This is a genomic window from Tsuneonella litorea (assembly GCF_025154015.1).
GTDB lineage: Bacteria > Pseudomonadota > Alphaproteobacteria > Sphingomonadales > Sphingomonadaceae > Tsuneonella > Tsuneonella litorea.
Window position 1 is genome coordinate 55,700 of sequence record NZ_JAOAMV010000002.1, and the last position, 111,789, is coordinate 167,488.

The following is a 111,789-nucleotide window of genomic DNA, read 5'->3' on the forward strand; positions in this document are numbered from 1 at the left end:
ACACGAGACGGTCCCGTCCGGGCTGGCGCTCGGCTCTCGGCAACGCTAGGGCCGCGCCCGATGGATGAACGCCGTCCCCTGCCCTGGCTCGGCCTCGCGCTGGCGGTAATCGGCGCTGGCGGGATGTTGGTTCTCGGGGAGCAACCGCTCGTCGCGCTGGCGGTGCTGGTGCTGTGGGGCTGTTCGCTGTGGCTGGCGATCGCCGAACCGCCGCCGATCGCGCCCCAGAAGTCCAACGGCGCGTTCAGCCGGGACACCATGGGCGAACTGATCGAGCACTCGGGGACTCCCCTGATGCTGGTCGAGAAGGGGCGGGTCGCGATCGCCAACCAGGCGGCGCGCGAAGTCCTGGGGGCGCACATCGTCGGGCAGGACGTCCGCGTGGCGTTGCGCCACCCAGAGGCGATCGCGCTGGCCGATCGCGCGCGTGCGGGCACGGCGCTGGTCAAGGGCCTCGCCCGGCGGCACGACATCTGGCGGATCAGCCTCCAGCCGCTCGACGAGGGCGTCGCGGTGATCGAGATGATCAACCGCACCGCCGAGGCCGACATCAGTCGCTCGCACACCGACTTCGTTGCCAACGCGAGCCACGAATTGCGCACGCCACTGGCGTCCATCATCGGATATGCCGAGACCCTTGCAGAGGAGAGCGGTGACGGCGACCCGGCGATGCGCGAAAAGTTCCTCGGCACGATCCTGCGCGAATCACGGCGACTGAAGGGGCTGGTCGACGATCTCATGTCGCTTTCGCGGATCGAGGCGGAAAAGCACGAGCAGCCGTCCGATCTCATCGACCTCAAGCCGCTCGTCGAAAGCTCGGCGCGCGATGCCGCAGGCGCTGAAAGGGTTCAGCGAATCGCATTCGACCTCGCGGCGGACCTCTGCGTACGGGGGGATCAGCAGCAACTCGAGCAGCTCGTCCGCAACCTCGTCGACAATGCGCTGAAGTACGGAGCTGCCGAGGCGCCGGTCACCGTTTCGCTGGACGCGGCGCAAGGGGGGCAGGCGCGCATCGCCGTGACCGACCGCGGCGAAGGCATCGCGCCCGAACACCTGCCGCACCTGACACGGCGCTTCTACCGCACCGATCCGGGGCGCAGCCGCGCATCGGGGGGAACCGGGCTGGGTCTTGCCATCGTCAAGCATATCGTCGAACGGCATCGTGGCCGGCTCGACATCGACAGCGAGGTCGGTAAAGGGACCAGCGTCGTGGTGCGTATTCCGTTGAGCACGAAGGCCGCGCAGGACTTGTCATGAACCTGTCATGCAAACTACGCATCGGCCCTGCACGCTGACCGTCAACCTGCGGAACACCTCCTTTCTCCCATGTCGCTTTCGCTCCTTCTTCTCCTCGCAATAGGCCTCGCACTGGCTGGCTGGCTGGCCGGCCGTGCGCGCGCGTGGGGTTTCCGCGCGGCCGCGGGTGGTACCAGGCTCGCAGCATTGCCCAGCTATCACGGGTGGTACGTCGCCCTGTGGATCGCGATCCCGCTCCTTGCGTTCATAGCGCTCTGGACCACGCTGGCACCTGACCTCGTACAGCAGTCAGTCCTCTCCGATCCGGCGGCCAGCGGCCTGCCCGCCTTCGATTTCCAGCGTAACGCGATCCTCGCGCAGGCCCGCGCAGTGGCGACCGGGGCTGCGGCGACGACCACCCATCCCGACGCCGCGGCCCTGGTCGAACCCTATCGCGCCGCGATTGCCCGTTACCGGCTCATCGGAATCCTTGCGACCCTCGGCATCGCCGTGGCGGCGGGTGCATTCGCCTTCCTGCGCCTTCGGCCGCAGTTCACCGCGCGCACGCGGGTCGAACGCACCGTGCTTGCGGTCCTGTTGCTCGCCTCGCTTGTCGCGGTCCTCACTACCCTCGGCATCCTCGTCAGCCTGATCTTCGAGACTATCCGGTTCTTCGGGATGATCTCGCCGATCGATTTCCTTTTCGGCACGATGTGGTCGCCCGACCCGATGGTTTCGGCGCAGTCGGCCGATGCCACCCGCTACGGCGCGATACCGCTGTTCTGGGGCACGATCTTCATCGGCGCGATCATCGCGATGATCGTCGCGATCCCGCTCGGGCTGATGAGCGCCATCTACCTTACCCAGTATGCGAAGCCGTCGTATCGCAAGTGGCTCAAGCCCGCGCTCGAGATCCTCGCCGGCGTGCCGACCGTGGTTTACGGCTACTTCGCCGCGCTGACCGTCGCGCCGGCGATCCGCGACGCTGCGCAGGCCGTGGGGATCGCCGGGGCGAGTTCGGAAAGCGCGCTCGCCGCCGGGCTCGTCATGGGCGTGATGATCATCCCCTTCGTCTCGTCGATGGCCGACGACAGCATCGCCGCGGTGCCGCAGGCGATGCGCGACGGCAGCCTGGCGATGGGGGCGACCAAGTCCGAAACGATCCGCCGCGTCCTCATTCCCGCCGCCCTGCCAGGGATCGTCGCCGGAATCATGCTCGCCGTCAGCCGCGCGATCGGGGAAACCATGATCGTCGTCATGGCCGCCTCCACTGCGGCGAACCTCAGCGCGAACCCGCTCGAGGCAATGACGACGGTGACGGTCCAGATCGTCGCCATGCTGACCGGTGAAGGCAGTTTCGACCATCCGGCGACCCTCAGCGCGTTCGCGCTCGGCTTCGTCCTCTTCCTCGTTACGCTGGCGCTGAACTTTATCGCGCTGCGCGTCGTCAAGCGATTCCGAGAAGCGTATGAGTGAGCAGCCCGAAACGCCCTTTCGGGCCCCAACCCGGACGCCTGCGTTCGAGGCGCGCTTGCGCAAGCGCTATGCATCCGAACGCCGGTTCAAGGCCCTGGGTCTTGCCGCGATCCTCGTCTCGGTCGCCGTGCTGCTGTTCCTGCTGACGACGATGCTGATCAACGGGCTTGGCGGGTTCCAGCGCGCCGAGGTCCAGGTGCCGGTCGATTTCACGCAGGCCGGCCTTTCGCTCGACCCCTCGCTTTCCGATCCGATCGAGATCCAGCAGAGCCTGCAGGGGCAGGGACTGCCGCAGGTGATCGAGTTCTTCGCGGCTAGGACCCTGGGCGAAGATGGCGCGCGCGAGGTTTCCCCGGACGCCTGGCGCGAAGTTGCCGCCGCCATCGCGGAAGATCCCGCGATGCTGCGCCGGTCCGAGACGCTGTCGCTGCCCGCCAGCTCGGACCTCGCGGCGGGACTCGCCGGTGAAGGCGGGCCCGATGCCCGGGCGCTCGCCGCGCGGCTCGCCCGCGAAGGCAAGCTCGATACCGCGCTCGATCTCGGCTTCCTTGCCCGGTCCGACGCCACCGATCCGCAGGCCGTCGGCATCTGGGGCGCACTGAAGGGATCGATGCTGACGATGTTCGTCACGCTCGTCCTCGCATTCCCGATCGGTGTGCTGGCAGCGCTGTACCTCGAGGAATACGCGCCCAAGAACCGCTGGACCGACCTTATCGAGGTGTCGATCAACAACCTCGCCGCGGTCCCCTCGATCATCTTCGGCCTTCTGGGGCTGGCGGTATTCCTTTGGATCTTTCCCAACATGCGGTCGGCGCCGCTGATCGGCGGCATGACGCTGGCGCTGATGACGATGCCGGTGATCGTCATCGCGGGCCGCAACGCGATCAAGGCGGTGCCCCCGTCGATTCGCGACGGCGCGCTGGCGATCGGCGCTTCGCCGGTGCAGGTCGTCTTTCACCACGTCCTGCCGCTGGCCCTTCCCGGCATCCTGACCGGCACGATCATCGGCATGGCCCGCGCGCTGGGCGAAACGGCGCCGCTGCTGATGATCGGGATGCGCGCGTTCGTCGCGACGCCGCCGTCGGGCTTCACCTCGCCAGCGACGGTGCTGCCGGTGCAAATCTTCCTGTGGTCGGACGAGATCGACCGCGGGTTCGTGGAGCGCACCAGCGCGGCGATTATCGTGCTATTGCTGTTCCTGCTCGTGATGAACGGGCTTGCCATCTACCTGCGCAACAAGTTCGAGAAGACCTGGTGACATTCGTCCATCCCAACCTGGAAGAAACCGACGCCAAGATGCGCGCGCGCGACGTATCTGTGTATTACGGCGCGAAGAAAGCGATCGACGAGGTTTCGATCGACATCCCGTCGAAATACGTCACCGCGTTCATCGGCCCTTCGGGCTGCGGCAAGTCGACGTTCCTGCGCGCGCTCAACCGCATGAACGACACGATCCCGTCGGCGCGCGTCGAAGGTTGCATCGAGCTCGACGGGGAAGACATCTACAAGTCGGGCATGGACGTCGTGCAACTGCGCGCACGCGTCGGCATGGTTTTCCAGAAGCCGAACCCGTTCCCCAAGTCGATCTACGAAAACATCGCCTACGGCCCGCGCATCCACGGGCTGGCCGAAGGCAAGGCCGAGCTTGACGGGATCGTCGAACGCTCGCTGAAGCGCGCCGGCCTGTGGAACGAGGTCAAGGATCGCCTCAGCGACAGCGGCACGGCGCTTTCGGGCGGCCAGCAGCAACGGCTGTGCATCGCGCGCGCCGTCGCGGTCGATCCCGAGGTGATCCTCATGGACGAGCCGTGCTCGGCCCTCGACCCGATCGCGACCGCCAAGATCGAGGAACTGATCGACGAGCTGCGCGGCAACTACGCGATCGTGATCGTCACCCACTCGATGCAACAGGCCGCGCGGGTCAGCCAGCGCACGGCGTTCTTTCACCTTGGCAACATGGTGGAGTATGGTCGCACGTCCGACATCTTCACCAATCCGCTCGAAGAGCGGACCAAGGACTACATCACGGGCCGCTACGGCTAGGACACGGAACAGCATGGAACATACGGTCAAGGCCTTCGACGAGGACATCACCAAGCTGCGCGGCCTCATCGCGCAGATGGGCGGCATGGCCGAAGTCGCGGTGCAGAACGCGATGGACGCGCTGGTCAAGGGCGACGACGCGCTCGCGGAAAAGATCATCGCCGATGACAAGAAGCTCGACGCGCTCGAGAGCGAGGTCGACAAGCTGGCGGTGCGCATCATCGCCCTGCGCGCACCGATGGCGGACGACCTGCGCGAAGTCATCGCCGCCCTGAAGATCGCCGGCGTGGTCGAACGGATCGGCGACTATTCCAAGGCGATCGCCAAGGCCGGGCGCCAGATCGAGGACCGCAAGAAGTTCGGCCCCCTCACGCTCGTGCCCGCAATGGGCGAGATCGCCGCCGAGATGGTTCACGATGCGATGACCGCCTATGCCGCGCGCGACGCGGTGCTGGCGCGCGAGGTGATCGTTACCGACGAGAAAGTCGACAACTTCTACGAATCGATCTTCCGCAACCTCGTCAGCCACATGGTCGAGAACCCTTCGACGATCAGCTCGGCAGCACAGATGCTGTTCGTCGCGCGGAATCTCGAACGGATCGGCGATCACGCGACCAACGTCGCCGAGATGGTTCATTTCGCCGCCACCGGGGCCTACCCGGTCGACGCCGACTTCTGATGCGGTCCGGGCGGGCGGCGCGAGCGACGCCTGCGCGTCGTGAAGCTGTAACAATCGGGGTGTTGAAAGGCGGTCGATGACTGCCGCCAAGCTCCTGCTGGTCGAGGACGACCCGGCGCTCGCCGAACTGCTCGAATACAGGTTTGCGAACGAGGGCTACTCGGTTCGCGTCACGGCCGATGGCGACGAGGCCCTGCTGCTGGCCGCCGAGGACGCGCCCGACCTGATCATCCTCGACTGGATGATCGAAGGCACCAGCGGGATCGAGGTGTGTCGGCGCCTGCGTCGCACCAAGGGGACGGCGCACGTCCCGATCATCATGCTGACCGCGCGCGAGGGCGAGGACGACAAGATACGCGGGCTCGAGACCGGCGCCGACGATTACCTGACCAAGCCGTTTTCTCCGCGCGAACTGCTCGCCCGCGTTGCTGCCGTGCTGCGCCGGATACGCCCCGCTCTGGCTGGCGAGAGTCTTGTGGTCGGCGACCTTTCGCTCGATCCGGTCGCCCACCGCGTGACGCGCCGCGGGCAGCCGCTGCACCTGGGGCCCACAGAGTACCGCCTGCTCAAGTTCCTGATGGAAAGCCCGGGGCGCGTTTTCAGCCGCAGCCAGCTGCTCGACGGCGTCTGGGGCACCGAAAGCGAAATCGAACTGCGCACGGTCGATGTCCATATCCGCCGCCTGCGCCAGGCGATCGCGATCGAGGGCGCAAAGGACCCGGTGCGCACCGTGCGTTCGGCGGGATATTCGCTGGAGGGGTAGTGCGCGGTTTGCGCGCACAGGCCCTCAACGGCACACGCCGCTCCATCCGCGTGTTTGCTGGTCAAGGTGCAGGTGGTCGCGGTGGGCGGCGTTGTAGTCGGGGCTGAGGACGGTGCCGAACGCCTGGCACGCTCCGGTGCGGACGCGGTGCAGGAACCGCGCCTCCGGCCCGCTCTCCGACCAGTCCTCCAGCACCGAAATCCGTCGTCCGTCCGCGAGCACGAAGGCGGTAACGTCGATCGCGTTGCCAGTGGCGTGTTCGCTCCACCGCCCGCTTGCGCGGCCATAGAGGCGGCGGCAGCTGTAGGCGCCCAGGTGCTCGATCCGGGCGAGCGGAGAGCCGAGCGTTTCCCGCGCCGCCGGGCGGACGACGGTGTCGATCCAGCGAACGAGCCCGGCGGCGACAGCGCAGGTTGCCGGGGGCGTCCGCGGGTTGAGCGGCAAACCAGACAGCGCGACCCGGTCTGGCCTTCTGCAGGCTCCCTCGCCCGTCGGCGGCAGCACGGTGTGGGCGACACCGGTCCGTTCGAGAATCGCGCGGCATCGCGCTCCGTCCTCTCGCAAACCGGCCAGCTTGTGACGCGTGGCCCATCCATCGGGATCGGAGAGGGTCAGCGGCGCCCAGGGGTTTGCCTCGGGATGGGTGTCAAGCCAGCCCTTCCCCGCCAGTACCAGCGACGCGAGGACGAGGGCGGCGAACGCGATGCGGTCGAACCGCGACGGGCGCCAGCGGCGAGCGATTCCGAGGAGCTTGCGCGGCGTCATCGCACGGCGATGTCGATCAGCAGTCCTGCCGCGATTACGACCAGGGTTGCCCCTACCGCGATATCGGCCCTGCGCCGCACCTCGGGCCGTGCGAGCGACGCGGCAACGCGGCGTCCCGCGCCGATGTAAAGTGCTCCCACGGCCAGATCGAATACCATCGCGACGATCGCGAGCACGACGATCTGCGGCACGACCGCGGCGCGTTGATCGATGAACGGCGGAAGCATCGCGACCATGTAGACGAGCGACTTGGGATTGCCGATGGCCACCGCGATCCCGTCGGTCAGCGAGCGCCGGCCCGTTCCCGGCCGTGCCGCCGTGCCCGTCGCCGGTCCCTCGCCCGCATGAACGATCCCCCGGATGCCGAGCCATCCGAGGTAGGCCGCCCCGCCGATGGCCAGGCCGAGGAATACCCGCGGCCATGCAGCGGCCAGGGTGCCCAGTCCGAGCGCGGCGAGCAGCCACCAGGCGAGGTATCCGATCTGCATTCCCAGCAGCGCCGCCAGGCCGCTGCGCCAACCGCCGACGATCGTGCGCGCCATCACGAACAGCATCGAGACGCCAGGCACGATGCTCGTGACGGTGGTCATCAGCGCGAAGGCGGCAAGGCGTTCGGGATCGATCACCGCGCGCCCGTTAGTCCCGCGCGGGCGATTCGTCGATCTAGCGGCGCGCGGTCAGCGGCGCGGGTTCCTGCCAACCCCTTGCGCGGCGCCAGGTGAAGGCAAGCGGAACCACGCAATCCTCGCCCGCGATCGTCACGGCGACCGGGCCGCCCGCACGGTTGTAGCGGAACGGGATATAGTAATCCTGCCAGCGCCCGCGGCTGTCGATCCGCACGGTTCGTTCGAGGGGTCGCATGTCGCCATTGGTGATGGTCAGCAAGGCCCGCTCGTCGGGGGCAAAACCACTGGCCGAGATTACGTAGAACTTTCCGTTCGTGCCGACTTCGCCGGTGCACTCTTGGCCCTCGAACCGGTCGACCCGCTCCCATCCCCGGCTGAGCACAATGGGGTCGTAGGCCGCGGCGGCGGTTCCCGCGACGAGGGCGGTCAGGGCGATGGCCGAAAGGGTGCGCACGGCGCTTGTCTAGGCTCTTGCGCGGCATCTCGCACGCGCGGGTTTCGCGGCGGCCCGGATCGGGACAGCGGGGATCAGTGAAAGTCGCGGCTCGGCGGCAGCGGCATGAGCCTGGGGATGATGCGCGCGTCGCGCGGGTGGCCTTGGAAGCCGCACTCCCGGTTGCCTGGGGGCGGCGGTTCCCACGGCTCGACCGGCGGCTTTTCGCAGGGATCGTCCTTGCCTGAGCGCAGGTCGCCACGCGGGTTGAGCTTGCTTGGCAGCGGGTTGTTGCAGTGGTCGGCGCGGGCGATGGGCGTCTTGATCAGGTCGTCGCTCAGGCGGTGGAGTTCGTGCGTCGCGTCGGTCATGTGGTGGGCGATCACGTGGATCACCTCGTCGTCGTACTCGACCCGGCCGCGCACTTCCATCAGCCGCGATCCCATCACCACCTTGCGCTGCTTTTCCTTGAGGTCGGGCCAGACGACGAGGTTGATGACGCCCGTCTCGTCCTCGAGCGTGATGAAGCACACCCCCTTCGCGCTGCCCGGCCGCTGGCGGATGAGCACCACGCCCGCGACCTGCACCATCGAGCGGAACTTGCGCGCGCGCAGGTCGCAGGCGCGCACGAAGCCGCGCTCGGCAAGGCTCGCGCGCAGGAACGCCATCGGGTGCGCCTTCAGGCTCAGGCGGGTGGTCTGGTAGTCGGCCACGACCTCTTCGCTGAGCGGCATTTCTGGCAATGCGACGGGCCGGGCTTCCGCGCCTTCGTCGCGCGCCTCGGCGAAGGCGAACAGCGGCAGGTCCGGTCCTCCCACGAGGCTGCGGGCATCCCACAGCGCCTGCCGCCGGGGCAAGCGGATAGACTGGAAAGCGTCGGCGCTGGCGAGCCGCTCGATATGCGCGGGGCTCACGCCGGCACGGTCCCGCAGCGCCGCGACGTCATCGAACGGCCCGCGCTCGGCGCGCTCGGCGATGAGGCGCGCGGCGACGTGTTCGGGCAGCCCGTCGATCTGCCGCAGGCCAAGGCGCAGCGCGACATGGCGGTCAAGGCGTCCCCGGTCCGCTTCGGCGCCGCGGCGCCCCGCCCTCACCGCGCCAATGGCTTCGAGCGTGCAATTCCATTCCGACGCGTTGACGTCGGCGGGGAGCACCGTGACGCCATGTTCGACCGCGTCGCGCACGATCTGCGCCGGGGCGTAGAAGCCCATCGGCTGCGAGTTGAGCAGCGCGCAGCCGAACGCGGCGGGGAAATGGCACTTGAGCCAGCTCGATACGTAGACGAGGTGCGCAAAGCTCGCCGCGTGGCTCTCGGGAAAGCCGTATTCGCCGAAGCCGCGGATCTGGTTGAAACACCGCTGGGCGAACTCGCGGTCGTAGCCGCGCGCGACCATGCGCTCGACCATCATGTCCTGCAATTCATCGACCATGCCCCTGCTGCGGAAGGTCGCCATCGCCTTCCTCAACCGGTTCGCCTCGGCGCTCGAGAACTTCGCCGCGTCGAGCGCGATCTTCATCGCCTGCTCCTGGAAGATCGGAACGCCGAGCGTACGTTCGAGGATGCTCGACAGCTCGTCGGGCGGGCCGTGCTCGGGCGCGGGCGCGGGGATCACCACCTGCTCCGCACCGCGGCGGCGCTTGAGGTAGGGATGCACCATGTCGCCCTGGATCGGACCGGGGCGCACGATCGCGACCTGGATCACGAGGTCGTAGAACTCGCGCGGGCGCAGGCGCGGCAGCATGTTCATCTGCGCGCGGCTTTCCACCTGGAACACGCCGAGCGAGTCCCCCTTGCGCAGCATCGCGTAGGTTTCAGGATCCTCACGCGGGACGGTCGCCAGCGTGAGGGTGCGATCGTGCGTCTTTTCAATGAGATCGAGGCATTTCCTGATGCAGGTCAGCATCCCCAGCGCGAGCACGTCGACCTTGAGGATGCCGAGCGCCTCGATGTCGTCCTTGTCCCACTCAATGAAGCTGCGATCGGGCATCGCGCCGTTGCCGATGGGTACGGTTTCGGTCAGCGGCCCGTCAGTGAGGATGAATCCCCCGACGTGCTGAGACAGATGGCGTGGCATACCAATCATTTGCTCGGTCAGCTTGAGGACGCGCCTGAGGTGGGGATCGCTTATGTCTAGCCCGGTTTCGGCGACGTGGGCCTCGCCGATCTCCTTGCCCCATCCGCCCCACACGGTGCGGGCGAGCGCGCTGGTCACGTCTTCGCTGAGGCCCATGGCCTTGCCCACCTCGCGGATCGCCATGCGCGGGCGGTAGTGGATCACCGTGGCGCAGAGCCCCGCGCGGTGCCGCCCGTACCGGCGATAGATGTGCTGGATCACCTCCTCGCGCCGCTCGTGCTCGAAGTCGACGTCGATATCAGGCGGTTCCTTGCGCTCTTCGGAGATGAAGCGGTCGAACAGGAGCGCGTGCCTGGCCGGATCGACGCTGGTGATGCCGAGGCAATAGCAGACTGCCGAGTTGGCCGCCGAACCCCGTCCCTGGCACAGGATCGGCGGATCGATCCCGCGCGCATAATCGACGATGTCCTTGATGGTGAGGAAATAGCGCGCGAGGTCGAGCTTGCCGATCAGCGCCAGCTCGCGTTCGAGCGTATTGCCAACCGATTCCGGTAACCCGTTGGGATAGCGCCATTTCGCCCCTTTCCACGTCTCCCTTTCAAGGAAGGCCTGCGGCGTCATGCCGTCGGGATAGATCTCCTGCGGATACTCGTACTGCAGTTCGTCGAGGCTGAAGGTGCAGGCGTCGGCCACCTCCCGCGCCGCCGCGATGGCGTGGGGCCAGCGGGCGAACAGCGCGGCCATCTCCGCAGGCCCCTTGAGATGCCGCTCGGCGTTGCCGAACAGCAGGTGGCCGGCCTGGTCCACGGTGGTCTTGTGCCGGATCGCCACCATCACGTCCTGCAATGGGCGCCGCTCGGGCGCGTGGTAGTGCACGTCGTTGGTGGCGAGCAGCGCAAGACCGTTCTCGCGGGCGAGCGCATCGAGCCGGTCGATCCGCGCGATGTCGTCGCCGGCATGAAGATAGCTCGCGGCCAGGTGACGCATGGTCGGAAGACCGGCCGCCATGTGACTGATGAGCTGGAAGAATTGCCCGCTGACCGCATCCTGCACCTGCCCGCCGCCGAGCGATACGACATTGCTCGCCCAGGCGGGCACGGTGAACGCGGCCTCCAGATCGTCCGGCGGCAGCAGGACCAGCTGCACCCCCTCGGCGTGCGCGGCGAGCATCGCGAGATCGATGTCGCACGCGCCCTTGGCCTGCCACTCTCCCTCGAGGTTGCGCATCCTCCCTGCGCTGATCAGCCTGCACAGCCGCCCATAGGCGGGACGGTCGGTGGGATAGGCGAGGAAGGCCAGTCCCTCGACCGTCTCGATCCGGCAGCCGATCACGGGGCGCATCTTCAGCGTCCGGGCCTCGGTATGCACGCGCACCACGCCGGCCATCGAGTTGGCATCGGCAATCCCGATCGCGTCGTAGCCGAGCGCGCGCGCGGTAAGCACCAGATCGACCGCGTCCGACGCGCCGCGCAGGAAGCTGAAGTTGGAAACGAGCCCCAGTTCCACGAACGGGGCGCGCGGCGGGGTGGCTACGGACGCGGGGTCGTCGAGCTCGATCCGCCGGCGCGGGATGAGGAGGTCGTTCTCGGGCACGTCATCCCGCCAGTTCCGCGAGCCGCTTCTTCACCGCGGCAAGGTCCGCGTTGAACAGGCGTGACTGTTCCTCCCGCGCCGCGCCGTCGAGGCGGAGGAGGTAGCTGGGATGCGCGGTGACCCACAGTTCGCTGCCGTCCTCGAGCGGGATCGGCGCCCCGCGCGCCTTCGAGATGCTCACCGTTCTGCCGAGCATCCCCCGCGCGGCGCTGGCACCCAGGGCGAGCACGAGTTTCGGCTGCACGATCGCGCGCTCGCTCTCGACCCACCAGCGGCAGGTGTCGATCTCCTTCGCGGTCGGCGACTGGTGCAGCCGCCGCTTGCCCCTCGGCACGAACTTGAAGTGCTTGACCGCGTTGGTGACGTAGACCGCGCGCCGGTCGATCCCCGCGTTCTCGAGATGCCGGTCGAGCAGCTGTCCCGCGGGGCCGACGAATGGGCGTCCGGCCAGGTCTTCCTGGTCGCCCGGCTGTTCGCCGACGATCATCAGCGCTGCATCCTGCGGCCCCTCGCCCATCACCGCGTGGTTGTCGAGGCTGCCGATCGGGCACTTGCGGCAGGCGTGGATCGCCTTGTCGATTGCTTCGAGCGTATCGGGCTTCTCGTCGAATTCGAGGGTGCCCGCGGCGACCATCTGCGACTCCCGCGATTGCGCCCCGGCGACCAGCTCGGGGATGAGCGCCGCCTCGGGCATGTTCTTCCAGTACTTGCGGGGCATCTCCTTGAGCATGGCCCCGATCTTCAAACGCGCCGGGTTGAAGATCGACGCGTAGTACTTGCGCCAGAGATCCTCGGTTGGATCGCCCGAGGGCGCATCCGAGCGCCGGGCGGGCGGGCCTTCCTCGAGCACCGCGCCGTCCCAGTGCAGCGAGCCCTGCGGTGTCAGGATAGACCACTTCATGTTGGCGAACCGGCGGACGAAGAACCCGGCGTTGGCGCGCAGGATGTGATGCTCGGGCTCGAACCAAGCCACATAGTGTTCGCCGACCTCTTCATCGCCGTCTTCGACGAGCCGGAAGCGGACGAAGGCGCGCATCTTGTGGATGTCGCGCCGCACCGTCCGGGCCAGTTCATCGAGCCGGCGCACGTCGGGATCGGCACCGTCCTCGAGCAGGCGCGGGTTGGCCTGCAGGCGCCAGAGCAGGCGATAGAGCAGCGCGAACCGTTCGGGATCGGAATGGCAGATCGCGCTCCTGGCAAGCTGCACGAACGCCTTGCTCGCGCGCACCGGCGGGGCATCGGCGGGCGGCACGGGCAGGCCACGGTCGCCGTGGCTGAACAGGTTGCCCGAACCGCCCGGCTCGACCCACGCGACCCGGTCGGGCGGCACGTCGCACTGGACAAGGCCGCGCGCGCGCTCGCGCCAGAAGTCGAAGTCGTCCGCCTCGGGCACGGCGACGACGTAGTAGGTCCCGAACTTGACGTGCTGGAGGGCTGTCATGCCGCGAACAATTCGAGCTGCTCCTGCTTCGGCGCGAGCAGCGCGCGCAGGTCCGCGCGGTCGGTCAGGAGCACCGGGCGCCAGTCGGCGGTGACGATGAACGGGCGCACCTTGGCGATCGACACGGTGAGCTTGGCAACGTCGTCGAGGCGCATTGTCCGGTGCCGCCGGCTCGCGAGGATCCGGTTCACCGCCCTGACCCCCAGCCCCGGCACCCGCAGCAATTCGTCGCGCCCCGCCCGGTTGACGTCGACCGGAAACCGTTCGCGAAACTTCAGCGCCCAGGCCAGCTTGGGGTCGATGTCGAGCGGCAGGTTGCCGTCGGCCTCGGTCGCCTGCATGACTTCCTGCGGTTGGTAGCCGTAGAACCGCATCAGCCAGTCGGACTGGTAGAGCCGATGCTCGCGGATCAGCGGCGGGCGCTTCAGCGGCAGCACCGCGCTCGCATCGGGGATCGGGGAAAACGCGCTGTAATAGACCCGGCGCAGGCGAAAGCTGTCGTAGAGCCGGCTCGCCTTGCCGACTATGTCCGCATCGCTCGCGGCGTCCGCCCCCACGATCATCTGCGTGGACTGGCCCGCCGGGGCGAAACGCGGGGCGTGCTTGAACCGGCGCTTGTTGTCCTTCGCCTCGACGATGTCACTTTTCAGCTTGCCCATCGCGCCCTCGATCTGGCGCGCATTCTTGTCGGGCGCGAGGCGGGTGAGCCCGGCGTCGGTCGGCAATTCGACGTTGATCGACACGCGGTCGGCGTAGAGCCCGGCCTGGTGGACCAGTTCGGGATCGGCCTCGGGGATGGTCTTGAGGTGGATGTAACCGCGGAAATCATGCTCTTCGCGCAAACTCCGCGCGACCTCGACCAGCTGCTCCATCGTGTGGTTCGAGCTCTTGATGATGCCCGACGAGAGGAACAGCCCCTCGATGTAGTTGCGGCGGTAGAAACTGAGCGTGAGATCGACCACCTCCTGCGGGGTGAACCGCGCGCGGCGCACGTTCGAGCTCTTGCGGTTGACGCAGTAGTGGCAGTCGAACACGCAGTGATTGGTCAGCAGGATCTTGAGCAGCGAAATGCAGCGGCCATCGGGCGCGTAGGCGTGGCAGATGCCCAACCCCTCGGTCGAGCCGATGCCCTTCCCGCCGGTCGAATGGCGTTTGGCGGTACCCGACGACGCGCATGAGGCATCGTACTTCGCCGCGTCGGCGAGGATGGCGAGCTTTTCGATCGTGGTTTGCGCACCCATTTGTTCTGTATATGTTCTCATGCCGGATTCGCCAATAGACGATTGTTGGTTTCGGACATGGCGAACGCACCGTTCACCATTTCCCGACAGCCGATATTCAGCGTTCGGACCAAAGATGGGGGCGATGGAGCCGCAGCGCAGCCACGAGCCCGAAACCGTCGTCGACCGCCGCGCGTGCCGGCGTGTGCAGGCCACCTGCCCAGCGATCCTGCAGACCATGACCACGCTCACCAACGGCACCCTGGGCGACATATCGGAGACGGGCGCGCGGTTCGAAGCGGTCGATCCGCCCGGTGCAGGGGCGACGGCGCTGCTGCGCTGGGGCAGCCACGAGGCGGTCTGCACGATCGTCTGGTCGGAAGAGGATTCCTGCGGCGTCGTGTTCAAGCAGGCGCTGCCGGCCGAAGTCGTCGCCGAGACAGCCGCGCTCACATGCGTGCGCGAGATCCCGATCGCCAGCGTGGGCAACATCACGCAAGGGCGTCGGCGGTCCTCGACGTTCCTGAAGGTGGCGCCGGTCGAGCAGCCGGTGCCGCCGGCTGCCCCTTCCCCGGATCCGCCGCCGGTGGCAGGATCGACATCATCGCTCGGGGAAGTCCTCGCCCGGTTCCGCCGCACGCGTACGTGGGAGCGTTAGCGGGACAGTCCGTCACGCGCACAGGCCCTGCAGGAACCAGTCGGGCATCCCGCCCCGCCCGTCGCCGATCAGGCCGAGGCGGTAGATCCAGTAACGGCGGCCCGCGTGGTCCTCGATCCGGTAATAGTCGCGCAAGCGCGCCGATCCCTTCTCGCGCCACCACTCGGGCGCAATGCGTTCCGGCCCCTCGACCCGGACCACCTCGTGCACCTCTCCCCGCCAGCGGAACCGCTGCGGATAGCCGTCGGGCGTGGCGTAGAGCACCGCGATCTTCTCCGCCCGGTCGAGCAGCTTCAGGGGGCGTGCGTGGAACGCGAGCTCGCCCTGACTGGCCGGTTCCGGCTCGAGCGGGGGTTGCCAGCGTTGCGCGCGTTCGGGAATGTGGCTGGCGTGGAGCACCGGGCGCTGCACAGCGTGCGGGCCGAGCCGCACGGTCAGCCGGTCGATGCAGGCGGCCAGCGAGGTGCCGTGTTCCTCTGCCGCCGCCTCGATATCGGCCTGCGCGAGCGCGAGCGGTTCGGTCCAGCTCGCGCGCAGGCGCACGGTCTCGATCCCGAAGCCCGCGTCGACCTCGTCCAGCCGGGCGGAAAACAGCCGGACGATATGCGCCGCCTCGCGCGTGGCGGCGGCCATCTCGAGCCGGCGCACGACGACCTCGCCGTCGACCCGCCACAGGCCGAGTTCGAGTCGGCGCGCGCCCAGTCCCCTGCCTTCCAGTTCGCGGGCCATGTCGGCGGCGAGGTCGGCGACCACTTGGTCGAGCAGGTCCCGGTGACGGATCGGCTCCATCAGCCGGCGCTGCACCAGCGGCGCCTGCTGCGGAACGACCGGCAGCAATGGTTCGGGCACCTTGCCCAGCAGCTGGTCGAGCCGCACGAGCGGGTTCGCGCCAGGCGACTTGCGGTTGCGGAACCGGCGGTGGAGCGCATCACGCCCCTGCACCTCGCCGAACCGGCCGGTGAGGTCCCCGATCCGCTTCAGCCCCAGGCGCCGCAGCACCGCGAGGACGTCGGCATCGAGGCGCAGCGCGGCGACGGGAAGGTCACAGAGCGCCGCGGCGATGTCGCCGCCCGGCGGAAGGATCGCTGTGCCGGCTCCGTAATGCGACAAGGCCCAGGCAGCCCCCGCGGTCGGCGCGATCGCCATCCTTGCAGCCAGCCCGCGCGCCGCGAACTTCGCTTCCGCATCGGCGACCAGTCGCATCTCGCCCCCGAACAGGTGCGCGACGGCGGTAACGTCGACGAGCAGCCCGTCGGGCGCGTCCATCGCGGTCCACGGCCCCCAGCGCAGGGCCCAGAGGGCGAGTTTTTCGAGGAAGTCGTGGTCGCCTGCCGGATCGCTCTGGGCCACCGCGATCTGCGGACACAGCGCGCGCGCATCGGCCAGCATCATGCCGCTGCGCGCGCCCCCCGCGAGGCCGGCGGCATTGGCGGCGTCGATCCGCGGGCCGTGCGCGGTCTCGGTGATCAGGACTGTCGGTTGGGCATCGGCGCCCTCCCCCGGCGCCAGGCCCCTACCAAGCCGCCAGCGATCGATCGCCAGACGCGAAAGCCAGACCGAGAGGATACGGCGCGGCCGCGTCCCGCTGGTCGGCATCGCCGTCGGCGCGACGCTCGGCGACGAGTGCGTGCTCGTCATCGCGCAGGGTCCATGTGCCGGGAGGATGGGTTCGCGCGCGGAACAGCTCGGCGCGCCAGGAGGGGGCGCCGGGCGCATCACGGTTCCAGCGCGGGCGCGGCGAGGCGGCAGCGGTCACGTTCCACCGCAGCCGCGCCGAGGAGAGGTCGCGCGCGGCATCGAGCCGGACGAGCCAGAGCGGCACGCCATGCTTTTCAGCGGTCAGGGTCAACCGGCGCGAAGCGGTGAAGTCGAGCGCGCGCGGATTGCCCGCGATCTCTCCCACCACCGCCGCCACTTCGCGGCAGCGCAGCCCCTCCTCGAGCGCGAATAGCGCGTCCTGGGGGCTTTGGCAGGCGACATGGACCAAGCGTTCGCGGAACGCGGGCGGCAGGCCCGGGCGATAGGGCCGCCCGCCCCTGCGGAGCGCCTCGCGGTCCTGCACCCACAGCAGGACGCGGCGATCCTGCGCCTCTGCCGCAGCGCCGCGATGCGCAGCCCGCAAGGCATCGGCGGCAAGGGCCAGCGCGGCGGCCGCCCCGCCCGCCTCGCGCGAGCACGCGAACACTTCGCTGTGGTGCGCTCCTGCCAGCCCCGGTCGCCAGCGCGGGGCGTGGGGTGACAAGCGGGCGAGCCCGGAGGCCGGCAGGAGCGCGTTCGGTGAGGTCATGGCAGGAAAACGACTCATTCGTTCCCTTTATGTTCCTATCTGCACCGATTCGCAACGGCGGAACAAACCCCTCCCCCGCTCCGTTCGACCCGCGAAGGAGATCATCATGAAATACGAGAACGGCAACGCAGACGACCTCAAGGAACAGTTCTGGAAGGCTCTCGCGCATTCCCCCTTCGTGTTCGTCTCGCTGCAATCGAGCGCCAACGACGCGGTGCCGATGACCGCGCAGCTCGACAAGGACGCGAACAGCGCAATCTGGTTCTTCACCTCGCGCGACAACCACCTGGCGCAGATGGGCCCTGCCACCTGCACGTTCGCCGGCAAGGATCACGAGATGTTCGCCCGCTTCGAAGGAGTCCTCGTCGAGGAGAAGAGCCGCGACCGGCTCGACAAGCAGTGGTCGAACTTCGTCGAGGCCTGGTTCCCCGGCGGCAAGGACGACCCCAACCTGCTGATGCTGAGGATGGACCTCGGCGAAGCGGAAATCTGGAACGGTGACCAGAGTCTGCTGACCACCGCCAAGATGGCTCTTGGCATGGACGTGCGCGGCGACATGGCGGGCAAGCACGCCGAAGCGGCGCTGTAATCGCTTCGACCGAACGAGAAAGGGCCGCTTCCTCGCGGGAGCGGCCCTTTCCAATGGCGGTTGCCGATCAGGCCTTGGGCACGTCGATCGGGATCATGTCCTCGTCGCCTTCGATGTCGTCGACCACCTCGACGATGCCGCGACCCAGGTGGCTCTTGCTCCGGCTGTAGGCGAAATAGATCACGATGCCGAGCACGCCCCAACCGGGCAGGAATAGCATCGCATCGATCGGCAGGTTGAGGAACAGGAACACGCATCCCGCAATCGTCAGTGGCGCGATCAGCCACGCCGCCGGCACGCGGAATGCCCGCTGGCGCTGCGGGTCGCGGCGACGCAGCACGAGCAATGCCACCGCCACCATCATGAACGCGTAGAGCGTGCCGGCGTTCGAGATGTCGGCAAGCTTTCCGACCGGGAAGAACGCGGCGCCGATGGCCACGACCCCGCCCGTCATCATCGTAACGACGTGCGGGGTCCTGAACTTCGGGTGCACGCGGCTCAGCCCCTCGGGCAGAAGCCCGTCACGCGCCATGACGAAGAAGATGCGCGTCTGTCCGAAGATCAGAACGAGAATGACCGACGGCAGGGCAAGGAACGCCGCGATGCCGAGCATGTTGCCCACGCCCGACCAGCCGATCTGGCGCAGCACGTGCGCGAGCGCCTCGTTCGAGCAGACCAGCGGCAGCTGGTCGGCGGCATAGGTCGCGCACTGCCGCGCCAGCTCTTCCGAACCGGCGGGGAACGGCACACCGTTGGGGCCCATGATCGGCTGGCCGCCGATGGTGCCCACCGCACCCGCTGCGACGAGGATGTAGAACACGGTGCAGAACAGCAGCGACCCGACGAGGCCGATCGGCACGTTCCGCTGCGGATTCTTGGTTTCTTCGGCCGCGGTCGAGACCGCGTCGAAACCCACGTAGGCGAAGAAGATCGTGGCCGCGGCGCCTACCGCGCCGACCCCGGTGCCCCAGCCGCCGAAGATGCCGGCGGGCAGGAACGGGTTGAACCGGTCGGCATCGAATTCGGGACTGGAGAAAGTCAGCGCGATGAACGCGGTCAGCGCGGTGACCTTGATCAGCACGAGTACGGCATTGAACTTCGCGCTCTCGCTCGTCCCGATGACCAGCAGGCCGGTGACGAGCAGTGCGATCACCAGCGCCGGCAGGTTGATCAGGCCGCCCGGCGCGCCGCCAAGGGCCAGCGGCCCGGCCGCCAGCCACGGTGGCAGTTGCACGCCCAGCAACTCGTTGAGGAACGTGCCCGAGAAATATCCCGACCAGCCGACCGACACCGCGGCGGCCGCGATCGCGTATTCCATGATCAGCGCCCAGCCCACGGTCCAGGCCAGGAATTCGCCCATCGTGGCGTAACTGTAGGTGTAGGCTGACCCTGCAACAGGGATCATCGAGGCGATCTCGGCATAGCAGAGCGCCGCGATGATGCAGACGAAGCCGGCGATCGCGAAGGCGAGCATGAGCCCCGGCCCGGCCTTCTGCGCACCGGCGGCGGTCAGCACGAAAATGCCCGTGCCGATCACGCAGCCGATGCCGAACAGCATGAGCTGGAACCAGCCGAGCGTGCGCTTGAGTGATTTCTTTTCCGCTGTCGCCAGGATGGCGTCGAGCGGCTTGACGCGGTCGAGTAGCATGGACCCGTAATCCCTCTTGTCAGGCGGCCGTGGCGGCCCGCCTCCCTCATGGCGCGCGAAGCTAGCGCCCCGCTCCCTCAAGGCAAGCCCAATGTCCGGGCTTTCCCCGCATCGGTGGCGCCGCTAGGACCGTCCGCGATGTCCACCACCTTCCAGCTCGACACCGCGACCAGCCGCGCGCACCCCACCCCGCAGCCCATGCGTCGGCTGACCGTGCCCGCCATCAAGGGCAGGAAGGCCGACGGCGTGACCGCCGAACCGCTGGTCATGCTGACCGCCTACACCGCGCGGCAGGCGCAGCTGCTCGACCAGCACTCCGACATTCTCCTCGTCGGCGATTCGCTCGGGCAGGTGATCTACGGGCTGCCGTCGACGCTGCAGGTGACGCTCGACATGATGATCGCGCACGGCGCGGCGGTCGTGCGGGGAAGCTATCACAGCCTCGTGATCGTCGACATGCCGTTCGGCGCCTACGAGGCGAGCCCGCAAAAGGCCTTCGAGAGTGCCAGCCGGATCATGGCCGAAACCGGCTGCGCCGCGGTCAAGCTGGAAGGTGGCGCGGCGATGGCCGAGACGATCGCATTCCTTTCGGCACGCGGCATTCCGGTCATGGCCCACGTCGGCCTGACCCCGCAGGCGGTCAACGCGCTGGGCGGCTACGGCGCGCGGGGTCGCAGCGAGGAGGAACACGCGAAGATCATGTCGGACGGAAAGGCCGTCCAGGACGCGGGCGCGTTCGCCGTCGTCGCCGAGGGCGTCGTCGAGCCGATCGCGATCGAGCTGACGAAGGCGCTCGATATTCCTGTCATCGGCATCGGTGCGAGCGCCGAGTGCGACGGGCAGGTGCTGGTGACCGAAGACATGCTGGGAATGTTCGAACGCGTGCCGCGGTTCGTGAAACGCTACGAGGACATGGCGAGCGTGATTTCCAAGGCGGCCGAAACCTATGCCGCCGAAGTCCGGGCGCGGTCGTTCCCGACCGCCGACCAGACCTACCAGCCCAAGACATAACCCCAGGGCCTTCTGCGATGGACACGCTCAAGCGTTACTACGGCTTATCGCTCGTCTTCACCCTCGTCTGCCTCGGGCTCGGCGCGTGGTACGGCATATCGAGCACGGGCAGCATGACCGGCACGGCCGAGATGCTCTGGATCATCTTCGTGCTGTCGATCCTGGAGATCTCGCTCAGCTTCGACAACGCGGTGGTCAACGCCTCGGTGCTGAAGGACATGGACCGCGTCTGGCAAAAGCGGTTCCTGACGTGGGGCATCGCCTTTGCCGTGTTCGGGATGCGCGTAGTGTTTCCTCTCGCGATCGTCGCGATTGCCGCGGGGATCGGGCCGGTCGACACCGTGCAACTGTCGCTCGGGAACCCGGACGAATACGAGCGGCTCGTCTCGAGCGCGCACGTCGGCATCGCGGGCTTCGGCGGCGCGTTCCTGGCGATGGTCGGCCTCAAGTTCTTTTTCGACGGCGAGAAGGACGTGCACTGGATGGGCGTGGTCGAGCGGTTCCTCGGCCGTTTCGGGGCTCTGCCCGCCGCCGAGATCGGCCTCCTCCTGCTGGCGATCTGGGGCGTTTCGCTGCTGCTGCCGGACGAGGAGGCGCTGACTTTCGTCGTTGCCGGCATCCTCGGCATCGTAACCTTCATCGCGGTCGAAGGAGTGTCGACGATACTCGAGCTGCACGAGGAAAAGCAGCGAATCGCCGGCTCGGTCGTTCGCAGCGGGCTGGGCGGATTTCTCTACCTCAACGTCCTCGACGCGAGCTTCAGCTTCGACGGCGTGATCGGCGCATTCGCGTTGTCGAACAACATGATCGTGATCGCGCTTGGCCTCTCCATCGGGGCCATGTTCGTCCGCTCGATGACCATTCACCTGGTCGAGAAAGGCACGCTGGCGCAATACCGATACCTCGAGCATGGCGCGTTCTGGGCGATCATCGCGCTCGGCGCGATCATGCTGCTTTCGGCGAAGTGGCACATTCCCGAAACCGCCACCGGACTGATTGGGGCCGTCCTTATCGGGCTGTCGCTATGGTGGTCGGTCCGCTTCAACCGGCGCAATCCGGGGCACGGCCCGGACGCGCCGCGAGGCGATTAGCGATCGGGGCGCTCACCACCAGCTGGAGCAGGTGGTAGGCGAGCAACGGCAGCAGCACCATTCCGGCGACCTGCGGCGGGAACAGCACGGCGGCAAGCGGCGCGCCCATCGCCACGCTCTTGTGCGCACCCGCGAACAGGAACGCGACCCGCTCGGGACGGCCGAGCCCGATCGCGCCGCCGAGGCCCCACGATCCCGCGAACGCGAAGACCAGCATCGCGCTGACCGCACCAAGCAACAGCGCCCATTCCCCAACACCCACCCGGGTCCACAAGCCCTGCTCGACCGCTCCCGAGAACGCGACGTAGACGGCAATCGCGATCGACAGCCGGTCCATCCACGTTACCAGCCCGCGGTGACCGTCCACCCACGACCTGAGGCGGCCCTGCAAGACCTGGCCGATCGCGAACGGCAGGATCAGGATCCCGAACACCTTGCCGAGGCCGGCAAGGCCCAGTTCCACCGCCCCGCCGCCGCCGAGCGCAGCAAACAGCGGCGCGCACGCGAAAACGCCGACGATGTTGGTCAGTGCCGCCGCGACCACCGAACGGGACACGTTGCCGCCGGCGAGCGAGGAATATGCCGTGGCCGACTGAACCGTGGACGGAAGCACGCCGAGGTAGAGAAACCCGAGCGCGACCAGCGGCGGAAGAGCGCCGGAAAGCGCCACCGCGAGTCCCTTGCCGAAGAGCGCCATCGCGCCGAAGCACCACAGGGCAACCGGCAGCAGGAACCGCGAATGCCCCAGCCCTTCCATCACTTCGTGGCGCGGCAGCCGCAGGCCATTGAGCAGGAAGAGCACGAAGATCGCCGCGTTGGACACCCATTGCGCCATCAGCCGCGCCTCGCCGGTTGCCGGAAGAACGCTCGCAAGCAGGATCGCCAGCAGCAGCAGGCGCACCATGAGGTCGATCTTCGCGAAGAGGCGCATGCCCGCGCCCTTGGCGCTCCGCGCGCGCATTGTCGAGGCGGTCAGCTTACTCCCAGGCGGCTGAGCAGGGGATCATTGCGCCCGCGCAACCGCGCCTGGTCGATCAGGGTCGACGCTCGCTGCGTTTCGCCTCGATCGAGCAGTCGGCGACCGAGGAGGGCGGCCGCGTCGGCGTTGGCTGGCTCTCCCGCAAGATGCGCCGCGATTGCCTTGGTCGCGGCATCGGGCTGTCCCGCCCGTTCGAGCGCGGCCGCCATGCGCTTGACGAGGGGCCAGTTGCGGCGGATCGCGGCGGCGCGTTGATACATTGCGGCCGCAGCCACCGGATCGCCTGCCGCGAATGCCGCGTCGCCGGCCAGCGCGGCGGCATCCGCCGACCCCGGGTGCGCGGCAAGAAAGGTCCTGCTGGCCGAGCGTGCCTCGGCCTTGCGGTCCGCCGCAATGAGCGCGCGGACGAGGGCGACGACGCTCGGGCCGTTGCCGCTTCCGCGTTGCCGGGCGACGTCCAATCCGCTGCGGGCGCCGATGGGAACGATGCGCAACGCTCCCCCCGCAAGCGCGCCGTCGATGTATGGTGCTGCCTTCTCGCGTTCTCCCATCGCCTCGTATGCACGTCCGACCAGCATCGACATGTATGGCGTATCCGGCTCGGCGCCGAAGCGCGCGATCAGTTCGCGGTGGTTGCCCCCGAGGGCCAGCGCGCGCGCCAGGAGCAGCCGGACACGGCGATTGTCGGGCTGGCGGCGCAAGAGCGCGTCGAGACCCTGCGCCGCGGTGGCAAAGTTGCCGTTCTCCATGTCCACGACCGCAAGGAGCATCGCCGCCCCCGGCACCTCCTGCGCGCTGCCCCCGCTGCGCTGGAGAAGGCTGCGCGCAAGGTCGTACCGCCCTGCCCGGGCCGCGAGCACCGCTTGCAGATAAAGCGCGCGCGGATCGCTCGGCGCGGCGCTCGCCAGAAGCCGGGTCGCCGCGAGCATTTCTCTCGCGCGGCCAAGCTCGCCGAGCGTGGCCGCGTGCTCGGCCAGCAGGTCCGGGTCGCCGGGCGACGCGGCAAGCCCGCGCTCGATCACGGGCAGCGCCAGCCCGTTGCCGCCCGAATCGCGTAGCAATTGCGCCCGGAACAGCAGCGCCGCCGGGTCATCCGGGGAAGCGGCCAGCGCGCGTTCTGACGCCGCGATCGCCTCCGCCTGCTCTCCGCCGCGCCAGCGCAACCGGCCGATATCGACCCACAGCCCGGGCTCGTCGGGGCTTGTGGCGAGGGCCTTGTCGAACGCCTGGCCCGCTCCCGGCAGGTCGCCCTGCCGCATGCGCAGCCGGCCGAGCATATGGAAGCCATGTGCCGCACTCCGGGGCGCGAAGGCGCCCTGGGCGAGCCACCGCTCCGCTTCGAGAAGGTCGCCTTGCTGAAGTTCGGCCTCACCCATCCAGGGGGCCAACTCGTCGGCCGGAGTGCCGTTTTCGATCGCGCGGCGCAGGGCCGCTTCGGCGCCGATCCCGTCGCCCGCGGCAAGCAGGCCGCGCCAGTCGTCAGGCGACGGCCCGTCCGGCGTGGGTTCTCCGCAGCCCGCCAGCGCGCACGCCAGCGCGAGTGCGAGGCTACGTCGAGAGATCATACTGCTTGATGAGATCGTAGAGAGTCGGCCGGCTGATCCCGAGCAGCTTGGCAGTGCTCGATATGTTGCCTTCGCTCCGCGCAAGCGCATGGCGGATCATGGTCCGGTCGGACCGCTCGCGCGCGCTCTTGAGGTTGAGCACTTCGGCCGCCTCGTCGCCCGCCTCGGGAGCGAGATCGAGATCTTCTGCGCCCACCAACTTGCTGTCGGTCATGATCACCGCGCGTTTCACGCGGTTCTCGAGTTCGCGCACGTTGCCGGGCCACCCCCATCCGTCGATCGCTGCCAGCGCGTCTGGCGCGAATCCCTTGACCGATGGGTTCATCTCGGCGGCGAACCGCTGCAGGAAAGCCTTGGCGAGCAGCACCGCGTCCCCGGGGCGCTCGGCGAGAGTGGGAATCCGCACGACGATCTCGGCAAGGCGATAGAACAGGTCCTCGCGGAACGTGCCCGAGGCGATCATCGCTTCAAGGTCCTGGTGCGTGGCACAGACGATCCGGGTATCGACCGGGATCGCGGTTCTCCCGCCGATGCGCTCGATCGTGCGCTCCTGGAGGAACCGCAGCAGCTTGACCTGCAGGGCAAGCGGGATGTCGCCGACTTCATCGAGGAACAGGGTGCCGCCGTGTGCCTGTTCGATCTTGCCTTCGGTGCTCTTGACGGCGCCCGTAAAGGCGCCCTTTTCGTGCCCGAAAAGTTCCGCCTCGAGCAAGGTTTCGGGAATGGCGGCGCAGTTGAGCGCGACGAACGCGCCGCTGCGCCGGTCACTCGCGTCGTGCAGGCCGCGGGCGAGCAGTTCCTTGCCCGTGCCGCTCGCCCCCAGGAGCATGACCGACACCTTGGTGTTGGCCACCCGCTCGATCGTGCGCGCGACCTTCGCCATTTCGGGGGCAGCGGTGATCAGCGAGCCGAGTACGGTCTTGTCCTCGCCGACCTTCGCCGCGAGGCGACGGTTCTCGGCCTCGATCTCGTACAGCGCAAAGGCACGGCGCACGATGAGGCCGAGCGCGTCGATATCGACCGGCTTCTGGTAGAAATCGTACGCTCCCCGCTCGATCGCGGTAAGCGCGCTCTCCCGCGCGCCGTGGCCCGACGCGACGATCACCTTCGTATCCGGCTTCAGCGCCATTATGGCGTCGAGCACCGCGAACCCTTCGCTTGTGCCGTCGGGATCGGGAGGAAGGCCCAGGTCGAGCGTGACGACCGCCGGCTCGTCGCTGCGCAATGCGGCGAGCGCGCTTTCGCGGTCGCCGGCGATGACCACGTCGAAATCCTCGTAGGCCCATTTGAGCTGCGCCTGCAGGCCCTCGTCATCCTCGACCACGAGCAGTTTCTGTCTGTGCTGGGCCATCAGGCGGCCTCCTCTTGAGCGGTCTGCCGCCCGCCGATGAAACCGGCGGCGGCTGAAAGCGGCAGAACTGCCGCAAAGCGGGTGCCCAGCCCTTCGCGGGATTCGACGTCGAGCCGGCCGCCCATCGCCCTGATGAGCTCACGCGCCTCGAAGGCCCCGATCCCGAAGCCGCCGTCCTTGGAAGAAACGAAGGGCCTGAACAGCTTTTCGCGGACGAATTGCGGGCTCATGCCCGTGCCGGAATCGACCACTTCGAGGCGCCCCTGCAAGCCGTCGCAAGATACTTCGAGATAGACCGGCATGTCCGGCGGGCTGGCGTCGATCCCGTTCTGGACGAGATGCACCAGAGCCTGTTCGAGGGCTTCGGAATCGGCGAGCACGAGGCAGCGGTCGGCGCGCGTGACCTCGACAGGATGAGTCCCCGCATATCGCTCCGCGATACGCTCGGCGACGAGCGCGAGGTCGACCGGAGCCCGGGCCGCACCCCCCGTCGCGCCGTAGCGGCCGAGGCGGGCGATGAGCGCGTTGAGCTTGCCTACGCTCTTGGTCAGGGTCACCAGCATATCGGCGCGGAATTCGGGGTTGTCGGCGTGACGCTCGGCATTGCGGGCAAGCAGCGACAGTTGGCTGGCGAGGTTCTTGATGTCGTGCATCACGAACGCCATCCGGCGATTGAACTCGTCGAACCGCGAAGCCTCGATCAGCGCCTCGTGACCGGCCTGCTCGGCGATGTAGCTGGCAAGCTGCCGCCCGACGACCTTGAGAAGATCGAAATCCTCCCAGTCGAGTCGCCGCGCGATCGGCGGACGAGCCAGGATCGCCACCCCGACGAGCCGGCCGAAATGGACGAGCGGGACCACTGCCCAGGCCAGCGCGTCGCGCACCAGCCAGTCTGGCATGAGCCCCTCCTGCCCGTCCCGGGCTTCGTCCAGCTCGACCACGGTTCCGGTTCGCTCGAGCCAGGCAAGCAGACCCGTCTCGAACGGAACCGCGGGCACCCTGAAGTCGCTCCATTGCCAGCACCCCGCGAGCGCGAGGCCGCCCTCGTCGGCAGGCAGAAGCAGGACCGCGCCCCGGCTGTCGGTGATGTCGGCGAGAGCCTGGGCGGCGCGGATCGGCAGCGCCGGGGCGTCCGGACCGGCACGGCCGATCGTACCGGTGAAACGCAGCCACTCGGCGCGATAATCGTAGCGATGCTGAAACAGGTGCTTGAAAGCCTTGACCCGCAACCAGCCCCGGACTCGCTTGGACGGCAGCCACAGGATCGCGAAGGTCGCGGCGGCGAACAGGAAGCCGACCTGCGCCAAGCGCGTCACTCCGTCGCCCAGAAGGCTAAGCGATTGCGCGATGAGGGTGATGGCGACCAGGTATCCGCCGATGACGAGGAGCGACAGCGACTGGAACGCCACTGTCCGGCTGGGGAGGATCCTGAGCTCGGCCGCGCGGGCGTTTGCCCCGATGGCGAACAGCACGGCGACCATTCCGGCAACGAGGCCCCGCAGCGCGACCAGCTCGGGCGGAAAGTTGTCGCCGATCCACGTCAGCGCATAGAGGTTTAGCTGCCATGCCCACATTCCGGCCAGCGCGGCCGCCGGCCAGCGGAGGACCTGCCGCGATACGCTCGAAGCGCCGGCGTAAAGGTTGTGCAGCAACACCAGCGCGCCCACGGCGACGAGGGCGCGCAGCAGTACCGAGATCGAGAGCGCGACCGCGTGGACCGGTGCCGAGTGGCCGAAGCGCAGGTCGAGCACGAGAATGGCAGGCTGGAGGCATTCCACGAGAGCAAGCACGAAGACGAGCGGCCGGATCGGCGCGAGGCTGTGGTCGCGGCCATCGTTGCCGAACAACCGGTACAGGACCAGCAGCCACGCGAGGTTGCGCGCCGAATCGATCAGGCCGGCCCAGCTCGTGCCGGGCCCCCAGGCCGCGTTGGTCACGCACCAGGCGGCGCTGAGCGCGATCGCGGCGATCACCGCGCTGCGTTCGCGCCGGGGTTGGCCGCTGCGCTTCGCAAGTACCAGGACCACGACCGCACAGGCCACTGCGCCGCCCAGGTTCAGGAAGAACCCGACAAGTTGCCAGATCGAGGCGTGCCCCATCTCAGCGGGCTCCTTCGGGCCAGAGCACCACGCGGACCGTCTGGAGCAGGATCAGGAGGTCAAGGAACGGGGTATAGTTCTTGGCGTAGTAGAGATCGTATTCGAGCTTGGCGCGCGCGTCCTCGACGCTGGCGCCATACGGATAGTTGATCTGGGCCCATCCCGTGATCCCCGGCTTCACCATGTGACGTTCGGCATAATAGGGCAGCTTGTCCTCGAGATCGGTGACGAAGGCCGGAACTTCGGGTCGGGGACCGACGAAGCTCATCCGCCCGGCAAGCACGGTCCAGACCTGGGGAAGTTCGTCGATCCGGACCTTGCGGATGAACCGTCCGAGCCGGGTGATGCGCGGATCGTCCTTCTCCGCCCACTTCGCGCCGCCCGCTTCCGCGTCGAGCCGCATCGAGCGCAGCTTGAGCACGGTGAACGGCTGTCCGTATAGCCCGATGCGGGTTTGCCGGAAGAAGGCCGGCCCCTTGCTGTCGATCCTGACCAGCAGGGCGAACACCGCGATCAGCGGAAACGTCAGCGCCAGCAGCAGCCCGCTCGCGACGATGTCGAACACCCGCTTCGCCGCGCTCGACAGCATCCTGCCGCTCGAAAAGCCATCGGAAAAGATGAGCCAGCTCGGGTTGAGCGTGTCGAGATCGACCCGGCCGGTTTCGCGCTCGAGAAAGCTCGAGAAGTCGTTGACGTGAACCCCGTGGGTCTTGATCCGCAGGAGATCCTTCAACGGAAGCGAGTTGCGCCGCTCCTCGAGGGCGAGGACGACCTCGCTCGCGCCGATGTTCTCGACGAAGCGTCCCAGGTCATGGATGGCACTGCGCGGGATCGCTTCGTCGAGCTGCGGCGTGCCTTCGTTCATGCCGATGAAACTGACCACGGCGAACCCGCTCTCCGGTCGTTCGGCGAGCGCCTTGATGCGGCGGGCACGCTCTCCCGCGCCGAGCACCAGGACCCGCCTCCGGAACGCCGCGGTACCGATCACGCTGCCCACCAGCATCCGGTTGGCCATCAGCAGTCCGATCGCGAAGATCATCGCGTAGAGCAGCGTCGAACGCCAGAAGGTGTGCCCCGGCAGCATGAACTCGATGACCGAAAGCGCGATGATCCCGAGGCTTACCGCGACGAGCAGACGCGCCCCCGCGTAGCGCATCGAGCGCAGGGCATCGGCACCGTACGTGCCCACAGCGATCATCGCCAGCCAGACGGTGCCCGCGAACCCCGCGAGCATCGGCAAGCGGTCGCCAATGACGCCTGCTTCAGTCCCGATCTGGGAAGCGCGCAGGAGCCATGCGGACTCCCCCGCGACGAGCAGCAGGACGAGGTCGAACAGCCCGAGCAGCATCACCGCGTGCGGGATGTAATGCTTGAAAAGACGGATCATCGTCTCGGTCCGGGGCGCTCCAGTTACGGTAAACGAACCCCTAGGGCCGAGATGTGAAATGTCGGTAAACTTTACACCTGATCCCGATCGCCTGCGACCGTCACGCAGGATGAGCACCGGTTTCGCTGCGGAACGACCTTATCAGGCGTCCCGCAGCGACACTGGAGCAGGGGTCTAGTTGGTGTTGAGGTTGTCCGCGGCGTCCTGCGCGGCATCGCCGACCTGCTGGGCCGCCTCCCCGACATTGTTCGCGGCGTTCTCGATCGCGTTGTCCTTCGCGACCTCGGATCCGCTCATGTTGGAAAAGATGAAGACACCGGCGATGACAGCGATGATCAGGACGATGGCGATAAGCCAGCCCGATCCGCCGCCGCTGCGGGTCTCGCCATCGGTGATGACGGTGTGCGTGGTGTGGGTGTCGCCCGTGACAGGATCACGGGTTTCGGTAATGCGCTCTTCGGTCATCGGGAATCTCCCTGGTGGAATGCGGCGCAAACGCGGCCCGGGCCGCGGGGGTTCCGCGATGAATGGTTAACCGGCGAAGCGGAACGGGGTCATTCCCTGCTCGACGGGCGAAAACTGCAGTGCGGTGCCCCGCGGAGGGAGCGAACGCTGCAGGCAACCCGCGACATGGCAATCGGCGCAGCCCCGTCCGATCAGGACCGCATCTTCCGCTCGCAGCGAGACGCCCCGCGCCGGGGCGAGATCGCCCGCGAGCCGCGCCTCGATGCCCAGTGCGACGACGAATTGCGACGCTTGCAGGTTACCGCGTCCTTCGACGGTGCGCGCCAGGGTGAACCAGTGCGCAGGGGCTGCCCCGCTTCCATCGACCAGAACGGTCTGCACGCAGATTTCTCCCGCGCGCTCGAACGCACGATGCGCGCGCCACAAGGGGCAACTCGCATCGCTTTCCAGCCAGGCCGCCCCGCTCGCACCCGAATATCGTTTCGAGAACTGCCCCGCGCGATCGATCCGTGCCATGAAGAACGGGAGGCCGCGCTGGCCGACGCGCTGGAGCGTGGTGAGACGATGGGCGAGGCTTTCGAACCCCACCCCGAACCGGCGCATCAGGACCGGCAGGTCGTAACCGGTCGAATCGCACGCGCGCAGGAAGCGGCCATAAGGCATGACGAGCGCCGCGGCGGCGTAGGAGGTGACGTGACGCTCGAAGAGCCGCCGCGGGGTTTCGTCTGCGAATTGCGCGCCAGCGGCGATCGCGCGGATCTGGTCGCGAAATTCGAGCAGGGCGATCTGCGTGGCGAGCTGGAACGTCCGCGACGCGGGGTCCAGCATCTCGTTGATCTGAAGCTGGCGTGCGTGAAGGTCGAGGCGCCGGACCGTGTCGGGCAATACATCGCGCGGGAGGATGCGGATCGCAAGCTGGTGCCGCTCGCGCAGCCGCTCGGCGAGCGCGGTATATGTATCCGCCCGGGACAGGCGCAGTTCATCCGCGAGGCCCTCTGCCGCAGTATCGAGGTCGGCGAAATGGTTGCGCCAGCGCTCGATCTCGCGGCGAGCCGCCTGGGTCGGGTCGTCGCGCCGTTCGGCGGGACCTGTGTTGTCGTAGAGCCTGGCGAACGCGGCCGCGGCCTGCGGGGCGGCGGCGAGGAACTCCTGGAGCTCCTCGCGGTCGATCCCGAGGTCGGCAAAGCGTTCGTCGGCCATGCGGCGGGCCAGCCCGTCGAGGCCCCCGATCGATTCGTCCTCGCGGAGCGCGCGCGGGTCGAAGTCGAACGCGTCGACGATCTTGATGATGACGTTTGCCGACAGCGGGCGCTGGTTTCGCTCGATCAGGTTGAGGTAGGAAGCCGAGATGCCGAGCCGCGCGGCCATGGCGCTCTGCGTCAGACCTTCGCGCTTGCGTAGGCGGCGGAGAGCCGGGCCGGCGAATATAGCGGCTTCGGTCATTTGTAATTTCCTTTACAACTTTACCGAATATCATGCCCTCATCCCCGCACTAAGACAAGATTTCCTGTAAATATTTCGTGTGAACGGGGGGCTCGTGCGTCATACCGATGTCACTTCCTCCTCACGGGACACACGTTATGACTTACCAGACGAGCATCACCGACTTCCGCCGGACGATCGATCAGGCCGGCCAGGGCTGGAATGCGATCGACGCCGAAAGCGCCGCCCGCATGAAGCTGCAGAACCGCTTTCCCACCGGCCTCGACATCGCGCGCTACACCGCAAGGATCATGCGCGAGGACATGGCGGCCTACGATGCCGACCCGTCGGCCTACACCCAGTCGCTCGGCTGTTGGCACGGCTTCATCGGCCAGCAGAAAATGATCGCGATCAAGAAGCACTTCGGCACCACCAAGGGCCGTTACCTCTACCTGTCCGGGTGGATGATCGCCGCGCTGCGCAGCGAGTTCGGCCCCCTGCCCGACCAATCGATGCACGAGAAGACCAGCGTTCCGGCGCTGATCGAGGAACTCTACACCTTCCTTCGCCAGGCCGATGCCCGCGAGCTGGGCGGCCTGTTCCGCGAGCTCGACAAGGCGCGCGAGAAGGGTGACGAGGTCGAGGCGAAGCGCGTCCAGGCGGCCATCGACGGCTTCCAGACTCACGTCGTGCCGATCATCGCCGACATCGACGCCGGCTTCGGCAATCCGGAGGCGACTTACCTCCTTGCCAAGAAGATGATCGAGGCGGGCGCCTGCGCGATCCAGATCGAGAACCAGGTGTCCGACGAGAAGCAGTGCGGTCACCAGGATGGCAAGGTCACCGTCCCGCACGAGGACTTCCTGCAAAAGATCCGCGCAATCCGCTACGCCTTCCTCGAGCTGGGCGTGGAAGACGGCGTCATCGTCGCCCGCACCGACAGCCTTGGCGCGGGCCTGACCAAGCAGATCGCCTACAGCAAGGAACCGGGCGATCTCGGCGACCAGTACAACGCCTTCCTCGACTGCGACGAGGTCGACGCCTCGCAGCTGGGCAACGGAGACGTCCTGATCAGCCGCGACGGCAAGCTCCTGCGGCCCAAGCGGCTGCCCAGCAACCTCTATCAGTTCCGTCCCGGCACTGGCGAGGACCGCTGCGTGCTCGACTGCATCACGTCACTGCAGAACGGCGCCGACCTGCTGTGGATCGAGACCGAAAAGCCGCACATCGGCCAGATCGGCGGAATGGTCACCCGCATCCGCGAGGTGATCCCGAACGCCAAGCTGGTCTACAACAACTCGCCCAGCTTCAACTGGACGCTCAATTTCCGCCAGCAGGTCTACGACGCCTGGGAGGCGGCAGGTAAGGACGTGAGCGGCTATGAGCGCGATCGGCTCATGAGCGTCGATTACGACGGCAGCGAGCTGGCGGCCGAGGCCGACGAGCGCATCCGCACCTTCCAGAAGGACGCGGCGCGCGAGGCGGGGATCTTCCACCACCTCATTACCCTGCCGACCTACCACACCGCGGCGCTCAGCACCGACAATCTCGCCCGCGAATACTTCGGGGAACAGGGGATGCTCGGCTACGTAAAGAACGTGCAGCGCGAGGAAATCCGCCAGGGCATCGCCTGCGTGAAGCACCAGAACATGGCCGGCAGCGACATCGGCGACGACCACAAGGAATACTTCGCCGGCGAAGCCGCCCTCAAGGCGGGCGGCGAGCACAACACGATGAACCAGTTCGCCGCAGCCTGAGGATAGAGAGGATGACCACCATGACCGAGGAACGACCGCCAGAACCCGGCCGCGCCCGCGCGCTGCTGTCGACCGCCGACTTCAGGCTGCTGCGCACCGCTCTGACAGCCTACGCCCGCACGGTCGACGACCGCGACGAGCTGGCCCGGATCAACGCGCTGCACCACCGGCTCGGGACCTACACCTGAGCTGACCATCTCCTGGGGAGGAGCGACGGCCGTCGGGGGACCCCCTTCCCCCGGCGGCCGTCAACGCGTTGGCAACCATCGATGGTTGCCGGGCATTTAACCCTCGCTCGCTACTATCGACGGCATGGCGCGCGCGATCAGGACAAGGCAGACCAAGGCGAACATCTATCGCCACTTCGCCGCGGTCACGATCGCGTTGACGGCGGTGACTGCCATGTTCGCCAATAGCGAGGACCGCGAGGCGCTCGCTCGCGAGATCGCGGAAGATTCCCGCCCCGCGGTCGATCAAGCCCCGCCTGAATTCGTCCGCAGGACGGCCGCCCCCCGTGGCAGCTTCGGCAGCGAGGAATTCGACGGCAGCTTCGGCCAGCCCATGGACGGCGCCGGCGCCGCTGCCGGTGACGGCGTGATCCCCGGAGTGAACTATGCTGCCCCGCAGGCGGGGATGCCCGTCGGCTTTACCGTCTATGGGGTCACGACCGCCCAGTGGGACGCCATGAACGAGGAGCAGCGCAGGCGCCTCATGGCCGATCGCGAGGCGGCGAACAGGGCTGCCCAGTCCGGCGAGCGGGCGCGCCAGGTCAATGCCCTGCTGGAGGCGTCGCGGGCCCGGTCCGGCGCCCCGTCAGAAAGCCTCGACTGATCCGCAAGAACCCGCCTCACATATTGTACGTGATGACGAGAAGCACCGAGAGCGTGGCCGTCATCAGGAGCACCAACGGTACGCCGGTCCGGATGTAGTCTTTGAATTCGTAGCTGCCCTCGCCCATGATCAGCATGTTCGTCTGGTAGGCGATCGGGGTCGCGTAGCAGAGGTTGCAGCCGAACAGCACGGCCAGGATCAGCGGCTCTGCCGGAAGGCCAAGTTGCTGGGCGATGTTGAACGCGATCGGCGTGCCCACCGTGGCGGCGGTCGCATTGCTGGCGAAATTGGTCAGCAGCGTGACGAACAGCATGATCGCCGCGAGGACCGCGGCCGGGCTCAGGAACTGCAACCCGAGCGCGAGCGCCTGCCCGAGCCACAGCGCCGCCCCGGTATCGCCGATCAGCCGCCCGATCGCGATCGATGCCGCCACCAGCACGATGACCTTCGCCGACAGTGCCCGGCCCACCCGGTCGAACTTCACGCAACCGGTCACGAACATCATGATGGCGCCGGCAAGCGCGGATATCGCGATCGGCAGGAGGCCGACCGACGCCAGGCCGACCGAGCCGACCATGATCGCCGCGGCGAGCACCGCCTTCGAGCGGCGGGGCAGCTCGCGCTTGCCCTCGAGCACCAGCAGGCTGTCGCCCCGGGCGAACGATTCGAGGTTTTCCGAAAGGCCCATCACCAGCAGCACATCGCCTTCCGCGATTCGCAGGTCGCCGCCTTCGCTGTAGTGGTCGCGCTCTCCCAGGAGCGTCTTCGGACGGTGGATGCCCAGCACCGCCACGCCGAACAGGTCGGCGATGCCCGAGCTGGGCAGGGTGCGCTCGATCAGTCGCGAATCGGCTGTCACGGTCATCTCGACCACCGCGATGTCCTCTCCGGTTTCCGACGACTTGCGGCGGATGCGGTCGATCACCCACGACGGCGCGACTTCCCCTTTCAGCGTGCGCATCGCGTCCTCGAGCGCGCTGTGAGTGCCCGAAATCGTCAGCCGCTGCTGAACCTGGAGCGGGCCGGCGGGATTGTCGTGAAACTCGATGTCGGACGGCAGCCGCGGCAGGACCGTGCCGAGTTCCTGGCCGGTCAGTGCGCTGTCCTCACCCAGTCGCAACCGCGCCACGAAGCGCCGCTCGGCGTGGACTTCCTCGCCGCGGTTGTCCCGCAGCAGCCGCGGCATGACCAGCCAGAGATACGGCAAGGCAACCAGCGCGGCAGTGAGGACGATCGGCGTGAAGTGAAAGACGCTCATGTGCGGCATGCCCAGATCGCGCGCGATCGAGACAACCAGGACGTTGGTGGAGGTTCCGATGGTCGTCGCCATCCCGCCGATGAGCACGGCCGCGTTGAGCGGTATCAGGGTCTTGGATGCAGCCATCCCCCCGCGTGCCGACAGGCTGACGAAGATCGGGATCAGGAGGACGAGCACCGGCGTGTCGTTGACCGCCATCGACAGCACGAACGCCATCGCCAGCGAAACAAGGAGCCCGATCGTCTGGTTGAACTTGAAAACCCGCTCGAGCACGCGGGCGAACGGTTCGAGCGCGCCGGTGACGACCAGGCCCCGCCCCATGATCATCAGCGCGCAGATCGTGATCAGCGCGTAGTGCCCGAAGCCCGAGAACGCGAGCGCGAGCCCGTCGGTCGGCTGCGTGTGCGGCAGTGGGAAGAAATAGAGCCCGACCGCGATCACCGCGATCGTCAGCAACGAGACGATCTCGGTGCTCATGCGGCCGCGTGCAAAGGCAACGAACATCGCGATCGTCACGACCATCGCGCCGATCGCGTGATAGCTGGGTGCGTCGAGCATCTGGGCGCGTGAATCCCAGACGCCGCCCGGGATTACAAGCGATTATCGGCAGCCCGCTGCAAGAAGCGCAAGGACGGTGCGACAGGCTCTCCGGGAACCCGCGGACCGACCACCCAAAGCACTGGTGCCCCTGGCCCGACTCGAACGGGCACGTCCGAAGACAAACGATTTTGAGTCGTTCGCGTCTACCATTCCGCCACAGGGGCAACCCGAAGCGCGCCGTGCCTTAGCGGCGGCAGACGCCGATCGCTAGACCCTGATCGCGCCCGCGATCGCCTTGTGCAGCTTTGAATGCAGACCGTCGTTGGCGGCAAGCACCTGGCGATCGCAGACCGGCTGCGAGCGACCGCGGTAGTCGGTCACGAAGCCCCCGGCCTCGCGCACGAGCAGGCACCCGGCTGCGGTATCCCACGGTGCCAGATCGCTTTCCCAGAACCCGTCGAAGCGACCCGCCGCAACCCACGCAAGGTCGAGCGAAGCAGCGCCGAAGCGCCGGATACCCGCGACCTGCGGGCCGATCGCCGAAAGGACCTTGCCCCATTCGGCAAAGTCGCCGTGACCGCCATAGGGAATGCCGGTGGCGATCAGCGCATCGGACATCCGGCCCCGGCTCGACACCCGCAGGCGGCCGTCGTGCAGCCACGCGCCGCGGCTCTTTTCGGCCCAGAACGTCTCGTCGGTGATCGGCTGGTAGATGACCGCGGCAGTTACCTCGCCCCAGCCCTTGCCGCCCGCTGCCGGCTCCTGGACTGCGATCGAGATCGCGAAATGCGGAATTCCGTGCAGGAAATTGCTGGTCCCGTCGAGCGGATCGACGATGAAGCGGGGCTGGCCTTCGTCCCCGGCGATCTCGCCGCCTTCCTCCATGAGGAAGCCCCAACCGGGCCGCGCCACCTTGAGTTCGTCCCAGATCGTGCGTTCGGCGATGCGATCGGCCTTCGAGACGAAGTCCGAGGGACCCTTGCGGCTCACCTGCAGGTGCTCGACCTCGCCGAAGTCACGCCGGAGCTTGCCGCCCGCCTTGCGCGCGGCCTTTTCCATAACCCGGATGAGGCCGGAAATCGCAGCCATCAGATCCCTCCTGCGACGATCAGGATGCGCGCTTCGCCGCGTGGGTGCGCGACGTGCTCCTCGCCCTTGCGAATGAGCGCCATGTCGCCCCGCTCGAGGATGACGCGCCGCTCGGCACCGTCGATCCCGTCGCGCAAGTCCATGTCGACCGTCCCGTCAAGCACACAGAACAGTTCGTCCTGCTTGTTCTCGTGCCAGTGATAGGGCTTGTCGGCGTAAAGCAGCACCGCGTGGGACGAGCCGACCTGGCCCAGGTCGCGGCCTTCCCAAGCCTCGTCGTGCCGGAAGGTGGCGACACCGGTGACGACTTGCGCCATTCAGCCCGCCTTGCCGACGTAGGCCTGTTCGTAGACGTCGACCACGATCCGCGTTCCGCTTTCGATATGCGGCGGGACCATGATGCGCACGCCGTTGTCGAGCATGGCCGGCTTGTAGCTGGACGAGGCGGTCTGCCCCTTCACCACCGCGTCGGCCTCGACGATCGTCGCCTCGACCTGCTGGGGGAGCTCGACCGAGATCGGCCGCTCATCCCACAGCTCCAGCATGACTTCCATGCCGTCCTGCAGGAACGGGCGCGCGTCGCCGAGCAGGTCCGACGGCAGGTTGATCTGCTCGTAGGTGTCCTTGTCCATGAACACGAGCATGTCCCCGTCCTCGTAGAGGAACTGGTAGTCCTTGGTGTCGAGGCGTACCTTTTCGACCGTGTCGGCGCTGCGGAAGCGGACGTTGGTCTTGCGGCCGTCGATGAGGTTCTTCATTTCGACCTGCATGTAGGCGCCGCCCTTGCCCGGCTGGGTGTGCTGGATCTTGGCGACCTTCCAGATGCCGCCCTCGTATTCGAGGATGTTGCCGGGACGGATGTCCACGCCGGAAATCTTCATGGGTGGGTGCTTTCGTTTCGGATGGTCCACGCGCTGCCGCAAAAGCGGGCGCATTGCGCGGCGCGCCTTAGCGGCTCGCCCGCCCCGCGGCAAGCTGGACGGTGGCGGGCCCTCGAAGGCTTTGCTAGAGGCAGCACATGGTCGCCCGCCACGTTCTTCCGATCCTTCTCGCGCTGCCCCTCGCCGCAGGGGCGGCGCATGCGGAAGGCCGCCTCGGCACGCTCGAGCCGGGGCGATACCTGTGCGAACTTCCGGGCGATGCCGCCGGCCTTGCCTCGATTCCGATTCAGGAGGCGTGGTTCGATATCGTCAATGCGTCGAGCTATGCGGGCGCGGAAGGCCGGGGAACCTATCTCCTGACCGGCAAGACCGTCGTCTTCACCCGCGGACCGATGCAGGGGATGAAGTTCGTTCGTTCGGGCGCCCGCACGCTGAAGGCGGTGGGCCTGGCCGGCGATCTCGCCAGGATGCGCTGCGTGCGCAGCGGCCGCGGCGCGGCGGACTAGGACGCGGGTTTCGCCAGCAGCGGATAAGGATTGATCGCGGTCGCCGGTTCCCACCACTTGGCTTCCGGGGTGGTGCGCATGATCGCGAAGTGAAGGTGCGGCGCCTCGGCACTGGCGTTGCCTGTCGAACCCACGCTGCCCAGTCGCTGGCCCCGGCGAATCTTCTGTCCTTCCTTGAGGCCTTGCGCGTAGTCCTTGAGATGGGCGTAGTAATAGATCGTGCGACCATCGGATGAACGTACGTAGATCGTCTTTCCGCCGGCGTCGGAGAGGAACAGCCGCTCGATGCTGCCCGGTGCCGTTGCGACGACGGTGGTGCCTTCGGGCGCCATGATGTCGAGCGCCGAGTGCAGCCGCTCGCCGCCACCCCGTTCGTCGGTGAACGTGTCGGTCAGCTCTCCGGGTCGCACGCCCAGCACCGGGATCATCAGCGAGGAGAGATTGCCGGCGGGCGGCGCCGTGTGGTCGGCGGTATCGAGCGAAGGCACCGCGGGAGCTCCCTCGCTCGCCGTGGGCGCGGGACTTGGCGCGGCGGCGGCCGGGCGCGTCTTCTCGACCTGGCTCACGCCGCGCGCCCGTTCCATCAGCGTCCCGCCGAACACGATCCAGGCCGCGCTCGTAAGGGTAGCGGTGACGACGATCGTCAATACGCGGTCGAGAACCCTGAGCGCCATGTCAGGCCCCGAACTCAACTCTGGTGCCCGGCTTGACCATCTGGGCCAGGCGCGCCGCGTCCCAGTTGGTCAGGCGTACGCATCCGTGGCTTTGCACGCGGCCGATCGTCTGCGGCTCTGGCGTGCCGTGGATGCCGTAGTGTTCCTTGCTGAGATCGATCCACACGACTCCGACCGGCCCGTTGGGACCGGGGGGAAGCGTCTGCTTCTCCTCGCTGTCGGGCACGTCCCAGAACAGCTCCGGATCATAGGAAAAGGGCGTGTTGCGCGCGACGCCGGTCACCTTCCAGTCGCCGAGCGGGAGCGGATCGTGCTTTGATCCCGTGGTCACGGTGAACACCACGACCAGCTTGCCCGATCCGCTGTAGCCCTTGAGCGTGCCCTCGCTCTTGCTGACGACAATCCGGTCGACCTGCGGCTGTTCGGTCCCAACGCCGAGGCTCTGAAGCGTCTGCTGCCAGTCCGGGTCGTCGACCGCCCCGGGCGCGATCCGGTCGGCACCGATGTTGGGCACGCGGACCAGTTGCCCGGCCTCGAAGGTCGATGGCAAAGCAGCAGGCGGGACCCTGTCCGAACCGTCGGGCGAAGGCGTCGCGGAGGGCGAAGCGGACTCGGCCGGGGACGCTGCGCCTTCCGGAAGGACGTTCGCCGCCGGGTCCATCCCCGCGGGCTTTCCGCCGGGGTTGAGCGCCTTCAGCGTGTCGACCGTGGTGTGAAAACGCTCGGCCAGCTTTTCGTCGAGGCTCTGGTAGCCGAGCCGGTCGAGCCTGGCCTGCTCGGCCGGCTTCTCGGGGGTGCGCGCATATTCAAGGGTTCCCCACTCCTTCGGAATGCGCACCACCCGGGTCGCCGGGATCGTGTCCCACTTCGCAAGCTTCGCTTTCGTGGAATCGTCCAGCTCCCCGGTCACGTCGAGGCCGTTCGCTTCCTGGAAACCCTCGATCGCGTTGGTGGTGGACATGCCCATCTTGCCGTCGATCACCCCGGGTCCGAAGCCTTGCCGATCAAGGACGACCTGCGCCTGCATGATCGGGCGATCCTGCGGATCGGGAATCTTGGGCACATCCGATATCGTGTCGCCCCCGTCCCGCGACGCCATCGTATCGGCAAGGTTTTCCGTAGTGGCGTTGACCGATCGATCCGCTGCAGCCGAATCGTCGTTGCCGCGATCTGTCCCGTTGAGGCCGCAAGCCGCGACTGCGAAAAGAACGGCGGCGGCGATGACGTTGCGCAATGGTTGTCCCCTTTGGCGGGACGCGACCCGTCCCTCGCCTAGGCAACGGGCGAAACGGGAAAAATATCCGCCGCGGCCTGCGCTGCGCCTCTTTACGCGTCGACGGTCTGCGCGATCGCCTTGTGAAACGCGTCGATGCTGGCGGCCGGATCTCCCCCCCAGACAGCGGCGGAAACGGCCAGGAAGTCCGCCCCCGCGCTGACCAGCGGGACGCAGTTGAGCGGCGTGATGCCGCCGATGGCAACACAGGGTATCTCGAACAGTTCCTGCCACCACGAAAGCAGATCGGGCGTAGGCCGGTGCTCGCTCTGCTTGGTGATGCTGGGAAAGAACGCGCCAAAGGCCACATAGTCCGCGCCCGCCTCGCCCGCCTCCATCGCCAGGTGGCGGCTGGCATGGCAGGTGACCCCGATCTGCGCCTCGCGACCGAGGATCTCGCGCGCCTCGCGCACGTCGCCATCGCCCTGGCCAAGGTGGACGCCGTCTGCACCCAGTCGCTTTGCCAGCGCCACGCTGTCGTTGACGATGAACGCGCAGTCGTGCGCCGCGCAGATTTCCTGCAGCGGTCCCGCCAGGCGCGTCGCCTCGTGCTGGTCGATGCCCTTCACCCGGAACTGGAACGCCGCCACTTCGCCCGCGCCAAGTGCCGCCTCGAGGCGTTCGGGAAAAGAACCGCCGACGTCGAGCGGCGAGATCAGGTAGAGCTGGCTGGTGGTCATCGCCCGGCTAGGTAGTGCCCTGCGCGCCATTCGTCGATACGTCACAATTCAGCTACCCGAAAGCAGGCGGATCGTTATGCATGGGCCATGATCAACCCCACCCTGCGCCTTGCGCCTGTCCTCCTCGCGGTATCCTTGACCGGAGCCTGCGCGGTCGTTCCCAACGCCCCGATCGTCGAGGGCACTCCGCAACCCGCCGGTTACGCCGTGCCATTCGATGTGCCCGTGCGCGTCGGGGATCTCGTCCTCACGCCCAAGAAGCTGGTCGAGGACAGCCGTTGCCCGATGAACGCGCGATGCGTCTGGGCCGGGCGGGTCATGGTGACGACGCGAATTGACGGAGCCGGCTGGCGCGAAACGAAGGACCTCACGCTGGGAGAACCGTATGGCACGCACGACCAGGTCGTTGCCCTCGCCAGCGTCAAACCCGAGCGGACCACCCAGGACGCAATCGAGCCGCGCGCCTACCGCTTCGTCTACGAGGCGCGCTGACGCCCGACCGCGAACCGGACGACGAATCCACGGTGATCGGACAGCATGGTCCCGTCGCTGCGCAGTCCGAACGGCACCGACAACCCATCGAGCGTAATCGGCCAGTCGGGGCTGCCGCGATAGTATAGCCGGTCGACGCCGTGAGACAGGATAGCGGCCGCTTCCCTGCGATCGCCGGGCGCGATCGCGTCATCGGCGGCAATGGCGGCGGGAATCGCGCTGCGAGCACCGGCAAGCGGCGGGTCACCGAGCAACCGGCGCCGCAGGGCGTTTTCGGTGTCGAAGTCACCCGCGAAAACCGCCGGCGCGCCTGGAGGCACATTTTCGGCCACGAAGGCGCGCATGGCCGCGACCTGAAGCGCATACGCCTGGTCGCTTCGCCCGGAGGGCACCCCGACAAGCCGCATCGAGTTGAGATGGGCATCGATGAAAGCGACCGACTGCGGACTCCCGGGAACGGCGATCCATGCGATCAGGACACCCTTGCTCGCGAGGCAATCGTAACCCGCGCACATCCATGCGGGAAAGGCCATCCGGCGCACCGACACGATGGGAAAGTCCGACATGATCCGCAGCCCGCTGCCGAGCCAATGGCCGATCCCTTCACCCTTGGTCAGGCGGGCACCGCGGGCCAGCGTACGCGCTTCTGCCGTCGACGGAGCCGATCGATCGGCTGTCGTGGGTCCACTGGCGGTGTAACGGTACCCGGCAATCGCCGCTATCGGCGGCGAGGGATCGCTGAATGCCTCCTGCAACACGACGACCTGCGGCGCCTTGCCCGCCCGGCGCATCGTGGCAAGCTCTTCGGCAATCCGGGAGAGGTATCTCTTGCGCCCCCACCGCGCCGGAGGCGGCAAGCCTTCCACGTTGTAGGACAGGACGGACATCTGCTCGACAGGCGCGGACGATCCCGGTTCGCCCTCCCAGAGCCGATCGTGCGGACCGGGATACGAACCGTCCGGCAAGCCGAGAAACGCGACAACCGCGAGCGGGGCGGCAGCGATCAGGATCAAGCGGCCGCGGCCCCCGCGGCCGGTCGACAGCGCGCCCACCCGGCGCACCATGTCAGGTGATCGATGCAGCCTGGATCTGGTCGATCGCGGCACCGAGCGTTGCGTCGAACTCCTCGTCCGACTGGTGATGCCGCAGGTCCTGCAGGAGACCGCGGCTGAAGCTGGCAATCATGCCCTTGTTCTTCTCGAGCAACGCGCACGCCTCGTCGGTCGAATAACCGCCCGACAGCGCCACGACGCGCAACACCCCCGGGTGATCGATCAATGGCTTGTAGAGGTTCGCTTCCACCGGGATCGACAGCTTGAGCATGACCTGCTGACCATCGGGCAGCGCGTCGAGTCCCTCGCGGATCGCGTCCAGCAGAACCCTTTCGCCATGCGCACGGTCGGGTGCCTTGATGTCGTATTCGGGCTCGAGGATCGGGATGAGACCCGCGGCGAGGATGCGGGCACCTTCGGCGAACTGCTGGTGGACGATTTCCCTGATCCCGGCCGTGTCGTTGCGCTTGATCACCGATCGCATCTTGGTGCCGAACACACCCTTGGCCTTCGCGCGGGCGAGCAGCGCCTCCAGGTCGGGCATCGGCTTCATGAGCTGGACGCCGTGGGTTTCATCCTCGAGTCCCTTGTCGACCTTCAGGAACGGCACGATCCCCCGTTCGGCAAGGCGTTCGGGCACTGGCTTGCCGCCGCTCGCCCCATCCATCGTCTTTTCGAACAGGATCGCCCCGATCACCTTGCCGTTGCCGAAGCACGGCGCCTCGATGATGCGGCTGCGCATCTCGTGGATGAGGGCGAACATCTCGTCCTCGGTGCTCCACGCGCCATCATCGACACCGTAACCCTGGAGGGCCTTGGGTGTCGATCCGCCAGACTGGTCGAGCGCGGCGATGAATCCTTCGCCGGTGGCGATGCGGTTGGTCATTTCCTGGTGGTTCATCGTCGTCCCCCGATAGTCGTGCATAGGTATGCGAGCGGCTCCTAGTCCCGCCATGGCCGGCTCGCAAGCGGGCGTCAGCCGCGCTTGCCGAGCTTGCGGATGATCCCGTCGAAGCGCAACGCCGGCGTACCGTCTGCGGTGACGAGACCCGCCACGAAGATGGTCTTGCCGCCGCCCCGAACGACTTCCCCGCGCGCCTCAACGAGCTGGCCGACCTTCACCTGCGCGAGGAAATCGCCGGTGAGGTGCAGGGTAACCGCGTGGTGCCCCTGAAGCTCGTCGCGGGCGATCGAGAACAGCGCGCCGTCGGCGAAGGTCATCAGGCAACCCCCGTGCATGAAGCCGCCACCGTTCATGTGGCGCGGCTCGGCGCGGAAGGCGCTTACGAAGGAGCCGTCGTCGAGCTGTTTCTCGTAGAACGGGCCCGCGCGGTCCTCGAACGGATCGCCGCGCCAGTAGGTCCACCCGGCGAACTCGCCCTCGGTTTCGGGTACGCGCCCGGTCTGCGCCTCGGGAACCTGCTCGCTCACTCTTCCAGCGCCTTCACGCCGGGAAGTTCACGCCCTTCCATCCATTCGAGGAAGGCGCCGCCCGCGGTCGAGACGAAGGTGAAGTCGTCCGCCACGCCGGCATGGTTGAGGGCCGCCACGGTATCGCCGCCGCCGGCGACCGAGACCAGGCTGCCGTCCTGGGTCAGCGCCGCCGCGGTCTTCGCCAGGGCGACGGTCGCCTCGTCGAACGGCGGGGTCTCGAACGCGCCGAGCGGGCCGTTCCAGACCAGCGTGCGGCAGGTCTTGAGGACGTCCGCCAGCGCCTCGACCGCCGCCGGACCGACATCGAGGATCATTTCGTCAGCGGCGACCTCGTGGACATTGCAGACGCGCAAGGACGCCGGATGGGCGGCAAATTCCTTCGCGACCACGACGTCATAGGGCAGGTGCACGGTGCAACCGGCGTGGTCGGCCTTGTCCATGATCGCGTTGGCGGTGGCGGCAAGGTCATGCTCGCACAGTGACTTGCCGACATCGACCCCGCGTGCCGCGAGAAAGGTATTTGCCATCCCGCCGCCGATGATCAGGTGCTGCACGCGCCCGACGAGGTTCTCGAGCACGGCGAGCTTGGTCGAAACCTTTGCCCCGCCGACGACCGCGGCAACCGGCGTCTCGGGCGAACCGAGCGCGGCGTCGAGCGCCTTCAATTCCCTTTCCATCGCGCGCCCGGCGTAGGCCGGGAGAAGATGCGCGAGCCCTTCAGTCGAGGCGTGCGCGCGGTGCGCGGCGGAGAACGCATCGTTGACGTAGAAGTCGCCATTTGCAGCGATCCCGCGCGCGAACTCCGGGTCGTTCGCCTCCTCGCCGGGCCAGAAGCGGACGTTGTCGAGCAGGCCGATATCGCCGTCGCGCAGAATTCCGATCGACTGCTCGACCACTGGGCCCATGACCTCGGGGATGAACATGATCTCGCGGCCAAGCACGCGCTCGACATCGCCCTGGACCATGCTCGTGCTCATCGTCGAGTATCGCTGACCCTTCGGCCGGCCGAAGTGCGCCAGCAGCAGCACCTTCGCCCCCGCGTCGGCCAGTTCGAGGATCGTCGGCGCGCTCGCCTCGACCCGGGTGACGTCGCTGGCCCGCCCCTCGTTCATCGGCAGGTTGAGGTCCACCCGGACGAGCGCGACCTTGCCGGCGAGGTCCGAGGGCAGGTTGTCGAGGGTCCTGAACGCGGCCATCAGAGCAGCTTCGCCATCACCCCGGCGGTGTCGATCATGCGGTTCGAGAAGCCCCATTCGTTGTCGTACCAGCTGACCACGCGGGCGAGCTTCGATTCGAGCACCGCGGTTTCCAGCGAATCGACGGTAGAAGACGCCGGGTAGTGATTGAAATCGCTCGAAACCAGCGGCTGGTCGGTATAATCGAGCACACCCTTCATTGCGCCTTCGGCGGCCGCCTTCAAAGCCTCGTTGATCTCATCCTTGGAGGTGTCGCGGCCGGGCACGAATACGAGGTCGACCATCGACACGTTGGGAGTCGGCACCCGGACCGAGCTGCCATCGAGCTTGCCCTTGAGTTCGGGCAGCACGAGGCCGACCGCGCGCGCGGCGCCGGTGGTCGTCGGGATCATGTTCTGCGCGCCGCCGCGGGCCCGGCGCAGGTCCTTGTGGATCTGGTCGAGCATCCGCTGGTCGTTGGTGTAGCTGTGGATCGTGGTCATGAACCCGCGTTCAATGCCCATGGTGTCGTTGAGCACTTTTGCGACCGGAGCGAGACAGTTCGTCGTGCAGCTGGCATTCGACACGATGTCGTCGTCGGCCGTCAGGCTGTCCTGGTTCACGCCGAACACGATCGTCTTCGACACGCCCGTTGCCGGCGCCGAGATCAGCACGCGTTTCGCGCCGGCCGAAATGTGCGGCCGCGCCGCTTCGTCCGACTGGAAGAAGCCGGTGCATTCGAGGACGATGTCGATGCCGTTCGCCTTGTGCGGGAGCTGGCCCGGGTCCTTTTCGGCGGTGACGTGAATGCGCTTGCCGTTGACGACGAGATCGCTGCCGTCGGTATCGACCGTTCCGGGGAAGCGGCCGTGCGTGCTGTCGAACCCGAAAAGAAGCGCATTCGACCTGGTATCGGCCAGGTCGTTGATCGACACGAGCTCGAGGTCATGGTCGTCGCGCTCGAGGATCGCGCGTGCCACGAGCCGCCCGATACGTCCAAAACCGTTGATCGCAACCTTGGTCGCCATGTGAAGAACTCCTGCTAAATGCCCAGCTTGGCCTTGATTTTCGGGACGATGGCATCGGCGGTGAAGCCGAATTTGCGGAACAGGTCCTCGGCCGGCGCCGAGGCGCCGAAGCGATCGAGGCCGATCTGGAGGCCGTTGGTCCCGGTGTAGCGTTCCCATCCCATGGTGCTGCCGGCTTCTATCGAAACCTTGAGCACGTCGTCGGGAAATACGTCTGCACGATACGACGCGTCCTGTGTCTCGAACAATTCCATGCACGGCATCGAGACGACATCGGCACCGATGCCTTCGGCTTCGAGCGCGTCGGCAACGGCGCAGGCAACCTCGACCTCCGAACCCGTGGCGATGAGTACGACCTTGCGCTCAGTCCCGGCGTTGCGAAGACGGTAGGCGCCCCTGGCGGACAGGTTGCCGCCCTCGGTCCGCAGTTGCGGCAGGTTCTGCCGGCTCAACGCGAGCACCGATGGCGTATCGGTATCGCCCAGCGCGAGCGCCCAGCATTCGGCAGTCTCGATCGTGTCGCACGGGCGGAACACGTTGAGGTTCGGAATCAGTCGAAGGCTCATCAACTGCTCGACGGGCTGGTGGGTCGGCCCGTCCTCGCCGAGCCCGATGCTGTCGTGGGTGAAGACATAGACGGCGCGCGTTTCCTGGAGCGCGCTGAGCCGCACGGCGTTGCGGCAGTAGTCGCTGAAGATCAGGAACGTCCCCCCGTAGGGGATCACCCCGCCGTGAAGCGCCATGCCGTTCATCGCGCAGGCCATGCCGAATTCGCGGATGCCGTAGTAAAGGTACCGACCGGCGTAATCCTCGGCCGTAAGCGGCCCGGTCGAGCTGGTCTTGGTGTTGTTCGATCCGGTGAGGTCGGCCGATCCACCGATCATCGCGGGCACCGCGTCGGTGAGCACCTCGAGCGCCATCTCGCTGGCCTTGCGGGTGGCGACCTTCTTCGGCTCGGCCAGCAGCTTCGCGATGTAGTCGTCGAGCACGCCGGAAGGCACGTTTACGACGCCAAGGTCCCTGCCCGAAGCGCGCTGCTCCCACTCCGCCCGAAGCGCGGCACCGCGCTCGCCGGTCTTGCGCCAGTCGGCAAGAATGGCGTCGGGGACCACGAAAGGCTCGGCCGTCCAGCCCAGTTCCTTGCGCGCGGCCGCGACCTCGTCGGCTCCGAGCGCCGCACCATGCACGCTGCTGGTGCCCTGCTTGTTGGGAGCGCCCCGCCCGATCACTGTCCGGCACTCGACGAGAACCGGCTTGTCGTCGAGCGCGGCGGCCTCGCCGAGCGCCCGGTCGATGTCGGCATAATCGTGCCCGTCGCAGACGAGCGTGTGCCACCCGGCCGCGCGGTAGCGGGCGGGAATTTCCTCGCAGGTCGACAGCGCGGTCGATCCGTCGATGGTGATGCGATTGGAATCCCAGAGCACCTTGAGCTTGCCGAGCCCGAGATGTCCGGCAAGCCCGATCGCCTCGTGGTTGACACCTTCCATCAGGCAGCCATCGCCGGCGATCGTCCAGGTGTGATGATCGACCGCCTCGTCGCCGTGGACCGCGTTCAGGTGCCGCTCGGCGATCGCCATGCCGACCGCCATCGCGAGGCCCTGCCCGAGCGGGCCGGTGGTGCACTCGACGCCCGGAAGCAGGAAGTTCTCCGGGTGCCCCGCGCAGGGGCTGCCGAGCTGGCGGAAATTCGCGATGTCTCCGATCGTCGGTTGCTCGTATCCCGAGAGGTAGAGCAGGCTGTAGATGAGCATCGAGCCGTGGCCGGCAGACAGCACGAAGCGGTCGCGATCGGGCCAGTCGGGAGCCTTGGGATCGAACTTCAGGTACTTGGAGAACAGCACCGTCGCGACATCGGCCATGCCCATCGGCATTCCGGGGTGTCCCGAATTCGCCGCCTGGACCGCGTCCATCGAGAGCGCGCGGATGGCATTGGCCATCGGCGCCAGGCGGGCGGGATCGAGCGTCATCGGCGGCAGGCTCCTGTGTGGGGCGATTCGGGGGCGCGCGCACGCCTTTGCGAAAGGCACCAGCGAGGTCAAGGCGAGGCCGGACGTAGTGCCCCGCACGCTGGGTGGAGGCCAGTTATCAACAGGCGTAGCCAAGGCTTTGCACGCGCGGCGAAAAGACTGTAAATCGCGGCCATGACGGGGGATCGAAGCGAAGCGGCGGTTCAGCGCATCGAAGCCGCGCTGACGCGCATTGCCCGTGCCGCCGATAATCCGCCCCAAGCGAACACTGCCCCGGCTCCCGCTGTCAGCGTCTCCGCGCTCGTCGAAAAGCACGAGGCGCTGCGCGAAACCGTTTCGCGCGCGATCGAGGAAATCGACGCGGTGATAGCGGAACTCGACCAGTGAGCGAGGTCGCGCTGCACATCGGCGGGCGCACCTACCGCGTCGCCTGCGCCGCCGGCGAGGAGGACCGGGTCGCACGCCTCGGGGCAACGATAGCGGAAAAGCTGGCTTCGATGGGCAATCCGAGCGGGCCGGACGCGCAGAACCTGTTGTTCGCCGCGCTTCTGCTCGCCGACGAGGTACAGGAAGCACGCGATTCGCTTTCCGGGGCCGAGGACGCCCAGCAGGCCGCTACCCGCGAGGCCGAAGCCGCGTCCGCCCAGGTCCGGCGGCTCGAGGATAGGATCGCCGATCTCGAAGCGGATCTGTCGCGGATGAAGGATGCCGCGAAGGCATCGGCCCAGGCGCTTGAGGAGGCCCGCTCGCGCGAAGGCCAATTGACCCACGCAGTCGAGAGCGGCGAAGGCGAGGCGGCGGAACTGCGCAGCCGGGTCGCCGAACTCGAACGTGCGGCCGAAGCCCGGCCTGCACCGCTCGTAGGCTCAGAAACCGGCGCTGACATCTCTGCACTCGCCCCTGCGCTCGAGCATTTCGCCGAAATGCTCGAACAATGCGCCGACAAGCTTGAGAGCCGGGCAACAGCCTCCTAGATAGGCGGCGGCGGGACTGCCCGGCACGAGCCGCATCAAAATCCCCGGGGCTATAAGCAATCCATGGGAGCTGTCCCTGCTTCGGCAACCGGGTTCGTCCCGGGAACCGGGGCATACGGCACCCACCTGACGTTTTGGCGTCGGAGGATTCTGGGGCAACCGACCCATGGTGGTTCCGCCACAATTTCACCGCGCAGGGCCGCTTCGTGCCTTGAGCGCGCAGGAATACCCGTTAGCTCCCGGATGATGACCCAAGAAAGCCAGACGAAGGCCCAACTCCGCGGTCGGCTGCGCGCCGAACGGATCGCCCATGCCGCAGCGCTGCCCGACCAAGTGCGCGCGCTGGTATTCCATCGGCCTCCCCGCCCGGTGCTCGAACTGGTGCCCCCGGGTGCAGCGATCGGCCTGTACCACGCGATGCCGGGCGAGGCGCCGGCAGGCGGATACGCCCGCTACTTTGCGGAGCAGGGCCATACCCTTGCTCTTCCGTGGTTCGCCGACAGGATGGCGCCGATGGGCTTTCGCCGGTTCGCCGATCCGTTCGGAGAAAGCAGTCTGGACGAAGGCCCCTTCGGCATCCAGCCCGCGGCCAACTGCGATGAAGTGGTGCCGGACGTGCTGTTTGTTCCGCTGGTCGCATTCACCCTCGACGGCCACCGGCTCGGCCAGGGCGGCGGGCATTATGACCGGTGGCTCGAGCGTCATCCCGCCGCCAAGGCGATTGGCCTGGCTTGGGACATCCAAGAGGTGTGCTCGATCCCGCACGAGCCTCACGACCGCCGCCTCGACGCGGTGATCACCCCCACGCGCCTTATCGGACCGTTTGCATGAGAACCGAACCCACCCTGCGCATCCCTCTTGGGATCCTCGCGCTGCTGGCGGCACTCGCCGTCTACGCCGGCGTGATCGCCAACTACGCGCCCGGCCTCATCGGCGACTGGCCGACGCTGGCACAGGCGCTCGTCTATCTTGTGCTGGGGCTTATCTGGCTGCTCCCCCTCAAACGGTTCATCATCTGGATGGAAACCGGCCGCTGGGGCTGACAGGAAATGTCCCAAGTGGCGCGAGTGACGGGGCTCGAACCCGCGACCTCCGGCGTGACAGGCCGGCACTCTAACCAACTGAGCTACACCCGCGCATCGGGGCTTGCACCGCTTGGGAGCCGCGCCACTAAGGGGTGACCGCAGAGCTGTCAACTGCCGCGAGCAGCCCTTTTTGCCGCTTTTTCCTCAAGCGAAAATTAACCATGTCGCGGCATCCTCGCCCTGCCCCGGATCGGGGAACAGGGGAACATCGGACAATGCGTTTCGGGATCGGGTTCGTCGGCTTCGCGTGCCTCGCCGCAAGCGGTGCATTCGCAAAAGGCTCGATCGACATCGGGCGGGCCGTCTACGTCGAGCGAACCCGCGAAGGCGTACGCGAGCTCGAGCCGGCGACGTCGCTGAAAGCGGGTGACAAGGTGGTGCTGGTGGTCGAATGGCGCGCCCAGTCGCCGGACCGCCGTTTCACCGTGCAGAGCGCCGTGCCGCGCGATCTTGCCTTCCAGCGCGCCGGCAGCGACGCGATCGAGGTCTCGACCGACGGAGGCCGCAACTGGGGGGAACTCGGCACGCTCAGGATCGGCTCGCGCCTCGCTTCGGCGGAAGACGTCACGCACCTGCGCCTTCGTGTAGTCGGCAGGCAGCGGGGAAGAATGACGTTCAGCGCGGTCGTGCGCTGACCTTCAGCAGCCCTCGTACTTCCAGTGCCGCTTCTTGCCCTCTGCTAGCCATTCGGCCGACTGGGCGATTCGCCTCGCGCGGGTGTCGGGCCTCTTGGCCTCCAGGATCCATTCGAGATATTCGCGGCGATGCGAGGGGGCGAAACCATCGAGAGTGGCCCTCGCTGCGGGCGAAAGAGCCGCCGCCAGGTCCTCTGGCACAGCAAGTTCGGGTCGGGGCGACTTTCTCCCAACGGCCTTGCGGATCGCGGTGCCCGTGGTCTCGATACGCGCGCAGGCCGCGGTGAGGCGCTCCTTGACCTCGGTTTCGGGCGGCAGGTCTTCGGCCTTCGTCAGCTTTCCGAACTGGCCCATCCCCTCAGGTGCCGTCCCGTCGCCATGGATGCCGAAGCTCGCGTGCGCCTTGAACGCGGCCATCCCCGCTAGGTTCTTCTCCCTGTAGGTGAAGCAGGGCATCCCCCACTTGATCGTTTCGCCCGCGTCGGGAACCAGGCGATGCACAAGCGTGCGCAGGTGCGAGAGGATCGGCCGTGCAAACGGCGCAGCGTTCGCGATATAGGCGTCTACGCGCGGATCGGTGGTCATCGTGCCCTCCGTTGCGAAGGGCACGATACCGCGATCAATCGACGAGCAAAAGCGCCGGTGTCTCGACCAGGTGCTTCACCTTCTGGATGAAGCTCGCCGCGTCGTAGCCGTCGACCACGCGGTGATCGCACGAGATCGAGATGTTCATCAGCTTGCGCTTCTCGACTCGCTCGCCGCCCATCCCGTCGGGGACGAACATCGGGCGCTCGACGATCCGGTTGGGACCGATGATCGCGACCTCCGGCCGGTTGATCACCGGCGTCGTCGCGACGCCCCCGAGAGGGCCGAGCGAGGTGACGGTGAGGGTCGATCCGGACAGCTCGTTCGATTTCGCCGACCCGTCGCGCGCGGCTTCGGCCAGCCTGCGGATATCGCCGGCCAGCTGCCACAGGTTCTTCGCCTGCGCGTCGCGGATCACCGGGACCATCAGGCCCGCATCGGTCTGTGTCGCCATGCCGAGGTGCACCGCCCCATGCCGGGTGACGACGTTCGCCTCGTCGTCGTAGCGGGCATTGATCATGGGAAAATCGGGAATTGTCTTGCAGATCGCGGCGATCAGCAGCGGCAGCATCGTGAGCTTGGGCTTGTCGCCACGCGATGCGTTGAGCTGTTCGCGCAGGCGTTCCAGCTCGGTGACGTCGCATTCCTCAACGTAGGTGAAGTGCGGGATGTGCCGCTTGGCCGCGGCCATGTTCTCCGCGATCCTGCGCCGGAGGCCGATGACCTTGATCGTTTCGTCCGCGCGGGTGCGGCCCGCCGGGGCGTGGCCGCTTTTCGCGCCGTAGGAGATGAACGCGTCGAGATCCGCGTGGCGGATGCGCCCCTCCTCGCTCGGCCGCACGTCGGCGAGGTCGATCTTGAGGTCCGCCGCGCGCTTGCGGACCGCCGGGGTGGCAAGGACTTTCGCGCCCGGCGAAGATTTCGCGACCGGTGCCGGAGCCGGAGCGGGCGCGGGTTTCGGTTCGGGCGGCGGCGGCGGCGCGGTCTTTTCCTCGACCGCCGCGGCAGCATCGGCGACATCGGACGGATCGGGCGTCTCGACCTCGATGCGCTTTTCGACCGTGTCGGCCTTCGGAGCGGGTGCTTCCTCGGCCACTGCCTCGTTCGCTTCGATCACGTCGTCGGGAATGTCGCCCTCGGTCTCGATCACGACCAGCATCGAACCGATCGCAATAACGTCGCCCGCCTCGCCGGCGACCTCCACGACCTTGCCCGAAACCGGGCTTTCCATCTCGACCGTCGCCTTGTCGGTCATCATGTCGGCGATCTGCTGGTCTTCCTCGACCCGGTCGCCGGGCTTCACATGCATCGCTACGATTTCGGCCTCGGCGATGCCCTCGCCGATGTCGGGAAGGTTGAAGGTAAAGCGTGCCATCTAGGCTTCCAGTATCTTGTCGATCGCCTCGCCGATGCGGACGGGGCCCGGGAAATAGGCCCATTCGAGGCTGTGCGGATAGGGGGTGTCGAAGCCGGTCACGCGCTCGACCGGGGCTTCGAGATGATAGAAACAGCGTTCCTGGACCAGCGCCGACAGTTCGGCGCCGAAACCGCTCGTGCGGGTCGCCTCGTGGACGATCAGGCAGCGCCCGGTCTTCTCGACCGATGCCTCGATCGCATCGATGTCGAGGGGCACGAGCGTGCGCAGGTCGATGATCTCGGCGTCCACCCCCTTCTCCTTTGCGACCGCCGCGCTCACGTGGACCATGGTGCCGTAGGTGAGAATGGTCAGCGCGTCGCCCTCGCGCACGGTGCGCGCCTTGCCGAGCGGGATCGCATAGTACCCTTCGGGCACCTTGCTGTCGGGGTGGTTCTTCCACGGCTCGACCGGCTTGTCGTAGTAGCCGCTGAAGGGGCCGTTGTAGATCCGCTTCGGCTCGAAGAAGATCACCGGGTCGTTGTCCTCGATCGAGGCGATCAGCAAGCCCTTGGCATCAAAAGGCGTCGACGGGATCACGGTCTTGAGGCCGGAAACGTGGGTGAAGATCGCCTCGGGGCTCTGGCTGTGAGTCTGCCCGCCGAAGATGCCGCCGCCGAAGGGGCTGCGCACGGTCATCGGGGCGATGAATTCGCCCGCCGAGCGGTAGCGCAGCCGCGCCGCCTCGCTGATCAGCTGGTCGAGGCCGGGATAGATGTAGTCGGCGAACTGGATTTCCGGCACCGGGCGAAGGCCATAGGCTCCCATGCCCACAGCGGCGCCGATGATCCCGCATTCCGAGATCGGCGTGTCGAACACGCGATTCTTGCCGTGCTTTTCCTGCAGGTGCGCCGTCGCGCGGAACACGCCGCCGAAATAGCCCACGTCCTCGCCCATGATGACGACCGAGGGATCGTGGCTGAGCATGATGTCGAGCGCGTCGTTGATCGCCTCGATCATGTTCATGTTGCGCGAGGGCGCGTCGGCAAGGCCGAGCACGCCGTCCTCGTCGATTAGCGTTGTGGCCACTTGATCTTCCTTTCGCGGATCGCCTGCGCGGCCTGCTCCTCGAGGTGCCAGGGCAGTTCCTCGAACACGTCTTCGAACATGGTGTGGAACGGGTGATGCATACCGTGGCCGAGCACGCCGTTCTTCTCGGCGTCCTTGGTGGCGGCCTTGACCTTTTCCGCACAGGCCAGGTCGAGCGCCTCCTGGCGTTCCTCGTCCCATTCCCCGATCGCGATGAGATGGTCCTTGAGCCGCATGATCGGATCGCCCAGCGGCCATTCGCTGCGCTCCTGCGCGCTGCGGTACTGGCTCGGGTCGTCCGAGGTCGAGTGGCCCTCGGCGCGATAGCTGAAGTGTTCGATCAGCGTCGGCCCGCCGTTCGACCGGGCGCGGTCGGCCGCCCACTGGGTCGCGGCATAGACCGCCAGCGCATCGTTTCCGTCGACACGGAGCGAGGCAATGCCATAGCCAAGCCCGCGCGCCGCGAAGGTCGCCCGCTCGCCCCCGGCAAAGCCCGAGAAGCTTGAGATCGCCCACTGGTTGTTGACCACGTTGAGGATCACCGGCGCGTTGTAGACCGCGGCGAACAGGCAGGCGGCATGGAAGTCGCCCTCGGCGGTGCTGCCCTCGCCCACCCAGGTCGCGGCGATCCGGCTGTCGCCGCGCATTGCGCTCGCCATCGCCCAGCCCACCGCCTGCGGCGTCTGCGTGGCGAGGTTGCCACTGATCGTGAAGAAGCTGTGCGGCCGGCTCGAATACATGATCGGCAGCTGGCGGCCCTTGAGCTTGTCGCCGCGGTTCGAGTAGATCTGGTTGATCATCTCGACCAGCGGGTACCCGCGCGCGATCAGGATGCCCTGCTGGCGGTAGCTGGGAAACACCATGTCGTCGTTTGCCAGGGCCATGGCCGCGGCGACGCTGGTCGCCTCCTCGCCGGTGCACTTCATGTAGAAGCTCGTCTTGCCCTGGCGCTGGCCGCGGTACATCCGCTCGTCGAACGCGCGGGTCAGCGCCATCGTCTCGAGCATCTTGCGCAAGGTATCGGGATCGAGCTTGGGGTCCCACGGACCGTGCGCGCGGTTATCGTCGCCAAGCACGCGGACGAGGTCATTGACAAGACTTTGGGTCTCGATCGGATCGCACATCTCGTCGGGCCGCGCCTGTGCGCCGGGCTCGCTGACCTTGATGTAGGAGAAATCGACCGCGTCTCCGGGCCGGAACTTGGGTTCGGGAACGTGGAAGTGCAGCTCGGGCCGGTTGTGCCCGGCCTTGCCTCTCCCGTTCGGCGTATCGGCCATTTGGCTCTCCAGACGCAATCTTTTAATACTGCGTTATTTTATTTCAAAGACGGTCTCGGAGTCAAGAAGCCCCCGTCAGACCGCGACGGGCGCCTTGAGCGCGCCGAGCGGCCTGTAGTCGAGGACCGAGAAATCATCGATGCGGTAGTCGAAGATCGAGTCCGGTCGCCGCACGATTTCAAGTCGCGGACGGCCCTGCGGTTCCCGGGTCAATTGCTCCTCGATCAGTTCCCCGTGGTTGAGATAGAGGTGCACGTCCCCGCCCATCCATATGAACTCGCCCGGTTCGAGATCGGTCTGCTGCGCGAGCATTCGCTGTAGCAGCGCCGCCGACCAGAGGTTGAACGGCAGGCCCAGTGCGACATCGCAACTGCGCTGGTAGAGGAGACCGTTGAGCTTTCCGTCGGCGACGTGAAACTGGTAGGTCTTGTGACACGGCGGGAGCGCCATCCGGTCGAGTTGGGCGACATTCCAGCCTTCGATGATGTGCCGTCGACTGCCGGGGTTCGTCCGCAGCGATTCCACGACCTGGGCGACCTGGTTGATCCCCTCGCCCGGTTCGTACAGTCCGTCCGGGCGATAGCGCCAGGTCGGCCAGTCGACCCATTGCTTGCCATAGACCGGGCCAAGGTCGCCCCAGTTGGCCGCGAACGACTCGTCGTTGGCGATGCGCTTGACGAAATCCTCGAGCGGGATGTCGTCGCCCGTCTCGCTCACGTATCTGGCGTGCGGCCACTCGTTCCATATGCTCACGCCCTGGAGCACCAGCGGGCGAATGTTCGTTTCTCCGTCGAGGAACCACAGCAGTTCGCGCGTCGCGGTCTTCCAGTAGACTCGCTTGCTGGTGATGAGCGGCATCGCGCCGCCGGCAAGGTCGAATCGCAGGGTGGCGCCGAAGACGGAGCGCGTTCCGATTCCGGTTCGGTCGATCCGCTCCGACCCCTCGGACCAGATGCGCCGCATGAGGTCGAGGTACTGGGTTTCGGGGTGCGGCGAGGCGGCGAGCATGGATCGTCCCTAGCGCGCGAAATGGCCGCTTGCCACCCCGCGATCCCCTCCCTATAGGGCCGCCTCTGCCTCGCCCCGGACCCGTTCCGGTTGGCGCCGGTCGGGGAGTAGCTCAGCCTGGTAGAGCACTGTCTTCGGGAGGCAGGGGCCGGAGGTTCGAATCCTCTCTCCCCGACCATTCATCTGGATCGTCCCGATCTGACGCAAGCGCCGCAACCCGGCGGTCGCTTGCCATCGCCCTCCCCATTCCGGATAGTCCCGGATATTGGAAGTGGGGAGGGAGAGCCATGGTAGAGGTGCCGCAGGGCTTGTTTCCGGTGAGCCAGGAGAGCGCCGATGCCGCTTTCGACTGGGTGTTTGCGCCGTGGATCAAGGACATGGGCCTGACAGATTTCGTCGTGCGCGAAGGCTTCGTTTCGATGAGGCTGCCGTACAACGAGAAGCTTGCGTTTTTCTCCGGCTCGATCTGCGGGCAGGCGATCATGGCGGCGATCGACACCGCGGCAAGCATGGCGGTGGCCACCGGACATAGGTTTGCTCGCGGCACGGCCTACCAGCACACCCATTTCCTCCGGCCCGCCGCGGGCGACGACCTGATGATCACCGCAACAGTGCGGCGTTTCGGCACGACGAGTGCCTACGTAGATTGCCAGGTCGCGTTTGCGGGGACGGGCAAACTGGTTTCGCACGGGGTCCTTGAATTCGCCTATTGAAGCGAACCCCGCCGACCGGCATCCGATCCGCAATCCGCGCGGATTCTAGGCTCCCTCACCGTCGTGTGCGGACTGAACGCCGTGGAGCAGCCTTTTGTCCATGCTCTCGCCATGAAGAACCGACACGTCGCCCGTCGTTTCGAGGACGACCGCGCGAACGTCGTCGAGCGAGGAGACGTTCGCTTCGCGCAGCTTGGCGAACAGGTCATCGCGGCTCACCCTCGTTTCCTTCAGCGCCTTATCGAGGATAACCCCGTCGCGGACCAGGACCACGGGTTCGTTCTGTATCACCCGCGCGGCGGTCTCTGACGCCCGGCGCAACCTGGCAGCCGCGAACTGCACCACGAACAATGCCGCCATCGCGGCTATCGTCTGGAGAAACTTGGGCCACTCCTGTGATTGGGATGCGCTGGCGACCATCGATCCCATCGCGATGGTCATGACGAAATCGAAGCTGGTCATCTTCGAGAACGACCTCAATCCGACCACGCGCACCAGCAGGACAACCCACGCCAGCGCGGCGGACGCGAGCACCGCGCCGCTGATCAGGGAATCGAGAATCGGATCTGATGAAAAGATGGCCTGCCTCCGTTGGTTAAAGGCGTGCAGGCCCAGGCGAGTTCCCGAATCAGCCCCCGCGCAGCAGCTGCACGCCCCAGTCGCGCTCGAACAAATAGAGCAGCACCCGTGCAGCCGCGCCGCGTTCCCCGGTAAGGCCGCCGTCGCGTTCCATCAGCAGACGCGCATCCTCATGCGCGATCGGAAGCAGGCGCTGGATCTGGTCGAGGTCGGCGACCCTGAACGGCGTATCGCCCGACTGCCGCGTGCCGAGCAATTCGCCCCCGCCGCGCAGCCGCAGGTCTTCCTCCGCAAGCCGGAACCCGTCCTGCGTCTCGCGCATCAGCGCCAGGCGTTCCTTGCCGGTTTCGCTGAGGGTTTCGCCGCGTAACAGGACGCAGACCGATTTCTTCGCGCCCCGCCCCACCCTGCCGCGCAGCTGGTGCAGCTGGGCGAGCCCGAAACGCTCCGCCTGCTCGATCACCATCAGGGTGGCGTTGGGCACGTCGACCCCGACCTCGATCACCGTCGTCGCAACCAGCAACTTCGCCGTACCGCTCGCGAAGCGTTCCATCGCGGCGTCCTTGATCTCGGGCTTCAGCTGCCCGTGGACCAGCACGACCTGGTCGCCGAACCTGTTCTTAAGCGCCGCGTAGCGTGCTTCGGCCGCCGCGATGTCCTCGCTCTCGAGTTCGCGGACCATCGGGCAGACCCAGTAGGCCTGCGCTCCGCCATCGAGCTGGCGGGCGAGCCGCTCGACGATTTCCCCGGTCCGATCGGCGCTGACCACCACCGTGTCGATCGCCTGCCGGCCCGGGGGCATCTCGTCGAGCCGGCTGACGTCCATCTCGCCGTACTGCGCAAGGGTGAGCGAACGGGGAATCGGGGTCGCGGTCATCGCCAGCGTGTGCGGCGCGACCTTGCCCTTGCTGGCGAGCATCAGCCGCTGCGAGACGCCGAAGCGGTGCTGCTCGTCGATCACGACGAGGCCGAGATTTCGATAGGTAACGGCATCCTGGAAGATGGCGTGGGTTCCCACGACGATCGGGATCGAGCCGTCGTGAAGTCCCATCAGGATCGATTCGCGCGCGCGGCCCTTGTCGCGCCCCGTCAGCAGCGCGATTTCGACACCGGTCGGACCCAGCATCCGCCGCAGCGTGTCGTAGTGCTGGCGGGCCAGTATCTCGGTCGGGGCAAGCAATGCTGCCTGCGCCCCGCCCTCGACGGCGATCAGCATGGCTTCGAGCGCGACCACGGTCTTGCCGCTGCCCACGTCGCCCTGCAGCAGACGCAGCATGGGCCTGTCCTGCGCGAGGTCGCGTTCGATTTCGCCGATGCTCCGCTTCTGCGCCCCGGTGAGCGGGAACGGCAGGTCGAGCCTGCCGCGCAAGGATCCGTCCCCACCCAGCGCCTGCCCGCGGCGGCGGCGGTTGTCGGCCCGCACGAGCATCAGTGCAAGGCTATTGGCGAGCAGCTCGTCGTAGGCGAGCCGGTCGCGCGCCGCTGCGTGCTCGCCCTTGTGCGCAAGCCTCAGGGCATCGGCCCAGGCGGGCCATTGCATCTTGGCGAACTGGCCCGGCTCGATCCACTCAGGCAGCTCCGGCAGGCGCTCGAGAGCCTGGGCGACCAGGCCGGCGATCTTGGGTTGGGTCAATCCATCCGATAGCGAATAGACCGGCTCGTTGAGGGTCCCGAGCAAGTCCGCGCTGTCCTCGCTCAGGTGGTCGGGATGGACGATCTGCAGCATCTGGCCGTACTGATCGAGCCGCCCTGCGACCCATCGCTTCGCTCCCACCGGCAGCTGCTTTTTTGCAGTATAGCTCGCTCGCCCGAAATAGGTGAGCGACACGTGATTGCCGAGGGCATCGATCGCCATCACGGAGTATGGCCCACGCGCGCTCCGGCTCGCGCGATGTTCGGTGACGGTCAGCGGCACGACCACCTGCTCGCCCACGCTTGCCGCGTCGAGATTCTCGACCGGTCGGCGGGTCACGAAGCGATCGGGCAGGTGATAGGCGACGTCGCGCACGCGTGTGAGGCCGAGTTTCTCCAGCGGCTTCGCGATCTTCGGCCCGACCCCCTCCAGCGTCTCGGCTTCGGCAAACAGGGGGTTGAGCACGTCGGGGCGCATGGCGCGTTACTAGGATCATTTGGCAGCCCTGCGAAGCAGCGAGAACGCTTTATGCCATTTGCTGTTTGGATCGAACGTGTTAACCAAAGTTAGCGGGACGCTTTCCAAGACGGGGGGCATGATGACCCGACACTTCACGACACTCGCACTCGCTGCCGCTTGCGCGCTGGCAACCATATCCACTCCTGTCATGGCGCAGAGCGAGCCGGAACAGGCGCGGACGACGTACGCGGTCATCCTCCTGAAGCTCGCGCCGGATGCCGGCGGGCGCTGGAGCGAGATGATGGAAAAGTACTATGCCCCGGCGGCCGCAGCCGCGGGCCTTCCGAAGACAGAGGTGCACTGGATGATGGATGGCCCCTGGGACCTGATGCTTCTGCGACCGATGCCGCGCGGGCTGGCTGCGCTCGACACGCACGCTTCACCTGAACGCGATGCGTTCAATAAGTCACTGGCCAAGATCGCCGGTTCGGAAGAAGCCGCCAAGAAGCTCGGCGAGGAAAATGACAAGCTCGTTACCAGTTCGATGCGGTATTTTTCCCATACCCACCCCTGACGGGGATTGGGGTCTGACCCGGGATCGAACGAAGCGGCGCCGGTCCTCGCCGGCGCCGCACTCCGCGTGAATTGACGAAAGTTTGCCCGGGAACCCGAATGCCGTTTCGCAGCTTGAGTGTACGACTGAATGACAGGCGGAGAACCGGCATGGCCGACCAGAACTTTACCGATGCAATCATGCTTCTTCGTGCCGATCACGACGAGGTCAAGGACCTGTTCGATCAGTTCGAGGATACCGATGACGGTGACGAGAAGCGGCGTCTTGCCGAGAAGATCTGCAACGAGCTCAAGATCCATTCCCTGATCGAGGAAGAGATTTTCTACCCGGCGTTTCGCGGGGTGCTGGAAGACGACATGCTCGACGAAGCGGTTGTCGAGCATGACGGCGCCAAGTTGCTGATCAACGACATCATGGACGGCGTGCAGGCGAACGATTCCGTTTTCGAAGCCAAGGTCAAGGTCCTCTCGGAACAGATCGAGCATCACATCGAGGAAGAAGAAAAGCCGCACGAAGGCATGTTCGCCAAGTGCCGGGATACCGACGTCGACCTGAAGGCCCTGCTGGAACCGATGCTGCGACGCAAGGCGGAGCTCTCCAAGCAGGCCGAAAGCGAGGGGCTCCCCCCGGCCGAAATGTCGGAAGTGCAACCCGAAGCCGCGCACTAGGGACGCGATTGCGCCCGCCGCGGCGGTCCGGTAGCGGGGGCGGCATGAATGCCGCTCTCCCCCCTCGCATCGCGCGTGCCAGGTTCCGTGCCTGGCACCGCGGCACGCGCGAAGCCGACTTCATGATCGGAGGATTCTTCGATCGCTATCATGCCGGTTGGGACGATGCCGCGCTGGCGTGGTTCGAAGCGCTGATCGAGCAGGATGACGTCGACGTGATGGCATGGGCGCTCGGTACCCAGCCGGTGCCCCCGGCCTTCGCTGGCGAGCAGATGACCGCGATGCAGCGGCTCGACTACGTGGAGATGCCCTGACCGTTTGCGGAAACGGGTTGCCCTGCCGGGCGTTCATCCTATCTGACAACCCTCGAAACCCCTCGCTCGAACCCCTCGGGCGGGTTGCTGCGCGTGCCCGCTAGACAGGACCTTTAATGCCTGACCTTCAGAAAATCCTGGCTGCCGACACCCCGCTGACGCTCGCAGCGGTGCCGCGCGGCGCGCAGCCGCTGGTGATGGCAGACCTTGCCCGGGCGGCGGGCCACAAGGGCAAGTCGGGCCGAGCGGTGCTCGTCACGCCCGACGATGCCGCGATGAGCGGAGTGGCCGAGGCCGCCCGCTATTTCGCCCCCGAGATCGAGGTGATCGAGTTCCCGGCCTGGGACTGCCTGCCTTACGACCGCGCTTCGCCCGCACTCGCGGTCAGTGCGCGCAGGCTTGCCGCACTGCACCGGCTGCAGGCAGGCAGACAGGGACCGCAACTGCTCGTCACCACGGTCAACGCCCTGCTTCAGCGTGTGCTCACCCCCTTCCGCGTGCGCGAAGCGGTGCGCGAGTTGAAACCGGGGATGGAGATCGCCCGGGACGACCTGATCGCGCTGCTCCAGCGACAGGGCTATTCGCGTACCGATACCGTCATCGACCACGGCGAATTCGCCGTGCGCGGCTCGATCTTCGACCTGTTTCCGAGCGGGCTTGAGCAGGGGCTGCGGCTCGACTTCTTCGGCGACGAGCTCGAATCGCTCCGCCTGTTCGATCCGAATACCCAGATGACGACCGGGGTGATCGAGCGGCACCTGCTGATCCCCGCGAGCGAGGCGCTGCTCGACGAGGACACGATCAAGCGTTTCCGCGGCCGATACCGCGAGCGGTTCGGTGCGAACGCCACGCAGGACCCGCTTTACCAGGCGATCAGCGACGGCCGTCGCCTCGCCGGGATGGAACACTGGCTGCCGTTGTTCGAGGACCGGCTGGCGACGTTGTTCGACCACCTCGGCAAGGATGACGTGGTGGTCATGGACAACGGTGCCCTAGGCGCCGCCGACGAGCGGCTTACCGACATCGCTGACTACCACCGCCAGCGGGAGGACGGCAGCTACCGCCCCCTGCCCGAGGACGCACTCTACCTTGCCAGGGGCGAATTCGAGGGGGCGCTCGCTGGCTTCCCGGTCCATCGCGCGTCGATCTTCGCCGAGCCGGAGAGCGCCACGGTGGTCGATTTCGGCTTCCAGTCGGGCCGCGATTTCGCTCCCGAGCGCGCGCGCGGCGACAATGTCTATGCCGCCGCGGCCGAGCACCTGAAGGCGGCAGGAAAGGCCGGCAAGCGGCCGATGCTGGCGACCTATTCCAAGGGCAGCCGGGCGCGCATCGCCTCGATCGTCACCGAGGCGGGCGCGCCAATCGAGCTGGCGGAGAGCTGGCAGGAAGCGCTCGGGGCGTCTGCAAAAGGCAGGCCGGTCGCGCTCGTCCTGCCGCTCGAGGCAGGGTTCGCGAACGACCAGATCGACCTCATCACCGAGGCCGACGTGCTCGGCGACCGGCTCGTGCGCCGCAAGAAGCGCCGCAAGAGCGCCGATGCCTTCCTTGCCGAATTGCAGGCGCTCAATGCGGGCGACCTCGTCGTCCACGTCGACCACGGCATCGGCAAGTACCTCGGCCTGGAGGCGATCCCCGTCGGCAAGTCGCAGCACGACTGCGTGATGCTTGAGTATCACGGGGGCGACAAACTTTACGTGCCGGTCGAGAACCTGGAAGTCCTCAGCCGTTACGGTTCGAGCGAGGAGATGGTCGGCCTCGACCGGCTCGGCGGCGAAGCCTGGCAAAAGCGCCGCAGCCGCCTCAAGGAGCGCATCCGCGAAATCGCGCACGAGCTGCTCCGCACCGCCGCCGCGCGCTCGCTGCGCAAGGCCGCGGTGGTCGAAACCGAGGAGGCAAGCTACAACCAGTTTGTCGACCGCTTCCCGTGGGAAGAAACCGACGACCAGGACCGCGCGATCGATGAGGTGCTCGAAGACCTCGCCAGCGGCAAGCCGATGGACCGCCTCGTCTGCGGGGACGTGGGCTTCGGCAAGACCGAGGTCGCGCTGCGCGCCGCCTTTGCCACCGCGATGAGCGGGCGGCAGGTGGCGGTCGTCGCCCCCACCACCCTGCTCGCCCGCCAGCATTACGAGAACTTTGCGGCCCGCTTTTCCGGTTTTCCGCTCAAGATCGGGCGGCTGAGCCGACTCGTCGGATCGAAGGAAGCGGCGCAGACCCGCGACGGTCTGAGGAGCGGCGACGTCGATATCGTCATCGGCACGCACGCGATCCTGTCGAAATCGACCGAGTTCAAGAACCTCGGCCTCGTCATCGTTGACGAGGAGCAGCGGTTCGGCGTGACGCACAAGGAGAAACTGAAGCAGCTGCGGGCCGATGTTCATGTCCTCACCCTCACCGCGACGCCGATCCCCCGCACGCTGCAGATGGCGATGAGTGGCCTGCGCGAACTGTCGACCATCCAGACCCCGCCGGTCGACCGCCTCGCGGTGCGGACCTATGTCATGGAGTGGGACGACATGGTCATGCGCGAGGCGCTGCTGCGCGAGCACCACCGCGGCGGGCAGAGCTTCATCGTCGTCCCCCGCATCGCCGATATGCCGGAAGTCGAGGAATGGCTGCACAAGCACGTTCCCGAAGTGAAGGCGATCAGCGCGCACGGCCAGATGTCGCCAACCGAGGTCGAGGAACGGATGAGCGCGTTCTACGAGGGCAAGTACGAGGTGCTGCTGTCGACCACGATCGTCGAGAGCGGGCTCGATATCCCGAGCGCGAACACGATCGTGATCCACCGCGCCGACCGCTTCGGCCTCGCCCAGCTCTACCAGCTGCGCGGCCGCGTCGGGCGGTCCAAGCTGCGCGCCTACGCCTACCTGACGACGCCCGCCGACACGGTGCTGAGCGAGGTTGCCGAAAAGCGCCTCAAGGTCCTCGGCGACCTCGACAGCCTCGGCGCCGGTTTCCAACTGGCGAGCCACGATCTCGACATCCGCGGCGCGGGAAACCTGCTCGGAGACGAGCAGTCGGGCCACATCCGCGAGGTCGGCTTCGAGCTATACCAGTCGATGCTCGAGGACGCGATCCTCGCAGCCAAGGCCGGTGACGCGGGACTCGAACGCGAGGCCGGGCCTAGCCCGCAGATCACCGTCGACGCGCCGATCATGATCCCCGAGGAATACGTCCCCGACCTGGCGGTGCGCATGGGCCTCTATCGCCGCCTCAACGATGCGAAGGACCAGGGCGAGATCGAAGCGCTGGCGGCCGAAATGATCGACCGGTTCGGTCCCCTGCCCCCCGCGACCGCCAACCTCGTCAAGCTGATCGAGATCAAGCACCAGGCCATTCGAGCGAACATCGCCAAGATCGATGTCGGCGCACGGGGCACGCTCGTCACATTCCACAACGACGACTTCCCCGATCCGGCCGGCTTGATCGCGTGGGCGGAACGGGTCGGGCCGGACGCGAAGCTGCGCCCCGACATGAAGCTCGTGCTTGCGCGTGCCTGGAGCGACCCGCAAAGCCGGCTGAACGGCCTGTTTCAGCTGACCAAGGGGCTGAGCGGGGTCGTAGCCAGAAACGAGAAACGCAAGAAGGCGGCCTGAAACCACAAAGCGGTCGGATCGGAGGGACCCGATTCGCAGCCTCTTCTTAACTGTGATTCGCAACTGATTCCCGCGCGCGGCGATCGGGCTCTCCGACCTGCGCCGCCGTTAACCTTTGGAAAGGTTAACAACTTTTTGGGCGTCGTGAGAATGAGCGCACCAGGGGAGTTCGAGCACTCCGGTTGCCCCGCGCAACGAGGCGGGCCAACGCTTCGTTCCCCATGTCGAGGCGCTCAATTTATCCAATGTCGGCGGATAGTTACAAATTGCGGGCCGGCGCCTTGGCGGGCCGGGTCGCTGGCGAATTTGGCGCAGATACAAAAAACCCCGGCGGTGCCGGGGCTTTCCGTAACTTGTGTTAGGGGATCAACGGCCGCCGAGGAACCACTCGACCCACTCCCAAATCGAAGCAACGAAAATCGACATGACCAACTCCTGTAGCAACCCAATGTGCTAACAGGCATGGTTAACAGATCGTATGGTTAATGCAAGATTTAAGCTGCTCGGGACTTGGCCTCTAGTTGTTCAAGCAACCGGTCCATTCCCACGGCCCTCGAAAAGTAAAAGCCCTGGGCGGCGTCGCATCCCAGTTCGGTGAGCATCCGCGCCACCGCATCGTCTTCCACCCCTTCCGCGACGGCATACCGCCTCAGCGAATGGATCATGTCGATCGCGGTCTTCACGAGCGTGCGATCTTCTTGCGAATGGGCCATGTTGGCCACGAAGCTCCGGTCGATCTTTACCTCGTCACTCGGGATCTGCCGCAAATAGTGCAGCGATGCGTGCCCGGTGCCGAAATCGTCGACCGACAACCTGACTCCCAGTCGCTTGAGCTCGGCGAGTATTTCGCCCGCTACCCGATCGTTCTCGATCGGCGCGGTTTCGGTGATCTCGAGCACGAGCTGGCCGGCGGGAAAGCTATGCTTGGCGAGCATCATTGCCACGTCCGAGGCGAATCCCGGGTCGCGCAGGTCCAGCGCCGAGATGTTGACCGCGACCGCAAATCCAGGCTCGACCTCGATCGCCCGGCAAGCCTCGTGCAGCGCGTTGTCGAGTACGAACCGGGTAATCATCTCGATCCGGTTGTGCTCTTCTGCATAGGCGACAATCTCGGACGGCTCGATCGGGCCCCGCAGTGGATGCGTCCAGCGCACGAGAGCCTCGGCGCCGACGATCTTGCCGGTCCTGAGCGAAATCTTCGGTTGGAAGGCAACCTTGATGTCCCGGTTGCGGATCGCTTTCTCCAATTCGGAGAAGAAATGCAGTTTCCACGTGCGATCCTCGCCGATGTCCGAGTCGCTGATGACGAACACCGATCCATGATGCGCCGCATCCTCCGCGCACTGGATCGCGTTTTCCGTGCGCTCGCGGAGCGTCATAAGGTAATTGGTGTCGAGTCCAATCGAGGTCGCCATGTCCGGCGCCTGCGAGCCAACCGTGATGCTGGTCCGGAACACCGCATGCAATCCGCGCAGGTGTCCGCCGCGGTCGCTTTCGTGAATGCGGTCGCGCAGCCAGACCAGGGTGTCCTTGTGAAAGGCGAATTGCGATCCGCCCTCTGCCGACCGCAGCATGTCCTCGGCCTTGACCAGCAGTTCGTCGATTTCCTTCGGAGAGAGGCACGCGCTGATGGTCGCAAAGTTGCGGATCTTCAGCGCAATGACATCGCATTCGGGGGCGATTTCGGATGAATGCAAGTGCTCGATCCGCACCAGCCCGGTTTCGCCCCGATAGGTGGAGTTGGCGAGGCTGCGCAGGCGCACCGCTCCTATCGCCAGGCACAGCAGCGCGCTCATCACCGCCATGTGGATCGACGCCAACTCGAGCAGCGCCTGGGCTGCGAGTATGACCGAACCCAATGCCAGTGCCGAGCGGCGCGAAGGCATGCGCCGGCGCGCCTGGTACAGAATGAACAGCGCCACCAGCAGGAACGGCGGAAGCCACCCAAGGTCCACCGGCACACGTTCGCGCAGCGTCTGGGCACCCAGGGCATGGATCTGCGCGCCCGCCACCATGCCGCGCCAGGGGATCACGTACAGGTCTGGCGATGTCCGGTTTGCCGGGGCGATGATCACGTCCTTGCCGGCGAACGTCGATGCAGGCACTCGTCCTTTCAGCACGTCCACATAACTCAGCATGGGAATCGTCTTGAAATCGATCGAGAGGTCGGGCCGGTAGATCGTGTCGCTCATGTCATCGACCCCGGCCAGCTCCGCCGAGATCGAAGGCACCCGCTTGCCGAGGATTTCCGAGCTTGTCGGAAGGCCCCAGGAAAGACCGAAGACGCGCTGCTTCCCGTACATCGAAACCATCGGCGCGCGTCCCCGGAAGCGTGGGTGGGTAAGCAGTTGCGCGGTGCCACCAAAACCACTCTTGATCACGGGGGTCGAACCGATGAACACCCGACCCTCGTGGCGTTTGAGAGACGCGAGGAGCTTGGCATCTTCTTCGCTCGACGAGATGTCCGAATAGGATCGGTCGAACACGACGCGCATTGCCCCGTGCGCGAACAACCCATCGACGAGCCGCGCATCGTCCCCGCGCAGCGGATCGCGGGTCCCCAGTTCGTCGAGCGAACGGTCGTCGATCATGACGAGTACCGTCTGTCCGTCCGCGGGACGCAGGCGCACGGTATCACGGCCCAGGCGAAAAATATCTTCCAATGGCATCGGAACGTCGAGCGTCCCGGAAACCAGCCCGATTGCTATCGCCCAAAAGGCAATTCTGCGCCGCGCGCTTTCGGGCCGGCGGGCCTTCTTGCCCTTTCGGGAGAACCAGCCGCGCACGCGCGCGAAAATCCCCGCGCGCGTAGCCCCATCGCCGCCCGTCACGCCATGGTCTTCACCTTCAAGTACGCGATCAGGCGGCACGCCGCCTCCTTTTCCTTGCAGCCAGGAAGATCGCTATCGGAGCAAATCGAAAAGAAATCGTAACCCTGATTGCGGGTTAACGCCTGGTCCCAGGCCCGGTCGCGCAAATTCCGCGCCGGGCAATGGTTAACGCGGTAAGGTTTCGAGTCCCGATCTTTACCTGTCGCAGCGGATCAGATCGCTGCACTCAGGCCGCTCGGTGGCCGGCTGCGCTCGCGCAAAATAGTGAATGCATCCAGTATGATGCGCCCGCGAAATCGCGTTGCATAGGGCCCGGGATGGGCAAGCCGCATCGAACGCTATGCACTGTTCCAAGTGTCACGCCTTGCGCCGAACGGGCATCGCGCGCGCCTTTCAATTCTTTCCCGTCAGGGTTTCCGCGCGGTTACTACAGAGCGCGAAATAAATCGGCACGCGGCGACTTGCGGCGGAAAGAATCGAGTGGTCAACCGGCCGTGACGCCCGGCGCTCGCCGCTGCACCAGCTCATAGGCTTTCTGGTACCATTCGCTGCCCGGATAGTTCGCGCCGAGCACGGCGGCGTTCTTTACGGCCTCCTTGGGCACGCCCAGGGCGAGGCTGGTTTCGACGAGGCGGTAGAGCGCTTCGGGGGCGTGACTGGTGGTCTGGAAGTTCTCGACCACGTTCTGGAAGCGGATCTGGGCCGCAAGCCAGTTGCCGCTGCGCTCGTACCAGCGGCCGATCTCCATCTCCTTGCCCGCGAGGTGGTCTTCGACGAGGTCGAGCTTCAGCTTGGCGTCGCTGGCATATTCGGTCGCCGGATACCGACGGATCAGCTCCTGCAGCGCGGTGCGCGTCTGCTCGGTCACCTTCTGGTCGCGCGTTATGTCGCTGATCTGCTCGTAATAGCTGATCGCGATCAGGTAGTAGGCGTAGGGCGCGTCCTTGTTGCCCGGGTGGATCGACAGGAAGCGCTGGGCGCTTTCAATCGCCTTGTTGTAGTCGGCAGCGACGTAGTAGCTGAATGCGCTCATCAGCTGCGCGCGGCGAGCCCAGGGCGAATAGGGATGTTGCCGCTCGACCTCGTCGAACAGCGCCGCGGCGACCTTGGGCTGGCCGCGGTCGAGCCGGCCCTTTGCCGCGGCGTAAAGCGATTCCACGTCGCGGGCGACGTAGGCCGTGTCCCGCACGTTCCCCTTGCCGGCACAGGCCGAGACTGTGAGCGAAGCGCCAAGAACGATGGCGGCGAACAGGCGCCGGGCGTTCGGCCGGAACGAAGCGGATGTGCGGGTCTGCATGAGCCGGGCCTATAACCGGGCGCTGCGTGAACGCAAAGTGAAGTTGGGCGCTTGTACGCAGGGCGTCTGCAGCCGGCTTCGCCATCGCCCGCCGCTCCCGGGCGCACGCTCCGCCAGCCCCCGATTCATATTCACGCCCCGCGCCGTCCTGTCTCGGCACGGGCCCGCCAAAGGCGTTGTTCGCCGCGGTCCCGCCGCCTAGCCCGGCAGGACTGACCCCAAGCCCTTCTCCGGAGAAACCGACATGATCCGCTGCATCCTGGAAGACACGAGCGGAACATCGGCAATCGAATATTCGGTCATCGCCGCGTTGGTTTCGGTGGCGAGCATTGCCGCGTTCATGATGCTCGGCCAAGCCACCGAGAAGCAGTTCCAGACCGTCGAAACCGCCTACGCCAAAGCGCGGTGAACGACTGTTAAGGACGCTTCGCAACGCCTGGGAAACCGCATCGGGATACCTCGAAGTCACCAGCTGATCGAGGACGCGAGACCGATGAACCTGACGCACCGCCTGATCCGCCCCATCCTCCGGGACGAGACCGGCGCGACGGCAATCGAATATGGCCTTATCGTCGCGCTGATCGGCATCGCAATGACGGTCGCCCTGGCGAACGCCGGCAACAGCCTGTCATCGACGATGAATGCGGCAAAGGTCGGCATGGGGGGCTAAGACGCGAGGCCCTCGATGATCGACCAAGCGGCTTGACCCGGTTCCATCGGATCACGGGATCAAGGTCCCGCTGATCTCGGCATTGACCCCCGCTGCGCGGCAATGCATTTTCCCCGGGAGGGGGAATGCGACGCAATGCTGTGTGTTTCCGAAAACTCGCTTCAGGCATTCGAGGCAAGCGCCTTCAGATCACTGGCACCCCGGATCGACGCGTGGCTCGCGGGCCAGCACCCCCAATGGACCGCGGCATCCGCGCCCTCGAGGGAGCGGCAGCTCGACCAGTTCATTCATCGCGCGCAAAGATCCGGGATGCGAACGGAGCGCGATTTCGCCGTCTTCGCTCACCTTTGCGTAACGGCGGGGCCCGACTGGGAAAGACTGATTACCAGCGGCGAACTCGGCGCGGTTCTTGCCGATGTCCAATGGGAACCCGAGGCCAAACTGCTTGCGTTCGACGAGGCGGTCACCAAGGCGCGGGAAGGCGCATGACCGGGCCCGCATATCGCCCCCTCAACTCGGTGTCGCTGCTTGCGATGGATGCGGGCCTGGGATCGAAGCCGGCGGGAGGAACGATCGCCCCGTGTCCCGATAAATCGGGTTCCGCCGCGTCCAGCGGGGGCGCGGGCGGGAACAAGGCAAAGCCCCTGGAATACTGCGACATCAAGATGTTGCGCCTGGCGCTGACCGCCCAGGACAAGACCGCCACCATCACGATTGACCGAAACCGCCGGGTAGAGGGCGTCGCCCCCAACGTGGCCAGCGCATATCGCGGCCTCTTGTCCTCATACGATCTGGTAATCGAGGCCTTGAGCGACGTGCGGGACGAGACGGAGCAGGCAGGGCGCAGTTTCGTCAGCTCTGACTGCCGCCCACTCGAGGTCACGGCGACGGCGCAGAACTCGGTGTCGCATACGAGCTTTGCGCCGGCCCACCCACACGTCGAACTGCAAACCAGCAACTACATGCTTGTGCAATCGGATGGCGGTGCGCCGGTCAAGGCAACCTATTTCGCCCCGCGGGAATCGATGATCGGCGGATCCGCATTCGGGTGGCTGTGCCCGCACAGCCGCGAGCGGATCCGCGAATATCCGGTCTGGGCCAGATCCTGCGGAAACCTGCCCATCCCGCAGAAGCCCATCACCTCGCTGTCGGCGCGCCTGGTCGTGCTTCCCTACGAAGAGAACACGATCGAGATCGGCGCACCGGCAAAAGTCGAATATTCCAAGGAATCGACGGGCATGACCGGGGAGAAGGACGGCGACAGCAGCCGCTCGGTAACCCGCACGACGACCGTCATGAAACGCACCGGGAACTCGGCTTCGACAACCAAGACCGAAGCGATGGAAACCCCGAGCGGATCGCAGAGGACGCGCGTCACCCAGACGAATACCACTCTGGAGCCACACCTGCTGTTGACCGATTCCAAATCGGTATCGACGATCAAGCAAAGCTGGAACGGCAAGAAGACTGGCAAGAAGTCAAGCAAGGACTGGGACGCCCGCAAGGTTACCGTCAAGCGAAAGATCGGCGGCATCGAGAGTACCTTCAATGCCGGCTCGACGATCAAGAAGATCGACGACACAATTGAAGCGATACTCGCGGTCAAGGACGTCGCCGACAAGGTCCAGGCCGTCTTCAAGTCGGTGAAGATCGGGTGGAGCTTCTCGGTCGGATACGAACTGCTCGTCGGCAAGCTTGCCCTGTCCTGGGGCAATCGCTGGCCTTCGGCCTGGGCAGAAGACAATCGTATCTATTACGTCGAACGTTATTGCAGGGTCACGGGTACCGTCGAACCGATAAACGGCAACGTCACGGGCTTCTTCGGCTTTGCGGTCGATCCGTGGTACGCCCCGGTCTCGATCGAGATCGGCGCCTATCTGGAGCTGAAATTCGAGAGCAAGATTTCCGGGAACAACACCCTGGCGTGGACGAACCCGAACGGTAGCGTGGCGCTGAAGCCTTACAAGTTCGACGCTAGCGGAAAATTGTCGGCTGAAGCCGGGGCTAAGGCCAATGGCCGGGCGTTCGGCTATTCGGTGACAAGCCGCTTCGCAGTCGAGGGCGAGGCCAATCTCACTTTCGATGGCGCCGTTGGAGGCGGAGAAGCGTTTTACCTGCGAAGCTCGCTCGTCATCGGGAAGGAAAGCGATACGCAGGGCGGAAAGCGGCTCGACGCCATCCGTCTCGTCGGCGAGGTCATCTGCACGGGGCGCACCATTCGCCGCCACCAGATCGAACCGATCGGCCTCGTCAAGGGCGGAAAGGTGTGGGAAGATTATTACCACTGGGGTGAAAAACCCCGCGAAGGATAACCCAATGGAAGCGTTCGGTCTGGATGTCCGGTTCGGCAGGGCAATCGCCGCCCGGGTCATGCTCAACGGAATCGAAGTGGGAGGCAAGGAACCGGGTGACATCGTCGCCCAGTCGCTCGCCCTACAGCATGATGTCATGCCCGGCGAAAACCGGATCGAGATCCACGTCGCCACGGCCGGAATACCGTTTGACGCGGGGACCCGCCAAATTGACGGGAATCCCGAAGAATTCTTCGTGGAAGCGACCCTCGAACGCGACACGATTCGCGAACTCGCTGACCGGTACGAAATCACGACGGAGGAAATCGAACACCGGCAATGGGAGCCTTCGTCCCCCATCACCCTGCCCCACCGGATCGAAATCAGCTTCACCGCCCCGGTGACCGTTTCGCGTCCGGCCTGGCTCGATGCCGATCCTGTAGAACCCGAACGGGCGCGGGGTGAAGCAGCGGGGGTTCTCGACCAGTTGCGCGAAGCACTCGTCGGAGGACACTACGCAGCGTTTGAAGAGATGATGCGCATCCGGAACGCGGATTTCGCCCGGGCGTACCCGGCATCGGGCAATGCGGATCAACGTGCGGCGGACGATGGCGCTATGCTCGCCCAGCTGCTCGGTCCTGACCCAAGCGTCGCGCCGGTCGATCCGGCGAACCTGAAACTCGTGGGCGAGGCGGGCGGACGCCTGGTGCGGGTCCACCGCGCGGAGGGGGCGGGCGCCTTGCTGGCAAGGGGAGTCGACGGGGCGCCGGTCGAAATCGAAATTGCGTTCTCGAAACTTGGTAACCGGCTCGTTCCCGTGCGCTGACGGGCAATCGGGCCTACTCTTCCCCCATCCGCAGCGCCGCGATGAATGCTTCCTGCGGGATGCTCACGTTGCCGTACTCGCGCATCCGCGCCTTGCCCTTCTTTTGCTTCTCCAGCAGCTTCTTCTTGCGCGTGATGTCGCCGCCATAGCACTTGGCGGTCACGTCCTTGCGCAGCGCGGCGATGGTTTCGCGGGCGATCACCTTGCCGCCGATCGCGGCCTGGATGGGGATCTTGAACAGGTGGCGGGGGATGAGATCCTTCAGCCGTTCGCACATCCCGCGACCGCGCGCCTCGGCGACGCTGCGGTGCACGATCAGCGACAGCGCGTCGACCGGCTCGTTGTTGACGAGGATGTTCATCTTCACGAGATCGCCTTCGCGCAGGCCGATCTGCTCGTAGTCGAAGCTGGCATAGCCGCGGCTGATGGACTTCAGCCGATCGTAGAAATCGAACACCACTTCATTCAGCGGAAGCTCGTAGGTCACCTGCGCGCGGCCGCCCACATACGTCAGCTCGCGCTGGATGCCGCGCCGGTCCTGGCACAGCTTGAGGATTGACCCCAAGTACTCGTCGGGGGTGTAGATCGTCGCCTTGATCCACGGTTCCTCGATGCTCTCGATCCGGCTCGGGTCGGGATAGTCGGCGGGGTTGTGGAGCAGGATCTCGCGCGCGTCCTCGGTCTTCGATGCGCGAAGCTGGATGCGGTAGACGACGCTCGGCGCGGTGGTGATCAGGTCGAGGTCGTATTCGCGGCTGAGGCGTTCCTGGATGATTTCCAGGTGGAGGAGGCCGAGGAAGCCGGCGCGGAAGCCAAAACCGAGCGCGGCGCTGCTCTCCATCTCGTAGGAGAAGCTCGCATCGTTCAGGCGAAGCTTGGCGATGCTCTCGCGCAGCTTCTCGAAGTCTGCCGCGTCGACCGGAAACAGGCCGCAGAACACCACCGGCTGCACTTCCTTGTACCCGGGCAGCGCCTGGGTCGCCCCGCCCTTCACGGTGGTGATCGTGTCGCCGACGCGCGCCTGTTCGACTTCCTTGATCTGCGCGGTGATGAAGCCGATCTCGCCCGGACCGATCTCGGGCAGGTCGACACGCTTGGGGGTGAATGCGCCCACGCGATCGATCAGGTGATCGGTGCCGCCTTGCATAAACTTGACCTGCAGCCCCTTCTTGATGACCCCGTCGATCACGCGGACAAGGATGACCACGCCGAGGTAGGGGTCGTACCATGAGTCCACGAGCATGGCCTTGAGCGGGGCCGAACGGTCGCCCTTGGGGGGCGGAATCTTGGCCACGATCGCCTCGAGCGTGTCCTCGATGCCGATGCCGGATTTCGCCGAGGTCAAGACGGCCTCGCTGGCGTCGATGCCGATGATGTCCTCGATCTCGTGCCGGACTTTTTCCGGCTCGGCGGCGGGCAGGTCGATCTTGTTGATCACGGGGACAATCTCGTGGTCATGCTCGATCGACTGGTAGACGTTCGCGAGCGTCTGCGCTTCGACCCCTTGCGCGGCGTCAACGACGAGGAGAGCGCCCTCGCACGCGGCCAGGCTACGGCTGACCTCGTAGGCGAAATCGACGTGGCCGGGCGTGTCCATGAGGTTGAGCTCATAGGTCTCGCCGTTTCGCGCGGTATAGTTCAGCCGAACCGTCTGGGCCTTGATGGTGATTCCGCGCTCACGCTCGATGTCCATGTTATCAAGGACTTGCTCGCTCATCTCGCGGTCGGTCAGCCCGCCGGTGGCCTGGATCAGCCGGTCGGCTAGCGTGCTCTTCCCGTGGTCGATGTGCGCGATGATGCTGAAATTGCGGATATGCTGAAGGTCGGTCATTTGCGCCGCCCTTAGCCGCGTGGACGCATCCTGTCAGCAGACCGATTATGCAGCCTTGTGAGTATTCGCCAGATCAACCTGAAGGAAGTGGGGCTTCGAGGAGGCCACTTCGGGCCTGACGGGCGGCAGGTACGATCCCGGCGGCAGGGCCGCGAGCGGCATTCCGGCGGCCGCCAGCGCGTAGGGGCTTATCCGGTGGCGGGTGCACAACCCGTCGGCGCCGTCGCTGATGAGCTTCTGCTCAAACTCGAGCCCTTGCGAATATCCCTCGCTGCGCACCACCTCCGCCACGACCAGCTGCCCGCCCCCTAGGTCGAGGACGAGGGAGGTGCCGAGTGGCACGTCGAGGAGTCCCTCGATCCCGGCGCCCGATTTCGAGAGATTGCGCATGACCACTTCGTATCGATGGTCCTCGTGGATCACACCAACCTTGCGATAAGTCGATCGCCGGTCGGCGCGATGCTTGGCGGGGCCTTCAGGGTCGAACTTCAGGCCGCCCTGCTCCAACCGCTCGAGCAAGGCCTGCTGCGAGAGCGCCTTGGAGAAGATATAGCCCTGGATGTGGCTCGCGCCGAGCTGCGTGACGGTCGCCAGTTCGTCCATCGCCTCGACCCCTTCCGCGACGGTTTCCATCTTCAGCGCGCGCGCCAGACTGACGATCGCCGTGATGATCGCGGCGTTGTTGTTATCCTCTTCGTTGAGGCCGGATACGAAGCTGCGGTCGATCTTGATCTTGTCGAGCGGCGCGCTGCTCAGGTAGCCGAGCGAGGAGTAGCCGGTCCCGAAATCGTCGAGTGCGAGGCGTACGCCCATCTTCTTGAGCGCCTTGAGCATGGCCCCGGTGCCCTGCGGATCACCCAGGAACACGCTCTCGGTGATTTCCAGCTCGAGTCTGGCGGGATTTAATCCCGTCTTGTCCAGCGCCGCCTTGACCACCTTGGGCACGTCGGTGCCGGAAAACTGTATCGCGGAAACGTTGACGGCTACCCGCAACGTTTCGGGCCAGGCAGTCGCCTCCTCGCAGGCCCGGCGCATGACCCATTCGCCCAGCGAATTGATCAGGTTGGTTTCCTCGGCGACGGGCACGAATTCGGCAGGGCTGATCCACCCGCGCTCGGGGTGGTTCCACCGAACGAGGGCTTCGAGGCAAGTAACGTTGTGGTCTGAGGTGCGTACGATCGGCTGATAGTTGAGCTCGAGCTGATCGGTCTGGATCGCATCGCGCAGGTCTTCCTCGATCTGGCGGCGCAGCCGTGCCCCGTCCTTGAGTTCGCTCGAGAAGAACCGGTACTGGCCCCGGCCGCCGCCCTTGGCAGCATAGAGGGCGAGGTCGGCGCTGCTGACCAGCTCGTCGGCGTCGATCCCGTCGTACGGGGCAATGGCAATCCCCACCGATGTCCCGATGATCGCGCGGCTGCCGTCGAGCGAATAGGGCTGCGAAACCATCTGGATGACGCTGTTCGCGATCTCGCCCAGCCGTCCCCGATCGTCGATATCGGGCAGCATGATCTGGAACTCGTCGCCGCCGAGCCTTCCGATTTCTCCGCGCCCGCCCACGATCCGTTCGATTCGCTGGGAGACCTGCTTGAGGAGCTCGTCCCCCGCAGGGTGTCCGAGTGTGTCGTTGACAGCCTTGAAGCGATCGAGGTCGAGCATCATCAGCGCGCAGCTGCGCTTGGCCGCCTTGTAGGCGGTAAGCGTGGCCGTCAGGCGCTTGGTCATGCGATGCCGGTTGGCAAGCCCGGTCAGCGAATCATATTGCGCAAGCCGCGAAGCGTCGCGCTGGCTCTCGCGGGTCGCGGTGATATCCTTGGCGCTGCCACGGTAGCCGAGGAATTCTCCGTCCTCGTCGTACTGCGGCTTCGCGTTGATCGACCACCAGACCTCGCGATCCTCGACCGCCAGGCGAACGGGAAGTTCGAAGATCGAATTCTTGGCGCGCAGTTGAAAGGCAAGCGGCCGCTCGGCGCGACTGTCGTCCTCGTCTCGTTGGGGAAGGAACAGCGCCGAAAGCGGCGTTCCCATGATATCGTCGGTGGAGCGGCCGATCTGCTGAGCAGCACTCGGAGACAGGTAGTTCAACGCGCCCGAAGCATCGCTTGCCCAGAACCATCCAAGGCCGGCCTCTTCGATCTGTTCGAGCAGCGCCAGGCGGCTGGCGGCATCCGACGCGCCCGCAGCCTGCGAACGGTCGGGGCGGTCGCCCACCTTGCGTGCAAAAATCCCGTTGAATGCCATGCGCTGCGTCAGCTTTCCTTCGCTGTCAGTCTTCCGGGTTACAAGGATTGCCTAAAACATCGGTTAACCGAGATCAGGCTGTCCTGCGCATTTGGGGTCGGTGCGCCGACGGGCTTTCACTCGCCAGTGCCACGAACATTCCCGACGCATTCCGTTCCAGCCGGGTTGCGAATTCCACCCCGATCCGGTCCTCGGTCGACCACCGCGCGGTTGCCGTGACCGAGGCTGAATCGCTCAAGGCAACCCGGAAGATCGTGCCCACCGGCACGTTCCAGAGCCCTTCGATCAGGGCGCCCGTCTGCGACAGGTTGCGGATGGTGCCATTGTAGTACTGGCCCTGGTGCTCCAGAACGACCTTGCGAAGCACGGAATGGCGGGCGGCGCGGGCAGACCGCGGCCCCTGGGCGACTGCGGTTAGACCGGTACGCAGCCGGTCGGTGGCGGTCGCCGCGTCCAGAGGCCGCTCGTAGATGTAGCCCTGAATGTGGCTGCAGCCGAACATCCGTACCATGTCGAGTTCGTCGAGGGTCTCGACGCCTTCGGCCGTGGTATCCATGCCGAGCGCCTGTGCCAGGCTGGTGATAGCCGCGATGATTGCACCGTTTCGGCTGCCCTCCTCGGTCGCCCCGCGGACGAAGCTCTGGTCGATCTTGATCTTGTCGAACGGCGCCTTCTGCAAGTAGCCGAGCGAACTGTAGCCGGTCCCGAAGTCGTCGAGAGCCAGCCGCACGCCGACATTCTTGAGCGCGGCGAACATGGCGTCGGTGTCTTCGTCGCTGTTCAGGAACACGCTTTCGGTAATTTCCAGTTCCAGCCTGGCCGGGTCGACCCCAGCGGATTCCAAGGCTTTGCTGACGATGGTCGGAAGTTCCGGGTTCGCGAACTGGAGCGGCGAAACGTTGACCGCGCACCGAACGTCGGTCGGCCAACGGGCGAGATCCGCGCACGCGGTTCGAATCGCCCATTCGCCGATCAAGCCGATGAGGCCGGATTCTTCGGCTATCGGAATGAACTTGGCAGGACTCATCCATCCGGTAACAGGGTGGTTCCAGCGCAAGAGAGCCTCGAAACCCGCGATCTTCTCGGTCGCGGTGCTGACCACGGGCTGGTAATAGAGCTCGAGCGCGTTGCCTGCGATCGCGTCGCGCAGGTCCTGCTCGAGACGGCTTCGTTCCTCCGCGCGCGAATGCAGGTCGGGTGCGTAGAAATGCAGCCTTCCGCGCCCGCCGTCCTTGGCCGCGTACAGCGCCAGGTCGGCGTTGCGGATCAGCGCCTCGCTGGTCGTCCCGTCGTCGGGCGAAACCGCGATGCCGATCGAAGCGCCGATCATAACGCGATGCCCCTCGACCGAATACGGCTGGGACAGCGAGGAGATGATCTCCTGCGCCAGCGCCCCGATCTGACGCCGGTCCACCCGCCCCGGGACGATGACCTCGAACTCGTCGCCGCCGAGCCTGCCGACGCGCCCGATCTTGCCGACCGCCCGCTCGAGCCGCTGGGCCACCTGCTTGAGAAGGGCATCGCCCGCCGGGTGACCGAGCGTGTCGTTGACGTGCTTGAAGCGATCGAGGTCGAGCAGGAACACCGCGCAGTCCCGATGCATCTCGAGCGGAGCGGCGAGGATTCTTTCGAGGCTTTGCGACATCTGGAAGCGGTTCGCGAGGCCAGTGAGTGAATCGAAGTGCGCGAGCCGCGAGGCGTGCTCGGCACTCTTTCGCTTCTCGGTAAGGTCCGTGCCCGATCCGCGGAAACCGCAGAAGTTGTGGAAGTCGTCGAAAATCGGCCGGCCGGCGATCGACCACCAGCGCTCTTCCTCGGCATTGGCCCGTACCGCAAGATCCGTGAAGGCCGAGCGGGCGGACAGATGAAACAGCAGGGTCCGCTCGCCGTCGCGGTTGTCGTTGTCGAGATCGAACAGGTCAACGAAGGGCCGGCCGTCGAGCTCTCCCCTCTCGCGACCGAGCGCACGCGCGACGCTTGGAGACACATAGGTCAGCTGGCCGCGCCGGTCGGTTTCCCAGAACCATCCCTGTCCGGTATCCTCGTACTCGCGCAGGATGTTCTCGGCACGTTGCTGTCTGCGGACGAGCAGCTGCTGGCGCTCCCGTTCGTGCTGGCTGATCCGGGTCTGGTAGCGCGCGATCAGAACGAGGACGAGTGCGGCGGCGCAGGTGGCACCGATTGCATGGGCCGAGCGGTCGAACAGGGCATAACCCAGCCAGCAGGCAGAATGACCGGCAAAGATCAGGCCGATGCGGTTGCCGAGCAGCGCCGTCGATACCGCGGTGAGCGAAATGAGTGAGGCGACGCCCCAGTGATAGTCCAGCGCGCCGTCAACCATCCAGTAGGACAGCGCGAGAGCCGTCAGCAGGATCGGCAGTACGGTCGCGCAGAATACCACCCCCAACTGTCGCAACGACCGGCGCGGCAGGCTTTCCGCCAGTCTGGAAAGATCGGAAGCATAGGACAGGATGGCGACCGCCCCGAGCGCGGCTGCAACCGATGCGATAGGCGGAATGGAACTCCCGGCCACCGCCGAGAAGGTCATGGCGGCGACGATGAAGATCGACACCCGACCCCAGTAACGCGGGATATGAGAGCCCTGAGCCGGGTTGACGGTTTCGGCCAATGTCGCGTCCGTGCGCGACGCCCCCCGGCGCGGGACAGGCGTGCGGACGACGCGGACCGGCGTGCCAGCATTCGCGCCTACAGGCCCGGGCATAGACCCGTGGTCTTCGGCGGCCCTTTCGGCGTCCGGTTGCGGCTCCAGCATGACTGCCTTGTGCCGCAACCGCTTTGAAAATGTATTAAATCGGGCATCCGCGCAGACAACGCGAGGCCGCCGATCCACGGCCGGCGGGTGCTTAACGTCGCCTCGATCGTGCGAGCAGGGCCCGCTTGCCAATGCCCGCCCCCCCGTGCATGACCCGGTGAACTCGGAATTCATCGTCGGGGGGAGAAACGTCGATGGGCACGCGATTAGAAGAGGAAGCCGCTCAGTCCACGACGGCGCTCGGCCCGATGGTCGGGCTCGTGCGCGAGGATTTCGCGGGCGCGATCGCCCTGCTGCTGCGCGAAACGGCGAGCGATCCGCAGCGCACCATGCGCCACGCCCAGTCGATGGGCGAGGACATGATCAAGATCATGACCGGGCAGAGTGATCTGGCCCCCGATCCCAAGGACAAGCGGTTTCGCGACCCCGCCTGGCAGTACAATCCGTTCCTGCGGGCGGGCGCGCAGTATTATCTCGCGGTCCAGAAGGGCATGAAGAACTGGCTCGCCGATCTCGAGCTCGACGCGATCGAGCGCGACCGGGCCAACTTCATCAGCCAGATCATCATCGACGCGCTTGCCCCGACCAACACGCTGTGGGGCAATCCGACCGCGCAGAAGCGCCTCGTCGACAGCGGCGGGCTGTCGCTCGTCAAGGGTCTGAAGAACGCCTACAACGACATCGTCCACAACAAGGGCATGGTCAGCCAGGTCGACAAGCGCCCGTTCAAAATCGGCGAGAACGTGGCGACCACCAAGGGTTCGGTGGTGCTGCGTACCGAGATGATGGAGTTGATCCAGTACGCTCCCACGACGGACGAGGTCTTCGACGTTCCCCAGCTCACCATCCCGCCCCAGATCAACAAGATGTACATCAACGACCTCTCTCCAGAGAAGTCGGTGGTCAAATACCAGCTCGACAACGGCATCCAGACCTTCGTCATCAGCTGGAAGAACCCGACCAAGGATCAGGGCACCTGGGGCATGGCGGATTACGTCGCCAGCTGTCACGAAGCCATGGAGGCGGTGTCGAAGATCACCGGCAGCAAGAAGGTCAACGTTTCGGCGGGTTGTTCTGGCGGACAGACCGCAGCGGTCCTCGCCAGCAAGCTTGCCTCCGAAGGCAGCGACCTTCTCGGCACCCTGACCCTGATGGTCTGCGTGCTGCACCCGCAGCAGGGGGACATCGAGGCCGGTTCGCTGATGACCAACAACGGCCTTGAACTTGCCAAGAAGCGCGCGGCGAAGGCGGGGATCATCAAGGGCGACGATCTTTCCCGCGGGTTTGCCTGGCTACGACCCAATGACCTGATCTGGAACTACGTGATCAACAACTACCTGCTGGGCGATGATCCACCGGCATTCGACGTGTTGTTCTGGAACGCCGATGCGACAAACCTGTCGGCGACGCTCATGGGCGATTTTCTGACCTTGTTCGAAACGCTCGCGTTCACCAGGAAGGGCGAGGTCGAGATCGCCGATCATATGCTCGACCTGTCGAAGGTCGATGCCGACCTGTTCATCCTCGGCGGGGTGACCGACCACATCACGCCGTGGCGGGCGACCTACCGGTCGACGCAGCTGTTCGGCTCGAAGGACGTTACCTACGTGCTCAGCCAGTCGGGCCACATGCAGGCGATCCTCAATCCGCCGGGCAACCCGAAGGCGAAATATTACGTGCAAAAAGGGGGCGGCGCGCTTCCCCCGACGGCCGAAGAATGGCTCAAGCAGGCAGAGGAAACCGCGGGCAGCTGGTGGCCGTTCTGGATGCACTGGGTTCAGGAACGTTCAGGCAGCAAGATAGCAGCCCCCAAGAAGCTGGGAGGGAAAGGATTCGAACCGCTGGATCCCGCGCCCGGCCTCTACGTTCTCGAACAAGCCTGAAGGACCGAAGCTTGCCCGACCCGATGAAGACCGCGAACGTCCGCACGATCACCGTGGGCGGACGCACCTTGCGCGTGGCGACCTGGCGGCTTGACGCGCCGTCCGACAACCTGCCGTTGCTGTTCTTCAACGGCATCGGCACCAATATCGAAGCTGTCGCCCCTCTTGCCGAGGCGCTCGACGACCGTGGGTTCGTGATCTTCGATATGCCGGGGATCGGGGAATCGCCCGAACCCGTCGTCCCGTACAACCCGTTCACCATGGCCTGGACCACGGCTCGGCTGCTCGACGAACTCGGCATCGACAAGGTTGACGTGATGGGCGTGAGCTGGGGCGGAGCCATGGCGCAGCATTTCGCGCTGCAGCACGGCGAACGGGTGCGGAGGCTGATCCTGTGCGCGACGAGTGCCGGGATGGTCATGGTGCCCGGGGCGCCCAAGGCGCTCAGCAAGATGGCCAACCCGCGCCGCTTCGTCGATGCGGCTTTCATGCAGAAGCATTTCACCACGCTTTACGGCGGCGGCCTCGGCAGCTCGCCCGATCGCGCGGCCCACATGGCCCGCCTCAAGCCGCCGAGCACACGCGGTTACCTTTACCAGCTCCTCGCGATGATGGGCTGGACCAGCGCCCCCGCCCTTCCCTTCCTCCGAAAGCCCACGCTGATCATGATGGGTGACGAGGACGCGATTGTCCCTCTGGCCAACGGCAAGATCCTCCACGGCCTGATTCCCGGCAGCGAGCTGGAAATATTCGAAGGCGGCGGCCACCTGTTCCTTCTCAGCCACCGCGAACAGTCGGTCAGTTGCATGCGCGCGTTCCTGAACCGCGAGGACGCGGTGAAACAGGCCGCATGATCCGCCACCTCGCGATCGTCGGGTCCGGCCCAGCGGGGTACTATACGGCCGAGGCCGCGCAGAAGCAGTGGGGCGACGCGGTCCGCGTCGATGTTTTCGACACTCTCCCGGTGCCCTACGGCCTGATCCGGACGGGCGTCGCCCCCGACCACCAGTCGATCAAGGGGGTGAGCAGGCGATACGAGGCGACCGCGCTGTCGGACAATGTCCGGTTCGTCGGCAACGTCACCATCGGCAAGGACCTGACTGTCGAGGAACTGCGCTCGCTCTACGACGCGGTCGTGTTCGCCACGGGCGCGCCCCACGACAAGCAGCTTGGAATCCCGGGGGAAGACCTCGCGAACGTCCATGGCAGCGCGGCGTTCGTTGGCTGGTACAATGGCCATCCGCAATTTGCTGCGCTCGACCCCGATCTTTCCGGCCGCAACGCGGTCGTGATCGGCATGGGCAACGTCGCTCTCGACGTCGCGCGCATCCTCTCGAAGACCGAAGAAGAGTTCTCCGGCAGCGACATCGTCGCCCACGCGCTCGAGGCCCTGCGGAAATCCGGGATCCGCACGATTACCATCGTCGGCCGCCGCGGTCCGCACCAGATCATGATGACGCCGAAGGAGCTGGGCGAGCTCATGCATCTCGAGCGCGCAAGCCCGCGCGTCGATCCGGCCGACCTTCCCGAAGAGGCGGAGGACGCGTTTCTCGAGCCCGGCCTGCGCAAGTCGGTCACGCTTCTGCGCAGCTTCGCGGCGATCCCCGAGAGCGAGCGTGCCGACAAGCCGGTGGAGATCGACTTCGACATGTTCGCGAGCCCCGTTCGCCTCGTCGGCGACGGCAAGGTCGCGGGCGTCGAGGTCGAACGCACAACCGTCGAGGCCGGGCGGGCGATCGGGACCGGCGAAACCTACGTAATTCCGGCCGACCTCGTGGTGGCGTGCATCGGCTATCGTTCGTCGCCCATCGATGGCGTGCCGTTCGATGATCGCCTCGGGCGATTTGCCAACGACGAGGGGCGGATCATACCCGGTCTCTATGCCGTCGGCTGGGCGCGGCGCGGTCCTACCGGCACGATCGGCACCAACCGCCCGGACGGCTTCGGGGTGGTCGAAAAGATCGCCGAGGACTTCGCGAGCGGCGCGCTGGGCAATTCGGCGAAGGAGGGACGTTCCGGATTCGACCGCCTCGCAGAAGCGCGCGACCTCGACATCGTCACTTTCCGAGACTGGAAGAAGATCGAGGAGGCCGAGGCCAGGGCCGCGCGCGAAGGCGCCCCCCGCGAAAAGTTCGTCGATGTCGAAAGCATGATCCGCGCGCGGGAATAGGTCCGCCGCGAAACGTGCCTAATCCTGCGACAGGAACGTTCGCCGTAAGAAGGGCTGCGACAAGGGTGGCTCCGCCGCCGAAGAGTGCGGCGAACGCATCGATCGAACGCGAGCCGGCCGGGCTCAGACCCGCATCGGCATCAGGACGTAGAGAGCCTGGCTCTTCTCGTCCTGGCGGATCAGCGTCGGCGCGCCGGGATCGGCCAGGTGCAGTTCGACCGTATCGCCGTCGATCTGGTGCAGGATGTCCTTCAGGTAATTGGCGTTGAAACCGATTTCCATCCCGTCGGCGCGATAGTCCGCGGGGACTTCCTCGGCGGCGGTGCCATTGTCCGGGCTGGTGACCGAGAGCGTGACCTTATCGTTCTCGAGGCCCATCTTCACCGCGCGGGTCTTTTCGGTCGCGATGGTGGCGACGCGATCGACGCCCTCGTAGAAGGACTTGGGATCGAGTTTCAACAGCTTGTCGTTACCCGTTGGAATGACGCGTGAATAATCGGGGAAGGTACCGTCGATCAGCTTGCTGGTCAGGACCACCCCGCCCTCTCCGCCGAGCGTGAAGCGGATCTTGCTCGCCGAAAGGTCGATCTGGACGTTCGCGTCGAGTGCTTCCTCGAGCAGCTTGCGCAGTTCCGCTACCGCCTTCCGCGGGACGATCACGTCGGGCATCCCCTCGGCGCCATCGGGGCGCGGGATGGTGAACCGGGCGAGCCGGTGGCCGTCGGTCGCCGCGGCCTTGAGCACGGGCTGCTCCTCGTCCGAGACGTGGAGGAAGATGCCGTTGAGGTAGTAGCGCGTCTCTTCGGTCGAGATCGCGAACCGGGTCCGGTCGATCAGTTCGGCAAGCGTCTTGGCCGGAAGCTCGAAGCTGGTCGGCAGGTCGCCCTCGACGATTACCGGGAAGTCGTCGCGCGGCAGCGTCGGCAGCGAGAAGCGGCTGCGCCCGGCCTTGACCGTCATCCGGTTGTCGGCGGTCTCGAGACTGACCTGGCTGCCCTCGGGCAACTTGCGGGCGATGTCGAACAGCAAATGCGCCGAAACGGTGATCGCGCCGGGGCTCTCGACCGAAGCGGCGGCCATCTGCTCGACCACCTGGAGGTCGAGATCGGTCGCCATGACCTTGAGGCTTCCGCCGTCAGAGGTATCGATCAGGACGTTCGACAGGATGGGTATGGTGTTGCGGCGCTCGACCACCGACTGGACGTGGGACAGGCAGCGCAGCAGCGTGGCGCGTTCGATGGTGGCCTTCATCGGTCTTACTCTTACCCCTCTCGCGCGCCAGTCAGCGAAACCGGGGCCGGAATCGCCCCGGGAGACGGCAACAGGCGCCGGAAATACGTCGAATTATCCTTAGCGGTGAGGTCGCTTGGGGCAAGCAACAAGGCGGCGGGCCGCCGATTCGGTGTGGATAACGCTGTTCAAGCGCGCATCGCCGTCACGACAGCATCGCCATGCCGCCGTTTACGTGAAGGGTCTGGCCGGTGACGTACCCCGCCTCCTTCGACGCAAGATAGGCGACCGCTGCCCCGATGTCGTCGCCTTCGCCCATCCGTCCCATCGGTATGCGCGCGTTGAGCGCCTCCTTCTGGGCATCGGGCAAAGTGTCGGTCATCGCCGTGCGGATGAAGCCCGGCGCCACGCAGTTCACCGTGATCCCGCGGCTCGCCAGTTCCTGGGCCAGCGCCTTCGACATTGCCGTGAGACCGCCCTTGGCGGCGGCGTAGTTGGCTTGTCCCGGATTGCCGGTCGCTCCGACGACGCTGGTGATCGTCACGATCCGGCCGAACCGCGCCTTCATCATCGGCTTGGCCGACGCGCGCATGAGCCGGAACGCGGCTTCGAGGTTGATGCGGATGACCTGGTCCCACTCTTCGTCCTTCATCCGCATCGCCAGGTTATCGCGGGTGATGCCGGCATTGTTGACGAGAATGTCGAGCTTGCCGAACGTGTCGATCGCGGCGGGGACCAGTTCTTCGACCTGGACCGTGTTCGACAGGTCGCAGGTAATCTCGACGTGATCGCCCCCGATCTCGTCGTTGAGCTGTTCCCGGAACGAGCGAAGCTTGCTCGAATTGCTTCCCGACAGTGCGATCCGCGCGCCTTGCCGCGCCAGCGCATAGGCGATCGAGGATCCGATCCCGCCGCTTGCGCCGGTGACCAGTGCGGTCATTCCCGAAAGGTTGAACATCATCCGATCTCCTTCGCCAGCGCCTCGATGTCGTTGATCGTCACCACGCTCGTCACCCTTGCCTCGCCGTCGATACGCCCGATCATCGGCCCGAGCACCTTGCCGCCGAGTTCGACGAAATGCTCGATGCCCGCCGCGCGCATCGCCAGCACGCTTTCGCGCCAGCGAACCCGGCCGCAGACCTGTTCGACCAGCAGCCGCTGCTCCTGCGAAGGATCGGTCACGGCGGCCGCTGTCACGTTCGCGTATATGGGCAGGCGCAACGCAGCGGGCGGGGTCGCCTCCAGCGCATCGGCCATCGCATCGGCTGCCGGCTGCATCAGGTCGCAGTGGAACGGGGCCGAGACGGGCAACAGGACCCCCCGCTTGATGCCGTGATCCTTGACCTGCGCCACGGCACGCTCGATCGCCTCGCGGTGGCCCGAAAGGACCACCTGGGTGGGATCGTTGTCGTTGGCGACCTGGCACACCTGCCCCTGGGCGGCCGCGTCGGCCAGTGCCTGCGCCTTCTCGAGATCGGCGCCCAGCAGCGCGCACATCGCGCCGACGCCGACCGGTACTGCCGCCTGCATCGCCTGTCCGCGTAGCTTGAGCAGCCGGCCGGTGTCGGACAGCGAGAACGCTCCGGCAGCGCAGAGCGCGGTGTACTCGCCGAGTGAGTGCCCCGCGACGCAATCCGCGACCGAAGCAAGGGTTATGCCGCCTTCCTTCTCGAGCACGCGCAGCACGGCGATCGCATTGGCCATGATCGCGGGCTGGGCATTTTCGGTCAGCGTCAACTGGTCCTCGGGACCTTCGGCCATGATCGCCGACAGCTTCTGTCCCAGCGCGTCATCGACTTCCTCGAACACCTCGCGCGCGGCGGCGCTCGCCTGCGCAAGATCGACGCCCATGCCGACCTTCTGGCTGCCTTGACCGGGGAATACGAACGCTCTCATGGGATGGCTCTCCTTTGCGGCCCGCGCCTATGCGTCCGTCCGTTTCGCGGCAACCCCGAAGGGCACTATCCTGTTGGACGAACAGTGGCCGATCTCGGCCCGGCCGAGATAAGGGATACCCGTCCGCCCGCACCAGTAGCGCGCGATGTCCTCCGCCCCGCGGCCGAACGCCCGGTCGTTTTCGGGCACTTCACTCACTTCGCCAAGGCGGAGGCCAGCAATATCCTTCAGCGTGTGGGTCACGTGGAAAAAGAGACGATCGACCGCATAGAGGTGCTCGGCCACCTCCTCGACCATCACGACATGGCCCGAAAGGTCGGGAAGAAGATCTGTCCCGGTCAGCATGGCAAGGGTCATGAGATTGAAGGCCACCGCGGGGCGATCGTCCGTCGCGGGTTCCAGCCCCTGGCTCAGATCGCCCGCGAGATAGCCGAGCGCGCGCCGGATCGCTGTCTCCCCGCCATCCCGGCGGACATCCACCGGCATCGGCCCGTGCACCGGCCTGCCCATCCCCGCGCGGTACAGCGCTGCAAGAAGATAGCCGTTATCCGAATAACCGAGGAAGGTCTTGGCGCCGCCCGCGGAATCGAGGCCCTCGACCGCACGCCCGGCGATCGCGTTGGACCCGTAGCCCCCCTTGGCGAACCAGACGGCAGCGGCCGCCGGGTCGTTGGCGCACTCGAGAAACGCGCTCAGGCGTTGCTGCTCGCTCCCCGCGAAGTGACCTTCCGACAGGAAGCATTGCGGATGGAAATCGAGCGCCAGCTGCGGGAATTCGGCGGCGGCGATGCGGGTCACCGCCTCGGCGTCATCGCGGGTGATCGGCGTCGCTGGCGCGCAGATGGCGATACGGGTCATCACCGCCGCTCTAGCAGTGCTTCACATTGTGGTCAGCCCCGACTAGGCATCGCAACCGCACCATGGACACCCCGATCGATCCCGCCGCCCGCCCCTGGTTCTTCTGCGGAATCGGAGGGTCCGGAATGCTGCCCCTCGCGCAAATCGTGCACGGGCTCGGCGGAACCGTGGCGGGGTCCGATCGCAGCCACGACCAGGGCCGGACGCCGGCCAAGTTCGAGTGGCTGGACAGGCACGGGTTTGCGCTTTTCCCCCAGGACGGTAGCGGGGTCACCAGCCCCGACCAGATCGTGGTCGCGAGCGCCGCTGTCGAGGACAGCGTCCCCGAAATCGGCAAGGCGCGCGACCTCGGATGCCGCCGGATGAGCCGCGCCGAGCTTAACGCGGCGCTGTTCAATGCAGCCGGGACCAGCGTCGCAATCGCGGGGACCAGCGGCAAGTCGACCGTGACGGCCATGATCGGATGGATTCTTCACGCCGCCGGGCGCGAACCGACGATCATGAACGGCGCGGTGATGAAGAACTTCGTTTCCGAAGAGAACCCCTTCGCCAGCGCCCAGGTCGGCGGCAAGGAGCTGTATGTCAGCGAGGTCGACGAGAGCGACGGCTCGATCGCGCTGTACCGGCCGACTGTGGGTGTGCTGCTGAACGTCAGCCTCGATCACAAGAGCATGGACGAGCTGCGGGTGCTCTTTGCCGATTTTCTCGGTGCCTCGGAAGCCGTCGCCGTCAATTCCGACGATGACGAGGCAATGGCGCTCGCCGGCAATCAGAAACGAGTGATCACGTTCGGAATCGATTCGGACGACGCCGACATATCGGTCGATCCGGCCACGGTGACCTCGGCCTCGTCCTCGATCGCAGCGACGGTCACCGACCGCCGCGACGGGTCGCGCCATCCGCTCGCGCTGGCGATGCCGGGACTCCACAACCTGTCGAACTCGCTCGCCGCCATCGCCGGCGCCAGCGCGGTTGGCATCCCGGTCGACCAGGCCGTCCGGTCGCTGGCGAGTTTCGCCGGGCTCGCGCGGCGGTTCGATGTCATCGGCACCAATCATGCGGCGATCACCGTCATCGATGATTTCGGGCACAATCCCGAGAAGTGCGCCGCGACCCTGCGGACGCTGCGCCAGCATCCGGGCCGGATCATCGCGTTCTTCCAGCCTCACGGGTTCGGGCCGCTGCGGCAGATGGGAGCCGAACTCGCCGAAACCTTCGCGCGCGAACTTTCGCCCGGCGATCGCGTATTCATCTCGGATCCGGTCTACTACGGCGGCACCGTCGATCGTTCGCTCGGCGCCGATCGGGTCGTGCGCATGATCGAGGACGCAGGGGGCCAGGCGGACCATATTCCGACCCGAAAAGCCGTTGCAGACCGGATCGCGATGCTGGCCGGCCCGGGCGACCGGATTGTCGTGATGGGCGCGCGCGATGACACCCTGACGGACTTTGCGCGGGAGCTGTTCGCGCGCCTGTCGTGACGATCAATGGGGCCCGGCGTTCTCGCCGTCATCGTGACCCACGCGCAGGACCTTGTGGACGATGACCACGATCAGGCTGCCAAGCAGCAGCCCAAATGCCGCAGAGAATGCAGCATAGGCCAGCCAACCGAGGACACCTGACAGCGCGCCGCTCGCCCGCTCGACGAAATTCTGCGCCGCATGGGCGAGGTCGGCGAGTGCATGGAGGCCAAGCTCGTGCAGGCTGTGGATCAGGATGCCGCCGCCCACCCACAGCATCGCGATCGTGCCGATAAACGAAAGCGCGACAAGAACCTTCGGCATGGATCGCACGAGCATGCAGCCAACAGCTTGCACGCGCGGCGATTCGCGACCAGCGAGGTGCAGGCCGACGTCGTCCATCTTCACGATGATCGCCACGGCGCCGTACACGATGAGCGTGATGGCGACGGCAACGGCGGCAAGGGCGGCCGCCCGTGTCCAGATGTTGTCTGTCAGGGCGGCAATCTCATTGAGCGAGATCGCCATGATCTCTGCCGAAAGGATCAGGTCGGTGCGGATCGCGCCCGAAATCCGCTGCTGCTCGAACTTCGCAGGGTCCTCGATCACGTCGTCGAGGGTCTTGCCATGCTTCTCCCCGCCAAGTTTCTCGATGATTTTCTCGGCACCCTCATAAGACAAGTAGCTGCCGCCGAGGATCAGGATGTAGGTGATCGCTTCGGGCAGGAACCAACTCAGCAACAACGCGCCGGGGAGCAGAAACAGCAGCTTGTTCTTTAGGCTCCCCGTCGTGATCTTTGCGATGATTGGCAGCTCGCGTGCCGGGTCGATGCCGGTGACATAGGTGGGCGCGACAGCCGCGTCGTCGATCACGACGCCGGCAGCCTTCGAGCCGGCCTTTCCCGCGGCAACCCCCACGTCGTCGATCGATGCTGCGGCGACCCGGGCGATCACCGAAATATCATCGAGCAATGCTACAAGTCCGCCGGGCACGCCATTCTCCCTTTTTCGCGGGCCGTGCCCGTCTGTTCGCAGACGCACAAGGCTTGCTTTTGTGCCCGATCCCGCTATGTGCGCGCCTTCGCTGCCCCCAAGTCGATTGGCCGGCAGGGATGGAAGAAAGCCGGAGGGGCCCCGTCATCCGGACGGACAAGCCAGCGATCGGCACCAACAAAGGACGTGCGCTATGGCTCTTTACGAGCACATTTTTCTCGCGCGCCAGGACCTGAGCCAGGCTCAGGTCGATGCACTGGCCGCGACGGCCACCGAGATCGTCGAGAAGCTCGACGGCAAGGTGACCAAGACCGAGACCTGGGGTCTCAAGAACCTCGCCTACAAGATCGACCGCAACCGCAAGGCGCACTTCGTCCTGCTCAACATCGAGGGCCCCGGCGCCGTCGTCGCCGAGCTCGAGCGCCAGACCCGGATCAACGAAGACGTGATCCGCTACATGACCGTCCGCGTCGACGAGCATGAATCCGGCCCGAGCGTGATGATGCGCAAGGGCGACCGCGACCGCAAGTCGCGCCGCGACCGCGAGGAGCGTGACTGATGGCCCGCCCGTTTTTCCGCCGCCGCAAGTCCTGCCCCTTCTCGGGCAAGAACGCGCCGAAGATCGATTACAAGGACGTGCGCCTGCTGCAGGGCTTCATGTCCGAGCGCGGCAAGATCGTCCCGAGCCGCATCACCGCCGTTTCGGCCAAGAAGCAGCGCGAACTGGCAACCGCGATCAAGCGTGCCCGCCAGATCGGCCTTCTGCCGTACATCGTGAAGTAGGAGGAGAGACGACATGGATATCATTCTCCTCGAACGCGTCGCCAACCTTGGCGGCATGGGCGATGTGGTAACCGTCAAGGACGGCTACGCGCGCAACTTCCTGCTGCCGCAGAAGAAGGCGCTGCGCGCCAACGAAGCGAACCGCAAGGTCTACGAAGCCAACCGCGAGCGCCTGGAAAAGGAAAACGCCGAGCGCCGCACCGACGCCGAGAAGGCGGGCGAGAAGCTCGACGGGACCGAGATCGTGCTGATCCGCTCGTCGTCGAACGCCGGCCAGCTCTACGGCTCGGTCAACGTGCGCGATGTCGTGCAGGGCCTCGAGGCTGCCGGTCACACGGTCGACAAGCGCCAGGTCGTCATGGGCCATCCGATCAAGATGCTCGGCGTCCACTACGTCACCATCTCGCTGCACCCCGAGGTGCAGGTCACGATCAAGGCCAACGTCGCCCGTTCGGACGACGAGGCCGAGCTCCAGCGCCAGGGCGTCGACGTGATCGGCGCGATGGCCGAGGAAGAGCGCAGCGAGAGCGAAGGCTTCACCGAAGCGGTGGACCCGACCCTCGAGCCGGGCGAAATCCCCGCGGACCTCATCGAAGAGCGCACGGAAGCCTCGGACGAAGCCTGACGCCAAACGCTCTTTGCGAACGCATAAGGAGGGGCGCGGACCGCATGGTTCGCGCCCCTTCTGCTATCCCAGGCGGCTTTCGATCGCGTCCCAGATACGGGCCGGCGTGTCGGTGCCGTTGAACCTGTCGATGACGACGATGCCGGTCGGGCTGGTGACGTTGATTTCGGTCAGCCACTGCCCGCCGATCACGTCGATCCCGACGAAGATCAGCCCCAGCTCCTTCAGGCGTGGCCCCAGCGCGGCGCAGATTTCCTGTTCCCTCGGGCTGAGCTGCGTGGCCTCGGCGCTGCCGCCAACCGCCAGGTTCGAACGAAACTCCCCCTCCCCGGGCTTGCGGTTGATCGCACCGGTAACCTCGCCGTCGATCAGCACGATCCGCTTGTCCCCGCTCGCGACCTCGGGGAGGAAGGGCTGGACCATGTGCGGCTCGGGCCAGGTCTGGTTGAACACCTCGAACAGCGCGGACAGGTTGTCGCCATCCTCGGGCACGCGAAAGATCGCCTTGCCGCCGTTGCCGTGGATCGGCTTGACCACCACGGCGCCGTGCCGGCGCTGGAACGCGCGCACTTCCTCGACCGAACGCGTGACGAGCGTGGGTGGCATGAACTCGCGGTAATCGAGCACCATGACCTTTTCGGGCGCATCGCGGACCGAGCGCGGGTTGTTGACCACCAACGTTTCCCCCTCGATCCGCTCGAGCAGGTGCGTGGCGGTGATGTAACCCATGTGAAACGGCGGGTCCTGCCGCATGAGGACCACGTCGACGTCACGTCCAAGATCGAGCCGTCGCACCTCGCCGGCACTGAAGTGATCGCCCTCGACTCGCTGGACCCGCACCGGGCAGGCATGAGCGATTAGCCGGTCGTCGGCATCGAGCGTCAGGCTGCCAACGTCGTAATGAAACACCTCGTGACCGCGCTCCTGTGCGCTGAGCATCAGGGCGAAGCTCGAATCCCCGGCGATGTTGATGCTTTCGAGCGGGTCCATCTGGACCGCGACGCGCAGGCTCATTTTTCGATTTCCCTATGGTTGCCAGGCGTTGACGATGTGATGCGGCAGGCGACCGGGCGCAAGAAGGATCACGTCGACGCGCAAGTCCTCCTCGTCTGCCGCGTATTCGTGCGCCACGGCTTCCGCAGCGGCCGCGACGCGCCGCAGGCGGTAATCGTCGATCGCCAGCGCGAGATCCTCGGCCCGGCTGCGCCATTTGACCTCGACAAAGGCGATCGTCCGCGCACGGCGCACGATAAGGTCGATCTCCCCCACCGGCGTCTTGCGGCGCCGGGCCAGAACCGCCCACCCCTTCGCGCGCAAATACAGTTCGGCTGCCAGTTCACCCTTGCGGCCGGCGGCCTCCGCCCTTTGCCGCTTCATCCGCCGCGCAGTTCCATCGCACGGGCATACAGCGCCTTGCGGTCGATTCCCGTGGCCCTGGCCACCTGCGCAGCCGCTTGCGACGGCTTGAGCGTGGCCAGCGCATCGGCCAGCAGGGCGTCGGCATCGGCCCGCCCAACCGGCTGCTCGCCCGGCGGCCCGACCAGCAGGACGATTTCGCCCTTCGGCGGATGCGCGCCATACCATTCGGCCAACTTCAGCGGAGAACCTGTCCGGCATTCTTCGTGAAGCTTGGTCAGTTCGCGCGCCACAGCGACCTCTCGCCCGGGCAGGATTTCGCAGATCGCGGCGAGCGACCTGGCGAGCCGCGGACCGGTTTCGTAAAAGACCAGCGTGGACCGAACGGCGCCAAGATCCGCCAGCACTTCCGCGCGCGCCTTGTCCTTAGCCGGCAGGAAGCCTGCGAACATGAACCGGTCGTTCGGCAGGCCGGACAGGGTCACGCCGGCGATCGCCGCGCAGGGTCCGGGGATCGAAGTCACCGGAATTGCCTGCTCCCGGGCATCGCGAACGAGCCGGTAGCCAGGGTCCGAGACCAGCGGCGTACCCGCATCGCTGACGAGAGCGACCGCACGGGTCTGCATCGATTCGACGAGCCGGGCCCGGTCCTTCTCGCTCGCGTGGTCGTCGTAGCGCCAAAGCGGTTTCGAGAGGCCCAGGTGCTTCATCAGCTTTCCCGTCACCCGCGTATCCTCGCACGCCACCGCGTCGCACGCACCGAGCACCTCGATCGCTCGCAAGGTGATGTCCCCGAGATTGCCAATCGGCGTGGCCACGATGTAGAGGCCGGGGGAAAGGGTCGCGGGCGAGTGGTGGGACACGGCGCGCCTCATGGACCAGCGACGCGGGGAGCGGCAAGCATGAACATCGGAACGATCGATCGGCGCAAGATCGTGGCAGTAGGCGCGGCGATGCTGCTCGCGGGGTGCAAGATCATTCCCGGCGGGGGGACCAGCACCACGGGCCCCGCGCCTGCGCCGACTCCGACACCGACACCGGTGATTCAGCCCCTGCCCGACGACGATGGCCGCCACAGGGTCGCGTTGCTGGTACCCATGTCCGGCCAGAACGGTGCCGTAGGCCAGTCGATCGCGAACGCGACCACGATGGCCCTGCTCGATACCAACGCCGACAATCTCCGCATAACGACCTACGATACTGCCACCGGCGCCCGGAACGCCGCCGCGCGCGCGATTGCAGATGGTAACAAGCTCATTCTTGGCCCCCTCCTGTCGGACGACGTCGCCCAGGTGCTCGCCGAAGCGCGTCCGGCCGACGTTCCGCTGATCACCTTTTCAAATGACAGCAAGGTCGCCTCACCGGACGTGTTCGTCTTCGGCCAGGCTCCCGAACAGTCTATCCAGCGCAGCGTCGATTATGCGCGTGGGCATGGCTCAAGGACTTTCGCCGCGATCGTCCCGGAAGGCGAATACGGCAATCGCGCCGCGGCCGCCTTTCGCACGGCGGTGGCCAACTCGGGCGGAACCTTCGCCGGCGCGGAAACCTATGCCCGCGGCAACACATCGATCGTGAGCGCGGCGACCCGGCTCTCGCAGCGCGGCGGTTTCGATACGGTGCTGATCGCTGACGGTTCGCGCCTTGCGGGTCAGGCTGCGGCGGTGATCAAGCCGCGTGGCGCCGGATCGACCAGGATTCTCGGAACCGAGCTTTGGAGCGGCGAAAGCGAAGTGACGCGGACCCCGTCGCTGCGCGGCGCTTGGTTCTCCGCGCTGTCGGACGCGCGCTTTCGCCGTTTTTCGGACAGCTACAAGGGCCGGTTCGGCGCACAGCTCTATCGCGTGTCGACGCTGGGTTACGATGCGGTCCTGCTCGCCCTGCGCATCGCGAGGGAATGGCGTCCGGGCCGCAGCTTTCCGACGTCCAAGCTGCGTGACGAAGGCGGCTTCCTCGGTCTCGACGGCGCCTTCCGCTTCACGCGCTCAGGTGTGGTCGAACGCGCCATGGAAGTGCGCGAGGTACGCGAGGGCACCGTCGCAATCGTCGATCCGGCGCCGGCGAAGTTCGGCGGCTGACGATAACTCGCCGACCTGCTTGAAGCTGCGCGAATCCGCGGCCTATAGCCTGTAGCCATGTCCGAAGACCTGTTCGCCAAGCCGGCCGCCACGAGCGGCGACTATGATGCCTCATCGATCGAGGTGCTCGAGGGCCTTGAGCCGGTGCGCCGTCGGCCGGGAATGTACATTGGCGGGACCGACGACCGGGCGCTCCACCACCTCGCCGCCGAGGTGCTCGACAACGCGATGGACGAGGCCGTCGCCGGTCACGCCAATCGCATCGAGGTGGAACTCGGCGAAGGTAACGTGCTTACCATCAGCGACAACGGTCGGGGGATCCCGGTTGGCGAGCACCCCAAATATCCCGGGAAGTCGGCACTCGAGGTCATCCTCACCACGCTTCACTCAGGCGGCAAGTTCTCGGGCAAGGCCTATGCCACCAGCGGCGGTCTCCACGGGGTCGGCGTTTCGGTTGTCAACGCGCTGAGCGATCATACCCGGGTCGAAGTCGCCACCAACCGCGAGCTTTTCGCGCAGGAGTTTTCCAAGGGCGTGGCCACCGGTCCGCTGCAGAAGCTGGGATCGACCCCCAACCGCCGCGGCACCACGGTGACCTTTCACCCCGATGCCGAGATCTTTGGGGAGCGGGCGTTCAGTCCCAAACGCCTGTTCAAGCTGGCCCGGTCGAAAGCCTATCTCTACGCCGGGGTCGAGATACGCTGGAAGTGCGCCCCTTCGCTCGCCAGCGAGGACGTGCCGCCCGAAGCGGTGTTCCAATTTCCCGGCGGTCTTGCCGACCATCTCGCCGAACAGACCGCAGGACGCGAGTGCGTCACCGCCCAGCCCTTTGCCGGCCGGCAGGACTTTCCCGAAGAGCAGGGACGGGTCGAGTGGGCCGTCGCCTGGCCGCTCTGGTCGGACGGGTCGTTCAGCTGGTACTGCAACACCGTCCCAACCCCCGATGGCGGCACGCACGAGCAGGGCCTGCGCGCCGCGCTGACGAAGGGCATCCGCGCGTTCGGCGAGCTCGTCGGACAGAAGAAGGCGAAGGACATCTCGGCCGACGACGTGATGACCGGCGCCGAGGTGATGCTCAGCGTGTTCATCCGCGACCCGCAGTTCCAGTCGCAGACCAAGGACCGGCTGACGTCGCCCGAGGCCGCGCGCCTCGTCGAGAACGCCGTGCGCGACCACTTCGACCATTTCCTCGGCGACAACATGGAACGCGGCCGCGCGCTGCTGGGCGCGGTGATGGAGCGGATGGACGAGCGGCTCAAGCGCAAGGCCGAGCGCGAGATCAAGCGCAAGACCGCCACCAACGCCAAGAAGGTGCGGCTGCCTGGCAAGCTCACCGACTGCACCGGCGAAGGCGACGGCGAGACCGAGCTGTTCATCGTCGAGGGCGACAGCGCGGGCGGAAGCGCGAAGCAGGCGCGCGATAGAAAGACCCAGGCGATCCTGCCGATCCGCGGCAAGATCCTCAACGTCGCCTCGGCCAGCGCCGACAAGATCCGGGCCAACTCCGAGATCGCCGACCTGGTGCTCGCGCTCGGGTGCGGCACCCGCAAGGACTGCAACGCGGACCAGCTCCGCTACGACCGCATCGTCATCATGACCGATGCCGACGTGGACGGCGCCCACATCGCCACCCTGCTGATGACGTTCTTCTTCCAGGAAATGCCCGACGTCGTCCGGCGCGGGCACCTGTTCCTCGCGCAGCCGCCGCTCTACCGGCTGACCGCGGGCAAGGAGAGCGCCTACGCGCGCGACGACGCGCACCGAGCGGAGCTGGAGGCGACGGTGTTCAAGGGCAAGACGGTCGATGTCGGGCGTTTCAAGGGCCTGGGGGAGATGAACCCGCAGCAGCTGCGCGAGACCACGATGAACCCGGAATCGCGCAGCATGATCCGGATCACCCTGCCGCCCGAGCACGAACAACGGCACGCGATCAAGGAACTCGTCGACCAGCTCATGGGACGCAACCCCGAGCACCGGTTCAATTTCATCCAGAACCACGCCGGCGACCTCGATCGCGAACTGATAGACGCCTGAGCCTGGGCCGGTTGATAAGGCCATTGCTTCTACTATGCTCGCCCAATGGCGAAACGGTTTCTCTTTCTCATCCCGCTGCTTGCCCTCCAAGCGACGGTGTCGGCCGCGCAGGACGTCTCCACGGTTCAGCAGCAAACGAGCGCCGTCCAGCGCGCTGCCGAGGGCGTCGTTGCCGTCTGGCGGGGAGAGGTATCCGCGCAGATGGTCTTTGCACCCGCATTTCTCGCCGCGGTTCCAGAGCAGCAGTTGGCGGCACTCAAGACACAACTTGAAGGTCAGTTCGGGCCATTCGTCGGGCTCGAAGCCGTCGAGCCCACCAGCGTCGATTCGGCAACTGTGCGGTTGCGATTCGAACGGGCAACGATCGCGGGACCGATGACGCTGGCACGGGACGGGAAGGTCGCCGGACTGTTGCTTAACGATATCAAGCCAGCAGGCGACAGCATTGCGTCGATCGGCGCGGAGCTGGCCGATTTGCCCGGCAAGATCAGCGTCGTCTATGCCCCGCTGGACCCAGCTAAACCCTCGATCGTCGCGGTCAATCCAGGCTCGCACATGGCAATCGGATCGACCTTCAAGCTCTACGTGCTATCCGCCCTCGCCCACGAAATCGCTCACGGCGCGCGCCGCTGGGACGATGTGGTGACGCTCGAGGCGCGCAGCTTCCCCAGCGGACGGCTGCAGAACTGGCCCGCCAGCGCTCCGCTGACGCTGCACACGCTGGCGTCGATGATGATCTCCGAGAGCGACAATACTGCAACCGATCAACTGATACGAACCCTCGGCCGGGCGGCGATACAAGAGGAGGTGAAAGCGAGCGGTCATACGGCGCCCGAGCGCATGTTCCCCTTCCTCACCACCATGGAGTTGTTTGCCCTAAAAGGCGATGCGGCGTCCGCTCGCGCTTTCGTGAATGCACCGAAAGAGCGACAACGCACTCTTGTCGAGGAGCTTGCGCAGCGAATCGACCGCGATCCGGCTTCGGTCGTCCCGCCTGCGTTCAGCGAGCCGAAGATGATCGAATCGCTCGAATGGTTCGCCAGCGCCGAGGACCTGCGGCGGCTGATGGCGCGTATCGTCGCGCTTGAGGACCCGACCGCGCGGCAAATCATGGCCGTCAATCCGGCAATGCCAGCGGCCCGACGCGGCGATTGGCGATATGTCGGTTACAAGGGCGGCTCCGAACCCGGCGTGCTCAACATGTCGTGGCTCCTCCAGGACCGGGCGGGCGACTGGCGAGTGCTGGCGATGAGCTGGAACGATCCGGCCTCCTCGCTCGACCTGACGAAGTTCGAGCTGCTGTCGCAACGTCTGCTGGCCGCTTCGCCACCCTAGCCCTTGCCCTCTTTGTCGCGCGCCCTTAACGCACACGTAAAGTTGCACAGGGAAACGGACATGGTCGATCGCTTCGAAGGCACCAGCAGTTACATCGCGACCGAGGACCTCAAGGTCGCGGTCAACGCGGCGGTCACGCTGCGCCGCCCCCTGCTGGTCAAGGGCGAGCCCGGCACCGGCAAGACCGTCCTCGCCTATGAAATCGCCAAGGCGATCGACGCCCCCTTGATCGAATGGAACGTCAAGTCGACGACCAAGGCGCATCAGGGCCTCTACGAATACGACGCGGTCGCGCGCCTGCGCGACGGTCAGCTGGGCGAAGAACGCGTCCACGACATCCGCAACTACATCAAGCGTGGGAAGCTGTGGGAAGCGTTCACCTCTGAGCAGCTGCCGGTGCTTCTGATCGACGAGATCGACAAGGCCGACATCGAGTTTCCGAACGACCTCCTGCAGGAACTCGACCGGATGCGGTTCGACGTCTACGAGACGCAGGAGACGATCGAGGCAAAGGAGCGCCCGATCGTCGTCATCACCTCGAACAACGAGAAGGAATTGCCCGACGCATTCCTGCGGCGGTGTTTCTTCCACTACATCAAGTTCCCCGACCGCGAGACGATGCGCGAGATCATCGAGGTGCACTATCCCGGCATCCAGAAGATGCTGGTGACCAAGGCGATGGACGTCTTCTACGAGATCCGCGAAGTGCCCGGCCTCAAGAAGAAGCCCTCGACGAGCGAGCTGCTCGACTGGCTCAAGCTGCTGCTGAATGAAGATATGCCGCTCGAGGTGCTGCAGGACCGTGACCCGACCAAAGCGATTCCGCCGCTGCACGGGGCACTCCTCAAGAACGAGCAGGACGTGATGCTGTTCGAGCGGCTGGCCTTCATGGCGCGGCGGCAGGGGGCCTGAGGCGCTTGCCGCGCGCCGCTTGGGAAAGCTGGCGCGCCTGTCTCGCATGGGGCGCGGCAACCTTGCTGATCGCGCTCGCCTTCGGGCTGTTCGTGCCCGTTTCGCTCGCGCAGCCGCTGGCGGATTCCCGCGTGACCGCGCCGATGCTCGCTTTCGAATTCGCCCGTGACGCGCGCGATCTCGCGGCGGTATTCGGAACCGGCGCGGACCCGTCGCGCGAAGCCCGGCTGGCGGGATTCCGGGCGGGCAACCTGCTCGATTACCTGTTCATGCTCGCTTATGCCTCGTTTCTGGTCGCGTTCTTCCGGATGAGCGCAGCGGACCTCGATGCGCCGCGCTGGCGCGCGGTCGCCTGGCTCGCGCCGGTCGCGGGCACGGCCGATGCAGTCGAGAACGCGATCCTGCTCTCGCTGAACGCCGACCTTGCCGATCCCGCGACTCGCCTGGCAATCCTGCCGTGGCCCGTGTGGATCAAGTTCGGTCTGCTTTCGGCGCTATCCGCCGCGGCGGGGCTTGCCCTGTGGCGTCAGCGCGCCCTGCCGCTCGCACTCCTGTGCGCCGCCGCGCCGGTTCTCGCACTGCCGGCAATCGCGTTTCCCCACCGCTGGGGACAGGCGAATGCAGCAGCGATTGGCGTGTCGTGGGCTGCGATCCTGCTCTGGAGCGCGTGGAAGGCCTGCCGCCACCCCCGCTCAGCGGAAAAGCCGGACTAAGCTTTTGCATCGAGTTGCCCCACCCGCTACTCTCGCGGCAAGGGTACGCAAAAAGAGAATCTGCTCATATGGGCGAGGCGCGCAGGGATGGACGACATCCCCTAGAGGTCTGGGGTCACTACCGCACCGGAAGCGGGCTGCGACGCGACGTCCCGATCAAGGATCTATCGGAATCCGGCTGCCGCTTCTTCGACAAGTTTTCCAGTCTCCTGCCCGGCATGGAGCTGACCTTGCGGATCGAGACGATCGGTCCTTTCCCGGCCACCGTAAGGTGGCAGGAGGAGGGTTACGTCGGCGTGCAGTTCCACCAGCGCCTGTACGGGCCGACTTTCGATCATATTCGTCTTCGACTGGCGTCGTAACGCGCCTCAGAGAACGTAGGCCAGCTCGAAGTCGCCCCAGCGGCGGCCGTTGATCACCAGCGGGACATAGACGTTTCGGACGACCTCGTAGGTCGTGCCGTCGCCTTCCTGGCGATAGACGGCCATCATGTAGGGATCCCCGCTCGCCTTTGCCTTGCGATCGATCGCGTCGAACAGGATCCGGCCATTGCGGCAATACTTCGTGTCGTGCGCGAGATCTCCGGTCGGTTGGCGCGACCGATCGGTGACATGGGTCGGAAGGAACCCGCGCATGTCCGCCTGGCTGCACATCTTGACCGGTCCGCCCTCGGCAAGCAGCCGATCGTTGATCGGCCGCCAGTGCGCGTCTGCCCAGTCGCTGAGCGCGGTACGGAAACGCGGCGGGTTCGAGTTGGGTACTTCGCGATAATCCTGGTCGAAAAGCGCGGAGGCCGACAGCTTGCCCTCCGCGATCGCCGCTTCAGCGACCGCGACGATCTCGCGCGCGAATCCTTGCGCCTTGTCGACCATCATGCTGTCGCGGGGGGAGAGGCCGGCTTTGACGATCTCGTCGAACATCGCGCTTGCCGTCAGTTCGAGTTCCTCGATCCGCAGGTGCGCCCGCGACAGCTTCTCCTCGTTGTCGACCGCCGCGCTGTCGAACGAATCGAGCATGGCCTGGACCCCGTTGACATGGTCGCTGATCGTCGCGGTGGCACGCGTGATCTGGTCATTCTGACCGTCGACCTCGACGATCAGCTCGTTGACCGAGCGCATCGTGTGCTGGATCTGCCCGACCGAAACCTTCGCCTCGCCGCTTGCCTTGCCGCCGCGTTCGATCTTGGCGATCACCTCGTCGGCTTCGGCACCAAGGGTGTCGATCGTCCGCCCGATCTCTTCGGTCGCCCGGCGCGTGTCGCTGGCGAGACTCTTCACCTCGTTGGCGACCACTGCGAACGTACGCCCTGCGTCGCCCGCGCGCATCGCCTCGATCGTCGCGTTGAGGGCGAGAATGTTGGTAGTTTCGGCGATCTGGTCGATTTCCTGCGCGCTGGAGCGTACCTGGGCCATCGCCGCTGCGAAGCCGGTCACGTGCTGGGTCAGCGTCTCCACGAGCTCGAGCAGTTCGGTGATCTGGTCGAGCGAGGACTGGATCAGCGTCGAGCCCTCGCCGAGCCGCTCGATCGCGCGCTCGGACAGCAGACGCGCCTCGTCGCTGGCCTGGGCCACCCGCATCTGGTCGGTTTCCAGGGCGGATACGGTTTTCTGCAGGGCCGAATGTTCGTCCCGCAGGCGCTCCGACGACAGCATGACAGAGTGAATGATGCCAGCCACATCGGTGCACCCCACGGTCACGTCGCCGCAACTGGCGGAAATCCGGTCGATGCCCTTGCCGGCAGTGCTGTCGATGGCGATCTGTTCCATACGTCCCCTGTTCGCGTTCGCGTCGCCAGTTGCTTAGGAGGCCATGGTTAGCGAAGCTTTAAGCGGCCGGCGAAAACCTGCGCCAAGCAAGCTGGCGCCGGCGCGCGCGGCGCGATATGCAGCGCACCATGTTCTTCAACTTCGTCGACGAGCTGCGCGCCGCGGGGATCCCCGCGAGCTTCAAGGAACACCTCACCCTTCTCGAGGCGCTCGACAAGGACGTGATAGAGCAGACGCCCGAGGCGTTCTATTATCTCAGCCGCGCAACGTTCGTGAAGGACGAAGGGCTGATCGATCGGTTCGACCAGGTCTTCCAGAAGGTCTTCAAGGGCATCCTGTCCGATTACGGCCAGAAGCAGGTCGACATTCCGGAGGACTGGCTGAAGGCCGTGGCCGAGAAGTTCCTGACCCCCGAGGAGATGGAGGCGATCAAGTCGCTCGGCTCGTGGGACGAGATCATGGAGACGCTCAAGAAGCGGCTCGAGGAGCAGCAGAAGCGCCACGAGGGCGGCAACAAGTGGATCGGCACCGGGGGCACGAGTCCGTTCGGGCACGGGGGCTACAACCCGGAGGGTGTCCGCATCGGCGGCGAGAGCAAGCACAAGCGCGCGCTCAAGGTGTGGGAGAAGCGCGAGTTCAGGAACCTCGACAACACGCGCGAGCTCGGCACCCGGAACATCAAGATGGCGCTTCGCCGCCTGCGCCGCTTCGCGCGCGAGGGTGCCGCCGACGAGCTCGATCTCGATGCCACGATCGAAGGGACCGCCAAGCAGGGCTGGCTCGACATCCATATGCGGCCCGAGCGGCACAATGCGGTCAAGCTGCTGCTATTCCTGGATGTCGGCGGATCGATGGACCCGTTCATCAAGCTCGTCGAGGAACTGTTCAGCGCCGCCACAGCCGAATTCAAGAACCTCGAATTCTTCTACTTTCACAACTGCCTCTACGAAGGCGTGTGGAAGGACAATCGCCGGCGCTGGGCAGAGCGCACCAAGACCTGGGACGTGCTCCACAAGTTCGGCCACGACTACAAGATCGTCTTCGTCGGCGACGCGGCGATGAGCCCTTACGAGATCACCCATCCGGGCGGGAGCGTCGAACACATGAACGAAGAGGCCGGCGCGGTGTGGATGCATCGCGTGACCAACACCTATCCCGCGACCGTCTGGCTCAACCCGGTACCCGAGCAGCAATGGGGCTATTCGCAGTCGACCAAGCTGATGAAGCAGCTGGTCAACGACAGGATGTATCCCCTGACCCTCGACGGCCTCGACGATGCCATGCGGGAATTGAGCCGCAAGCAGGGATAGTCTGTTTCTGCCGGCGGTCCTTCAAGCCGGGGTCGGGGGCCGCGTCATCCGGCCTGGTCGAGTTCCTTGTTGAGGCGCAGGCTGCAACGCCAGAAGAAGAACGCCGGCAAGAGGCCGAGAGCCGTCGCGGTGTAGAGGACCACCTGCACGCTGTCCTCGCCGAAACTCGGCTTGATCCAGTCCGACAGCATCCCGAACAGGAGCGGGCCGAACCCCAGCCCGATCAGGTTCTGGAAGAATAGCAGCACGGCCGCCGCCATCGCGCGCGACCGCAGCGGAACAAGGCCCTGCGCGCTCGAATAGGTCGGCCCGTAATAGAGCGAGTTGAGCACCGTCGGCACGAACAGCAGGGCAAGCGCCACCCGCCAGTCCGCCGCCGCATAGCCGAAATAGGCGATCGGTGCGGCAACCGCCATGCCGACCGCCGGAGCCGTCAGCACGTGCCGCCGGTTGGTCGCACCCCAGCGATCGGCGATTTTGCCGCCCAGGATCGTGCCGAATATCCCGGCGATGCCGTTGATGATCCCGAAATACAGCCCGACCTCTCCCGGCGACAGGTCATGCGTCCGCTGGAAGAAGATCGTCGCCCACGTCGTCTTGCCGTAACTGAGGAACGAGGCGCTGGATGCGGCGACCAGCAACAAGACCATCGCGGGCGATCCGAACACGGGTGCCAGCATGTCACGAATGCGCTGATGCAGCGCCTTTCCGGGAAGCGTGCTGTCGGGTTCTGCGGCAGCCGCTGCCGCAAGTCCGCTCAGGCGCGGGTCCTTGAGGAGCGCGATCACGACGAAGGCAAGCGCGACCCCCGGAATGCCCACGACGACGAAGGCCATCCGCCACCCAACCATGTCGGCCAGCAATCCGCCGATGATCATGCCCAGCAGGGTGCCGATCGGTATCCCGAGCGCATAGAACGCGAGCGCCGACGCCCGGCGTTCCTTGGGCACGATGTCCGAGATGAGCGAATGCGCCGCCGGCGTGCAGCCGGCCTCGCCCACCCCCACCCCGACCCGGGCAAGCAGAAGCTGCACGAAGTTCTGTGCGATGCCGCAGACGGCGGTCATCGCTGACCAGATGGCCAGCGCTACTGCGATCAGGCGTGGGCGATTCGTCGTCGGGCGGTCCGCATAGCGCGCGATCGGCAGTCCGAGGACCGTGTAGAACAATGCGAATGCGAGCCCGGTCATCAGGCCGATCTGCGTGTCCGACAGGCTCAGGTCCTTGGCGATCGGCTCCGCGAGGATATTGACGATCTGCCGGTCGATAAAGTTGAAGATGTACACGATGAGGAGGATCCACAGCGTCGCTGAGACTCCTCGCTGCGCGGCGACTTGCGCCGGGGCACTGGCCATATTCGATCCTCTCGTCGCGGCATCGATCGCCGTCTTGACGAGAGCCTCTGATACCACCCGATCAGGGTCAAGCAAAAAAGGGGGTATGCCGGGTCAGTAGAGCAGGCAGTCCGCCGTGACGCTCCTCCATGCGTATTCGTCGGCTCTCGCCTGGCGATCCAGATCCTCCGGTGATGCAGACGGATCGTCCACCCATTCGCGAAGGGCGGGGCCGCCGTTAATGACGTCTATCGCGAGGCGATCGAATTCGTACTCGTACGGAAAATCCCGCCATAGGTCATAGTTCGAACGAAGGGTACGGATCGCCTTGAACGCGAGCGCCTGCAGGCGCCATGGGCTGAACGAGACGTGATCGTAGAATCCGTGCTCCGCGTGGATCATCAGTCCGCCGCACAATTGCCCGGCGTGCTTGTGAAAGGTCGGCTCGAACCAGCAGGGCCGAAGTGCGCACCCCGCGAGCCATTCGGGCGCGATGCGGTTCATCTCGGCGAGCACCGCAGCGCCGTCGAGGTCGGGCGCGCCGAACAGGACTTCGAGGGGCCGTGTGGTGCCACGTCCTTCGCTCAGGTTGGTGCCTTCGAGCATTACGGTGCCGGCATAGGCACGCGCCATGTTGATGCTGGCCGCGTTGGGGCTGGGATTGATCCAGACCCGGTCCGTCGGCCAGCCATATCCGGGGCCGGCTTCGGGCAGCCAGTGATGCATGTCGATCACGCGGTAATCGACGTCGAGCCCGAAGCGGCGGATGAACCAGTGACCCATTTCGCCCATCGTCAGCCCGTGTCGCATGGGCATCTCGGCCGCGCCGACGAAACTTTCCTGCCCCGGGACGAGCAGCGTGCCCTCAACCGGGCGCCCGGCGGGATTCGGCCGGTCCAGCACCCAGACTTCCTTGCCGTGCTCGGCAGCCGCCTCGAGAAGGTAGAGCAGCGTGGTGACGAACGTATAGATCCGGCAGCCCAGGTCCTGCAGATCGAACAGGAACACGTCGGCGGTGCTCATCATCTGGCCGGTCGGCCGGCGCACGTCTCCGTACAGGCTGAAAACGGGAATGCCGTACTGCGGATCGACCTCGTCCGCGGTCTCGACCATGTTGTCCTGCTTGTCGCCCTTCAGACCGTGCTGGGGGCCGAACGCGCTCGTGATGTTCACCCCTACTTCGACCAGTGCGTCGAGGCTGTGCGCCAGGCCCGCGGTGACCGAAGCCGGGTGCGCTATCAGCGCGACGCGCCTTCCTTTGAGCGCCTGCAGGAGATCCGGCTCGCTCAGCAGCCGGTCGATACCGAATTTCATGGCGTTGGCGGTGGCGCAAGCTTCGCCGCGAAGCAAGCCGGGTCGTGGAAATCGGGTTTCGCTTCGGGATGCGCGATCGCCCAGTAGCTCATCGTTCCGCCCTCTTCCTCGATCACGCAGGCGAAGTTTGCCGCGGCCGGCAAGGGGGGCAGCACATCGAGGGGTATCGCCGCGTCGAAGATCGCGAAACTGCTGCCCAGGCGCATCGTGCAATCGGGTTCGCGGGATGCCGGCCGGTCCTCCATCCCGTCGCGGTATGACGTGAAGTCGTAGGCCGCCCATCGTTCAGAGGGCGACAGGTTGAGTTCGGTGTAGGCCTCGCCGTCACCTGGCCGGAGAAACAGCTCGAAGCAAGTCGTCTTCCACAACTCGTCCGATCGCCCACGCCCGCCGAAAGCGGGGACGACAAGCGCCTGTGCCCCGTCGATCCGCCACCGAACGCGAAGCCAGTCCACGTCGAATCCGACGACCCGCGCCTCGATCCCCCTGACCCTGCGCGGCGGGTGCGTCGCGTGCGCCACCAACCGATACGTTTGCATGTATGCGCCCCCGTGCTAACCGCCCGCCGCCATGAGTGCGTACGAATCCGATCTGCTGCGCCTGCTCGACGAGCGGGGCTATGTCCACCAGATGACCGACGCGGCGGGTCTGGACGCCCTCGCCGCGCGCCAGATCGTGCCCGGCTATATCGGGTTCGATGCCACGGCCCCATCGCTTCACGTGGGCAGCCTGGTCCAGATCATGATGCTCCGCCGCCTTCAGCAGGCGGGCCACAAGCCGATCGTCGTGATGGGCGGCGGTACGACCAAGGTCGGCGACCCCTCCGGCAAGGACGAATCGCGCAAGCTTCTCACTCCCGAGATGATCCGCGACAACATCGCCTCGATCCGCCCCGTATTCGAGAACCTCCTGCGGTTCGACGACAGCGAGACAGGCGCAATCATGGTCGACAACGACGAGTGGCTGAGCGCGCTCGGCTACGTCGAACTCCTGCGCGATGTCGGCCCACACTTCACGATCAACCGCATGCTCACCTTCGATTCGGTGAAGCTGCGGCTCGAGCGCGAGCAACCGCTGACGTTCCTCGAATTCAATTACATGATCCTGCAGGCGTACGATTTCCTCGAACTCGCCCGCCGCTACGAATGCCGCCTGCAGATGGGCGGCAGCGATCAGTGGGGCAATATCGTCAACGGCATGGAACTCGCCCGCCGGATGGAAGGGCGCGAACTGTTCGGTGTGACCACGCCGCTGCTGACGACCGCGGACGGAGCCAAAATGGGCAAGACGGCCGCGGGCGCGGTGTGGCTCAACGAGGACCAGCTGCCGAGCTACGATTTCTGGCAATACTGGCGCAACGTCGACGATCGCGACGTCGGCCGGTTCCTGCGCCTGTTCACCGACCTGCCACTGGACGAGATTGCAAGGCTCGAGGCACTGGGTGGCGCGGAGATCAACGCGGCCAAGGTCGTGCTGGCGAATGAAGTCACAAGCCTTGTCCGGGGAGACGAGGCCGCGCGGTCGGCCGAGAGCACGGCCGCAACGACGTTCGCGGGCGGCGGCGCCGGCGAGGACCTTCCCACGATCGACCTTGCCCCGGGGATGACGTTCGTCGCGGCGCTGACCGCGATCGGCTTTGCCGCGTCGAATGCAGAGGCGAAGCGCAAGATCGCGGAGGGCGCGGTCAAGCTCGACGGCGAAACCGTGAGCGACCCTACGCTGCCGGCCCGGCCGGGGCGATTGAGCCTGGGGAAGAAACGGCACGGAATCCTCACTTAGGTCCGCTCGCTTTAACCCAATATCAGCGATTATCGGTCATCACGGCGCCTATCCACACGCAAAGGGAGGGTCGTGGTCCAGTGTCTGTCGGAGCTCAGCTTTCGGTAACCGATCTGCGCCGCGCCGCGCGGCACCCGGTCGATTACCCGGTCATTGCCGAGCACCAGGTGCACGGCGACCTCAAGCTGCACGTCGCTAACCTCTCTGCGCACGGCTTCATGGTCGACAACGCGCAGGGCCTCCAGCGCGGTGACCGGGTGATCATCCGCCTGCCCGAGGTGGGACGGATCGAGGCCTATGTCATCTGGACCCGCGACGAGCGTGCCGGCTTCCAGTTCGAGCGGATTATCCGGCTCGACAATTTCGTCCGCGTGATCGAAGCGTTGCAGCCGAACCCGCGGTTGCGCCGGGCGCGCTGAACCAGGGTCCGCTTACCGGGCCAACTTTTCGTTAGCGGTCAAGGCGCAGCACTTGCTTGGCAATCGCCGGGCCGCCTGTCATGGCGCGCCCTGTGAACGCGCATCCCCATCCGATCCGGATTGCCAACTTCCGGGCCTATTTCCTGTCCCGACTGCTGGGGACGATCGCAGTCAGTGCCCAGGCAATCATCATCGGGTGGCAAGTCTATGCCCTCGCCCGGCAGACAATGGACATCAAGGAAGCGGCGTTCCTGCTGGGCATGATCGGGCTCGTCCAGTTCGTGCCACTGTTCCTGCTTACCCCGGTCGTCGGCCTTGTCGCCGACACTTTCGACCGGCGCTGGATCGCACGCTGGACCACGCTCCTGTTGACGCTCAATGCCGCCGGGCTGGGCTACCTCACGTGGAGCGGCCAGCTGACCTTGCCGTTCCTGTTCGTCGCGGCGATGTTCGTCGGCATCGCGCGAGCCTTTTCGGGGCCGGCCTACTCGGCGCTCGCTCCCAACCTGGTTCCCAGAGAAGTGCTGCCCACGGCCATCGCCGTCAGTTCGATGGCATGGCAGGTCGGCATGATCGCGGGGCCAAGCGTCGGCGGCGTGCTCTACGCGATCCATCCCGATGTCGCCTACGTTGCCATATCGGCCATGCTCGCGATTTCGCTGTTGCTGATATTCCTGATTTCGCCGGTGCCGCAGCCGCCGGTGCAGAAGGACAGGCGGCCGATCCACCGGGTGATCGACGGTTTCCGGTACGTGCGGGACAACCGGCTGGTGCTGGCGGCGATTACCCTCGACCTGTTCGTCGTGCTCCTCGCCGGTGCGACCGCGCTTCTGCCGGTTTTCGCGCGCGACATTCTCCACGTCGGCGCGGACGGTTTCGGACTGCTTGCGGCGGGCATGGGGATCGGCGCCACGTCGGCTTCGATCTGGTTCTCGATCTACCCGATGAAGACCGAGGTCGGGCTCAAGATGATCGGCGCGGTGATTGTCTTCGCGCTGGCAATTTTGACGTTTGGCCTTTCGACGCATTTCTGGCTCAGCCTTGTCGCGCTGATCGTCGCGGGGGCCGCCGACATGGTTTCGGTCTACGTCCGCCAGTCGCTGATCCAGCTTCACACGCCCGACGAGATGCGCGGCCGCGTCGGGGCCGTTTCCGCGCTCACCATTTCCGCGTCGAACGAGCTTGGCGAAACCGAATCCGGCCTACTGGCCTCGGTGATCGGTCCGGTCGGAGCGGTCGTGTTCGGCGGTGTCGCGGCGATCGCCATCACGCTGGCCTGGGTACGGATCTTCCCGGAACTCAGGCTTGCCAAGACCTTTGATCCGAAGGCACCATCGAGAAAAGACCAACCTCAGGAGGCGACCCCATGAAAGCCGACAGCGTCCTTGCCACCATCGGCAACACCCCGCACATCCGCCTGTCGCGAATGTTCCCCGACCACGAGGTCTGGGTGAAGAGCGAACGCACCAACCCGGGCGGTTCGATCAAGGACCGCATCGCGCTCGCCATGGTCGAGGACGCAGAGAAATCCGGTGCCCTGAAACCGGGCGGCACGATCATCGAACCGACCAGCGGCAACACCGGGATCGGCCTGGCGATGGTGGCCGCGGTCAAAGGTTACCGGCTGGTCCTCGTCATGCCCGAGAGCATGAGCCTCGAACGGCGGCGGCTCATGCTCGCCTATGGCGCTACGTTCGACCTCACGCCGAAGGAAAAGGGCATGAAGGGCGCACTCGAGCGCGCCGGCGAACTGGTGGAATCGACCCCCGGAGCCTGGATGCCGCAGCAGTTCGAAAATCCGGCGAACGTGGCGGTCCACGCAAGGACGACAGCGCGCGAAATAATCGTCGATTTCTCCGATGCGCCGGTCGACGTGCTGATCACCGGGGTCGGAACAGGCGGCCACCTCACTGGCTGTGCAGAAGTGCTGAAGGCCGAATGGCCGGCCATGAAAGCCTACGCAGTCGAGCCGGCGCTTTCACCGGTCATCTCGGGCGGGCAACCGGGGCCGCACCCGATCCAGGGGATCGGCGCCGGCTTCATCCCGGGCAACCTCCACACGCGGGCGATCGACGGGGCGATCCAGGTCGATGCCGATGCCGCCAAGGACATGGCGCGGCGCTGCGCGGCCGAAGAAGGCCTGCTGGTCGGGATTTCCAGCGGAGCGACGCTCGCGGCGATCGCGAAGAAGCTTCCCGACCTGGCGGCGGGCTCGCGCGTTTTGGGCTTCAACTACGATACCGGCGAACGATATCTGTCGGTCCCCGATTTCCTGCCGGAGGCGTGACGTTGGAACCGGTCGCGTACCGCGACGGGCCGGTCGACCTAAGCGGGATGCTCTACAGGCCGGTCGGCAAGCCCCGGGCGGCGGTCGCCGTCTTTCCGACGATCCTGAACCCGACGCCGGCAGTGGAAGCCAAGGCAAGGGCGCTGGCCGAGGCTGGCTATGTCGCCCTGATCGCCGACTTCTACGGCCAAAGCCCGGCCGATTTTCCCGCGGCGGTTGCGCTGTCGACCGATCTGCGGGCCGATCCCGCGCGCTATCGCAAGCGCCTGGCGGCAGCCCTCGACGCGTTGTCCCGGGCGGCGCCGGGCTTGCGCCAGGCGGCGATCGGGTTCTGCATGGGCGGCCAGGCAGTGGTTGAGCTGGCCCGCGAGGGCGCAGACCTGGTCGCCGTCGCAAGTTTCCATGGCCTGCTCGACACGGGCGCGCCGGCCGAACCGGGGACGGTCAAGGCGCGCATCCTGGTATGTCATGGGGACGCCGATCCGCTGGTCCCGAGGGAACAGGTCGTCGCCTTCTGGGAAGAAATGGACCGGGCGGGCGCGAACTGGCATTTTCACGCCTACAGCGGCGTGGTCCATGGGTTCACCAATCCGAACCGCCCGCCGGCGGGCGGCCCGGTCGCCTACGACGCCAGCGCGGATCGCCAGAGCTGGGCGGCCATGCTCTCGCTGTTCGACGAAGTATTCGGCTAGAAGCCGTCCCCCGCGTCCCGGGGCGCGAACCGGACGAGGCGGCTGTCCGCCAGGGCAGCCGTGCGATTCACGACGGCCTGCTGGTAGGCCGGGTCCATGATCATCTCGAAGAATGCGGCGGCGTTCGGATAGGCGGCGATGAACCCGTCGTCCCACGTCATCGCGTCCGGCCCTGTCACGACCGTTTCGAACACCCCTCTCCACACAAGGGTTCCGCCTACCCGGCGAAAGATCGGCCCGCTCGTGCGCCCGTACTCCTCGTAGGCGCGGCGCCCGCTCCAGCCCTTTTGCGCATTGGGATGGCCATCGGGATATTCGGCTTCGTCGCGGTAGCGCAGGAGATTGAGCATGTGGATGGGCGTGTCGCGGGGCAGCGACTTGAAAACGTCGAAATTCGCCCGACTGGGATCGATATACGCCGTCATCGGCAATACCGCCTGCTACACACGGCGCGTCTGATGGCCATCGCGACAGAACCGTTCGGTGCGACGGGCGTGACCGGAGCAGTCCTCATTCGGCCCCCTCAAGCCTGTATTCGCGGAACTGCTCGCGCAGGTCCTTCTTGCTGATCTTGCCCGTCCCGGTGTGAGGAATCTCGTCGACGAACTCGACCGCGTCGGGCAGCCACCACTTGGCGACCTTGTCCTTCAGGTGGGCGAGCACCTCTTCGCCGCTCACGGTCGAGCCCTGCTTGGCCACGCACACCAGGATTGGCCGTTCGTCCCATCTGGGATGGGGTATGCCAATGGCCGCCGCCTCGGCAATCGCCGGATGGCCGACCGCGGCGTTTTCGAGCACGACCGAGCTGATCCATTCGCCGCCCGACTTGATCACGTCCTTTGTCCGGTCGGTCAGTTGCAGGGTGCCATCGGGATGGATCACCGCGACATCGCCGGTATCGAACCACTGGTCGGCATCGACGGCATCGCCCTCGCCCTTGAAGTACCGCTTGATCACCCATGGTCCGCGAACCTGCAGCGCGCCCGATGTTTCGCCATCGCGCGGCAGGACCTTCGTCGGATCGTCAAGATCGACGCAACGCAGTTCCACGCCGAAGGCCGGACGCCCCTGCTTCATCACCAGCGCGACCTGATCGTCGAAGGTCATCTCCTCCCACCCCGCAGGCGGCGAGCCGGTGGTGCCGATCGGGCTCGTCTCGGTCATGCCCCACGCGTGCGCCACACTGACGCCGTTCTTCATCAACCGCTCGATCATGAACTTCGGCGCGGCCGATCCGCCGATGATCGCGCGACGCAGCTTGCCCACGTCGCGAACGTCCTTGCCGACCGAATCGAGGTAGTTGAACATCGCGAGCCAGACGGTCGGCACCCCGGCCGAATGGGTCACGCCCTCGCGGTCCATCAGACCGCAGAGGATCTCGGGATCATTGACCTGGGAATAGACGAACTTGATCCCCGGGATCGTGCCAGCCCACGGCAGACCCCAGCTCGCTGCGTGGAACATGGGCACGACCGGCAGGACGACCGCACGCGAATCGGCATCGAACAGGTTCGGTTGCACGCCGGTCATCGCGTGCAGCATCGTCGAGCGGTGCTCGTAGAGGACGCCCTTGGGATTGCCGGTGGTTCCGCTGGTGTAGCACAGCATGCAGGGATCGCGCTCGCCGACGGGTTCCCACTGGGTATCGCCGTCGTGTGCGCCGATCCAGTCCTCGAAGGCGGGCGCGTGTTCCCCCGAATCGAAGCACACGTATGTTTCCACG

The 111,789-nt window shown here is 66.1% G+C and carries 103 protein-coding genes, 3 tRNA genes and 1 other RNA gene (1 of these 107 running past the window's edge); 50 read left to right on the forward strand and 57 right to left on the reverse strand.

Annotated features, from left to right (window positions below; all coding sequences use genetic code 11):
- The first annotated feature begins 60 nt into the window (after nt 1–60).
- The 6 genes from N0B51_RS03720 (at nt 61) to phoB (ending at nt 6,197) form a co-directional block, all read left to right on the forward strand.
- Nucleotides 61–1,257 (forward strand): ATP-binding protein, encoded by a 1,197-nt coding sequence (locus tag N0B51_RS03720; protein ID WP_259960880.1) that lies wholly within the window; start codon nt 61–63, stop codon nt 1,255–1,257.
- A 69-nt stretch (nt 1,258–1,326) separates the two neighbouring features.
- Entirely contained in the window at nt 1,327–2,712 is a 1,386-nt protein-coding gene (gene pstC / locus N0B51_RS03725; protein ID WP_259960881.1) for a phosphate ABC transporter permease subunit PstC, read from the forward strand.
- Nucleotides 2,705–3,970, forward strand: a complete 1,266-nt coding sequence (gene pstA, locus N0B51_RS03730) for a phosphate ABC transporter permease PstA (RefSeq protein WP_259960882.1) — start codon at nt 2,705–2,707, stop codon at nt 3,968–3,970. Before pstC ends, pstA begins: the two co-directional genes overlap by 8 nt.
- 38 nt (nt 3,971–4,008) lie before the next feature.
- Nucleotides 4,009–4,755, forward strand: coding sequence for a phosphate ABC transporter ATP-binding protein PstB (gene pstB, locus N0B51_RS03735; protein ID WP_259961459.1), 747 nt, complete (start codon nt 4,009–4,011; stop codon nt 4,753–4,755).
- 13 nt (nt 4,756–4,768) lie between these two features.
- Nucleotides 4,769–5,434, forward strand: coding sequence for a phosphate signaling complex protein PhoU (gene phoU / locus N0B51_RS03740; protein ID WP_259960883.1), 666 nt, complete (start codon nt 4,769–4,771; stop codon nt 5,432–5,434).
- Nucleotides 5,435–5,510: 76 nt separating this feature from the next.
- Nucleotides 5,511–6,197 carry a phosphate regulon transcriptional regulator PhoB gene (gene phoB, locus N0B51_RS03745; RefSeq protein ID WP_259960884.1) on the forward strand — a complete coding sequence of 229 codons (687 nt, stop codon included), beginning with the start codon at nt 5,511–5,513 and terminating at the stop codon, nt 6,195–6,197.
- Nucleotides 6,198–6,221: 24 nt separating this feature from the next.
- Here phoB and N0B51_RS03750 read toward each other — a convergent pair whose 3' ends face one another.
- The 6 genes from N0B51_RS03750 to N0B51_RS03775 form a co-directional block, all read right to left on the reverse strand.
- Complete coding sequence (locus tag N0B51_RS03750) at nt 6,222–6,962, reverse strand: extensin-like domain-containing protein (protein ID WP_259960885.1); 741 nt, start codon at nt 6,960–6,962, stop codon at nt 6,222–6,224.
- Nucleotides 6,959–7,588 carry a LysE family translocator gene (locus N0B51_RS03755; RefSeq protein WP_259960886.1) on the reverse strand — a complete coding sequence of 210 codons (630 nt, stop codon included), beginning with the start codon at nt 7,586–7,588 and terminating at the stop codon, nt 6,959–6,961. Before N0B51_RS03755 ends, N0B51_RS03750 begins: the two co-directional genes overlap by 4 nt.
- A gap of 37 nt (nt 7,589–7,625) precedes the next feature.
- Nucleotides 7,626–8,042 carry a hypothetical protein gene (locus tag N0B51_RS03760; RefSeq protein ID WP_259960887.1) on the reverse strand — a complete coding sequence of 139 codons (417 nt, stop codon included), beginning with the start codon at nt 8,040–8,042 and terminating at the stop codon, nt 7,626–7,628.
- Nucleotides 8,043–8,116: 74 nt separating this feature from the next.
- Entirely contained in the window at nt 8,117–11,689 is a 3,573-nt protein-coding gene (locus tag N0B51_RS03765; RefSeq protein WP_259960888.1) for an error-prone DNA polymerase, read from the reverse strand.
- Nucleotide 11,690: 1 nt separating this feature from the next.
- Nucleotides 11,691–13,130, reverse strand: coding sequence for a UdgX family uracil-DNA binding protein (locus N0B51_RS03770; protein WP_259960890.1), 1,440 nt, complete (start codon nt 13,128–13,130; stop codon nt 11,691–11,693).
- Nucleotides 13,127–14,371 carry a putative DNA modification/repair radical SAM protein gene (locus N0B51_RS03775; RefSeq protein WP_259960891.1) on the reverse strand — a complete coding sequence of 415 codons (1,245 nt, stop codon included), beginning with the start codon at nt 14,369–14,371 and terminating at the stop codon, nt 13,127–13,129. Before N0B51_RS03775 ends, N0B51_RS03770 begins: the two co-directional genes overlap by 4 nt.
- A gap of 124 nt (nt 14,372–14,495) precedes the next feature.
- Between N0B51_RS03775 and N0B51_RS03780 the strand changes: the two genes are divergently transcribed.
- Nucleotides 14,496–15,008 (forward strand): PilZ domain-containing protein, encoded by a 513-nt coding sequence (locus N0B51_RS03780; protein ID WP_259960892.1) that lies wholly within the window; start codon nt 14,496–14,498, stop codon nt 15,006–15,008.
- A 12-nt stretch (nt 15,009–15,020) separates the two neighbouring features.
- Here N0B51_RS03780 and N0B51_RS03785 read toward each other — a convergent pair whose 3' ends face one another.
- Both N0B51_RS03785 and N0B51_RS03790 read right to left on the reverse strand, forming a co-directional pair.
- Nucleotides 15,021–16,604, reverse strand: coding sequence for a DUF6504 family protein (locus tag N0B51_RS03785; protein ID WP_259961460.1), 1,584 nt, complete (start codon nt 16,602–16,604; stop codon nt 15,021–15,023).
- On the reverse strand, nt 16,522–17,295 hold the full coding sequence (locus N0B51_RS03790; RefSeq protein ID WP_259960893.1) for a hypothetical protein: 774 nt from the start codon (nt 17,293–17,295) through the stop codon (nt 16,522–16,524). The genes N0B51_RS03785 and N0B51_RS03790 overlap by 83 nt, the downstream gene beginning before the upstream one ends.
- A 106-nt stretch (nt 17,296–17,401) precedes the next feature.
- On the opposite strand from N0B51_RS03790, the gene N0B51_RS03795 reads away from it, so the two are divergent.
- Nucleotides 17,402–17,884 (forward strand): pyridoxamine 5'-phosphate oxidase family protein, encoded by a 483-nt coding sequence (locus tag N0B51_RS03795; RefSeq protein ID WP_259960894.1) that lies wholly within the window; start codon nt 17,402–17,404, stop codon nt 17,882–17,884.
- 67 nt (nt 17,885–17,951) lie between these two features.
- On the opposite strand, the gene N0B51_RS03800 is transcribed toward N0B51_RS03795, so the two are convergent.
- Nucleotides 17,952–19,532, reverse strand: a complete 1,581-nt coding sequence (locus tag N0B51_RS03800) for an amino acid permease (RefSeq protein ID WP_259960895.1) — start codon at nt 19,530–19,532, stop codon at nt 17,952–17,954.
- A gap of 138 nt (nt 19,533–19,670) precedes the next feature.
- On the opposite strand from N0B51_RS03800, the gene panB reads away from it, so the two are divergent.
- Complete coding sequence (gene panB / locus N0B51_RS03805) at nt 19,671–20,543, forward strand: 3-methyl-2-oxobutanoate hydroxymethyltransferase (protein WP_259960896.1); 873 nt, start codon at nt 19,671–19,673, stop codon at nt 20,541–20,543.
- 17 nt (nt 20,544–20,560) lie between these two features.
- The gene (locus N0B51_RS03810) at nt 20,561–21,634 is read left to right on the forward strand and encodes a DUF475 domain-containing protein (protein ID WP_259960897.1); all 1,074 of its coding nucleotides are present in this window, start codon (nt 20,561–20,563) and stop codon (nt 21,632–21,634) included.
- Here N0B51_RS03810 and N0B51_RS03815 read toward each other — a convergent pair.
- From N0B51_RS03815 to N0B51_RS03845, 7 genes are all read right to left on the reverse strand, one after another.
- Nucleotides 21,585–22,565: a bile acid:sodium symporter family protein gene (locus tag N0B51_RS03815; protein ID WP_259960898.1), complete on the reverse strand. Its 981-nt coding sequence runs from the start codon at nt 22,563–22,565 to the stop codon at nt 21,585–21,587. The genes N0B51_RS03810 and N0B51_RS03815 overlap by 50 nt on opposite strands.
- A 41-nt stretch (nt 22,566–22,606) precedes the next feature.
- Nucleotides 22,607–24,178, reverse strand: a complete 1,572-nt coding sequence (locus N0B51_RS03820) for a tetratricopeptide repeat protein (RefSeq protein WP_259960899.1) — start codon at nt 24,176–24,178, stop codon at nt 22,607–22,609.
- On the reverse strand, nt 24,162–25,529 hold the full coding sequence (prsR, locus tag N0B51_RS03825) for a PEP-CTERM-box response regulator transcription factor (RefSeq protein WP_259960900.1): 1,368 nt from the start codon (nt 25,527–25,529) through the stop codon (nt 24,162–24,164). The genes N0B51_RS03820 and prsR overlap by 17 nt, the downstream gene beginning before the upstream one ends.
- Entirely contained in the window at nt 25,529–27,628 is a 2,100-nt protein-coding gene (prsK, locus tag N0B51_RS03830) for an XrtA/PEP-CTERM system histidine kinase PrsK (protein WP_259960901.1), read from the reverse strand. The genes prsR and prsK overlap by 1 nt, the downstream gene beginning before the upstream one ends.
- Nucleotide 27,629: 1 nt before the next feature.
- Nucleotides 27,630–29,015 carry a TIGR03013 family XrtA/PEP-CTERM system glycosyltransferase gene (locus N0B51_RS03835; protein WP_259960902.1) on the reverse strand — a complete coding sequence of 462 codons (1,386 nt, stop codon included), beginning with the start codon at nt 29,013–29,015 and terminating at the stop codon, nt 27,630–27,632.
- A 174-nt stretch (nt 29,016–29,189) separates the two neighbouring features.
- Nucleotides 29,190–29,480 (reverse strand): hypothetical protein, encoded by a 291-nt coding sequence (locus N0B51_RS03840; protein WP_259960903.1) that lies wholly within the window; start codon nt 29,478–29,480, stop codon nt 29,190–29,192.
- Nucleotides 29,481–29,546: 66 nt separating this feature from the next.
- Nucleotides 29,547–30,923 carry a helix-turn-helix domain-containing protein gene (locus N0B51_RS03845; RefSeq protein ID WP_259960904.1) on the reverse strand — a complete coding sequence of 459 codons (1,377 nt, stop codon included), beginning with the start codon at nt 30,921–30,923 and terminating at the stop codon, nt 29,547–29,549.
- Nucleotides 30,924–31,060: 137 nt separating this feature from the next.
- Between N0B51_RS03845 and N0B51_RS03850 the strand changes: the two genes are divergently transcribed.
- The 3 genes from N0B51_RS03850 to N0B51_RS03860 all read left to right on the forward strand — a co-directional run bounded on the left by N0B51_RS03850 (nt 31,061) and on the right by N0B51_RS03860 (nt 33,490).
- Nucleotides 31,061–32,659, forward strand: a complete 1,599-nt coding sequence (locus N0B51_RS03850) for an isocitrate lyase (protein ID WP_259960906.1) — start codon at nt 31,061–31,063, stop codon at nt 32,657–32,659.
- Between the two features lie 11 nt (nt 32,660–32,670).
- Nucleotides 32,671–32,847 carry a hypothetical protein gene (locus tag N0B51_RS03855; RefSeq protein ID WP_259961496.1) on the forward strand — a complete coding sequence of 59 codons (177 nt, stop codon included), beginning with the start codon at nt 32,671–32,673 and terminating at the stop codon, nt 32,845–32,847.
- A 124-nt stretch (nt 32,848–32,971) separates the two neighbouring features.
- The gene (locus N0B51_RS03860) at nt 32,972–33,490 is read left to right on the forward strand and encodes a hypothetical protein (RefSeq protein WP_259960907.1); all 519 of its coding nucleotides are present in this window, start codon (nt 32,972–32,974) and stop codon (nt 33,488–33,490) included.
- Between the two features lie 16 nt (nt 33,491–33,506).
- Here N0B51_RS03860 and N0B51_RS03865 read toward each other — a convergent pair whose 3' ends face one another.
- The 5 genes from N0B51_RS03865 to efp form a co-directional block, all read right to left on the reverse strand.
- On the reverse strand, nt 33,507–35,306 hold the full coding sequence (locus N0B51_RS03865) for an SLC13 family permease (protein WP_259960909.1): 1,800 nt from the start codon (nt 35,304–35,306) through the stop codon (nt 33,507–33,509).
- Nucleotides 35,307–35,428: 122 nt separating this feature from the next.
- Nucleotides 35,429–35,512 (reverse strand) — tRNA-Leu (locus N0B51_RS03870).
- Nucleotides 35,513–35,555: 43 nt separating this feature from the next.
- Entirely contained in the window at nt 35,556–36,377 is an 822-nt protein-coding gene (locus N0B51_RS03875) for an inositol monophosphatase family protein (RefSeq protein ID WP_259960910.1), read from the reverse strand.
- Nucleotides 36,377–36,694 (reverse strand): cupin domain-containing protein, encoded by a 318-nt coding sequence (locus tag N0B51_RS03880; protein ID WP_259960911.1) that lies wholly within the window; start codon nt 36,692–36,694, stop codon nt 36,377–36,379. Before N0B51_RS03880 ends, N0B51_RS03875 begins: the two co-directional genes overlap by 1 nt.
- Nucleotides 36,695–37,258: an elongation factor P gene (gene efp / locus N0B51_RS03885; RefSeq protein WP_259960912.1), complete on the reverse strand. Its 564-nt coding sequence runs from the start codon at nt 37,256–37,258 to the stop codon at nt 36,695–36,697.
- A gap of 137 nt (nt 37,259–37,395) precedes the next feature.
- Between efp and N0B51_RS03890 the strand changes: the two genes are divergently transcribed.
- Entirely contained in the window at nt 37,396–37,764 is a 369-nt protein-coding gene (locus tag N0B51_RS03890) for a hypothetical protein (RefSeq protein WP_259960913.1), read from the forward strand.
- Here N0B51_RS03890 and N0B51_RS03895 read toward each other — a convergent pair.
- The 3 genes from N0B51_RS03895 to thiE form a co-directional block, all read right to left on the reverse strand.
- On the reverse strand, nt 37,761–38,438 hold the full coding sequence (locus N0B51_RS03895; protein WP_259960914.1) for a M23 family metallopeptidase: 678 nt from the start codon (nt 38,436–38,438) through the stop codon (nt 37,761–37,763). The two genes, N0B51_RS03890 and N0B51_RS03895, sit on opposite strands and share 4 nt — an antisense overlap.
- A gap of 1 nt (nt 38,439) precedes the next feature.
- Nucleotides 38,440–39,672, reverse strand: coding sequence for a L,D-transpeptidase family protein (locus N0B51_RS03900; protein WP_259960916.1), 1,233 nt, complete (start codon nt 39,670–39,672; stop codon nt 38,440–38,442).
- A gap of 92 nt (nt 39,673–39,764) precedes the next feature.
- Complete coding sequence (gene thiE / locus N0B51_RS03905; protein ID WP_259960917.1) at nt 39,765–40,391, reverse strand: thiamine phosphate synthase; 627 nt, start codon at nt 40,389–40,391, stop codon at nt 39,765–39,767.
- An 87-nt stretch (nt 40,392–40,478) separates the two neighbouring features.
- On the opposite strand from thiE, the gene N0B51_RS03910 reads away from it, so the two are divergent.
- Nucleotides 40,479–40,883, forward strand: a complete 405-nt coding sequence (locus tag N0B51_RS03910; RefSeq protein ID WP_259960918.1) for a hypothetical protein — start codon at nt 40,479–40,481, stop codon at nt 40,881–40,883.
- On the opposite strand, the gene N0B51_RS03915 is transcribed toward N0B51_RS03910, so the two are convergent.
- From N0B51_RS03915 to tkt, 6 genes are all read right to left on the reverse strand, one after another.
- Entirely contained in the window at nt 40,868–41,947 is a 1,080-nt protein-coding gene (locus N0B51_RS03915; RefSeq protein ID WP_259960919.1) for an endonuclease/exonuclease/phosphatase family protein, read from the reverse strand. The genes N0B51_RS03910 and N0B51_RS03915 overlap by 16 nt on opposite strands.
- 1 nt (nt 41,948) lies before the next feature.
- Nucleotides 41,949–42,836, reverse strand: a complete 888-nt coding sequence (locus tag N0B51_RS03920; RefSeq protein ID WP_259961461.1) for a fructose bisphosphate aldolase — start codon at nt 42,834–42,836, stop codon at nt 41,949–41,951.
- Between the two features lie 74 nt (nt 42,837–42,910).
- A complete protein-coding gene (locus N0B51_RS03925; RefSeq protein WP_259960920.1) occupies nt 42,911–43,366 on the reverse strand; it encodes a PaaI family thioesterase in 456 nt (151 codons plus the stop codon).
- Nucleotides 43,363–44,565, reverse strand: a complete 1,203-nt coding sequence (locus N0B51_RS03930) for a phosphoglycerate kinase (RefSeq protein WP_259960921.1) — start codon at nt 44,563–44,565, stop codon at nt 43,363–43,365. Before N0B51_RS03930 ends, N0B51_RS03925 begins: the two co-directional genes overlap by 4 nt.
- Entirely contained in the window at nt 44,565–45,572 is a 1,008-nt protein-coding gene (gene gap, locus N0B51_RS03935; protein ID WP_259960922.1) for a type I glyceraldehyde-3-phosphate dehydrogenase, read from the reverse strand. The genes N0B51_RS03930 and gap overlap by 1 nt, the downstream gene beginning before the upstream one ends.
- 14 nt (nt 45,573–45,586) lie before the next feature.
- Nucleotides 45,587–47,539, reverse strand: a complete 1,953-nt coding sequence (gene tkt, locus N0B51_RS03940; RefSeq protein ID WP_259960923.1) for a transketolase — start codon at nt 47,537–47,539, stop codon at nt 45,587–45,589.
- A gap of 174 nt (nt 47,540–47,713) precedes the next feature.
- Between tkt and N0B51_RS03945 the strand changes: the two genes are divergently transcribed.
- From N0B51_RS03945 to N0B51_RS03965, 5 genes are all read left to right on the forward strand, one after another.
- A complete protein-coding gene (locus tag N0B51_RS03945) occupies nt 47,714–47,926 on the forward strand; it encodes a hypothetical protein (protein WP_259960924.1) in 213 nt (70 codons plus the stop codon).
- A complete protein-coding gene (gene zapA, locus N0B51_RS03950; protein WP_259960925.1) occupies nt 47,923–48,513 on the forward strand; it encodes a cell division protein ZapA in 591 nt (196 codons plus the stop codon). The genes N0B51_RS03945 and zapA overlap by 4 nt, the downstream gene beginning before the upstream one ends.
- Nucleotides 48,514–48,523: 10 nt before the next feature.
- Nucleotides 48,524–48,693: non-coding RNA, 6S RNA (gene ssrS / locus N0B51_RS03955), on the forward strand.
- 66 nt (nt 48,694–48,759) lie between these two features.
- On the forward strand, nt 48,760–49,344 hold the full coding sequence (locus tag N0B51_RS03960; protein ID WP_259960926.1) for a 5-formyltetrahydrofolate cyclo-ligase: 585 nt from the start codon (nt 48,760–48,762) through the stop codon (nt 49,342–49,344).
- Nucleotides 49,341–49,556: a DUF2842 domain-containing protein gene (locus N0B51_RS03965; RefSeq protein ID WP_259960928.1), complete on the forward strand. Its 216-nt coding sequence runs from the start codon at nt 49,341–49,343 to the stop codon at nt 49,554–49,556. The genes N0B51_RS03960 and N0B51_RS03965 overlap by 4 nt, the downstream gene beginning before the upstream one ends.
- A 16-nt stretch (nt 49,557–49,572) precedes the next feature.
- On the opposite strand, the gene N0B51_RS03970 is transcribed toward N0B51_RS03965, so the two are convergent.
- Nucleotides 49,573–49,649: transfer RNA gene (locus N0B51_RS03970), tRNA-Asp, on the reverse strand.
- 164 nt (nt 49,650–49,813) lie between these two features.
- On the opposite strand from N0B51_RS03970, the gene N0B51_RS03975 reads away from it, so the two are divergent.
- A complete protein-coding gene (locus N0B51_RS03975; RefSeq protein WP_259960929.1) occupies nt 49,814–50,233 on the forward strand; it encodes a hypothetical protein in 420 nt (139 codons plus the stop codon).
- A 3-nt stretch (nt 50,234–50,236) separates the two neighbouring features.
- Here the strand turns inward: N0B51_RS03975 and N0B51_RS03980 are convergent, their stop codons facing one another.
- The 5 genes from N0B51_RS03980 to N0B51_RS04000 all read right to left on the reverse strand — a co-directional run bounded on the left by N0B51_RS03980 (nt 50,237) and on the right by N0B51_RS04000 (nt 55,546).
- Entirely contained in the window at nt 50,237–50,818 is a 582-nt protein-coding gene (locus N0B51_RS03980; RefSeq protein WP_259960930.1) for a YdeI/OmpD-associated family protein, read from the reverse strand.
- Between the two features lie 34 nt (nt 50,819–50,852).
- Entirely contained in the window at nt 50,853–52,193 is a 1,341-nt protein-coding gene (locus tag N0B51_RS03985) for a dihydrolipoamide acetyltransferase family protein (RefSeq protein WP_259960931.1), read from the reverse strand.
- Nucleotides 52,194–53,198, reverse strand: a complete 1,005-nt coding sequence (locus N0B51_RS03990; RefSeq protein ID WP_259961462.1) for an alpha-ketoacid dehydrogenase subunit beta — start codon at nt 53,196–53,198, stop codon at nt 52,194–52,196. It lies immediately after the preceding gene.
- Nucleotides 53,199–53,245: 47 nt separating this feature from the next.
- On the reverse strand, nt 53,246–54,538 hold the full coding sequence (locus tag N0B51_RS03995; RefSeq protein ID WP_259960932.1) for a 3-methyl-2-oxobutanoate dehydrogenase (2-methylpropanoyl-transferring) subunit alpha: 1,293 nt from the start codon (nt 54,536–54,538) through the stop codon (nt 53,246–53,248).
- Between the two features lie 75 nt (nt 54,539–54,613).
- Complete coding sequence (locus N0B51_RS04000) at nt 54,614–55,546, reverse strand: thymidylate synthase (RefSeq protein ID WP_259960933.1); 933 nt, start codon at nt 55,544–55,546, stop codon at nt 54,614–54,616.
- A gap of 101 nt (nt 55,547–55,647) precedes the next feature.
- On the opposite strand from N0B51_RS04000, the gene N0B51_RS04005 reads away from it, so the two are divergent.
- Together N0B51_RS04005 and N0B51_RS04010 are read left to right on the forward strand one after the other, a co-directional pair.
- A tRNA-Pro gene (locus N0B51_RS04005) sits at nt 55,648–55,724 on the forward strand.
- Between the two features lie 109 nt (nt 55,725–55,833).
- Nucleotides 55,834–56,259: a PaaI family thioesterase gene (locus N0B51_RS04010; RefSeq protein WP_259960935.1), complete on the forward strand. Its 426-nt coding sequence runs from the start codon at nt 55,834–55,836 to the stop codon at nt 56,257–56,259.
- Nucleotides 56,260–56,304: 45 nt separating this feature from the next.
- On the opposite strand, the gene N0B51_RS04015 is transcribed toward N0B51_RS04010, so the two are convergent.
- Complete coding sequence (locus tag N0B51_RS04015; RefSeq protein ID WP_259960936.1) at nt 56,305–56,793, reverse strand: DUF421 domain-containing protein; 489 nt, start codon at nt 56,791–56,793, stop codon at nt 56,305–56,307.
- A gap of 94 nt (nt 56,794–56,887) precedes the next feature.
- A complete protein-coding gene (recG, locus tag N0B51_RS04020; RefSeq protein WP_259960937.1) occupies nt 56,888–58,948 on the reverse strand; it encodes an ATP-dependent DNA helicase RecG in 2,061 nt (686 codons plus the stop codon).
- 118 nt (nt 58,949–59,066) lie between these two features.
- On the opposite strand from recG, the gene N0B51_RS04025 reads away from it, so the two are divergent.
- From N0B51_RS04025 to mfd, 4 genes are all read left to right on the forward strand, one after another.
- Nucleotides 59,067–59,504: a hypothetical protein gene (locus tag N0B51_RS04025; protein WP_259960938.1), complete on the forward strand. Its 438-nt coding sequence runs from the start codon at nt 59,067–59,069 to the stop codon at nt 59,502–59,504.
- A gap of 149 nt (nt 59,505–59,653) precedes the next feature.
- On the forward strand, nt 59,654–60,172 hold the full coding sequence (locus tag N0B51_RS04030) for a hemerythrin domain-containing protein (RefSeq protein WP_259960940.1): 519 nt from the start codon (nt 59,654–59,656) through the stop codon (nt 60,170–60,172).
- 44 nt (nt 60,173–60,216) lie between these two features.
- Complete coding sequence (locus N0B51_RS04035) at nt 60,217–60,486, forward strand: FAD assembly factor SdhE (protein ID WP_259960941.1); 270 nt, start codon at nt 60,217–60,219, stop codon at nt 60,484–60,486.
- Between the two features lie 116 nt (nt 60,487–60,602).
- Nucleotides 60,603–64,085, forward strand: coding sequence for a transcription-repair coupling factor (gene mfd, locus N0B51_RS04040; protein ID WP_259960942.1), 3,483 nt, complete (start codon nt 60,603–60,605; stop codon nt 64,083–64,085).
- 494 nt (nt 64,086–64,579) lie between these two features.
- Here mfd and N0B51_RS04045 read toward each other — a convergent pair whose 3' ends face one another.
- Complete coding sequence (locus N0B51_RS04045) at nt 64,580–66,955, reverse strand: EAL domain-containing protein (RefSeq protein WP_259960943.1); 2,376 nt, start codon at nt 66,953–66,955, stop codon at nt 64,580–64,582.
- Between the two features lie 445 nt (nt 66,956–67,400).
- Nucleotides 67,401–68,213 carry an outer membrane protein assembly factor BamD gene (locus N0B51_RS04050; RefSeq protein ID WP_259960944.1) on the reverse strand — a complete coding sequence of 271 codons (813 nt, stop codon included), beginning with the start codon at nt 68,211–68,213 and terminating at the stop codon, nt 67,401–67,403.
- Between the two features lie 244 nt (nt 68,214–68,457).
- Here N0B51_RS04050 and N0B51_RS04055 point away from each other — a divergent pair, with 244 nt between their 5' ends.
- The 4 genes from N0B51_RS04055 to N0B51_RS04070 all read left to right on the forward strand — a co-directional run bounded on the left by N0B51_RS04055 (nt 68,458) and on the right by N0B51_RS04070 (nt 72,000).
- A complete protein-coding gene (locus N0B51_RS04055; RefSeq protein WP_259960945.1) occupies nt 68,458–68,622 on the forward strand; it encodes a Flp family type IVb pilin in 165 nt (54 codons plus the stop codon).
- Between the two features lie 84 nt (nt 68,623–68,706).
- Complete coding sequence (locus tag N0B51_RS04060) at nt 68,707–68,883, forward strand: Flp family type IVb pilin (protein ID WP_259960946.1); 177 nt, start codon at nt 68,707–68,709, stop codon at nt 68,881–68,883.
- A 236-nt stretch (nt 68,884–69,119) separates the two neighbouring features.
- Nucleotides 69,120–71,195: a hypothetical protein gene (locus N0B51_RS04065; protein WP_259960947.1), complete on the forward strand. Its 2,076-nt coding sequence runs from the start codon at nt 69,120–69,122 to the stop codon at nt 71,193–71,195.
- Between the two features lie 4 nt (nt 71,196–71,199).
- Nucleotides 71,200–72,000 carry a hypothetical protein gene (locus tag N0B51_RS04070; RefSeq protein ID WP_259960948.1) on the forward strand — a complete coding sequence of 267 codons (801 nt, stop codon included), beginning with the start codon at nt 71,200–71,202 and terminating at the stop codon, nt 71,998–72,000.
- 13 nt (nt 72,001–72,013) lie between these two features.
- Here N0B51_RS04070 and lepA read toward each other — a convergent pair whose 3' ends face one another.
- The 3 genes from lepA to N0B51_RS04085 all read right to left on the reverse strand — a co-directional run bounded on the left by lepA (nt 72,014) and on the right by N0B51_RS04085 (nt 78,698).
- Entirely contained in the window at nt 72,014–73,831 is a 1,818-nt protein-coding gene (gene lepA / locus N0B51_RS04075) for a translation elongation factor 4 (protein ID WP_259960949.1), read from the reverse strand.
- A 45-nt stretch (nt 73,832–73,876) separates the two neighbouring features.
- Nucleotides 73,877–76,069 carry an EAL domain-containing protein gene (locus N0B51_RS04080; RefSeq protein ID WP_259960950.1) on the reverse strand — a complete coding sequence of 731 codons (2,193 nt, stop codon included), beginning with the start codon at nt 76,067–76,069 and terminating at the stop codon, nt 73,877–73,879.
- A 73-nt stretch (nt 76,070–76,142) separates the two neighbouring features.
- Nucleotides 76,143–78,698 carry an EAL domain-containing protein gene (locus N0B51_RS04085; protein WP_259960951.1) on the reverse strand — a complete coding sequence of 852 codons (2,556 nt, stop codon included), beginning with the start codon at nt 78,696–78,698 and terminating at the stop codon, nt 76,143–76,145.
- 338 nt (nt 78,699–79,036) lie between these two features.
- Between N0B51_RS04085 and N0B51_RS04090 the strand changes: the two genes are divergently transcribed.
- From N0B51_RS04090 to N0B51_RS04100, 3 genes are read left to right on the forward strand one after another with little or no spacing between them, the layout of a single operon-like run.
- Nucleotides 79,037–80,725, forward strand: a complete 1,689-nt coding sequence (locus N0B51_RS04090; protein WP_259960952.1) for a PHA/PHB synthase family protein — start codon at nt 79,037–79,039, stop codon at nt 80,723–80,725.
- A 23-nt stretch (nt 80,726–80,748) separates the two neighbouring features.
- Nucleotides 80,749–81,579, forward strand: a complete 831-nt coding sequence (locus N0B51_RS04095; protein ID WP_259960954.1) for an alpha/beta fold hydrolase — start codon at nt 80,749–80,751, stop codon at nt 81,577–81,579.
- Nucleotides 81,579–82,895, forward strand: a complete 1,317-nt coding sequence (locus N0B51_RS04100; protein ID WP_259961463.1) for an FAD-dependent oxidoreductase — start codon at nt 81,579–81,581, stop codon at nt 82,893–82,895. Before N0B51_RS04095 ends, N0B51_RS04100 begins: the two co-directional genes overlap by 1 nt.
- Nucleotides 82,896–83,018: 123 nt before the next feature.
- Here the strand turns inward: N0B51_RS04100 and dnaN are convergent, their stop codons facing one another.
- The 4 genes from dnaN to N0B51_RS04120 form a co-directional block, all read right to left on the reverse strand.
- Nucleotides 83,019–84,146, reverse strand: coding sequence for a DNA polymerase III subunit beta (gene dnaN, locus N0B51_RS04105; RefSeq protein ID WP_259960956.1), 1,128 nt, complete (start codon nt 84,144–84,146; stop codon nt 83,019–83,021).
- A gap of 184 nt (nt 84,147–84,330) precedes the next feature.
- A complete protein-coding gene (gene fabG / locus N0B51_RS04110; protein WP_259961465.1) occupies nt 84,331–85,083 on the reverse strand; it encodes a 3-oxoacyl-[acyl-carrier-protein] reductase in 753 nt (250 codons plus the stop codon).
- Nucleotides 85,083–86,021 (reverse strand): ACP S-malonyltransferase, encoded by a 939-nt coding sequence (gene fabD, locus N0B51_RS04115; RefSeq protein ID WP_259960957.1) that lies wholly within the window; start codon nt 86,019–86,021, stop codon nt 85,083–85,085. The genes fabG and fabD overlap by 1 nt, the downstream gene beginning before the upstream one ends.
- Nucleotides 86,022–86,048: 27 nt before the next feature.
- On the reverse strand, nt 86,049–86,879 hold the full coding sequence (locus N0B51_RS04120) for an LD-carboxypeptidase (protein ID WP_259960958.1): 831 nt from the start codon (nt 86,877–86,879) through the stop codon (nt 86,049–86,051).
- Nucleotides 86,880–86,941: 62 nt separating this feature from the next.
- Between N0B51_RS04120 and N0B51_RS04125 the strand changes: the two genes are divergently transcribed.
- Nucleotides 86,942–88,360, forward strand: coding sequence for a glutamate ligase domain-containing protein (locus tag N0B51_RS04125; protein ID WP_259960959.1), 1,419 nt, complete (start codon nt 86,942–86,944; stop codon nt 88,358–88,360).
- Nucleotides 88,361–88,363: 3 nt separating this feature from the next.
- Here the strand turns inward: N0B51_RS04125 and N0B51_RS04130 are convergent, their stop codons facing one another.
- Complete coding sequence (locus N0B51_RS04130) at nt 88,364–89,332, reverse strand: DUF808 domain-containing protein (RefSeq protein ID WP_259960960.1); 969 nt, start codon at nt 89,330–89,332, stop codon at nt 88,364–88,366.
- 193 nt (nt 89,333–89,525) lie between these two features.
- Here N0B51_RS04130 and rpsF point away from each other — a divergent pair, with 193 nt between their 5' ends.
- Genes rpsF through rplI form a run of 3 tightly spaced genes read left to right on the forward strand, consistent with a single transcriptional unit; the run spans nt 89,526 to nt 90,740 of the window.
- The gene (gene rpsF, locus N0B51_RS04135) at nt 89,526–89,891 is read left to right on the forward strand and encodes a 30S ribosomal protein S6 (protein WP_259960962.1); all 366 of its coding nucleotides are present in this window, start codon (nt 89,526–89,528) and stop codon (nt 89,889–89,891) included.
- A complete protein-coding gene (rpsR, locus tag N0B51_RS04140; RefSeq protein ID WP_067679293.1) occupies nt 89,891–90,115 on the forward strand; it encodes a 30S ribosomal protein S18 in 225 nt (74 codons plus the stop codon). The genes rpsF and rpsR overlap by 1 nt, the downstream gene beginning before the upstream one ends.
- A gap of 13 nt (nt 90,116–90,128) precedes the next feature.
- Nucleotides 90,129–90,740: a 50S ribosomal protein L9 gene (gene rplI / locus N0B51_RS04145; RefSeq protein WP_259960963.1), complete on the forward strand. Its 612-nt coding sequence runs from the start codon at nt 90,129–90,131 to the stop codon at nt 90,738–90,740.
- A 63-nt stretch (nt 90,741–90,803) separates the two neighbouring features.
- Here the strand turns inward: rplI and gshB are convergent, their stop codons facing one another.
- From gshB to rsmI, 3 genes are read right to left on the reverse strand one after another with little or no spacing between them, the layout of a single operon-like run.
- Nucleotides 90,804–91,754 (reverse strand): glutathione synthase, encoded by a 951-nt coding sequence (gene gshB / locus N0B51_RS04150; RefSeq protein WP_259960964.1) that lies wholly within the window; start codon nt 91,752–91,754, stop codon nt 90,804–90,806.
- 12 nt (nt 91,755–91,766) lie between these two features.
- Nucleotides 91,767–92,117 carry a YraN family protein gene (locus N0B51_RS04155; protein WP_259960966.1) on the reverse strand — a complete coding sequence of 117 codons (351 nt, stop codon included), beginning with the start codon at nt 92,115–92,117 and terminating at the stop codon, nt 91,767–91,769.
- Complete coding sequence (rsmI, locus tag N0B51_RS04160) at nt 92,114–92,959, reverse strand: 16S rRNA (cytidine(1402)-2'-O)-methyltransferase (protein WP_259960967.1); 846 nt, start codon at nt 92,957–92,959, stop codon at nt 92,114–92,116. The genes N0B51_RS04155 and rsmI overlap by 4 nt, the downstream gene beginning before the upstream one ends.
- A gap of 39 nt (nt 92,960–92,998) precedes the next feature.
- Between rsmI and N0B51_RS04165 the strand changes: the two genes are divergently transcribed.
- From N0B51_RS04165 to N0B51_RS04190, 6 genes are all read left to right on the forward strand, one after another.
- Complete coding sequence (locus N0B51_RS04165; protein ID WP_259960969.1) at nt 92,999–94,171, forward strand: penicillin-binding protein activator; 1,173 nt, start codon at nt 92,999–93,001, stop codon at nt 94,169–94,171.
- Between the two features lie 57 nt (nt 94,172–94,228).
- The gene (gene parE, locus N0B51_RS04170) at nt 94,229–96,205 is read left to right on the forward strand and encodes a DNA topoisomerase IV subunit B (protein ID WP_259960970.1); all 1,977 of its coding nucleotides are present in this window, start codon (nt 94,229–94,231) and stop codon (nt 96,203–96,205) included.
- Nucleotides 96,206–96,250: 45 nt separating this feature from the next.
- Complete coding sequence (locus N0B51_RS04175; RefSeq protein ID WP_259960971.1) at nt 96,251–97,540, forward strand: serine hydrolase; 1,290 nt, start codon at nt 96,251–96,253, stop codon at nt 97,538–97,540.
- A 60-nt stretch (nt 97,541–97,600) separates the two neighbouring features.
- Nucleotides 97,601–98,452 carry an AAA family ATPase gene (locus tag N0B51_RS04180; protein WP_259960972.1) on the forward strand — a complete coding sequence of 284 codons (852 nt, stop codon included), beginning with the start codon at nt 97,601–97,603 and terminating at the stop codon, nt 98,450–98,452.
- 5 nt (nt 98,453–98,457) lie between these two features.
- Nucleotides 98,458–99,165: a hypothetical protein gene (locus N0B51_RS04185; RefSeq protein WP_259960973.1), complete on the forward strand. Its 708-nt coding sequence runs from the start codon at nt 98,458–98,460 to the stop codon at nt 99,163–99,165.
- A gap of 68 nt (nt 99,166–99,233) precedes the next feature.
- Entirely contained in the window at nt 99,234–99,527 is a 294-nt protein-coding gene (locus tag N0B51_RS04190) for a PilZ domain-containing protein (protein ID WP_259960974.1), read from the forward strand.
- Nucleotides 99,528–99,533: 6 nt separating this feature from the next.
- On the opposite strand, the gene N0B51_RS04195 is transcribed toward N0B51_RS04190, so the two are convergent.
- The gene (locus tag N0B51_RS04195) at nt 99,534–100,931 is read right to left on the reverse strand and encodes a methyl-accepting chemotaxis protein (RefSeq protein ID WP_259960975.1); all 1,398 of its coding nucleotides are present in this window, start codon (nt 100,929–100,931) and stop codon (nt 99,534–99,536) included.
- Between the two features lie 128 nt (nt 100,932–101,059).
- On the opposite strand from N0B51_RS04195, the gene N0B51_RS04200 reads away from it, so the two are divergent.
- Nucleotides 101,060–102,241 (forward strand): vWA domain-containing protein, encoded by a 1,182-nt coding sequence (locus tag N0B51_RS04200; RefSeq protein ID WP_259961466.1) that lies wholly within the window; start codon nt 101,060–101,062, stop codon nt 102,239–102,241.
- Between the two features lie 44 nt (nt 102,242–102,285).
- On the opposite strand, the gene N0B51_RS04205 is transcribed toward N0B51_RS04200, so the two are convergent.
- The 3 genes from N0B51_RS04205 to N0B51_RS04215 all read right to left on the reverse strand — a co-directional run bounded on the left by N0B51_RS04205 (nt 102,286) and on the right by N0B51_RS04215 (nt 105,428).
- Nucleotides 102,286–103,596 (reverse strand): spinster family MFS transporter, encoded by a 1,311-nt coding sequence (locus N0B51_RS04205; RefSeq protein WP_259960976.1) that lies wholly within the window; start codon nt 103,594–103,596, stop codon nt 102,286–102,288.
- Between the two features lie 93 nt (nt 103,597–103,689).
- The gene (locus N0B51_RS04210; RefSeq protein ID WP_259960977.1) at nt 103,690–104,889 is read right to left on the reverse strand and encodes an exo-beta-N-acetylmuramidase NamZ family protein; all 1,200 of its coding nucleotides are present in this window, start codon (nt 104,887–104,889) and stop codon (nt 103,690–103,692) included.
- Complete coding sequence (locus N0B51_RS04215; protein ID WP_259960979.1) at nt 104,886–105,428, reverse strand: DOMON-like domain-containing protein; 543 nt, start codon at nt 105,426–105,428, stop codon at nt 104,886–104,888. The genes N0B51_RS04210 and N0B51_RS04215 overlap by 4 nt, the downstream gene beginning before the upstream one ends.
- Nucleotides 105,429–105,459: 31 nt before the next feature.
- On the opposite strand from N0B51_RS04215, the gene tyrS reads away from it, so the two are divergent.
- From tyrS to N0B51_RS04240, 5 genes are all read left to right on the forward strand, one after another.
- Nucleotides 105,460–106,668: a tyrosine--tRNA ligase gene (gene tyrS, locus N0B51_RS04220; protein WP_259960980.1), complete on the forward strand. Its 1,209-nt coding sequence runs from the start codon at nt 105,460–105,462 to the stop codon at nt 106,666–106,668.
- 80 nt (nt 106,669–106,748) lie between these two features.
- Nucleotides 106,749–107,087: a PilZ domain-containing protein gene (locus tag N0B51_RS04225; protein ID WP_259960981.1), complete on the forward strand. Its 339-nt coding sequence runs from the start codon at nt 106,749–106,751 to the stop codon at nt 107,085–107,087.
- Nucleotides 107,088–107,167: 80 nt separating this feature from the next.
- Nucleotides 107,168–108,457 (forward strand): MFS transporter, encoded by a 1,290-nt coding sequence (locus N0B51_RS04230; RefSeq protein WP_259960982.1) that lies wholly within the window; start codon nt 107,168–107,170, stop codon nt 108,455–108,457.
- The gene (gene cysK, locus N0B51_RS04235; RefSeq protein ID WP_259960983.1) at nt 108,454–109,374 is read left to right on the forward strand and encodes a cysteine synthase A; all 921 of its coding nucleotides are present in this window, start codon (nt 108,454–108,456) and stop codon (nt 109,372–109,374) included. The genes N0B51_RS04230 and cysK overlap by 4 nt, the downstream gene beginning before the upstream one ends.
- The gene (locus tag N0B51_RS04240; RefSeq protein ID WP_259960985.1) at nt 109,371–110,066 is read left to right on the forward strand and encodes a dienelactone hydrolase family protein; all 696 of its coding nucleotides are present in this window, start codon (nt 109,371–109,373) and stop codon (nt 110,064–110,066) included. The genes cysK and N0B51_RS04240 overlap by 4 nt, the downstream gene beginning before the upstream one ends.
- Here the strand turns inward: N0B51_RS04240 and N0B51_RS04245 are convergent.
- Nucleotides 110,063–110,491: a DUF1330 domain-containing protein gene (locus N0B51_RS04245; protein ID WP_259960987.1), complete on the reverse strand. Its 429-nt coding sequence runs from the start codon at nt 110,489–110,491 to the stop codon at nt 110,063–110,065. The two genes, N0B51_RS04240 and N0B51_RS04245, sit on opposite strands and share 4 nt — an antisense overlap.
- An 85-nt stretch (nt 110,492–110,576) precedes the next feature.
- Nucleotides 110,577–111,789 carry the 3' portion of a long-chain fatty acid--CoA ligase gene (locus N0B51_RS04250; RefSeq protein WP_259960989.1) on the reverse strand. 413 nt of this gene lie beyond the right edge of the window, so only the last 1,213 of its 1,626 coding nucleotides appear in the window; its start codon lies off the right edge, out of view — the gene reads right to left on this strand; it ends in the stop codon at nt 110,577–110,579.

What these genes read in the sequence shown, in the direction of transcription:
- gap (WP_259960922.1), bottom strand. Translation starts at nt 45,572, where the DNA reads ATGGCGACCAAGGTTGCGATCAACGGTTTTGGACGTATCGGGCGGCTC.
- rpsR (WP_067679293.1), top strand. Translation starts at nt 89,891, where the DNA reads ATGGCCCGCCCGTTTTTCCGCCGCCGCAAGTCCTGCCCCTTCTCGGGC.
- N0B51_RS04195 (WP_259960975.1), bottom strand. Translation starts at nt 100,931, where the DNA reads ATGGAACAGATCGCCATCGACAGCACTGCCGGCAAGGGCATCGACCGG.
- N0B51_RS03995 (WP_259960932.1), bottom strand. Translation starts at nt 54,538, where the DNA reads ATGGCCGATACGCCGAACGGGAGAGGCAAGGCCGGGCACAACCGGCCC.
- N0B51_RS03945 (WP_259960924.1), top strand. Translation starts at nt 47,714, where the DNA reads ATGACGGGGGATCGAAGCGAAGCGGCGGTTCAGCGCATCGAAGCCGCG.
- N0B51_RS03785 (WP_259961460.1), bottom strand. Translation starts at nt 16,604, where the DNA reads ATGCCGACCAGCGGGACGCGGCCGCGCCGTATCCTCTCGGTCTGGCTT.
- N0B51_RS03750 (WP_259960885.1), bottom strand. Translation starts at nt 6,962, where the DNA reads ATGACGCCGCGCAAGCTCCTCGGAATCGCTCGCCGCTGGCGCCCGTCG.
- N0B51_RS03820 (WP_259960899.1), bottom strand. Translation starts at nt 24,178, where the DNA reads ATGATCTCTCGACGTAGCCTCGCACTCGCGCTGGCGTGCGCGCTGGCG.
- N0B51_RS04035 (WP_259960941.1), top strand. Translation starts at nt 60,217, where the DNA reads ATGAATGCCGCTCTCCCCCCTCGCATCGCGCGTGCCAGGTTCCGTGCC.
- N0B51_RS04000 (WP_259960933.1), bottom strand. Translation starts at nt 55,546, where the DNA reads ATGCTCGCCGCCTCGCCGCACCCCGAAACCCAGTACCTCGACCTCATG.
- N0B51_RS04205 (WP_259960976.1), bottom strand. Translation starts at nt 103,596, where the DNA reads ATGGCCAGTGCCCCGGCGCAAGTCGCCGCGCAGCGAGGAGTCTCAGCG.
- pstC (WP_259960881.1), top strand. Translation starts at nt 1,327, where the DNA reads ATGTCGCTTTCGCTCCTTCTTCTCCTCGCAATAGGCCTCGCACTGGCT.
- N0B51_RS03880 (WP_259960911.1), bottom strand. Translation starts at nt 36,694, where the DNA reads ATGGCGCAAGTCGTCACCGGTGTCGCCACCTTCCGGCACGACGAGGCT.
- N0B51_RS03720 (WP_259960880.1), top strand. Translation starts at nt 61, where the DNA reads ATGGATGAACGCCGTCCCCTGCCCTGGCTCGGCCTCGCGCTGGCGGTA.
- phoB (WP_259960884.1), top strand. Translation starts at nt 5,511, where the DNA reads ATGACTGCCGCCAAGCTCCTGCTGGTCGAGGACGACCCGGCGCTCGCC.
- N0B51_RS03965 (WP_259960928.1), top strand. Translation starts at nt 49,341, where the DNA reads ATGAGAACCGAACCCACCCTGCGCATCCCTCTTGGGATCCTCGCGCTG.
- N0B51_RS04155 (WP_259960966.1), bottom strand. Translation starts at nt 92,117, where the DNA reads ATGAAGCGGCAAAGGGCGGAGGCCGCCGGCCGCAAGGGTGAACTGGCA.
- N0B51_RS04125 (WP_259960959.1), top strand. Translation starts at nt 86,942, where the DNA reads ATGGACACCCCGATCGATCCCGCCGCCCGCCCCTGGTTCTTCTGCGGA.
- N0B51_RS03980 (WP_259960930.1), bottom strand. Translation starts at nt 50,818, where the DNA reads ATGACCACCGATCCGCGCGTAGACGCCTATATCGCGAACGCTGCGCCG.
- N0B51_RS03890 (WP_259960913.1), top strand. Translation starts at nt 37,396, where the DNA reads ATGGTCGCCCGCCACGTTCTTCCGATCCTTCTCGCGCTGCCCCTCGCC.
- N0B51_RS03860 (WP_259960907.1), top strand. Translation starts at nt 32,972, where the DNA reads ATGGCGCGCGCGATCAGGACAAGGCAGACCAAGGCGAACATCTATCGC.
- thiE (WP_259960917.1), bottom strand. Translation starts at nt 40,391, where the DNA reads ATGACCACCAGCCAGCTCTACCTGATCTCGCCGCTCGACGTCGGCGGT.
- pstB (WP_259961459.1), top strand. Translation starts at nt 4,009, where the DNA reads ATGCGCGCGCGCGACGTATCTGTGTATTACGGCGCGAAGAAAGCGATC.
- N0B51_RS03915 (WP_259960919.1), bottom strand. Translation starts at nt 41,947, where the DNA reads ATGGTGCGCCGGGTGGGCGCGCTGTCGACCGGCCGCGGGGGCCGCGGC.
- N0B51_RS03790 (WP_259960893.1), bottom strand. Translation starts at nt 17,295, where the DNA reads ATGACCTCACCGAACGCGCTCCTGCCGGCCTCCGGGCTCGCCCGCTTG.
- prsK (WP_259960901.1), bottom strand. Translation starts at nt 27,628, where the DNA reads ATGGGGCACGCCTCGATCTGGCAACTTGTCGGGTTCTTCCTGAACCTG.
- N0B51_RS04230 (WP_259960982.1), top strand. Translation starts at nt 107,168, where the DNA reads ATGGCGCGCCCTGTGAACGCGCATCCCCATCCGATCCGGATTGCCAAC.
- N0B51_RS03815 (WP_259960898.1), bottom strand. Translation starts at nt 22,565, where the DNA reads ATGCGCCTCTTCGCGAAGATCGACCTCATGGTGCGCCTGCTGCTGCTG.
- N0B51_RS03960 (WP_259960926.1), top strand. Translation starts at nt 48,760, where the DNA reads ATGACCCAAGAAAGCCAGACGAAGGCCCAACTCCGCGGTCGGCTGCGC.
- N0B51_RS04200 (WP_259961466.1), top strand. Translation starts at nt 101,060, where the DNA reads ATGTTCTTCAACTTCGTCGACGAGCTGCGCGCCGCGGGGATCCCCGCG.
- N0B51_RS03835 (WP_259960902.1), bottom strand. Translation starts at nt 29,015, where the DNA reads ATGATCCGTCTTTTCAAGCATTACATCCCGCACGCGGTGATGCTGCTC.
- N0B51_RS03855 (WP_259961496.1), top strand. Translation starts at nt 32,671, where the DNA reads ATGACCACCATGACCGAGGAACGACCGCCAGAACCCGGCCGCGCCCGC.
- N0B51_RS04175 (WP_259960971.1), top strand. Translation starts at nt 96,251, where the DNA reads ATGGCGAAACGGTTTCTCTTTCTCATCCCGCTGCTTGCCCTCCAAGCG.
- N0B51_RS04245 (WP_259960987.1), bottom strand. Translation starts at nt 110,491, where the DNA reads ATGACGGCGTATATCGATCCCAGTCGGGCGAATTTCGACGTTTTCAAG.
- rplI (WP_259960963.1), top strand. Translation starts at nt 90,129, where the DNA reads ATGGATATCATTCTCCTCGAACGCGTCGCCAACCTTGGCGGCATGGGC.
- panB (WP_259960896.1), top strand. Translation starts at nt 19,671, where the DNA reads ATGTCCACCACCTTCCAGCTCGACACCGCGACCAGCCGCGCGCACCCC.
- phoU (WP_259960883.1), top strand. Translation starts at nt 4,769, where the DNA reads ATGGAACATACGGTCAAGGCCTTCGACGAGGACATCACCAAGCTGCGC.
- tyrS (WP_259960980.1), top strand. Translation starts at nt 105,460, where the DNA reads ATGAGTGCGTACGAATCCGATCTGCTGCGCCTGCTCGACGAGCGGGGC.
- N0B51_RS04180 (WP_259960972.1), top strand. Translation starts at nt 97,601, where the DNA reads ATGGTCGATCGCTTCGAAGGCACCAGCAGTTACATCGCGACCGAGGAC.
- recG (WP_259960937.1), bottom strand. Translation starts at nt 58,948, where the DNA reads ATGCGCCCCGACGTGCTCAACCCCCTGTTTGCCGAAGCCGAGACGCTG.
- N0B51_RS03800 (WP_259960895.1), bottom strand. Translation starts at nt 19,532, where the DNA reads ATGCTACTCGACCGCGTCAAGCCGCTCGACGCCATCCTGGCGACAGCG.
- N0B51_RS04090 (WP_259960952.1), top strand. Translation starts at nt 79,037, where the DNA reads ATGGGCACGCGATTAGAAGAGGAAGCCGCTCAGTCCACGACGGCGCTC.
- N0B51_RS03975 (WP_259960929.1), top strand. Translation starts at nt 49,814, where the DNA reads ATGCGTTTCGGGATCGGGTTCGTCGGCTTCGCGTGCCTCGCCGCAAGC.
- N0B51_RS03895 (WP_259960914.1), bottom strand. Translation starts at nt 38,438, where the DNA reads ATGGCGCTCAGGGTTCTCGACCGCGTATTGACGATCGTCGTCACCGCT.
- N0B51_RS03840 (WP_259960903.1), bottom strand. Translation starts at nt 29,480, where the DNA reads ATGACCGAAGAGCGCATTACCGAAACCCGTGATCCTGTCACGGGCGAC.
- N0B51_RS04215 (WP_259960979.1), bottom strand. Translation starts at nt 105,428, where the DNA reads ATGCAAACGTATCGGTTGGTGGCGCACGCGACGCACCCGCCGCGCAGG.
- N0B51_RS04050 (WP_259960944.1), bottom strand. Translation starts at nt 68,213, where the DNA reads ATGCAGACCCGCACATCCGCTTCGTTCCGGCCGAACGCCCGGCGCCTG.
- N0B51_RS03875 (WP_259960910.1), bottom strand. Translation starts at nt 36,377, where the DNA reads ATGGCTGCGATTTCCGGCCTCATCCGGGTTATGGAAAAGGCCGCGCGC.
- N0B51_RS04025 (WP_259960938.1), top strand. Translation starts at nt 59,067, where the DNA reads ATGATGACCCGACACTTCACGACACTCGCACTCGCTGCCGCTTGCGCG.
- N0B51_RS04190 (WP_259960974.1), top strand. Translation starts at nt 99,234, where the DNA reads ATGGGCGAGGCGCGCAGGGATGGACGACATCCCCTAGAGGTCTGGGGT.
- lepA (WP_259960949.1), bottom strand. Translation starts at nt 73,831, where the DNA reads ATGACCGACCTTCAGCATATCCGCAATTTCAGCATCATCGCGCACATC.
- N0B51_RS04060 (WP_259960946.1), top strand. Translation starts at nt 68,707, where the DNA reads ATGAACCTGACGCACCGCCTGATCCGCCCCATCCTCCGGGACGAGACC.
- N0B51_RS04095 (WP_259960954.1), top strand. Translation starts at nt 80,749, where the DNA reads ATGAAGACCGCGAACGTCCGCACGATCACCGTGGGCGGACGCACCTTG.
- dnaN (WP_259960956.1), bottom strand. Translation starts at nt 84,146, where the DNA reads ATGAAGGCCACCATCGAACGCGCCACGCTGCTGCGCTGCCTGTCCCAC.
- N0B51_RS03850 (WP_259960906.1), top strand. Translation starts at nt 31,061, where the DNA reads ATGACTTACCAGACGAGCATCACCGACTTCCGCCGGACGATCGATCAG.
- N0B51_RS04165 (WP_259960969.1), top strand. Translation starts at nt 92,999, where the DNA reads ATGAACATCGGAACGATCGATCGGCGCAAGATCGTGGCAGTAGGCGCG.
- N0B51_RS03990 (WP_259961462.1), bottom strand. Translation starts at nt 53,198, where the DNA reads ATGAACATGATCGAGGCGATCAACGACGCGCTCGACATCATGCTCAGC.
- efp (WP_259960912.1), bottom strand. Translation starts at nt 37,258, where the DNA reads ATGAAGATTTCCGGCGTGGACATCCGTCCCGGCAACATCCTCGAATAC.
- N0B51_RS03795 (WP_259960894.1), top strand. Translation starts at nt 17,402, where the DNA reads ATGAAATACGAGAACGGCAACGCAGACGACCTCAAGGAACAGTTCTGG.
- N0B51_RS03810 (WP_259960897.1), top strand. Translation starts at nt 20,561, where the DNA reads ATGGACACGCTCAAGCGTTACTACGGCTTATCGCTCGTCTTCACCCTC.
- gshB (WP_259960964.1), bottom strand. Translation starts at nt 91,754, where the DNA reads ATGAGCCTGCGCGTCGCGGTCCAGATGGACCCGCTCGAAAGCATCAAC.
- tkt (WP_259960923.1), bottom strand. Translation starts at nt 47,539, where the DNA reads ATGACGCTCGATCCCGCCCGCCTGGCGCCGATGGCCAATGCCATCCGC.
- prsR (WP_259960900.1), bottom strand. Translation starts at nt 25,529, where the DNA reads ATGGCCCAGCACAGACAGAAACTGCTCGTGGTCGAGGATGACGAGGGC.
- N0B51_RS03775 (WP_259960891.1), bottom strand. Translation starts at nt 14,371, where the DNA reads ATGGGTGCGCAAACCACGATCGAAAAGCTCGCCATCCTCGCCGACGCG.
- parE (WP_259960970.1), top strand. Translation starts at nt 94,229, where the DNA reads ATGTCCGAAGACCTGTTCGCCAAGCCGGCCGCCACGAGCGGCGACTAT.
- N0B51_RS04080 (WP_259960950.1), bottom strand. Translation starts at nt 76,069, where the DNA reads ATGGCATTCAACGGGATTTTTGCACGCAAGGTGGGCGACCGCCCCGAC.
- pstA (WP_259960882.1), top strand. Translation starts at nt 2,705, where the DNA reads ATGAGTGAGCAGCCCGAAACGCCCTTTCGGGCCCCAACCCGGACGCCT.
- N0B51_RS04070 (WP_259960948.1), top strand. Translation starts at nt 71,200, where the DNA reads ATGGAAGCGTTCGGTCTGGATGTCCGGTTCGGCAGGGCAATCGCCGCC.
- fabD (WP_259960957.1), bottom strand. Translation starts at nt 86,021, where the DNA reads ATGAGAGCGTTCGTATTCCCCGGTCAAGGCAGCCAGAAGGTCGGCATG.
- N0B51_RS03930 (WP_259960921.1), bottom strand. Translation starts at nt 44,565, where the DNA reads ATGGCCGCGTTCAGGACCCTCGACAACCTGCCCTCGGACCTCGCCGGC.
- cysK (WP_259960983.1), top strand. Translation starts at nt 108,454, where the DNA reads ATGAAAGCCGACAGCGTCCTTGCCACCATCGGCAACACCCCGCACATC.
- fabG (WP_259961465.1), bottom strand. Translation starts at nt 85,083, where the DNA reads ATGTTCAACCTTTCGGGAATGACCGCACTGGTCACCGGCGCAAGCGGC.
- N0B51_RS03780 (WP_259960892.1), top strand. Translation starts at nt 14,496, where the DNA reads ATGGAGCCGCAGCGCAGCCACGAGCCCGAAACCGTCGTCGACCGCCGC.
- rpsF (WP_259960962.1), top strand. Translation starts at nt 89,526, where the DNA reads ATGGCTCTTTACGAGCACATTTTTCTCGCGCGCCAGGACCTGAGCCAG.
- N0B51_RS04120 (WP_259960958.1), bottom strand. Translation starts at nt 86,879, where the DNA reads ATGACCCGTATCGCCATCTGCGCGCCAGCGACGCCGATCACCCGCGAT.
- N0B51_RS03985 (WP_259960931.1), bottom strand. Translation starts at nt 52,193, where the DNA reads ATGGCACGCTTTACCTTCAACCTTCCCGACATCGGCGAGGGCATCGCC.
- N0B51_RS04030 (WP_259960940.1), top strand. Translation starts at nt 59,654, where the DNA reads ATGGCCGACCAGAACTTTACCGATGCAATCATGCTTCTTCGTGCCGAT.
- N0B51_RS03910 (WP_259960918.1), top strand. Translation starts at nt 40,479, where the DNA reads ATGATCAACCCCACCCTGCGCCTTGCGCCTGTCCTCCTCGCGGTATCC.
- N0B51_RS04010 (WP_259960935.1), top strand. Translation starts at nt 55,834, where the DNA reads ATGGTAGAGGTGCCGCAGGGCTTGTTTCCGGTGAGCCAGGAGAGCGCC.
- N0B51_RS04055 (WP_259960945.1), top strand. Translation starts at nt 68,458, where the DNA reads ATGATCCGCTGCATCCTGGAAGACACGAGCGGAACATCGGCAATCGAA.
- N0B51_RS03845 (WP_259960904.1), bottom strand. Translation starts at nt 30,923, where the DNA reads ATGACCGAAGCCGCTATATTCGCCGGCCCGGCTCTCCGCCGCCTACGC.
- N0B51_RS03865 (WP_259960909.1), bottom strand. Translation starts at nt 35,306, where the DNA reads ATGCTCGACGCACCCAGCTATCACGCGATCGGCGCGATGGTCGTGACG.
- N0B51_RS03770 (WP_259960890.1), bottom strand. Translation starts at nt 13,130, where the DNA reads ATGACAGCCCTCCAGCACGTCAAGTTCGGGACCTACTACGTCGTCGCC.
- mfd (WP_259960942.1), top strand. Translation starts at nt 60,603, where the DNA reads ATGCCTGACCTTCAGAAAATCCTGGCTGCCGACACCCCGCTGACGCTC.
- N0B51_RS04210 (WP_259960977.1), bottom strand. Translation starts at nt 104,889, where the DNA reads ATGAAATTCGGTATCGACCGGCTGCTGAGCGAGCCGGATCTCCTGCAG.
- N0B51_RS04065 (WP_259960947.1), top strand. Translation starts at nt 69,120, where the DNA reads ATGGACCGCGGCATCCGCGCCCTCGAGGGAGCGGCAGCTCGACCAGTT.
- N0B51_RS03920 (WP_259961461.1), bottom strand. Translation starts at nt 42,836, where the DNA reads ATGAACCACCAGGAAATGACCAACCGCATCGCCACCGGCGAAGGATTC.